At 64.2% G+C, this 110482-nt stretch carries 111 protein-coding genes and 2 tRNA genes (2 of these 113 only partly in view); 64 read left to right on the forward strand and 49 right to left on the reverse strand.

Going from position 1 to position 110482, the window contains the following annotated elements:
* The 6 genes from P0R31_RS11485 to blaOXA all read left to right on the forward strand — a co-directional run.
* On the forward strand, nt 1-513 hold the end of the coding sequence (locus P0R31_RS11485) for a replication-associated recombination protein A (RefSeq protein ID WP_275514145.1). It extends 825 nt beyond the left edge of the window; 513 of the gene's 1338 nt are visible here — the last part of the coding sequence; its start codon lies off the left edge, out of view; the stop codon is at nt 511-513.
* 52 nt (nt 514-565) lie between these two features.
* Complete coding sequence (locus P0R31_RS11490) at nt 566-1780, forward strand: RluA family pseudouridine synthase (protein ID WP_275514146.1); 1215 nt, start codon at nt 566-568, stop codon at nt 1778-1780.
* 414 nt (nt 1781-2194) lie between these two features.
* On the forward strand, nt 2195-2980 hold the full coding sequence (locus tag P0R31_RS11495) for an ATP12 family chaperone protein (RefSeq protein WP_275514270.1): 786 nt from the start codon (nt 2195-2197) through the stop codon (nt 2978-2980).
* A gap of 64 nt (nt 2981-3044) precedes the next feature.
* Nucleotides 3045-4640 (forward strand): flagellar hook-length control protein FliK, encoded by a 1596-nt coding sequence (locus P0R31_RS11500; RefSeq protein WP_275514147.1) that lies wholly within the window; start codon nt 3045-3047, stop codon nt 4638-4640.
* Nucleotides 4637-4900 (forward strand): EscU/YscU/HrcU family type III secretion system export apparatus switch protein, encoded by a 264-nt coding sequence (locus P0R31_RS11505; RefSeq protein WP_025036968.1) that lies wholly within the window; start codon nt 4637-4639, stop codon nt 4898-4900. The genes P0R31_RS11500 and P0R31_RS11505 overlap by 4 nt, the downstream gene beginning before the upstream one ends.
* Before the next feature lie 71 nt (nt 4901-4971).
* Entirely contained in the window at nt 4972-5790 is an 819-nt protein-coding gene (blaOXA, locus tag P0R31_RS11510; RefSeq protein WP_275514148.1) for a class D beta-lactamase, read from the forward strand.
* Between the two features lie 64 nt (nt 5791-5854).
* Here blaOXA and P0R31_RS11515 read toward each other — a convergent pair whose 3' ends face one another.
* From P0R31_RS11515 to P0R31_RS11525, 3 genes are all read right to left on the reverse strand, one after another.
* Nucleotides 5855-6274 carry a hypothetical protein gene (locus P0R31_RS11515; RefSeq protein WP_275514149.1) on the reverse strand — a complete coding sequence of 140 codons (420 nt, stop codon included), beginning with the start codon at nt 6272-6274 and terminating at the stop codon, nt 5855-5857.
* A 136-nt stretch (nt 6275-6410) separates the two neighbouring features.
* Entirely contained in the window at nt 6411-7001 is a 591-nt protein-coding gene (locus P0R31_RS11520; protein WP_275514150.1) for a hypothetical protein, read from the reverse strand.
* A gap of 143 nt (nt 7002-7144) precedes the next feature.
* Entirely contained in the window at nt 7145-7549 is a 405-nt protein-coding gene (locus P0R31_RS11525) for a DUF4260 domain-containing protein (protein WP_275514151.1), read from the reverse strand.
* Nucleotides 7550-7689: 140 nt separating this feature from the next.
* On the opposite strand from P0R31_RS11525, the gene P0R31_RS11530 reads away from it, so the two are divergent.
* Entirely contained in the window at nt 7690-9222 is a 1533-nt protein-coding gene (locus tag P0R31_RS11530) for an acyl-CoA carboxylase subunit beta (protein WP_025036964.1), read from the forward strand.
* A gap of 604 nt (nt 9223-9826) precedes the next feature.
* Nucleotides 9827-10174: a hypothetical protein gene (locus P0R31_RS11535; protein WP_275514152.1), complete on the forward strand. Its 348-nt coding sequence runs from the start codon at nt 9827-9829 to the stop codon at nt 10172-10174.
* A gap of 120 nt (nt 10175-10294) precedes the next feature.
* Here the strand turns inward: P0R31_RS11535 and P0R31_RS11540 are convergent, their stop codons facing one another.
* Together P0R31_RS11540 and P0R31_RS11545 are read right to left on the reverse strand one after the other, a co-directional pair.
* Complete coding sequence (locus P0R31_RS11540) at nt 10295-10447, reverse strand: hypothetical protein (protein WP_193374987.1); 153 nt, start codon at nt 10445-10447, stop codon at nt 10295-10297.
* Nucleotides 10448-10522: 75 nt separating this feature from the next.
* Complete coding sequence (locus tag P0R31_RS11545; protein ID WP_275514153.1) at nt 10523-11176, reverse strand: glutathione S-transferase family protein; 654 nt, start codon at nt 11174-11176, stop codon at nt 10523-10525.
* Between the two features lie 130 nt (nt 11177-11306).
* On the opposite strand from P0R31_RS11545, the gene P0R31_RS11550 reads away from it, so the two are divergent.
* Both P0R31_RS11550 and P0R31_RS11555 read left to right on the forward strand, forming a co-directional pair.
* Nucleotides 11307-11621 carry a hypothetical protein gene (locus P0R31_RS11550; RefSeq protein ID WP_275514154.1) on the forward strand — a complete coding sequence of 105 codons (315 nt, stop codon included), beginning with the start codon at nt 11307-11309 and terminating at the stop codon, nt 11619-11621.
* A 140-nt stretch (nt 11622-11761) separates the two neighbouring features.
* Nucleotides 11762-12046, forward strand: a complete 285-nt coding sequence (locus P0R31_RS11555; protein ID WP_275514155.1) for a twin-arginine translocation signal domain-containing protein — start codon at nt 11762-11764, stop codon at nt 12044-12046.
* A gap of 153 nt (nt 12047-12199) precedes the next feature.
* Here P0R31_RS11555 and P0R31_RS11560 read toward each other — a convergent pair whose 3' ends face one another.
* The 3 genes from P0R31_RS11560 to P0R31_RS11570 all read right to left on the reverse strand — a co-directional run bounded on the left by P0R31_RS11560 (nt 12200) and on the right by P0R31_RS11570 (nt 14497).
* On the reverse strand, nt 12200-12454 hold the full coding sequence (locus P0R31_RS11560) for a GCG_CRPN prefix-to-repeats domain-containing protein (RefSeq protein ID WP_275514156.1): 255 nt from the start codon (nt 12452-12454) through the stop codon (nt 12200-12202).
* A 194-nt stretch (nt 12455-12648) separates the two neighbouring features.
* The gene (locus tag P0R31_RS11565; protein ID WP_275514271.1) at nt 12649-13659 is read right to left on the reverse strand and encodes an alpha/beta fold hydrolase; all 1011 of its coding nucleotides are present in this window, start codon (nt 13657-13659) and stop codon (nt 12649-12651) included.
* Nucleotides 13660-13798: 139 nt separating this feature from the next.
* Nucleotides 13799-14497 (reverse strand): winged helix-turn-helix domain-containing protein, encoded by a 699-nt coding sequence (locus P0R31_RS11570; RefSeq protein WP_275514157.1) that lies wholly within the window; start codon nt 14495-14497, stop codon nt 13799-13801.
* Nucleotides 14498-14706: 209 nt separating this feature from the next.
* Here P0R31_RS11570 and P0R31_RS11575 point away from each other — a divergent pair, with 209 nt between their 5' ends.
* The 3 genes from P0R31_RS11575 (at nt 14707) to P0R31_RS11585 (ending at nt 16303) form a co-directional block, all read left to right on the forward strand.
* Nucleotides 14707-15015 (forward strand): NIPSNAP family protein, encoded by a 309-nt coding sequence (locus tag P0R31_RS11575; RefSeq protein WP_271503091.1) that lies wholly within the window; start codon nt 14707-14709, stop codon nt 15013-15015.
* Nucleotides 15016-15091: 76 nt separating this feature from the next.
* The gene (locus P0R31_RS11580) at nt 15092-15442 is read left to right on the forward strand and encodes an antibiotic biosynthesis monooxygenase family protein (protein WP_275514158.1); all 351 of its coding nucleotides are present in this window, start codon (nt 15092-15094) and stop codon (nt 15440-15442) included.
* Between the two features lie 51 nt (nt 15443-15493).
* Nucleotides 15494-16303 (forward strand): isocitrate lyase/PEP mutase family protein, encoded by an 810-nt coding sequence (locus P0R31_RS11585; protein WP_275514159.1) that lies wholly within the window; start codon nt 15494-15496, stop codon nt 16301-16303.
* A gap of 158 nt (nt 16304-16461) precedes the next feature.
* Here P0R31_RS11585 and P0R31_RS11590 read toward each other — a convergent pair whose 3' ends face one another.
* Nucleotides 16462-16851: a hypothetical protein gene (locus tag P0R31_RS11590; RefSeq protein WP_275514160.1), complete on the reverse strand. Its 390-nt coding sequence runs from the start codon at nt 16849-16851 to the stop codon at nt 16462-16464.
* Between the two features lie 157 nt (nt 16852-17008).
* On the opposite strand from P0R31_RS11590, the gene P0R31_RS11595 reads away from it, so the two are divergent.
* Nucleotides 17009-17653, forward strand: a complete 645-nt coding sequence (locus tag P0R31_RS11595) for a trimeric intracellular cation channel family protein (protein WP_275514161.1) — start codon at nt 17009-17011, stop codon at nt 17651-17653.
* 55 nt (nt 17654-17708) lie between these two features.
* Here P0R31_RS11595 and P0R31_RS11600 read toward each other — a convergent pair whose 3' ends face one another.
* The gene (locus P0R31_RS11600; protein ID WP_275514162.1) at nt 17709-18956 is read right to left on the reverse strand and encodes a c-type cytochrome; all 1248 of its coding nucleotides are present in this window, start codon (nt 18954-18956) and stop codon (nt 17709-17711) included.
* A 283-nt stretch (nt 18957-19239) separates the two neighbouring features.
* Here P0R31_RS11600 and P0R31_RS11605 point away from each other — a divergent pair, with 283 nt between their 5' ends.
* The 8 genes from P0R31_RS11605 to P0R31_RS11640 all read left to right on the forward strand — a co-directional run bounded on the left by P0R31_RS11605 (nt 19240) and on the right by P0R31_RS11640 (nt 32161).
* A complete protein-coding gene (locus P0R31_RS11605; protein WP_275514163.1) occupies nt 19240-22731 on the forward strand; it encodes an indolepyruvate ferredoxin oxidoreductase family protein in 3492 nt (1163 codons plus the stop codon).
* Nucleotides 22732-23718: 987 nt separating this feature from the next.
* Nucleotides 23719-24876: a thiolase domain-containing protein gene (locus P0R31_RS11610; RefSeq protein WP_275514164.1), complete on the forward strand. Its 1158-nt coding sequence runs from the start codon at nt 23719-23721 to the stop codon at nt 24874-24876.
* Entirely contained in the window at nt 24876-25265 is a 390-nt protein-coding gene (locus P0R31_RS11615) for a Zn-ribbon domain-containing OB-fold protein (protein ID WP_275514165.1), read from the forward strand. Before P0R31_RS11610 ends, P0R31_RS11615 begins: the two co-directional genes overlap by 1 nt.
* Nucleotides 25266-25478: 213 nt before the next feature.
* A complete protein-coding gene (locus P0R31_RS11620; RefSeq protein WP_275514166.1) occupies nt 25479-26339 on the forward strand; it encodes a MaoC family dehydratase in 861 nt (286 codons plus the stop codon).
* Between the two features lie 179 nt (nt 26340-26518).
* Nucleotides 26519-27397, forward strand: coding sequence for an SDR family oxidoreductase (locus tag P0R31_RS11625; protein ID WP_275514167.1), 879 nt, complete (start codon nt 26519-26521; stop codon nt 27395-27397).
* A gap of 133 nt (nt 27398-27530) precedes the next feature.
* On the forward strand, nt 27531-28484 hold the full coding sequence (locus P0R31_RS11630) for a dihydrodipicolinate synthase family protein (protein ID WP_275514168.1): 954 nt from the start codon (nt 27531-27533) through the stop codon (nt 28482-28484).
* A 4-nt stretch (nt 28485-28488) separates the two neighbouring features.
* Nucleotides 28489-29286: an NUDIX hydrolase gene (locus P0R31_RS11635; RefSeq protein ID WP_275514169.1), complete on the forward strand. Its 798-nt coding sequence runs from the start codon at nt 28489-28491 to the stop codon at nt 29284-29286.
* A gap of 187 nt (nt 29287-29473) precedes the next feature.
* Complete coding sequence (locus P0R31_RS11640; RefSeq protein WP_275514170.1) at nt 29474-32161, forward strand: PAS domain S-box protein; 2688 nt, start codon at nt 29474-29476, stop codon at nt 32159-32161.
* On the opposite strand, the gene P0R31_RS11645 is transcribed toward P0R31_RS11640, so the two are convergent.
* Entirely contained in the window at nt 32162-32515 is a 354-nt protein-coding gene (locus P0R31_RS11645) for a GrlR family regulatory protein (protein WP_275514171.1), read from the reverse strand.
* 255 nt (nt 32516-32770) lie between these two features.
* On the opposite strand from P0R31_RS11645, the gene P0R31_RS11650 reads away from it, so the two are divergent.
* A complete protein-coding gene (locus tag P0R31_RS11650) occupies nt 32771-33268 on the forward strand; it encodes a hypothetical protein (protein ID WP_275514172.1) in 498 nt (165 codons plus the stop codon).
* A 59-nt stretch (nt 33269-33327) separates the two neighbouring features.
* On the opposite strand, the gene P0R31_RS11655 is transcribed toward P0R31_RS11650, so the two are convergent.
* Nucleotides 33328-33714, reverse strand: coding sequence for a VOC family protein (locus tag P0R31_RS11655; RefSeq protein WP_036011159.1), 387 nt, complete (start codon nt 33712-33714; stop codon nt 33328-33330).
* Between the two features lie 181 nt (nt 33715-33895).
* Here P0R31_RS11655 and P0R31_RS11660 point away from each other — a divergent pair, with 181 nt between their 5' ends.
* The 3 genes from P0R31_RS11660 to P0R31_RS11670 all read left to right on the forward strand — a co-directional run bounded on the left by P0R31_RS11660 (nt 33896) and on the right by P0R31_RS11670 (nt 35376).
* Entirely contained in the window at nt 33896-34468 is a 573-nt protein-coding gene (locus P0R31_RS11660; protein ID WP_275514173.1) for a hypothetical protein, read from the forward strand.
* A gap of 161 nt (nt 34469-34629) precedes the next feature.
* Nucleotides 34630-35151 (forward strand): hypothetical protein, encoded by a 522-nt coding sequence (locus P0R31_RS11665; RefSeq protein WP_275514174.1) that lies wholly within the window; start codon nt 34630-34632, stop codon nt 35149-35151.
* 148 nt (nt 35152-35299) lie between these two features.
* Nucleotides 35300-35376: transfer RNA gene (locus P0R31_RS11670), tRNA-Arg, on the forward strand.
* Nucleotides 35377-35446: 70 nt separating this feature from the next.
* Here P0R31_RS11670 and P0R31_RS11675 read toward each other — a convergent pair.
* Both P0R31_RS11675 and P0R31_RS11680 read right to left on the reverse strand, forming a co-directional pair.
* Nucleotides 35447-36409 carry an AraC family transcriptional regulator gene (locus tag P0R31_RS11675; protein ID WP_275514175.1) on the reverse strand — a complete coding sequence of 321 codons (963 nt, stop codon included), beginning with the start codon at nt 36407-36409 and terminating at the stop codon, nt 35447-35449.
* Between the two features lie 324 nt (nt 36410-36733).
* Nucleotides 36734-37018: a hypothetical protein gene (locus P0R31_RS11680; protein ID WP_275514176.1), complete on the reverse strand. Its 285-nt coding sequence runs from the start codon at nt 37016-37018 to the stop codon at nt 36734-36736.
* A gap of 252 nt (nt 37019-37270) precedes the next feature.
* On the opposite strand from P0R31_RS11680, the gene P0R31_RS11685 reads away from it, so the two are divergent.
* Complete coding sequence (locus tag P0R31_RS11685) at nt 37271-37681, forward strand: DUF3775 domain-containing protein (protein ID WP_275514177.1); 411 nt, start codon at nt 37271-37273, stop codon at nt 37679-37681.
* Nucleotides 37682-37721: 40 nt separating this feature from the next.
* Nucleotides 37722-38183: a host attachment protein gene (locus tag P0R31_RS11690; protein ID WP_275514178.1), complete on the forward strand. Its 462-nt coding sequence runs from the start codon at nt 37722-37724 to the stop codon at nt 38181-38183.
* A 24-nt stretch (nt 38184-38207) separates the two neighbouring features.
* Here the strand turns inward: P0R31_RS11690 and P0R31_RS11695 are convergent, their stop codons facing one another.
* Nucleotides 38208-38471: a hypothetical protein gene (locus tag P0R31_RS11695; protein ID WP_036041425.1), complete on the reverse strand. Its 264-nt coding sequence runs from the start codon at nt 38469-38471 to the stop codon at nt 38208-38210.
* Between the two features lie 296 nt (nt 38472-38767).
* On the opposite strand from P0R31_RS11695, the gene P0R31_RS11700 reads away from it, so the two are divergent.
* A complete protein-coding gene (locus P0R31_RS11700) occupies nt 38768-39214 on the forward strand; it encodes a hypothetical protein (RefSeq protein ID WP_275514179.1) in 447 nt (148 codons plus the stop codon).
* A gap of 99 nt (nt 39215-39313) precedes the next feature.
* Complete coding sequence (locus tag P0R31_RS11705) at nt 39314-40186, forward strand: DMT family transporter (RefSeq protein WP_275514180.1); 873 nt, start codon at nt 39314-39316, stop codon at nt 40184-40186.
* A 111-nt stretch (nt 40187-40297) separates the two neighbouring features.
* On the opposite strand, the gene P0R31_RS11710 is transcribed toward P0R31_RS11705, so the two are convergent.
* The gene (locus tag P0R31_RS11710; protein WP_275498884.1) at nt 40298-40591 is read right to left on the reverse strand and encodes a histone; all 294 of its coding nucleotides are present in this window, start codon (nt 40589-40591) and stop codon (nt 40298-40300) included.
* 66 nt (nt 40592-40657) lie between these two features.
* Entirely contained in the window at nt 40658-42043 is a 1386-nt protein-coding gene (locus P0R31_RS11715; RefSeq protein WP_275514272.1) for a cryptochrome/photolyase family protein, read from the reverse strand.
* 157 nt (nt 42044-42200) lie between these two features.
* On the opposite strand from P0R31_RS11715, the gene P0R31_RS11720 reads away from it, so the two are divergent.
* Nucleotides 42201-43931: a methyl-accepting chemotaxis protein gene (locus tag P0R31_RS11720; protein ID WP_275514181.1), complete on the forward strand. Its 1731-nt coding sequence runs from the start codon at nt 42201-42203 to the stop codon at nt 43929-43931.
* Between the two features lie 108 nt (nt 43932-44039).
* On the opposite strand, the gene P0R31_RS11725 is transcribed toward P0R31_RS11720, so the two are convergent.
* Nucleotides 44040-44699 (reverse strand): peroxiredoxin, encoded by a 660-nt coding sequence (locus P0R31_RS11725; protein ID WP_275514182.1) that lies wholly within the window; start codon nt 44697-44699, stop codon nt 44040-44042.
* 392 nt (nt 44700-45091) lie between these two features.
* Here P0R31_RS11725 and P0R31_RS11730 point away from each other — a divergent pair, with 392 nt between their 5' ends.
* Complete coding sequence (locus P0R31_RS11730; protein WP_275514183.1) at nt 45092-45664, forward strand: hypothetical protein; 573 nt, start codon at nt 45092-45094, stop codon at nt 45662-45664.
* Between the two features lie 820 nt (nt 45665-46484).
* On the opposite strand, the gene P0R31_RS11735 is transcribed toward P0R31_RS11730, so the two are convergent.
* Genes P0R31_RS11735 through P0R31_RS11750 form a run of 4 tightly spaced genes read right to left on the reverse strand, consistent with a single transcriptional unit; the run spans nt 46485 to nt 50214 of the window.
* Complete coding sequence (locus P0R31_RS11735) at nt 46485-46805, reverse strand: response regulator transcription factor (RefSeq protein ID WP_275514184.1); 321 nt, start codon at nt 46803-46805, stop codon at nt 46485-46487.
* 42 nt (nt 46806-46847) lie between these two features.
* On the reverse strand, nt 46848-48071 hold the full coding sequence (locus P0R31_RS11740) for an ABC transporter permease (RefSeq protein WP_275514185.1): 1224 nt from the start codon (nt 48069-48071) through the stop codon (nt 46848-46850).
* Nucleotides 48068-48793 (reverse strand): ABC transporter ATP-binding protein, encoded by a 726-nt coding sequence (locus P0R31_RS11745; RefSeq protein ID WP_275514186.1) that lies wholly within the window; start codon nt 48791-48793, stop codon nt 48068-48070. The genes P0R31_RS11740 and P0R31_RS11745 overlap by 4 nt, the downstream gene beginning before the upstream one ends.
* Nucleotides 48790-50214, reverse strand: coding sequence for an efflux RND transporter periplasmic adaptor subunit (locus P0R31_RS11750; protein ID WP_275514187.1), 1425 nt, complete (start codon nt 50212-50214; stop codon nt 48790-48792). The genes P0R31_RS11745 and P0R31_RS11750 overlap by 4 nt, the downstream gene beginning before the upstream one ends.
* Nucleotides 50215-50802: 588 nt before the next feature.
* On the opposite strand from P0R31_RS11750, the gene P0R31_RS11755 reads away from it, so the two are divergent.
* The 7 genes from P0R31_RS11755 to P0R31_RS11785 all read left to right on the forward strand — a co-directional run bounded on the left by P0R31_RS11755 (nt 50803) and on the right by P0R31_RS11785 (nt 54353).
* The gene (locus tag P0R31_RS11755) at nt 50803-51444 is read left to right on the forward strand and encodes a response regulator transcription factor (protein ID WP_275514188.1); all 642 of its coding nucleotides are present in this window, start codon (nt 50803-50805) and stop codon (nt 51442-51444) included.
* 133 nt (nt 51445-51577) lie between these two features.
* Nucleotides 51578-51979: a curlin subunit CsgB gene (locus tag P0R31_RS11760; protein WP_275514189.1), complete on the forward strand. Its 402-nt coding sequence runs from the start codon at nt 51578-51580 to the stop codon at nt 51977-51979.
* A gap of 119 nt (nt 51980-52098) precedes the next feature.
* On the forward strand, nt 52099-52491 hold the full coding sequence (locus tag P0R31_RS11765) for a curlin (protein ID WP_275514190.1): 393 nt from the start codon (nt 52099-52101) through the stop codon (nt 52489-52491).
* A gap of 26 nt (nt 52492-52517) precedes the next feature.
* Entirely contained in the window at nt 52518-52928 is a 411-nt protein-coding gene (locus P0R31_RS11770) for a curlin (RefSeq protein ID WP_275514191.1), read from the forward strand.
* A 45-nt stretch (nt 52929-52973) separates the two neighbouring features.
* Nucleotides 52974-53435, forward strand: coding sequence for a curlin (locus P0R31_RS11775; RefSeq protein WP_275514192.1), 462 nt, complete (start codon nt 52974-52976; stop codon nt 53433-53435).
* Between the two features lie 12 nt (nt 53436-53447).
* Complete coding sequence (locus P0R31_RS11780) at nt 53448-53729, forward strand: hypothetical protein (protein WP_275514193.1); 282 nt, start codon at nt 53448-53450, stop codon at nt 53727-53729.
* A 174-nt stretch (nt 53730-53903) separates the two neighbouring features.
* Nucleotides 53904-54353 (forward strand): hypothetical protein, encoded by a 450-nt coding sequence (locus P0R31_RS11785; RefSeq protein ID WP_275514194.1) that lies wholly within the window; start codon nt 53904-53906, stop codon nt 54351-54353.
* Between the two features lie 76 nt (nt 54354-54429).
* Here the strand turns inward: P0R31_RS11785 and P0R31_RS11790 are convergent, their stop codons facing one another.
* Nucleotides 54430-55272 carry a GNAT family N-acetyltransferase gene (locus P0R31_RS11790; RefSeq protein WP_275514195.1) on the reverse strand — a complete coding sequence of 281 codons (843 nt, stop codon included), beginning with the start codon at nt 55270-55272 and terminating at the stop codon, nt 54430-54432.
* Nucleotides 55273-55387: 115 nt separating this feature from the next.
* Here P0R31_RS11790 and P0R31_RS11795 point away from each other — a divergent pair, with 115 nt between their 5' ends.
* The gene (locus P0R31_RS11795) at nt 55388-56092 is read left to right on the forward strand and encodes an SDR family oxidoreductase (RefSeq protein ID WP_275514196.1); all 705 of its coding nucleotides are present in this window, start codon (nt 55388-55390) and stop codon (nt 56090-56092) included.
* A 10-nt stretch (nt 56093-56102) separates the two neighbouring features.
* Here the strand turns inward: P0R31_RS11795 and P0R31_RS11800 are convergent, their stop codons facing one another.
* The gene (locus P0R31_RS11800; RefSeq protein WP_275514273.1) at nt 56103-57158 is read right to left on the reverse strand and encodes a serine hydrolase; all 1056 of its coding nucleotides are present in this window, start codon (nt 57156-57158) and stop codon (nt 56103-56105) included.
* 279 nt (nt 57159-57437) lie between these two features.
* On the opposite strand from P0R31_RS11800, the gene P0R31_RS11805 reads away from it, so the two are divergent.
* The 3 genes from P0R31_RS11805 to P0R31_RS11815 all read left to right on the forward strand — a co-directional run bounded on the left by P0R31_RS11805 (nt 57438) and on the right by P0R31_RS11815 (nt 58746).
* On the forward strand, nt 57438-57824 hold the full coding sequence (locus P0R31_RS11805; protein ID WP_275514197.1) for an ArsR/SmtB family transcription factor: 387 nt from the start codon (nt 57438-57440) through the stop codon (nt 57822-57824).
* Nucleotides 57825-57826: 2 nt separating this feature from the next.
* The gene (locus P0R31_RS11810; RefSeq protein WP_275514198.1) at nt 57827-58318 is read left to right on the forward strand and encodes an SRPBCC family protein; all 492 of its coding nucleotides are present in this window, start codon (nt 57827-57829) and stop codon (nt 58316-58318) included.
* Between the two features lie 161 nt (nt 58319-58479).
* Nucleotides 58480-58746, forward strand: a complete 267-nt coding sequence (locus P0R31_RS11815; RefSeq protein ID WP_275514199.1) for a hypothetical protein — start codon at nt 58480-58482, stop codon at nt 58744-58746.
* 17 nt (nt 58747-58763) lie between these two features.
* On the opposite strand, the gene P0R31_RS11820 is transcribed toward P0R31_RS11815, so the two are convergent.
* Genes P0R31_RS11820 through P0R31_RS11835 form a run of 4 tightly spaced genes read right to left on the reverse strand, consistent with a single transcriptional unit; the run spans nt 58764 to nt 63111 of the window.
* On the reverse strand, nt 58764-59978 hold the full coding sequence (locus P0R31_RS11820; RefSeq protein ID WP_275514200.1) for an ABC transporter substrate-binding protein: 1215 nt from the start codon (nt 59976-59978) through the stop codon (nt 58764-58766).
* A gap of 21 nt (nt 59979-59999) precedes the next feature.
* Nucleotides 60000-60986 (reverse strand): Bug family tripartite tricarboxylate transporter substrate binding protein, encoded by a 987-nt coding sequence (locus tag P0R31_RS11825; RefSeq protein ID WP_275514201.1) that lies wholly within the window; start codon nt 60984-60986, stop codon nt 60000-60002.
* 39 nt (nt 60987-61025) lie between these two features.
* Nucleotides 61026-62222: a CaiB/BaiF CoA transferase family protein gene (locus P0R31_RS11830; protein WP_275514202.1), complete on the reverse strand. Its 1197-nt coding sequence runs from the start codon at nt 62220-62222 to the stop codon at nt 61026-61028.
* Nucleotide 62223: 1 nt separating this feature from the next.
* Nucleotides 62224-63111, reverse strand: coding sequence for an IclR family transcriptional regulator (locus P0R31_RS11835; RefSeq protein WP_275514203.1), 888 nt, complete (start codon nt 63109-63111; stop codon nt 62224-62226).
* A 214-nt stretch (nt 63112-63325) separates the two neighbouring features.
* Between P0R31_RS11835 and P0R31_RS11840 the strand changes: the two genes are divergently transcribed.
* Nucleotides 63326-64168 carry a hypothetical protein gene (locus P0R31_RS11840; RefSeq protein ID WP_275514204.1) on the forward strand — a complete coding sequence of 281 codons (843 nt, stop codon included), beginning with the start codon at nt 63326-63328 and terminating at the stop codon, nt 64166-64168.
* A 62-nt stretch (nt 64169-64230) separates the two neighbouring features.
* Here the strand turns inward: P0R31_RS11840 and P0R31_RS11845 are convergent, their stop codons facing one another.
* The 4 genes from P0R31_RS11845 to P0R31_RS11860 all read right to left on the reverse strand — a co-directional run bounded on the left by P0R31_RS11845 (nt 64231) and on the right by P0R31_RS11860 (nt 68747).
* Complete coding sequence (locus P0R31_RS11845) at nt 64231-65442, reverse strand: ABC transporter substrate-binding protein (protein ID WP_275514205.1); 1212 nt, start codon at nt 65440-65442, stop codon at nt 64231-64233.
* Between the two features lie 42 nt (nt 65443-65484).
* On the reverse strand, nt 65485-66336 hold the full coding sequence (locus P0R31_RS11850; protein ID WP_275514206.1) for a fumarylacetoacetate hydrolase family protein: 852 nt from the start codon (nt 66334-66336) through the stop codon (nt 65485-65487).
* A gap of 23 nt (nt 66337-66359) precedes the next feature.
* Nucleotides 66360-67883 carry a bifunctional 3-(3-hydroxy-phenyl)propionate/3-hydroxycinnamic acid hydroxylase gene (locus P0R31_RS11855; RefSeq protein WP_275514207.1) on the reverse strand — a complete coding sequence of 508 codons (1524 nt, stop codon included), beginning with the start codon at nt 67881-67883 and terminating at the stop codon, nt 66360-66362.
* Nucleotides 67884-67955: 72 nt separating this feature from the next.
* Nucleotides 67956-68747, reverse strand: coding sequence for a DNA-binding transcriptional regulator (locus P0R31_RS11860; RefSeq protein WP_275514208.1), 792 nt, complete (start codon nt 68745-68747; stop codon nt 67956-67958).
* A 148-nt stretch (nt 68748-68895) separates the two neighbouring features.
* Between P0R31_RS11860 and P0R31_RS11865 the strand changes: the two genes are divergently transcribed.
* Nucleotides 68896-69879, forward strand: a complete 984-nt coding sequence (locus P0R31_RS11865) for a VOC family protein (protein ID WP_275514209.1) — start codon at nt 68896-68898, stop codon at nt 69877-69879.
* A 16-nt stretch (nt 69880-69895) separates the two neighbouring features.
* On the opposite strand, the gene P0R31_RS11870 is transcribed toward P0R31_RS11865, so the two are convergent.
* Nucleotides 69896-70558, reverse strand: coding sequence for a response regulator transcription factor (locus P0R31_RS11870; protein WP_275514210.1), 663 nt, complete (start codon nt 70556-70558; stop codon nt 69896-69898).
* Entirely contained in the window at nt 70555-71937 is a 1383-nt protein-coding gene (locus tag P0R31_RS11875) for a sensor histidine kinase (protein WP_275514211.1), read from the reverse strand. Before P0R31_RS11875 ends, P0R31_RS11870 begins: the two co-directional genes overlap by 4 nt.
* Nucleotides 71938-72124: 187 nt before the next feature.
* Here P0R31_RS11875 and P0R31_RS11880 point away from each other — a divergent pair, with 187 nt between their 5' ends.
* The gene (locus P0R31_RS11880; protein WP_275514212.1) at nt 72125-73009 is read left to right on the forward strand and encodes a DUF3280 domain-containing protein; all 885 of its coding nucleotides are present in this window, start codon (nt 72125-72127) and stop codon (nt 73007-73009) included.
* Here P0R31_RS11880 and P0R31_RS11885 read toward each other — a convergent pair.
* The 3 genes from P0R31_RS11885 to P0R31_RS11895 are packed head-to-tail and all read right to left on the reverse strand — an operon-like array spanning nt 72999 to nt 76036.
* Nucleotides 72999-74030 (reverse strand): L-idonate 5-dehydrogenase, encoded by a 1032-nt coding sequence (locus tag P0R31_RS11885; protein WP_275514213.1) that lies wholly within the window; start codon nt 74028-74030, stop codon nt 72999-73001. The genes P0R31_RS11880 and P0R31_RS11885 overlap by 11 nt on opposite strands.
* A gap of 26 nt (nt 74031-74056) precedes the next feature.
* On the reverse strand, nt 74057-74824 hold the full coding sequence (locus tag P0R31_RS11890) for a glucose 1-dehydrogenase (protein ID WP_275514214.1): 768 nt from the start codon (nt 74822-74824) through the stop codon (nt 74057-74059).
* Between the two features lie 12 nt (nt 74825-74836).
* Nucleotides 74837-76036, reverse strand: coding sequence for a mandelate racemase/muconate lactonizing enzyme family protein (locus P0R31_RS11895; RefSeq protein ID WP_275514215.1), 1200 nt, complete (start codon nt 76034-76036; stop codon nt 74837-74839).
* Nucleotides 76037-76212: 176 nt separating this feature from the next.
* On the opposite strand from P0R31_RS11895, the gene P0R31_RS11900 reads away from it, so the two are divergent.
* Nucleotides 76213-76980, forward strand: a complete 768-nt coding sequence (locus P0R31_RS11900; protein ID WP_275514216.1) for a GntR family transcriptional regulator — start codon at nt 76213-76215, stop codon at nt 76978-76980.
* Nucleotides 76981-77097: 117 nt separating this feature from the next.
* The gene (locus P0R31_RS11905; protein WP_275514217.1) at nt 77098-78462 is read left to right on the forward strand and encodes an MFS transporter; all 1365 of its coding nucleotides are present in this window, start codon (nt 77098-77100) and stop codon (nt 78460-78462) included.
* A 58-nt stretch (nt 78463-78520) separates the two neighbouring features.
* On the opposite strand, the gene P0R31_RS11910 is transcribed toward P0R31_RS11905, so the two are convergent.
* From P0R31_RS11910 to P0R31_RS11920, 3 genes are all read right to left on the reverse strand, one after another.
* The gene (locus tag P0R31_RS11910) at nt 78521-79771 is read right to left on the reverse strand and encodes an arsenic transporter (protein WP_275514218.1); all 1251 of its coding nucleotides are present in this window, start codon (nt 79769-79771) and stop codon (nt 78521-78523) included.
* Between the two features lie 24 nt (nt 79772-79795).
* Nucleotides 79796-81079, reverse strand: a complete 1284-nt coding sequence (locus P0R31_RS11915; RefSeq protein WP_275514219.1) for an MFS transporter — start codon at nt 81077-81079, stop codon at nt 79796-79798.
* A gap of 165 nt (nt 81080-81244) precedes the next feature.
* Nucleotides 81245-83722 carry a hybrid sensor histidine kinase/response regulator gene (locus P0R31_RS11920; RefSeq protein WP_275514220.1) on the reverse strand — a complete coding sequence of 826 codons (2478 nt, stop codon included), beginning with the start codon at nt 83720-83722 and terminating at the stop codon, nt 81245-81247.
* A gap of 217 nt (nt 83723-83939) precedes the next feature.
* Between P0R31_RS11920 and P0R31_RS11925 the strand changes: the two genes are divergently transcribed.
* The 4 genes from P0R31_RS11925 (at nt 83940) to P0R31_RS11940 (ending at nt 88519) form a co-directional block, all read left to right on the forward strand.
* Complete coding sequence (locus tag P0R31_RS11925; protein ID WP_275514221.1) at nt 83940-85010, forward strand: zinc-binding metallopeptidase family protein; 1071 nt, start codon at nt 83940-83942, stop codon at nt 85008-85010.
* Nucleotides 85011-85189: 179 nt separating this feature from the next.
* Nucleotides 85190-87205, forward strand: a complete 2016-nt coding sequence (locus P0R31_RS11930) for an acetyl/propionyl/methylcrotonyl-CoA carboxylase subunit alpha (protein ID WP_275514222.1) — start codon at nt 85190-85192, stop codon at nt 87203-87205.
* A gap of 148 nt (nt 87206-87353) precedes the next feature.
* A complete protein-coding gene (locus P0R31_RS11935; protein ID WP_275514223.1) occupies nt 87354-88223 on the forward strand; it encodes an isocitrate lyase/PEP mutase family protein in 870 nt (289 codons plus the stop codon).
* Nucleotides 88220-88519: an acylphosphatase gene (locus P0R31_RS11940; protein WP_275514224.1), complete on the forward strand. Its 300-nt coding sequence runs from the start codon at nt 88220-88222 to the stop codon at nt 88517-88519. The genes P0R31_RS11935 and P0R31_RS11940 overlap by 4 nt, the downstream gene beginning before the upstream one ends.
* Nucleotides 88520-88566: 47 nt before the next feature.
* Here the strand turns inward: P0R31_RS11940 and P0R31_RS11945 are convergent, their stop codons facing one another.
* Nucleotides 88567-90084 carry a PAS domain-containing sensor histidine kinase gene (locus P0R31_RS11945; RefSeq protein WP_275514225.1) on the reverse strand — a complete coding sequence of 506 codons (1518 nt, stop codon included), beginning with the start codon at nt 90082-90084 and terminating at the stop codon, nt 88567-88569.
* A gap of 139 nt (nt 90085-90223) precedes the next feature.
* Here P0R31_RS11945 and P0R31_RS11950 point away from each other — a divergent pair, with 139 nt between their 5' ends.
* The 3 genes from P0R31_RS11950 to P0R31_RS11960 are packed head-to-tail and all read left to right on the forward strand — an operon-like array spanning nt 90224 to nt 92896.
* Entirely contained in the window at nt 90224-90781 is a 558-nt protein-coding gene (locus P0R31_RS11950; protein WP_275514226.1) for a GbsR/MarR family transcriptional regulator, read from the forward strand.
* A 16-nt stretch (nt 90782-90797) separates the two neighbouring features.
* Nucleotides 90798-91463, forward strand: coding sequence for a DUF4166 domain-containing protein (locus P0R31_RS11955; RefSeq protein WP_275514227.1), 666 nt, complete (start codon nt 90798-90800; stop codon nt 91461-91463).
* Nucleotides 91460-92896: a TIGR01777 family oxidoreductase gene (locus P0R31_RS11960; RefSeq protein ID WP_275514228.1), complete on the forward strand. Its 1437-nt coding sequence runs from the start codon at nt 91460-91462 to the stop codon at nt 92894-92896. Before P0R31_RS11955 ends, P0R31_RS11960 begins: the two co-directional genes overlap by 4 nt.
* Before the next feature lie 57 nt (nt 92897-92953).
* On the opposite strand, the gene P0R31_RS11965 is transcribed toward P0R31_RS11960, so the two are convergent.
* Nucleotides 92954-93805 carry a LysR family transcriptional regulator gene (locus P0R31_RS11965; protein ID WP_275514229.1) on the reverse strand — a complete coding sequence of 284 codons (852 nt, stop codon included), beginning with the start codon at nt 93803-93805 and terminating at the stop codon, nt 92954-92956.
* 112 nt (nt 93806-93917) lie between these two features.
* Here P0R31_RS11965 and P0R31_RS11970 point away from each other — a divergent pair, with 112 nt between their 5' ends.
* On the forward strand, nt 93918-94340 hold the full coding sequence (locus P0R31_RS11970; RefSeq protein ID WP_275514230.1) for a tautomerase family protein: 423 nt from the start codon (nt 93918-93920) through the stop codon (nt 94338-94340).
* Nucleotides 94341-94385: 45 nt separating this feature from the next.
* Here the strand turns inward: P0R31_RS11970 and P0R31_RS11975 are convergent, their stop codons facing one another.
* Nucleotides 94386-95099, reverse strand: coding sequence for a DNA helicase (locus tag P0R31_RS11975; RefSeq protein ID WP_275514231.1), 714 nt, complete (start codon nt 95097-95099; stop codon nt 94386-94388).
* A 199-nt stretch (nt 95100-95298) separates the two neighbouring features.
* On the reverse strand, nt 95299-96060 hold the full coding sequence (lipB, locus tag P0R31_RS11980) for a lipoyl(octanoyl) transferase LipB (protein WP_275514232.1): 762 nt from the start codon (nt 96058-96060) through the stop codon (nt 95299-95301).
* A gap of 82 nt (nt 96061-96142) precedes the next feature.
* Here lipB and P0R31_RS11985 point away from each other — a divergent pair, with 82 nt between their 5' ends.
* Together P0R31_RS11985 and P0R31_RS11990 are read left to right on the forward strand one after the other, a co-directional pair.
* Nucleotides 96143-96385 carry a FliM/FliN family flagellar motor switch protein gene (locus tag P0R31_RS11985; protein WP_018647371.1) on the forward strand — a complete coding sequence of 81 codons (243 nt, stop codon included), beginning with the start codon at nt 96143-96145 and terminating at the stop codon, nt 96383-96385.
* Between the two features lie 200 nt (nt 96386-96585).
* Nucleotides 96586-96670: transfer RNA gene (locus P0R31_RS11990), tRNA-Leu, on the forward strand.
* A gap of 1098 nt (nt 96671-97768) precedes the next feature.
* On the opposite strand, the gene P0R31_RS11995 is transcribed toward P0R31_RS11990, so the two are convergent.
* Nucleotides 97769-97993: a hypothetical protein gene (locus P0R31_RS11995; protein ID WP_275514233.1), complete on the reverse strand. Its 225-nt coding sequence runs from the start codon at nt 97991-97993 to the stop codon at nt 97769-97771.
* A gap of 677 nt (nt 97994-98670) precedes the next feature.
* On the opposite strand from P0R31_RS11995, the gene P0R31_RS12000 reads away from it, so the two are divergent.
* The 3 genes from P0R31_RS12000 (at nt 98671) to P0R31_RS12010 (ending at nt 101300) form a co-directional block, all read left to right on the forward strand.
* A complete protein-coding gene (locus P0R31_RS12000) occupies nt 98671-98916 on the forward strand; it encodes a hypothetical protein (RefSeq protein WP_275514234.1) in 246 nt (81 codons plus the stop codon).
* A gap of 178 nt (nt 98917-99094) precedes the next feature.
* Nucleotides 99095-100234, forward strand: a complete 1140-nt coding sequence (locus P0R31_RS12005) for a serine/threonine protein kinase (protein WP_275514235.1) — start codon at nt 99095-99097, stop codon at nt 100232-100234.
* Nucleotides 100221-101300, forward strand: coding sequence for a nucleotidyltransferase family protein (locus P0R31_RS12010; RefSeq protein WP_275514236.1), 1080 nt, complete (start codon nt 100221-100223; stop codon nt 101298-101300). The genes P0R31_RS12005 and P0R31_RS12010 overlap by 14 nt, the downstream gene beginning before the upstream one ends.
* Before the next feature lie 142 nt (nt 101301-101442).
* On the opposite strand, the gene P0R31_RS12015 is transcribed toward P0R31_RS12010, so the two are convergent.
* Complete coding sequence (locus tag P0R31_RS12015) at nt 101443-101829, reverse strand: H-NS histone family protein (protein WP_275514237.1); 387 nt, start codon at nt 101827-101829, stop codon at nt 101443-101445.
* 712 nt (nt 101830-102541) lie between these two features.
* Between P0R31_RS12015 and P0R31_RS12020 the strand changes: the two genes are divergently transcribed.
* Nucleotides 102542-102910, forward strand: a complete 369-nt coding sequence (locus P0R31_RS12020) for an H-NS family nucleoid-associated regulatory protein (protein ID WP_036013596.1) — start codon at nt 102542-102544, stop codon at nt 102908-102910.
* A gap of 61 nt (nt 102911-102971) precedes the next feature.
* Here the strand turns inward: P0R31_RS12020 and P0R31_RS12025 are convergent, their stop codons facing one another.
* The 3 genes from P0R31_RS12025 to P0R31_RS12035 form a co-directional block, all read right to left on the reverse strand.
* Entirely contained in the window at nt 102972-104441 is a 1470-nt protein-coding gene (locus P0R31_RS12025; RefSeq protein WP_275514238.1) for an exopolysaccharide biosynthesis polyprenyl glycosylphosphotransferase, read from the reverse strand.
* 148 nt (nt 104442-104589) lie between these two features.
* Nucleotides 104590-106602, reverse strand: coding sequence for a hypothetical protein (locus P0R31_RS12030; RefSeq protein ID WP_275514239.1), 2013 nt, complete (start codon nt 106600-106602; stop codon nt 104590-104592).
* 78 nt (nt 106603-106680) lie between these two features.
* Nucleotides 106681-109017: an AAA family ATPase gene (locus P0R31_RS12035; protein WP_275514274.1), complete on the reverse strand. Its 2337-nt coding sequence runs from the start codon at nt 109015-109017 to the stop codon at nt 106681-106683.
* A gap of 352 nt (nt 109018-109369) precedes the next feature.
* On the opposite strand from P0R31_RS12035, the gene rfbC reads away from it, so the two are divergent.
* Together rfbC and rfbB are read left to right on the forward strand one after the other, a co-directional pair.
* Nucleotides 109370-109927, forward strand: coding sequence for a dTDP-4-dehydrorhamnose 3,5-epimerase (rfbC, locus tag P0R31_RS12040; RefSeq protein ID WP_275514240.1), 558 nt, complete (start codon nt 109370-109372; stop codon nt 109925-109927).
* Nucleotides 109928-109941: 14 nt separating this feature from the next.
* Nucleotides 109942-110482, forward strand: partial view of a dTDP-glucose 4,6-dehydratase gene (gene rfbB / locus P0R31_RS12045; RefSeq protein WP_275514241.1) — the 5' portion only. 518 nt of this gene lie beyond the right edge of the window; 541 of the gene's 1059 nt are visible here — the first part of the coding sequence; it begins with the start codon at nt 109942-109944; its stop codon lies beyond the right edge, outside the window.

A 110482-nucleotide genomic window follows, 5' to 3' on the forward strand; every position in this document is an offset into this window, starting at 1 on the left:
CTGTATTATCTCGCGCGCATGTTGGACGCCGGCGAGGACCCGCTGTTCCTGGCCCGCCGCGTTGTGCGTATGGCGGTCGAGGACATCGGGCTGGCCGATCCGCAGGCGCTCGTCGTCGCCAATGCCGCCAAGGACGCCTTCGACTTCCTCGGCCATCCCGAGGGCGAGCTCGCCATCGCCCAGGCCGTGGTCTATCTCGCCACCGCGCCGAAGTCGAACGCGGTCTACACCGCCTTCGGCACCGCGATGCAGGTCGCCAAGCAGGCCGGCTCGCTGCTGCCGCCAAAGCACATCCTCAATTCCCCGACCAAGCTGATGAAGTCGGAAGGCTACGGCTCCGGCTACGAATACGACCATGATGCGCCGGACGCCTTCTCCGGCCAGGACTACTTCCCGGAGGCCTTGGGACGTCAGACCTTCTACGACCCGCCCGAGCGGGGTTTTGAACGCGAGATCAGGAAGCGGCTGGATTACTGGGCCAAGCTGAGGAAGGAACGGGGCGGGACAGGCTAGATGCGGCCATTTCGCCGTGACGACAGCCGGCTTTTAGGGTACGCAGGCAGCCATGAGCCGCCGCATCAAGAGAACTGATCCGAAGCCCCGTTCGCGCGACGAGCGCAAGGAGGCGCGCCCGCATCAGGCGCGTAGCGCGAAGAAGGCCGGGCCGCGTCCGGGTGGCAAGCCCGGCGGTAAGCCGCCGCGCTTTGTCGGTGAGCGCGCCGAGCGGCGTCCGCCCAAAGCGGTCCAGGAAAGGCCTGCGCCTGAAAAGTCCGTCGAGGCGCTGCTGCCGACCAAGGTGCAGACCGTCACGGTCACGGCCGACGAGAACAACATGCGCGTTGACCGTTTCCTGGAAGCGCGCTTTCCCGGCCTGTCGTTCTCCCACATCCAGCGTGTCGTCCGCAAAGGCGAGCTGCGCGTCGACGGCAAGCGCGTCGACAGCAAGGACCGGCTGGAGGAGGGCCAGAGCGTCCGCATTCCGCCGCTGAAGATCGACGCGCCGAAGGCGGCAGGCCCGCTCTCGGACGCCGCACAGAAGACGCTGAAGGCGCTGAAGGAGATGACGATCTGGGAGGACGACGACGTCCTCGTGCTGAACAAGCCGGCCGGCCTTGCCGTGCAGGGCGGCTCGGGCATGACGCGGCACATCGACCAGATGCTGGAGGTGATGCGCGATGCCAAGGGCCAGAAGCCGCGCCTCGTCCACCGCATCGATCGCGAGACCTCGGGCTGTCTGCTGATCGCCAAGACGCGCTTTGCCGCCTCGCATCTGACCGGCGCGTTCCGCTCGCGCTCGGCGCGAAAGGTCTATTGGGCATTGGTGCCGGGCCTGCCGAAGCCGAAGCAGGGCCGCATCTCGACCTTCCTTGCAAAGGAGGAGGGCGAGGACGACACCATCATGCGCATCGCCCAGCATGGCGACGAGGGCGCCAGTCACGCGGTGACGTACTACGCCGTGGTCGAGACCGCCGGCAACAAGCTGACCTGGGTGTCGCTGAAGCCGGTGACGGGCCGCACCCACCAGCTGCGCGCCCACATGGCTCATATCGGCCATCCCATCGTCGGCGATCCCAAATATTTCAACATCGAGAACTGGCAGTTGCCGGGCGGCCTGCAGAACCGGCTGCATCTGCTCGCACGGCGCATCGTCATTCCGCATCCGCGCGGCGGCGTGATCGACGCCACGGCGCCGCTGCCCCCGCACATGCAACAGTCGTGGAACCTGCTCGGGCTGGATGCAACCAGATTTGATCCGATCGAGAACGCGCCTGAAGAATAGTGAGGTTGAATAGGGGCGGCAGGCGCACGACATGTCCCCCATGAGACGACTGTCGATCTGCTTTGCGCTGTTGGCCGCGCTGTTCGTGGGGCAGGCTGCCCATGCGCAATATGTCTCGCCGGACGCCGCGCGGCTCGCTCCACCGCTGCCTGCGCCGCCACCGCCACCCAAGATCGAGGTGCCCAAGGTTCCGCAATTCGACGCGCCGCTGCGCTATAATTACCAGCCGCTGCCGCGCAATCCTTCAGCGACCGCGTCACGAAGTGTCTCCACGACGGCGCGGCCGCAGGGCTGGGTCCGGCCGATCGCGGCACTTACGCGCGCATGTGTGCGAACTAGCAGCGCTCCTCGTCGTTCTGGCGGGGCAGGGACGACACGGGTAGTTTGACTGACGATAGGATCGGAAAGATCGACATGCGCGAATTGTTCGAAGAAGCAGCAAGGCAGCCCGCGCCGGATCCCCGGGAATCGGCGCGCGCGTCCGCGCGCACGCCGCTGCGCAAGCGCTTCTACAAGGAGGCCGGCGTCGTCGATGCCGAGGGCGGCTTCGCCATCACTCTCGACGGCAAGCCGATCCGTACGCCCTCCGGCCGCCAATTGGTGATCCCGACGCGCGCGCTCGCAGATAGCGTCGCCGCGGAATGGGCTGCCCAAGGCGAGGCGATCGATCCCGTGACCATGCCGTTGACGCGCATCGCCAACAGCGTGGTCGAGGGCGTTATCGACCGCGTCGAGCTCGTCAGCGACGACCTCGCCAAATATTTCGAGTCTGACCTGCTGTTCTATCGTGCCGGCCATCCTGAGGGACTGGTCGCCCGGGAGGCCGCGCATTGGGATCCTGTGCTGTCCTGGGCGGCGCAGACGCTGGGTGCGCATTTCATCCTGTCCGAAGGCGTCATGCACGTGAAGCAGCCGGACGAGGCGGTGAAGGCCGCACGGGCCGCGCTGCCCGGCGCCCCCTGGTCGGTCGCGGCGCTCCACATGGTGACCACCCTGACCGGATCGGCGCTGCTCGCGCTGGCGCTGGACCAGGGCGTGCGCGATGCCGACCAGGTCTGGGCCGCCGCCCATGTCGACGAGGACTGGAACGTGGAGCAATGGGGCGTGGACGAGGAGGCGGCCGCCCGCCGCGTCGCCCGCCTGAAGGATTTCCAGGCCGCTGTGACGGTTCTGGCGGCGGTGAAGCAGCCGGCCATCTGAGGTCCTTAACGAGAGGTTTACGAGGCGGCGGTTACGGTAGCCGGCATTCCCTTAGGGCTGCCGAATGCCGACGCCGGTCACCCCAATCGCTCCCGTCAACGCCGCCAGCCGCCCGGCTGATGCGGCGACGCCGGATCTCGTGCTGCAAGCCGGCAGTGTGGTCGATGCCAGGGTGGTCAGCGTGCTCGCCGACAATCTGGTGCGGATCGCGATTGCCAACCTGGCGATGGACGTGATGTCTGAGGTGGCTCTGACGCCAGGGCAGAATCTTCAGCTCGCGGTCTCGCAGAGCAACGGCACCATTCGCCTTGCAGTCATGGGCGGGGCGGGCGAGGCGGTGGGAGATCAGGTCACGCTGACGCCGCGGGCGGCCTCGCTGGTGGACAGCCCGCCGCTGGCGCCGTCGGTGGCCACGGCACGGAACACCCTCACTCCGTCCGAGCAGGTTGCCGTCGCAACGGCCTCTGCCGGGGCCGTGACCAAACAGGGCAGCCAGGCGCCGCTGTTCGCCAATCTGACCTCCGTCGTGACAAGCAGCAATCTGCCGGCAGGGCTGAAGCAGGCGGTGCTCGACGTGCTGGCGCAGCAGATGCCGCTCAACACCGCCCTCGACGGCGGCGATATCGAATCTGCGTTCCAGAAGTCCGGACTGTTTCTCGAGGCCTCACTGGCCGCGGGCACGACGCCGTCCTCCGGCGCGATCCCGGACTTGAAGGCCGCTCTGCTGGTGTTGCGCCAGACCCTGGCATCGACCTCCGGTGCGCCGCAGGCAACTGCGCAAGCCGTGGCGCTGCCGGCGAGTGCTGCGGCAACGACGCAGACCGCAGCCTCCGCGCCGGCGGGCGAAACGGCACAAGCGGCGTTGCTCGCCCAACCGACGCAAGCGTCGCGCGGTGCGCTTGCTGCCGCCGTGCTGGCCGATGTGGCGGGCAACAATCCGCAAGCCCCGGTGTCGCGCACCATATCTGCCGGCCTTGCCGCGAGCCTGCTGCAGGAGGTCACGGAAAACCTGCCGCGCTTGACCGGCAACGTGCCGGGTTCCAACAAGTCCGTGCCGGACGCCCATGCCTTCGAGGCGGCCGCACACCCGACACCTCCGCCGGTCCGCGGTGCGCTGCCGGCGCCTCAGTTCGTCGCCGCGCCATCGCTCGCGCCGGACACGCCGCTGGCTGCGACCGTGCATCGTCTGCTCGACGACACCGATGCCGCGATCGCGCGGCAAACGCTGTTGCAGATTGCCTCGCTCCCCGATCGCACCGACGCCGGCGGCCACCGCATCGATCCGGCCGGGCCGCAGTGGAATTTCGAAATTCCGTTCGCGACCCCGCAAGGCACCGCGATGGCGCAGTTCGAGATCTCGCGCGATGGCGGCAATGAGTCCGCCGATGCCGCCAAGCGCGCCTGGCGCGCGCGCTTTTCGCTCAATGTCGAACCCGCCGGACCCGTGCACGCGCTGATCACGCTGAACGGCGACAAGACCTTCGTTCGGATGTGGGCGGAGCGGCCGGCCACGGCGCAGCAGCTCCGCGCCGGCATCGGTGAGCTCAGCCAGGCCTTGACGAAGGCCGAGCTCAAGCCTGGTGACATCGTGGTCCGCGACGGCACGCCGCCGCCACCGGCGCCGGCCCGTGCCGGCCACTTCCTGGATCGCGCCACATGAGCGATCCCTCCAAGCTCGCGATCGCGCTGCATTACGAGAAGGGATCCGGCGCGCCCGTCGTCGTCGCCAAGGGCAAGGGCACGATCGGCGAGAAGATCGTCGAGATCGCCAAGGCCCACGACATTCCGATCGAGGAGAACGAGGTCCTGGCCGGCGCGCTGTCGAAGGTCGAGCTCGGCGACGAGATCCCGCCGGATCTCTACAAGGCCGTCGCCGAGGTGCTGGTGTTCGTGCTGCGGCTGTCGGGCCGGGGGCGCTGAGCGCTGTCATCGTTTGACCAGATATCGGCGGCATTGTAGCCGTCGCTTTCATCGTTTAACGGACACCGCCCTTGCTCACCCGCCGTTCCACCCTCGGCCTCCTCGCCGCAACCGCGATCCTGCCTCGAGGCGCGCGCGCCCATGTCGCGCCGCCGCGTAATGAGATCCGCGATAGTCTCGCAAAGCGCTTCGCCGACCTCGGCACGTCGGGCACCTTCGTCGGCTACAAGGTCGAGGACTATCTGATCGTCGCCAGCGACAACGAGCGCTCGGGCGAGGGCAAGTTGCCGGCTTCCACCTTCAAAATACCGAACTCGCTGATTGCGCTCGAGACCGGTGTCGTCACTGACCCCGACAAGGACGTGTTTGCCTGGGACGGCGTCAAGCGCCCGATCGAGGCCTGGAACAAGGATCACACGCTGCGCAGCGCGATTCTCGTGAGCGCGGTGCCGGTCTATCAGGAGATCGCTCGCCGCATCGGCGAGGTGCGCATGCAGCAATATGTCGACGCGTTCGACTACGGCAATCGCGACATCGGCGGCGGCATCGACCAGTTCTGGCTCACCGGGGCCTTGCGCATCGATCCGGTCGAGCAAGTCGATTTCGTCGACCGGCTGCGCCGCCGCGCGCTGCCGATCTCCAAGCGCAGCCAGGATCTCGTTGCCGATATCCTGCCGGCGACGAAGGTCGGCGACGCCGTCATTCGCGCCAAGTCCGGTCTCCTGGGCGCCGAGCGCGGCGAGCCGTCGCTCGGTTGGATGGTCGGCTGGGCCGAGAAGGGCGAGGCGCATACCGTGTTCGCGCTCAACATGGATTGCAAGGAGCCGCGCCACATCGAGGCTCGCATGACGCTGACCCAAGCCTGCCTTGCCGAGATCGGCGCGCTCTAGCGCGACCGTGAGGTTTAGAAGCAACCTGTTCGCAAACGGTCAATTTAATGCGTGCGGTTGCACGTCAAGCCGGCACCTGAACCTCGGTCGTCGCAATCAGACGCCAATCGGCGAGCGCGGCAAAGCGGTGGGGTTCGGCCTCACGCCGGTAATCGGAGCTCGAGACGATGGCTCGAAAGGTCGCGAAGTCCGGGTAGCGAACGATTGCGGCGTCGTGCCAGGCTTCGCCTTGCGCTGCCACCAGCAGAGCTCCGACGGAGCCAAGCCAAGTCGGCGTGACCCCCAGCGGAAGCGCGACCTTGCGAAATGCGGGGACATAGCGCGCGTAATAGGCTTCGCGGCCGCTACAGGCCGCAAGCTCGGATTTGTCCGGGTACAAGGCCTCATCCCGATAGCGCAGCAGATTGAGCATGAAGATGGGTTGATCGCCGGGCAGGCCCGAGCCTGCCATTTCGAGTGAGGCATTGTCGATATCGACGAACATTGTTCTCTCCGGTCGTGGGTTCTTGCTGCGAGCTGATATCGCTTCAGACGCCCGGCGGTGTAGTGGCTTCGATGTCACGGCTATGGTGACGCCGTGGCAACACCACGCAGCACCTGTTTCGGTCGCCGGGCGGCGTTCAGGTGCGGTCAGGCTTTGCCTGCAGCACGCGGTCGATCGCGAAGCCGCCGATCTCGCTCATGGCCTGCGAGATCGGATCGCCACGCCGGGCAAAGCCGTTCGAGAGATAATCGAATTGCGTTCGCGCCAGCCGCAGCACCTCGATCGGCACCGAGACCGCGGTCTCGTTGAAGCTGTCGACGGAGGCGCGCAAGCTGTCGAGCTCCGTCGTGAGCTTGCCGATATGTCTCTCGGCATGCTGCATCAGCTCGAGCAGCTTGCCGCGTTCGGCATCGAAGGCGGAGCGCTCGGCTGCGGTCGCGGCGGTGAGCTCGGCGACCTGTGCCCGCAGCGCCGCGATCTGGCCGGCCATGGCGTCGGAGGCGAGTTCGGCGGACTCGCGCATCTCGGCGTTGCGCGTGCTCTCTTCCTGCGCCTGATGATAGAGCCGCTCGGCCGACATCGCCCGCTGGCTCAGCGTCTCGATCATGTTGGCTGCGCGCAGCAGCATCTCGCCGTTCCGCCCCGACACCATGCCGGCCATGCGGCGCAGGAAGTCGATCGTTTCGGACGCTGGGTTCGGCGGCAAGGGGACGACCGTCGCGGACATCTCGGTGATGCCAGTAGGTAGATGCTGGAGCCAGGGATCACCGCCGTACCGACTGGGCTCACGCAACATTCGGCGCCTGACCTGACTCGGAGCAAGCCTGAATCGGTCGGCCCGGTCAACCGGCCGGGCTGCCAAATTTGAGGTCAGGAGTCCTTCTGCCGCCCGATCCGCCCCAGGTGTGTGAAGCCGAATCCGGCGGAATATTTCAGGCCGTAGCCGAGCGCCCGGTCGATGCCGATATGGGCAAGCCAGATCAGGGCGATGGAGAGGGTGAGGGGCGAGGCGAGGGCGAAGCCCAGCGTCAGCAGCGCCACCGGTGCCATGTAGCTGTGCGCGGCGTTGTAGACTATCGCGCCGAACCTGGCGTCGGACAGGTAGGCCAGGAAGCTCAGATCGGGCACGAAGAACAGCAGGGCAAACACCAGCCACGACCCGTCCCAGGCCGCATAGAGCGTCACCATCCCTGCAAACAGGGTCAGGCCCTCCAGCCGCAGCAGGATGTTGACGCCGCCTGTCGCAGCGCCCGTCTCGGCTGTTCCTTCGCTCACGCTCGCCTCCTGGGCAAAACTTTGTAATTCCTTGCGCTTTCCCGCTACGGCAGGGCAGCCCTGCGACGGCGAAAGCGGCTTTCCGGGCCGCAAAATGCCGTGTTAGAACCCGCCCATCACTTAAGAACTGGCGGGAGCAAATGAAACACATCCTGGACGCCCTTGAAGATCGTCGCGCCGGCGCAAAGCTCGGCGGCGGGGAGAAGCGCATCGAGGCGCAGCACGCCCGCGGCAAGCTGACGGCGCGCGAGCGCATCGAGCTTCTGCTCGACAAGGGATCGTTCGAGGAGTTCGACATGTTCGTCGAGCACCGCTCCACCGAGTTCGGCATGGAGAAGACCAAGGTGCCCGGCGACGGTGTCGTCACCGGCTGGGGCACCGTCAACGGCCGCAAGACTTTTGTCTTCGCCAAGGACTTCACCGTGTTCGGCGGCTCGCTGTCGGAGACGCACGCGCTCAAGATCACCAAGTTGCAGGACATGGCGATGAAGGCGAGGGCGCCCATCATCGGCCTCTATGACGCCGGCGGTGCCCGCATCCAGGAAGGCGTCGCGGCGCTCGCCGGCTATTCCTACGTGTTCCGCCGCAACGTGCTCGCCTCGGGCGTGATCCCGCAGATCTCCGTGATCATGGGCCCCTGCGCCGGCGGCGACGTCTATTCGCCGGCGATGACCGACTTCATCTTCATGGTGAAGAACACCAGCTACATGTTCGTCACCGGGCCAGACGTCGTGAAGACCGTGACCAACGAGGTCGTCACCGCCGAGGAGCTCGGCGGCGCCTCGGTGCACGCGACGCGCTCCTCGATCGCCGACGGCGCCTTCGAGAACGACGTCGAGACGCTGTTGCAGATGCGTCGCCTGATCGACTTCCTGCCCTCCAACAACACCGACGGCGTGCCGGAATGGCCGAGCTTCGACGACATCGAGCGGGTCGACATGTCGCTCGACACGCTGATCCCCGACAATCCGAACAAGCCCTACGACATGAAGGAGCTGATCCTGAAGGTCGTGGACGAGGGCGACTTCTTCGAGATTGCGGAAGCCTTCGCCAAGAACATCGTCACCGGCTTTGGCCGCATTGCTGGCCGCACCGTCGGCTTCGTCGCCAACCAGCCGATGGTGCTGGCCGGCGTGCTCGACAGCGACGCCTCACGCAAAGCGGCGCGCTTTGTTCGTTTTTGTGATGCCTTCAACATACCGATCGTCACCTTCGTCGACGTGCCGGGATTCCTGCCCGGCACCGCGCAGGAATATGGCGGCCTGATCAAGCACGGCGCCAAGCTTTTGTTCGCCTACTCGCAATGCACCGTGCCGCTCGTCACCATCATCACCCGCAAGGCCTATGGCGGCGCCTTCGACGTCATGGCCTCCAAAGAAATTGGCGCCGACATGAACTACGCCTGGCCGACGGCCCAGATCGCGGTAATGGGCGCCAAGGGCGCGGTCGAGATCATCTTCCGCAGCGACATCGGCGACCCCGACAAGATCGCCGCCCGCACCAAGGAATACGAAGACCGCTTCCTGTCCCCGTTCATCGCCGCCGAGCGCGGCTATATCGATGACGTCATCATGCCGCACTCGACCCGGAAGCGCATCGCGCGGGCGCTTGCGATGCTGAAGGACAAGAAGACGGAAATGCCGGCGAAGAAGCACGACAATTTGCCGTTGTGAGGGTGGAGACGTCGGTGGCAATCTGGCGTCGACGATCAAGATCGTGGCGGAACGCCAACGGATGGTGCGCCCTGATATTGGGCGTGTTGTCCGCAGTCCTGGCGATGGGCATATCGTGCTTCGCACAAGACAGCGAGTTGACCGTTACGGTCCGAACGCCAGAAGAGACCGTTATCGAAGGTTACGCCGACGCCGACAATAGCTGCGCGCCGGTCGAGCTTCCCCGGCTCTTGCTCATGAAGTCACCAGAGCATGGGTTCGTCTGTTACCGTGTTGAGGACTTCGAGGTGGCGGGCGACTCTGGAACGGATCGAGCTTGTATTGGACGCTGGGTTCGCGGCATAAGCGTTTTCTACATGGCTCGACCTGGTTACAGCGGGCCCGATAGCCTACGATACGAAGCGATCACCGATCATAGGCGGGACCGAGTGGATGTTCGCGTGAGGGTGTTGCCAAGCTCTGCAAACGATTCTCACGCACCGGCCGTGGCTGGGAATTCTTCGGGCGAGCCAGCTATGTCGATTGGGCCTATCCCTACTTGCGTTGCGCCGGTGTCCTAGACACCTGAAGTCATTGTCCCCCGATTTGCTCGCTCACAGATCTCATGACCGAAGACGATCCGACCGACGAAATCTCCGACATCGAAGATCGGATCGAGCGGTTAGCCGAGATCGCTGAGCGCTGCCGGAAGTACATCCTGGCGTCCAAGATCGCGATCGGCGGCGGGGCGGCGCTGCTGCTCGTGACGATCCTCGGTGTGTTCGGATTCGGTCAGACCGCAGCGCTTGGATCAATCGCCCTGGTGCTGGGCGGGATCGTCTCGCTCGGCTCGAACGTCTCGACGCTGCGGCAGACGGAGGAGGCCATCGGTGCTGCGGAGGCGCGGCGGGCGGCGTTGATCGGCAGCATCGATCTGCGCCTCGTCGCCGATGCACCGCTGAAGCTGATGTGAGGTGTAGGGTGGATTGGGAAGCGTAATCCACGAAGGTATGCGTCATCGGATGGAGAAGTGGCGGATTACGCTATCGCTAATCCGCCCTACGCATCAGACGCCTCCAGCGCCCAGCAAGCCTCACGCGGCCTGCTTGACTGTCAGCTCCGACAATTCGGCGCGGCATTCGGCGGCGTAGGCCTGGAGCCGATCGGCGGTCTGCCGGTCGAGGATGGCTTTGGCCAGCCGCTCGGCGCGGGCGATCTGTCGCTTGAGATATTCGATGCGGACCATGGGTCACCTGTCGAATTGAATCGTTCCACTGCCGGCGACTCTATGCCAGCCGCAGGATCCATTATGTGAGGCACATCACGCCCCGCGCGCCTGATCCGCCGCAGCGAAATGCGCCAGCTGGTCGGCGTGGGCTTTGGCAAACGCCGGACGTCCGGTCGCGCGCGCGACGTAGGCGCGGCAGGCAGGACTGTCCGCCAGCCCGTTGAAACCATCGACGACGCGCAGCACGTCCGCCATCAGGATGTCGGCGACGGAGAAGGAGCCCACCAGCCATTCGCGGCTGCCCAGCACCGGCTCGAGATGCTTGAGCCGAAGTTTGAGGAAGTCGTCCACGAATTTCCATGCTGCCGTGTCGGTCGGATGTCCCATGAATTTCGACATGCCCCAGGGAAGGCTGGCCATCTCCACCGAATTGAGCGCCGCGAACACCCATTCGGTCGCTTCAGCACGGCCGCGCGGGTCTTTTGGCATCAGCCTCTCGCTGAGGCCGCCGAGATGCAGCAGGATCGCGCCGGTCTCGAAGATCGAGAGCTCGCCATCAGTCAGCCACGGCACCTGGCCGAACGGCTGGTGGGCGAAGTGCGCAGGCCCGCGGTTGTCGAATGGCACGCTGGCGACGCGATAGGGCAAGGCGGCTTCTTCGAGGGCCCAGCGCACACGGAAGTCGCGTACGAAGCCTCGCGGCGCTGCGGGAACCCAATCGAAGGTGGTCAGGGTGAGGTCGGCCATTTGCTGTCTCCGTGTGCCGGTTCAATGCAAAGGACGAACGAAGGGAGCCCATTCCGACACCGGCGGCGACTCTTTTTGTCGCAGGCGACGGAAAGCGGTTAGTCTTGTTCAAACAACAGGAGGAAATCCGATGCCAGCCGCCTTCTTCGTCGTTCGCGCCGTCGTTCCCGACGCCGAAATGCGCGCTGCTTTCGACCGTTGGTACGAGACGGAACATCTGCCCGACGCGGTGAAGGCTTTCGGCGTGAGCAAGGCGTGGCGATTCTGGAGCCTGGACGATCCCTCGCTGCACCAGGCGATGTATCAGTTTGATGACGAGGCCAATCTGAACGCGATGCTGAAAGGTGACGCGCTAAAGAAGCTCGTCGCCGATTTCAACCGCGACTGGCCTGACGTGAAGCGCTCGCGCGAGACGCTGGTGCTGGCGCAGGAGTTCGCGACGTAGCGAGATCCTGTAACCCGGATGGAGTTACGAATTCTTCATTCGGCTCGCAAGAATCTGAACGCTGGCTTCAGCTTCGGTTCATGGCGTTGCAGCGACATTCCTTCTGCATCACAAGCACGATGATCCAAGAAGGAAGAACCATGGAGCGCCGGAACTTTTTGAAACTTGCATTCGGCATTACGGCGGGAGCCGCTGCCTTTGCCGCGACTGCGCAGGCGGCGCCGCTGTCTCCGCAGCCGGTCGGTGATCCCGCTCGCATGCCGCAAGGCAATGCCGACGCTCATCCTGCGGTCACCACCAGCGAGGAAGCTGCGCAGCTCGCTCCCGAGCAGGTTCACTGGCGTGGGCGTGGCCGCCACTGGGGCTGGCACCGCCGTCATTGGCGCCGGCATCGCCGGCGCTGGCACCGTCGCCATTATTGGTAAGCTCGCGACCATTCGCGGACTCGACGGGGATCGCCGCTGGCGGTCCCCGTTTCGATTTGGGGCGTGCTCCGGTTCCGCGGCGGACAGATCTTCAGCAACAAAAATGGCCGCGCAGGCTTGCCGCGCGGCCATTTTGCAACGGGATGGAGAAGATCAGTACGGGCGGCAGCGGCCGGCGTACCAGCGGAAGCCGTAGGGGCACACGCGCGCACGCGGCACGACGACGACTGGCGCCGGGGCGACTACCACAGGGGCGGGCCGCACGACCACCGCGCCACGCATCGGGCGGCACTGACCATAGGGGCCGCGATAAAACCCTCGGCCGCAGCCCTCGGCGGCGCTGGCCGCCTCGCTGAAACCGACGACGGCCGCGCTGGCGAGCATGACGGCGGCTAACAGGTATTTCATTTTTGATCTTCCTTCTTGTCCTTTGGGGGCAGGCTTCGGGGGATGGCGCTTGTGGCGCACAATGAATCAAGAGACACGATTCGACACGTTAAATCTCGGACGTGCCGACACGTCGCGATCCAAACCTGCCAATCATGACCTGAATGCGGCATGAACGTTCCCCGCCTTTGGCCTCGGACGACACGCAGCTGTCGCTAGCGGCCGAGAAAGCCCAGCACCAGTTCCTTGTACGTCTCCGGTGCCTCAAGGAAGACGAGATGGCCCGTGTCGGGGATCACCTCGGCCCGCGCGTTCGGCATCTTCGCGGCGAGCTGCTTCGCAAGCTCTGCGTTCTGCCCCATCTTGGCCCGCAGCGCTTCCGGCGCGAGCGGCCGGCCCGGTGCGTTGTGGTCGTCCGCGCCCATGATGAACAGCGTCGGTGTCGCGATCAGCGGGATCTCGTGCGCCACCGGCTCGCGATAGATCATCTGGCCGGAAGAGACGAAGGCGCGCAGCCAGCGCGGATAGTCCGGGCTGCCCTTGATGTTGAAGCGGGCCTCGATGAACGGCGTGATCGCCTCGGCCGGCAGCTTGATTGCGTAATTGGTCTGGAGCTGCTTGCGATAGCCGTCGGCGGTGAGCTTGTCCTCGGTCTCGATCATCCTCTCGGTCGGCGTCGGCGGCACGTAGAGGCGGTAGTCCTCGAGCCCGATCGGCGCGGTCAGCACCAGATGGACAAGACGGTCCGGATAGGCGCGGGCGATGCGCACCCCTAACATGCCGCCGAGCGAATGCGCGACGATCTCGGTCTTGTCGATCTTGAGGTGATCGAGCAGCGCAATGGTGTTGCGCGCCAGATTGTCGAAATGCAGCTCGCCCGCCGGTTTGGAAGACTTGCCGAAGCCGACCTGGTCCGGCACCACGACGCGATAACCGGCCTCGCTCAGCATCTTGATGACAGGCGCCCAATAGCTCGACGGAAAATTGCGCCCGTGCAGCAGCACGACTGTGCGGCCGTTCGGCCGTGCCGCGGCGACATCCATATAGGCCATGCTGAGCTGCTCGCCGTCGTTGACGACGGGGAGCAAGTGCACGGGGTAGGGATAGGCAAAGCCTTCGAGCGCGATGCCATAGGGTTCGCGGGGCGCGGCATCGGCGGCGTGGGTCGCTGTGAGTTGGGACGTAAGAAGGGCGGCAGCGAGCGCGGCCAGGAAGATGCGGTTCATCACGGTCTCCGTCATGCCCGGGCTTGTCCCGGGCATCCACGTGCCAGCCGCAGTAAAGACGTGGATGGCCGGGTCAAGCCCGGCCATGACGAGAGTGCGCATTCACACGCAAACGTGTGATTTCACGCAGCCTGTGTGATCAGTCCTTCCCACCGCCGAACAGCGCAGCGAACTGCTTCTCGCCGGTACGGGTGAAATTCACGACGCGGCTGCCGGGCGTGGGATCGCGCGCGGCCCATTTCAGCTCGGCGAAGCGTTGCATCATGGCCGCGCCCAACGTGCCGGCGAGGTGGTGCCTCCGCTCGCTCCAGTCGAGGCAGGCCTTGCACACCGGGCGGCGCGGATGGCTGAGCATGTCGGGCGAGATCTGCAAGTGCTTGGCGAGAAAGCGCTCGCCCTCCGCCGTCAGCTCGATCTCCTGCTTCCTCTGCCTGACCAGATGCCGTTCGCGCAAGGAGTCCAGCATCTGCACCCCGAGATCGCCGGCGAGATGGTCGTAGCAGATCCGCGCGCGCCGCAGCGCCGGATCCTTCGGCCCGGTGCGCACGCGCATATGGCCGGTCCGCGCGGCAAGGCCGGCGAGCCCCTCGAGCACGCCGGCGACGTCGTCGTCGGTGAGGCGGTAATAGCGGTGGCGGCCCTGTTTCTCCGGCTCGATCAGGCCGCCGGCCTCGAGCTTCGACAGATGCGAGCTCGCGGTCTGCGGCGTAATGCCGGCCTCCTGAGCCAGCTCGCTCGCCGTGAGCGCACGGCCGTTCATCAGCGCCGTGAGCATGTTGGCGCGGGCGGGGTCGCCGACCAGCGAGGCGACCATGGCGATGTCGGGCCCTGATTTCATGCTTCGATGGTAACCGAAGCGTTGGTGTCGGGCAAGGGCGTAGCGTGTCACAACGAACACGTCATTGCGAGCAGCGCAGCCGTAAGGTTGGGCAAAGGAGCGCAGCGACGTGCCCACCAATCGTCGTTGCTGACAAGGGACGTGGGCACGCTTCGCTTTGCCCACCCTACGAGACTTTGCTTGCTGCAACGATCAATCAGGAGCCCATCATGTCCGTCACCGTCTTCATCCGCTACCAGCTCGATCCCTTCAAGCGCGCGCAGTTCGAGGAATATGCGAAGCGCTGGCTCACCATCATCCCGAGATGTGGCGGCGAGTTGATCGGCTACTTCATGCCGCATGAGGGCACCAACAACATCGCCTCCGCCCTGATCTCGTTCGAGAGCCTGGCCGCCTATGAAGCCTATCGCAAACGGCTGCGCGCCGATCTCGACGGCATGGCAAACTTCAACTTTGCGGAGGCGGAGAAATTCATCCTCGCCGAGGAACGCACCTTCCTGCGCAAGGTGGTATTGTAGGTCCGCGCCAGCATGATCCGGAAAAGTGCAGTGCGGTTTTCCGAAGGAGATCATGCTCAAATGAGAGGAGACGCCCATGATCGCCGTGATCTTCGAGGTCTGGCCCAAGCCGGAACATCGCCAGGACTATTTCGATCTCGCGGCCGATCTGAGGCCGCTGCTGCAGACCATCGACGGCTTCATCTCGGTCGAGCGCTTCGAGAGCCTGACCGAGAAGGGCAAGATCCTGTCGGTGTCGTTCTGGCGCGATGAGGCGGCAGTCGCCGCCTGGCGCAACACCATGGAGCATCGCCGCACCCAGGCCAGGGGCCGTGCAAAAATCTTCGCAGATTATCATCTGCGCATCGCCAGCGTGATTCGGGACTATGGCATGACCGACCGCGAGCAGGCCCCGAAGGACAGCCGCGCGGTGCACGACGCGCACTAGCGGACTCGAGAACGCGCGCCTATCTCTGCGCGGCCAACAAGGGAGAGAAACATGCATGTGACGACCGCTGACAAGCGCGCGACGTTCAGGAAGATGCACGAGAGCGGCTGCTTCATCCTGCCCAATCCGGTCGATGTCGGCAGCGCGAAAGCCTTGCAGCATCTCGGTTTCAAGGCGATCGCGTCATCGAGCGCGGGCTTTGCCTGGACCATCGGCAAGGCCGACAATCACGTCACCGTCGAGGACGTCTGTCAGCATCTGGCAGCATTGAGCTCGGCTGTCGACATCCCCGTGAACGCCGATTTCGAGGGTGGCTTTGCGGTCGAGCCCGACAAGGTCGCGGACAATGTCGAGCGCGGTGTGCGCACCGGCGTCGCAGGCCTGTCGATCGAGGATTCCACCGGCGACAAGGACAAGCCGCTCTACGACCACGTGCTCGCGGTCGAGCGTATCAAGGCCTCGCGCAAGGCGATCGGCGACAGCGGCACGCTGCTGGTCGGCCGCTGCGAGGCCTATCTGTGGGGCGTGACCGATCTCAAGCTCGTCATCGACCGGCTCACCGCCTATGCCGATGCCGGCGCCGACTGCCTCTATGCGCCGGGTCTGAAGAGCCGCGAGGACATCGCCGCGGTGGTGAAGGCTGTCGCACCGAAGCCGTTCAATCTTCTGATCGGCGGCTCCGGCCTGTCGTTGCAGGAAGCGCAGGATCTCGGCGTGCGCCGCATCAGCGTCGGCGGCTCGCTCGCCCGCGCCGCCTGGGGCGGCTTCATGCGCGCGGCCAAGGAGATGGCGGAGAAGGGGACCTTCACCGAGCTCGGCGGCGGCTATCCCGGCGGCGAGCTCAACAAGATGTTCGACTAGAGCATGATTCGGAAAAGTGCGTAGCTGTTTTCCGAAAAGATCATGCTCAAACAATAACCTAAAGCGCGATGACGATTCATCCTAATCGCATCGCGCTTTAGCCAGACGAAAGCGGCGGGATGTTGCATCCCGCCGCTCTCGCGCATTACTACGAAATGTTACTTCGCGCCCTCGGACGGAGCTGGCGTCGTCGGGGCCGGCCTGTTCGGCGCTGCGCCCGTGGTCACGCCCGGCTCGGTGTTGCTGCGCGGCGTCACGTCACGCATGCCGGGAGGCGCGGCCGGATTGGTCGGCTGCGTCTGCGCCGTCTGCGAGGCCGAGGTGTTGCTGGCCTCGTTGGTGGTGCTGGAATTGTTCAAGCCGTAGAACACTGCGCCCAGCACCAGGGCGACAGCGACCGCGAACATCGCGATCTTGCCGCTGGAGGCGGGGCCTTCCCCGAGCTCGGGATCGGCCTGCAGGTCGGCATCCCGGCGCGCCGCGCGAGAGTACTCATCGTCGGCGAGGTTCGGGCGGTACGGATCGTTGGGAAAACGGTCGTCTGCCATCGATTGGTCTCCTCGGTTATGACCCCGGGACAACCCTCAGGTGCGAGATTCTGTTCCGCCGCCTTGATGCTTTCGTCGCATGTTGCCTCGGTGCGGGGAATCGGGAACCGTTCCATGGGAACCCGCGCCTGAAGGGTCACGGGGGAGGGAACTCGCGATGTGGAGTCTGCCGCCTACGGATAGCGTGCTGCATTTCCTGTCGCTGGCCGCGGTGGCGGCGCAGGGCATGACGGCTGCGCTCGCTGCCGGACGCCGCAGCATGGATTGGCTGGGCGTCTGCTTCCTCGGCTGCATCACCGCGCTCGGCGGCGGCACGTTGCGCGATCTCTTCCTCGGACATTATCCGCTGGCCTGGGTGCAGAACCCGATCTATCTCGCGCTCGCCGGCGGCGCCGCCTTCCTCACCATCCTGTTTGCGCGTGTCGTGCACCGGCTGAAGGTCGCCTTCATCGTGCTCGATGCCATCGGTCTCGTCGTTTTCACCATGACCGGCTGCGACGTGGCCTGGCAGATGGGTGCCTCGCTGCCGATCGTCATCGTCTCGGGCATGGTGACGGGCTGCGCCGGCGGCGTGCTGCGCGACGTGCTCTGCAACGACGTGCCGCTGCTGTTTCGCTCCGAGCTCTATGCCAGCGTCTCGGTGGTGACGGGACTGTTCTATGCGACCGCGTTCGGTCTCAAGCTCAACGCTGAGCTCTGGACCATCCTGACCTTCGTCGTCGGCATCAGCTTCCGCCTGCTTGCGGTGCGCTACAAATGGGAGATGCCGAAATTCGTGTTCACGGGGGATGAAGAGCGGTGAGCGCTGTCGCGCGCGAATGGCGGATAGCGAATGGTTCTGGGCCATTCGCCACTCGCTATTCCCCATTCGCCTCTCGCTTCCTCGCCTTCGCCACCTGCGCCGGCGTCACCAGCAGGCCGGCATTGCCCCAGGAATTGCGGATGTAGTTCGTCACCGCGGCGATCTCGGCGTCGGACAGCTGCTTGGCGTAGGCCGGCATCTCGCCGGTGTTCGGCGCGCGCGGCGTCGTCACGGTGTGAGCGCCGTCGAGGATGATGCGCAAGGTCGAGGACGGATTGTTCGATTGCAGCAGCGCATTGCCCGGCAGCGGCGGATAGATCCGTGGCGCTCCCGTGCCGTCGGCCTCGTGGCAGGCGATGCAGAGCTTTGCGTAGACCGCCTGGCCGACCTTCATCTCGGCTGCGTCCGGCGGCGTCACGATGGTCTCGCGCCGGGCCGGCGGCAGGCTCTTCAGATAGGTCGCGATCGCGCGCACGTCGGCATCGCTCATCTTCGAGGTCGAGTTGACGACGACCTCCGCCATCGGCCCGCCGGCGTGGCTTTTGGCATTGCGCCCGGTTTGCAGGTACTCCGTGATATCAGCCTCGCTCCAGGATTTCAGCCCGGTGCGCGCGGCGCCATCGAGCCGCGGTGCGAACCAGCCGCCGATCTCGTTGCCGGACAGCGCCTGTGCATCGCGGTCGGCGCCGAAATAATTCTTGGGCGTGTGGCAGGCGCCGCAATGGCCGAGCCCGGTGACGAGGTAGCCGCCTCTGTTCCAGGCCGCGCTCCTGGTCTGGTCCGGCTCGAACAGGCCGGGCTTGAAATACATCGCGTTCCAAAGCCGCATCAGGCCGCGATAGCCGAACGGCCAGCGCAGCTCCGGCGGTTTGTTGCGGCTGGTGACGGGCGCCAGCGTGCCGAGATAGGCGCGGATCGCCAGCGTGTCGTCCTTCGTCATCTTCGTGAAGTAGGGGTAGGGAAACGCCGGGTAATAGTTCGAGCCGTCGGGCGCGACGCCGGTGCGCAAGGCGCGGGTGAAATCGGCATCCGTCCAGGTGCCGATGCCGGTCTCACGGTCCGGCGTCAGGTTCGGCGCATAGATCGCGCCAAAGGGCGTGTCGATGCGCTTGCCCCCCGCGAACGGTTTGGCCGGATCGGCAGTGTGGCAGCCCGCACAGTCGCCGGCCTCGGCCAGCGCCTTGCCATAGGCGATCAGCTCGGGCGATGGTCCGGCGGCGCCGGCCGCGCTTGTGACCGTACTTGCAACCGCACTGCACAACGCCAGGCCCACAAGCGCCAGCCCCGTCAGAATCGTCCGCATCGACAGCCTCTCCTGCGACCCATCAACCCTACCCGCGTGAAGGGAGGCGTCGATTCATTTCGCAACGATGGGGGTATGGTGACACAAACTGAAAATCGCCAACGTGTTTCAGGCCACGAAATTGCGATTTTTACCCGAGGCCTCCTTTGGTCCAATTTTGTGATGCGGAGCATGAAATATCCGACATAGAGTGGCGGAGGTGGTCGGCGCGCCCTAGCTAAAAAGAACGGGCAGGCAACGACTTAAGTCAGCAAGACCTGAACAGGGCGCAAGCGAGGACAGCATGGGCATCAACCAGGGTCCGATCAGTCTCGATCAAAAGTACACCCAGCAGACCGGACACGTCTTCACCACGGGCATCCAGGCCCTGGTCCGCTTGCCGATGGCCCAGATTCGGCGCGACCGCGCCAACGGCCTCAACACCGCAGGCTTCATCTCCGGCTATCGCGGCTCGCCGCTCGGCGGCTACGACCAGCAGCTCTTCGCCGCCCGCAAGCATCTCGAGCAGTACAACATCAAGTTCCAGCCCGGGGTGAACGAGGACCTCGCCGCGACAGCGGTGTGGGGCTCGCAGCAGCTCAACCTCTCGCCCGGCGCCAAATACGACGGCGTGGTCGGCATCTGGTACGGCAAGGGCCCGGGCGTCGACCGCTGCGGCGACGTGTTCCGTCACGGCAACGCCGCGGGCTCGGCCAAGAACGGCGGCGTGCTCTGCCTTGCCGGCGACGACCACGGTGCGAAATCCTCCACCGTCCCGCATCAGTCCGACCATGCCTTCATGTCGGCGCTGATGCCGTATCTCTATCCCTCGAGCATCCACGAGATGATCGAGATGGGCCTGCTCGGCATCGCGATGTCGCGCTATTCCGGCTGCTGGGTCGGCATGAAGGTGATCACGGAGACGGTGGAGACCACCGCCGAGATCGACCTCACCGACGAGATGAAGCCCTTCATCATCCCCACCGATTTCGAGCTGCCCCCCGGCGGCCTCAACCTGCGCTGGCCCGACGACCGCTTCGAGCAGGACCGCCGCCTGCAGGACTACAAGGGCTTTGCCGCCATCGCCTTTGCGCGCGCCAACAAGGTCAATCGCGTCACCATGGATTCGCCGAACGCCCGCTTCGGCATCATGGCCTCGGGCAAGAGCTACGAGGACGTGCGCCAGGCGCTGCGCGAGCTCGGCATCACCGAGGAGGTCGCCGCTCGAATCGGCCTTCGCCTCTACAAGATCGGCATGCCCTGGCCGCTCGAGCCGGAGGGCGTGCATGAATTCGCGGTCGGACTGGAAGAGATCTTCATCGTCGAGGAGCGGCGCGAGATCGTCGAGAACCAGGTCAAGCAGGTGTTGTTCAACTGGCGCGACGACGTGCGCCCGCGCATCGTCGGCAAGATGGACGAGCACGACAAGCGCTTCCTGACCTTCGCCGCCGAGCTCACCGTCGCTTCGCTCGCGACCTCGCTGACCGAGCGTCTGCTTCGACTTGATCTCAACCCCGAGATCGCTTCGATGCTCCGCGCCAAGGCCGACTGGTTCAACGGCCGCCAGGCGACCCAGATGCAGGCGGTCGCCCCTGTGTCCCGAACCCCGTATTTCTGCTCCGGCTGCCCCCACAACACCTCGACGAAAGTCCCCGAAGGCAGCCGCGCGCTTGCCGGCATCGGCTGCCACTTCATGGCGCTGTGGATGGACCGCTCGACCGAGACGTTCACGCATATGGGCGGCGAGGGCGTGCCTTGGGTCGGCATCGCGCCTTTCACCAACGAGAACCACATCTTCGCCAATCTCGGCGACGGCACCTACTTCCACTCCGGCATTCTCGCCATCCGCCAGGCGATCGCCTCCAAGGCCAACATCACCTACAAGATCCTCTACAACGACGCGGTGGCCATGACCGGCGGCCAGCGTCATGACGGCGATCTCTCGCCGCAACAGATCACCCAGCAGCTTTACGCCGAAGGCATCCGCGAGCTCTATCTGGTCTCGGAAAACCCCGACGCTTACCCGGCCGATACCATCGCACCGGGCGTGAAGAAGTATCACCGCGACGAGCTCGACAACGTCATGAAGATGTGCCGCGCGTTCAAGGGCACCTCGGCGATCGTGTTCGTGCAGACCTGCGCCGCCGAGAAGCGCCGCCGCCGCAAGCGCGGCCTGATGGAGGATCCGGCGCGCCGCGTCATGATCAATCCGGCCGTCTGCGAAGGCTGCGGCGATTGCTCGGTGCAGTCGAACTGCATCTCGGTCGAGCCGCTGGAGACGGAGTTCGGCCGCAAGCGCGCCATCAACCAGTCGTCCTGCAACAAGGACTATTCCTGCCTGAAGGGATTCTGTCCGTCCTTCGTCACCATCGACGGCGGCGCGCCACGCCACCGCGCGCCAGCCGAGCTCGCCGAGATCGGCGCGCTGCCCGAGCCGGCCTCACGCCCGACGCTCGACAAGCCCTACAACATTGCCGTCGGCGGCGTCGGCGGCACCGGCGTGCTCACCATCGGCGCGCTGCTCGGCATGGCCGCCCATATCGAGGGCAAGGCCTCGATGATCCTCGACATGTCGGGCCTCGCGCAAAAGGGCGGGGCGGTGCTCAGCCATGTCCGCCTGTCGGATCATCCGGCCGAGGTGACCTGTTCGCGCATCGTCACCGGCACGGCCGATCTCGTGCTCGCCGCCGACGAAGTCGTCGCCGTCGCCAAGGACACGATCACCCTTTGCGATACCAGCCGCACCCGCGGCATCATCAACAGCCACGTGATCCCGACCGCCGACTTCATCCTCAACCGCGATTTCAATTTCCAGACCCGCAAGCTGAACGGGCTGTTGGAAACCGCGCTGCACAAGGATTCGGTGTTCTTCGACTTCACCAAGCCTGCCGAGCAGCTGCTCGGCGATGCCATCGCCACCAACATGATGATGATGGGCTATGCCTATCAGAAGGGCCTGTTGCCGCTCTCCGCGGAAGCAATCGAGCAGGCGATCGAGGTCAACGGCGTCTCGATCAAGATGAACAAGGAAGCCTTCCGCCTCGGCCGTCTCGCAGTCGCCGATCCCAAGCGTCTTGCCGACATGCTGAAGGGCTCGGACGAGGTGGTCGCGCCGAAGACGCTTGACGCGATGACGCTGGACGAGGTCATCGAGCACCGCGCCAAGCATCTGACCGCCTACCAGAACGCTCGTCTCGCCAAGCGCTATCGCAAGCTCGTCGACCAGGTCCGCGACGCCGCGGCGAAGGGCGGCTATGGCGATGCGCTGCCGCGCGCGGTCGCGGTGAACTACGCCAAGCTCCTGGCCTACAAGGACGAGTACGAGGTCGCGCGCCTCTACACCGACGGCGCCTTCGAGCAGCAGCTCCGCGACCAGTTCGAGGGCGACTTCAAGTTCAACTTCAATCTGGCACCTCCGATCCTCAGCCGTGGCGTCGATGCGCTCGGCCGTCCCAAGAAGCGCGCCTTCGGCCCGTGGATGCTGAAGGTCTTCCGCGTGCTGGCCAAGTTCAAGTTCCTGCGCGGCACGCCGCTCGACATCTTCGGCCGCAGCGCCGACCGCAAGCTCGAGCGCGACCTCATCGCCGGCTACGAGAAGGACGTCGCAACGGTGCTCGGCCTGTTGTCGCCGCTCACGATCGATACCGCGGTCGAATTGCTCTCGCTGCCCGACCGCATCCGCGGCTACGGCCCCGTCAAGGAGAAGGCCGTACACGACGCCAAGGCCCGCTACGCCCAGCTCGCCGCCGACCTCGCGGGCCCGCCGCCGGCGCCCAGGCAGATCGCGGCGGAGTAGGGCGCTCTCGTAGGTCCTGTAGGGTGGGTTAGCCTTGTGAATGCGCGAAGCGCGTTCGCGAGGCGTAACCCACCGCTTCCGCCTCCGCTGAGAGCAAAGCGGTGGGTTACGCCTTCGGCTAACCCACCCTACGACACCGTCCCTTGTATCGCCCGTCGGGCAAAACACCCACGCCTGGGTCAATCCACTGGCGCGAAAACATTCCGCTTTACCGAAATTCGGAATTATCGTATCTGTCCGCCACCTCATCCCTCTCAGAGGGGCGTATCGCGATCGTCACGAAACGCGGGGTGAGCGGCGGTGGACGCGGGCTGCGTCGCGCGAGTCTTTCGCGCGCACGACAGGCGCGGTCTCGCGTACGGCAAAATCGTGTGGTCCTGACGCCCGGGGTCTGTGCGTCAAGTCTTGCGGGTCCCTCGCAAGGCGACGGGGGCAATAGTGCATCGCTCCCCGGGGAGAGCGCGACATAAGCCGTAGAGCCACTGCGCAGGGAAGGCCGGATGTTGGGCTTCACCTGTATGCCGCTGTGCATCTGTTCTTCGCGCAATTCGCGCACAGCGGACCGTGGGTGCCAGCCGGCACCCGGTCTTCCCTGCGCCCTCTGTTCAAGGAGGGAGCCAGACGGGAGCAAAACTCGGGCGAGATGCGCCGCGAGGATGCGGGCGTGTGTCTGTGATTCTCAGTTGCGGGTGGAAAGAGCGACGTCGGTAGTAGCCGCGAACTCCGTCATTGCGAGCGGAGCGAAGCAATCCAGGATCTTTCCACGGAGGGCTCTGGATTGCTTCGTCGCAAGGGCTCCTCGCAATGACGACGCGGCGGGCAGGTTCGCTTGTTATCCGAGGCCCGGATTTCGGATGTGCTCCACTCGCGCTAATCCGCCGCCCTCTCGCGGGGCGGAATATTTCCGCGCTTGCCAATCAGCCCGGTGCGGTTCAGAAAAAAGAGCCAAAAAAGAGCCACGAACGAGACGCGAGCGGAGACTGAAGTTTGACCATCAAGGGCAAGGCCTACATTGCCGGGATCTACGAACACCCGACCCGGCATGCGCCGGACAAATCCACCGCCCAGCTCCACGCTGAGGTCGCCAAGGGCGCGATCGAGGATGCCGGGATCAGCAAGGACGATATCGACGGCTATTTCTGCGCGGGTGACGCGCCCGGCGGCGCCTGGCCGATGGTCGACTATCTCGGCCTGAACACCAAGAAGCTTCGCCACATTGATTCCACCGAGACCGGCGGCTGCTCCTACATCATCCATCTCGGCCATGCCGCCGAGGCGATCGCCGCGGGCAAATGCTCGATCGCGCTCGTGACGCTCGCCGGCAAGCCGCGCACCGGCGCGATGCCGCCGCGCGGTTCCGGCGCCGAGGTCGATTTCGAGACCGCTTACGGGGCGACCACGCACAATGCCTATGGCATGTGTGCCATGCGCCACATGCACGACTATGGCACCACCTCCGAGCAGCTCGCCTGGATCAAGGTCGCGGCCTCGCATCATGCGCAATACAATCCGCATGCGATGCTCAAGGACGTCGTCACCGTCGAGGATGTCCTGAACTCGCCGATGATCTCCGATCCCCTGCATCGCATGGATTGCTGCGTCGTCTCCGACGGCGGCGGCGCGCTGATCGTGACGACGCCCGAGATCGCCAAGAGCCTGAAGAAGCCGCTGGTGCGCCTGATCGGCCATGGCGAGGCCATGAAGGGCCCGCGCGGCGGCAAGGATCTCGATCTCACGTACTCCGCCGGCGTCTGGTCCGGCCCGCGCGCGTTCGAGGAAGCCGGCATCACGCCGAAGGACATCAAATACGCCTCGATCTATGACAGCTTCACCATCACGGTGCTGATGCAGCTGGAAGACCTCGGCTTCTGCAAGAAGGGCGAGGGCGGCAAGTTCGTCGCCGACGGCAACCTGATCTCGGGCGTCGGCAAGCTGCCGTTCAACACCGACGGCGGCGGTCTGTGCAGCAACCATCCCGTCAACCGCGGCGGCATGACCAAGATCCTCGAGGCCGTCAGGCAGCTGCGCGGCGAGGCGCATCCGAAGGTGCAGGTCAAGAACTGCGATCTCGCCATCGCCCACGGCACCGGCGGCCTCTTGGGTGTTCGCCACGCCGCCTCGACCGCCATTCTGGAGCGCGTGTGATGAGCGAAGTGAAAAAGTATCCGGCCCCGGTGACGAATCCCGAGACATCAGCGTTCTGGGACGCGGCGAAAGAGGGCAAGTTCATGATCAAGCGCTGCACCGCCTGCGGCGAAGCGCATTACTTCCCGCGTTCGATCTGCCCGTTCTGCTACTCCGACAAGACGGTGTGGGAAGAGGCTTCCGGCGAGGGCACGATCTATACCTACAGCCTGATGCGGAAATCGCCGACCGGTCCTTACGCCATCGGCTACGTCACGCTGAAGGAGGGACCGTCTGTGCAGACCAATTTCGTCGACTGCGATCTCGAGAAGCTCAAGATCGGCCAGAAGGTGAAGGTGGTGTTCAAGCCGACCGACGGCGCCCCGCTGCCGTTTTTCACGATCGCCTGACGCGAAGCAAGATGTAACCCACTCCCCTTGTGGGAGAGGATGGCAGCCGAAGGCTGCCGGGTGAGGGGTCTCTCTCCACACGAGAAGTGCCACTGCGGAGCCAACCCCTCACCCGAGTGAGTTTGTTGCAAGGGCGGTGCGGCCCTCTCCAAGGGGAGGGGGCACATCAACGGGCGCCGCTGCTCGCGGAGAGACCGAGAGGAAACCAGAAGAATGTCCGCCAGATACGAAGAGCTCAAAGGCCTGAAAAACCTCGGCCAGAAATACGCCTACACCGATCGCGAAGTCATGCTCTATGCCTACGGCATCGGGCTCGGCGCCGATCCCATGGACGAGAACGAGCTCGCCTTCGTCAACGAGGGCACGTTCACGCCGCGGCCGCTGAAGGTGGTGCCGACCTTCGCCTCCGTCGCTGCGTGGGGCTCGGGTCCGGGCGAGATGAATCTGAACCGCGTCATGGTGGTCGACGGCGAGCGCGACATCACGTTCCACCAGCCGCTGCCGGTAGCCGCCAACATCACCGCGGACTCCTCGGTGCTCGAAGTCTACGACAAGGGCAAGGACAAGGGCGTGGTCATCGTTCACCAGACCGTGCTGAAGAACGAGAAGGGCGAGAAGCTCGCAACCCTGGTCGCCTCGCGCTTTGCCCGTGGCGATGGCGGCTTCGGCGGGCCGAACCTGACCCAGCCGGATCCGCACAAGATTCCATCGCGCGAGCCCGACAAGACCATCGACATCACCACGCGCCCCGACCAGGCGCTGGTCTATCGCCTCTGCGGCGACCGCAATCCGCTGCACTCCGATCCCGAGTTCGCCAATAAGGCCGGCTTCCCGCGTCCGATCCTGCACGGCATGTGCACCTACGGCATCACCTGCCGCGGCGTGCTCCAGACCTATGCCGACTACGATGCGAGCGCCTTCCGCCAGCACGTCGCGCGGTTCTCCTCGCCGGTCTATCCCGGCGAGACCGTGACCATGGACCTCTGGAAGGACGGCAACGTGATCTCGTTCGAAGCCAAGGTGAAGTCGCGCGGGGTGACGGTGATCAAGAACGGCAAGACGGTGCTGGGTTAGCAACAAGGTACTGCCGTCGTCTCCCTCGCCCCGCTTGCGGGGAGAGGGTGGGGTGAGGGGCTCTCACCACGAGTCGGGACGGTATTGAGACCTGTACCCCCTCACCCGATCGCTACGCGATCGACCTCTCCCCGCAAGCGGGGCGAGGTAAGAAAAAACAAAACCAGGGAGACGCCACCATGGGACTACTCGACGGCAAGGTCGCGCTGATCACGGGCGCGGGCGGCGGGCTCGGTGAGGCCTATGCAAAGCTGTTCGCGCGGGAAGGGGCCTCGGTCGTCGTCAACGATCTCGGCGGTCCCCGCGACGGCTCCGGCGCCGACAAGTCCATGGCGCAGCAGGTGGTGGATGCGATCAAGGCCGAGGGCGGCAAGGCGGTCGCCAACGGTGCCGACATCTCCACCATGGAAGGCGGCCAGTCGGTGTTCGACGACGCCATCAAGCACTTTGGCCGCGCCGACATCCTGGTCAACAATGCCGGCATTTTGCGCGACCAGACCTTTCACAAGGCCAGCGAGGGCGACTGGGACAAGGTCATCAAGGTCCATCTGAAGGGTACCTTTTGTTGCACCATGCCGGTGTTTCGCTGGATGCGGGAAAACGGCGGCGGCGTCATCGTCAACACCTCCTCGACGTCAGGGCTGATCGGCAATTTCGGCCAGACCAATTACGGCGCGGCCAAAGGCGGCATCTGGGGCCTGTCCAACGTGCTCGCGATCGAGGGCCGCAAGTACAACATCCGGATCTGGACGCTGGCCCCGGGTGCCCTGACCCGCATGACCGCAGACCTGCCCCGCTATAAGGAGAACCCCGGCGCCGCGCTCGGGCCGGACGGCATCGCGCCGGCCGTGCTATACATGGTCAGCGACTTGTCGGGCGACCAGACCGGCAAGGTGCTGGGCGTGTCCGGGCCCCGCGGCGTGCGCGAGATGCGGATGATGGAGATGGAAGGCTGGAAGCCGCCGCACTCGGGCTGGAACGCCCGGGACATCGTCGATCACGCCAAGGAGATCTTCTTCTCCGAGGAGCAGATCAAGATGGGGGCGCGGCGGTTTTAGCCAAAACTGTCATTCCGGGGCGCGACGAAGTCGCGAGCCCGGAATCCATAACCACTAGCCGGGGTTATGGATTCCGGGCCTGGCCCTTCGGGCCATCCCGGAATGACGACAATTGATAGGACAGAGAGACCCGATGAAACTCACCGCCGACGCCAAGGGCACTTTCGCAATCGCGCCGACGCCGTTCCACGACGACGGCCGGATCGACGAGCGCTCGATCGACCGCCTGACCGATTTCTACGAGGAGGTCCGCTGCGACGGCGTCACGGTGCTGGGCATTCTCGGCGAGGCTCCGAAGCTCGACGCCGCCGAGGCCGAGCAGGTGGCGGTGCGCTATGTCAAGCGCGCCAAGAAGATGCAGGTGATCGTCGGCGTCTCCGCGCCGGGCTTTGCCACCATGCGCTCGCTCGCCAAGGCCTCGATGGATGCGGGCGCGGCCGGCGTCATGATCGCGCCGCCGCCCTCGCTTCGCACCGACGATCAGATCATCGGCTATTTCAAGCAGGCGGCGGAAGCGATCGGCCCTGATGTGCCCTGGGTGCTCCAGGACTATCCGCTGACCTTGCAGGTCGTGTTCACCCCCGCCGTGATCCGCAAGATCGTCATGGACAATCCGAATTGCGTGATGCTCAAGCACGAGGACTGGCCGGGCCTGGAGAAGATCTCGACGCTGCGCGGCTTCCAGAAGGACGGTTCGCTCCGTCCGCTCTCGATCCTCTGCGGCAATGGCGGCACCTTCCTGGACTTCGAGATGGAGCGCGGCGCCGACGGCGCGATGACCGGCTACGCCTTCCCGGAACTCCTGATCGACGTCGTGAACCTCTCCAAGGCCGGCAAGCGCGACGCCGCGCATGACATCTTCGATGCGCATCTGCCGCTGATCCGCTACGAGCAGCAGCCCGGCGTCGGCCTGACCGTGCGCAAATATGTGCTGCAGAAGCGCGGCATTATCGCCTCGAGCGCGCAGCGCAAGCCCGGCGCGACGATGACGGCGACGGCGAAGGCCGAGGTTGATTATCTCTTGTCGCGCGTTGCCCGCTTCGACAAGCGCGCCAATCTCGGCCCGCAATCCAGCGCCGCGGGTTAGCTGCATGGCCGAGACATCAGCATCACGCCCGGCCTCGACGATCCTCCTGCTGCGCGACGGCGCCGCACGGGAAATCGAGGTCTTCATGATGGTCCGCCATCATCAGATCGAGTTCAACTCGGGCGCGCTGGTGTTTCCCGGCGGCAGTGTCGATGCCGGCGACAAGGAGATCGTCGCCCGCGCCGACCTCTATTCGGGCGGCGAAAGCCTCAGCGAAGCGGACCGCGGCTTTCGGATCGCCGCGATTCGCGAGACCTTTGAGGAGAGCGGGATCCTGCTGGCGCGCTCGAAGGACACCGGCGCGCCAATCGACGCCAAGCGCGCCGGCGAGATCGCCGACGCGCATCGCGTCGCCCTCAACGAGCACAAGATCAGCTTTCTGAAGATCCTCGACGACAACGGCCTCCAGCTCGCGCTCGACACGCTGGTGCCTTACGCGCACTGGATCACGCCGGAGGGCATGCCGAAGCGGTTCGACACCTGGTTTTTCCTGGCCGCCGCGCCGCCGGATCAGCTCGGCGCACATGATGGCCGCGAGTCCACCGATTCGATCTGGATCTCGCCGCGCGAGGCGGTGGAGGGCGGGGAGAGCGGCCGCTTCAAGCTGCCGTTCCCGACCACGCGCAATCTGATCCGGCTCGCCAAGCAGGGAAGCGTGAGTGCGGCGCTGGAGCACGCCCGCGGCCTGTCGATCGTCACGGTGATGCCGGTGATGACCAAGACCGAAACCGGCCGCCAGCTCCGCATCCCTCGCGAGGCCGGCTATGACGGCGAGGTATTCGAGGTCGGGGCCGTCGGCTAGTACACTTCGACGCGCAACGAAGTATCGACGAATCCCGGCCCGCAGGGGGGCCAGCGTCAAACTGTCGTAAAGCTGAAGCGGGCGGCAGGTCCTGATATTAACGATATTCCGCGTCCCGAGGCATGTTCCCCCCGGGCAGGAATACGTCGTATATTAGACCTCCAGCAGTCCGGTCCTCAAACCACCAATGTCCGCCGAATTGACGCCGTCCCCTGAGAAAAGGCGAACCTTCTCGCTCTCCATCGGCCAGCTCACCTTCGGTAGCTTCCTGTTGGTGCTGGCGGTAATCATCGTCACCTCGACGGCGAGCGTGATTGCGATCCGGCACATCGATTCGACCTTCGCCGAGCTGCAGCGGCTGCAGAGCGTCGGCGATCTCGCCGAGGACATCGATCGCCGCATGAACGAACTGCGTCTTGCCGCGCGCGACTTCGTCACGGATCCCGGTGCCGGCGTCCAGTTCCAGCAGGTCGGCGAGGCGGCCTCGACGCTCAGCGACATCCTGAAGAAGACCCGCATCGAGCTCGCGCCCGAGCAGCAGGACATGATCGACGGGGTCACCGAGCGGCTTGCGACCTATCGCACCGGCCTCGAGCGGATCTCTACCCTGATCGACCGCCGTGCCCAGCTGCTCGCCGGACTGCCGCCGCTGCGCGACCAGTTCGACGCAGCCGTCGCAGACGCCGCGGACCGCGAGCTGGCCTTCCGTCTGGCCGAGGCGCAGAGCCGGATCGCGCTCGGACTGCTCGCGCGCAACCCGTCCGCGGCCGAGCAGGCCGCACAGGGCATGCGGGGGCTCGATATCGGCGATGCCAAGCTGAAGTCGGCGGTGAACGACTATGCCGAGGCCATCATGGCCGTCGCCGTCCGCGAGCGGCAGATCGCCGACATCGATCGCGAGGTGCTGGGAACGGAAGGCCGGCTGATCGGCCGCGTCACCGAATTGCTGCGCGAGGTCAGCTCCCGGCGCGGCCACGTGCTGTCGCGCGACTTTGCCCGGACGCTGACCGAGGCGCGATGGCAGAGCATCGTGCTCGGCACGGTCGGCGTGCTCATCGGCATTGGCGCTGCGTGGTTCGTGGTGCGCAGGACGGTGCGTCCGCTCGCCCAGATCGCGCGATCCATTCGTGCGCTTGCAACCGGCCGGAAAGACGCCTCAATTCCGTCCGCCGACCTCGACAACGAGATCGGCGACATTGCGCGGGCGGCCGAAGTGTTTCGCCGCGCGCTGGAGGAGGCCGACACCGCGCGCGAGGCGGCGGTGCGCGCGCTCACCGAGCAGCGCCTCGCCGAGGAGAGCTATCGAAAACTGTTCGAAGGCTCCATCGACGGCATCTACGTGACGACGCCGGCCGGTGACCTCCTCAACGCCAATCCCGCGCTGGCGCGCATGATGGGCTATGACAGCCCGCAGCAGCTGATCGACAGCATCAGCGATATCGCCCACACGATCTACGTCCACCCCGAGGCGCGCACCGAGTACCAGCGGCTGATGGCGCGCGACGGCATGGTGCGCGAGTTCGAGTATCAGGTGCGCCAGCGCAGCGGCGACATTCTCTGGCTCTCCGACAGCGCCACGGGCGTGCGCGACGAAGCGGGCAACATTGTCCGCTACGAGGGCACGCTGCGCGACATCACCGACCAGAAGCGAGCGGAGGAGGCCATCGCCGAAGGCCGGCGCCTGCTGCAGCAGGTTATCGACACCGTGCCCGCGGTGATCAACGTCAAGGATCGAGACCTGCGCTACGTGCTGATGAACCGCTACATGGCCGGCATCTTCGGCATCGAGCCCGGCGAGGCGCTCGGCCGCACCACGGCCGACCTGATGTCGCGCTACGGCGCATCCAAGTCCGACGAGAGCGACAAGCGGGTGCTCAAGCTTAGAAAAGGTCTCGGTTTCTACGAGGAGGAGTATCAGGACGCCTCCGGCAACATGCGGCAATGGCTGGTCAACAAGTTGCCGCTGCTCGACGCCGAGGGCGAGATCGAGCGGATCGTGACCGTCGCGCTCGATATCGGCGAGCGCAAGCGGGGCGAGCAGGAGATGCGCAAGGCCAAGGAAGCCGCCGAAACCGCGCTGCGCAATCTCCGCGAGACCCAGGCCTCCCTGATCGAGGCCGAGAAACTCGCCGCGCTCGGGCGCCTCGTCGCCGGCGTCGCCCACGAGGTCAACAATCCCGTCGGTATCAGCCTCACCGTCGCCTCCGCGCTGGAGCGCAAGACCGCCATGTTCACCGCCGAAGTCGAGCGCGGCGAGCTGCGCCGCTCCACGCTCAACGACTTCCTCAGCACCAGCCGCGATGCGTCCTCGCAGCTCGTCTCCAATCTCAACCGCGCCGCCGAGCTGATCCAGTCGTTCAAGCAGGTCGCCGCCGACCGCAACTATTCGGATCAGCGTACTTTCGATCTCGGCGACCTCACCGAGCAGGTGGTGATGAGCCTGCGGCCGGGCCTGCGTAAGCACAATCTGACGCTCAACGTCGAGTGTCAGCCGGACCTGACGATGAACAGCTATCCCGGCCCGTACGGCCAGGTGCTGACCAACCTGTTCCTGAATTCGGTGGCGCACGCTTTTCCGGACGGAAGGCCCGGCACGATCGAGATTCAGGTGCGCGAGTCCGGCAAGGACAACGTCGAGATCATCTTCTCCGACAACGGCTGCGGCATGTCGCTCGACGTCCGCCGCCGCGCCTTCGATCCGTTTTTCACCACGCGGCGCGACCAAGGCGGCACCGGCCTCGGGCTGCACATCGTCTACAGCATCGTCACCAACCGGCTCGGTGGCCGGCTCGATCTCGATTCCGAACCGGGTGGTGGTACGCGCATCCAGATGATCCTGCCGCGTGTGGCGCCGCTCGAACAGGCCGCGGAATAATTAATCGACGTCGGCAAGCTTGTGCAGCGTCGCGCCGAAGATCTGGCTCGCCTTGCCGACCAGCGCGGTGCCGGTCATCTGTCCGCGCGTATCCGTGAACGTGCCGGTGACGCCGATCCCGACCGGGGCAGGGCCGCCGAACAGCGGATTGTCATCGCCCCGAGGCGAGGTGTGCCGTTGCACCAGCACCTCGCCTTTGAAGGTGTTGTTGTCCTTCACCGTGTAACTGCCGGTGTAATAGAGGTAGGCATCGCCGCCGAGAATCTTGCCGTCACGGAAGAGAATCACGCCGCTGCCCTTGCCGACTCGACCATCGAGCAGGGTGACGTGAATTGAATAGAGGCCGTTTTTCATAACGTCCCGTAGGCCGGCCGCCATCGCCCAATGGCGTAACCGGTCCCGCTTTTATGCCAAAGCCCATCTCCTCGCGCAACGCGGCAGTTTGCCGGCCGGTCGCGGCGGCCTGCGAGCCGCAATTGTCCGGGCTTGTCCATGACAGCATCATGACGCTCTGATGGTGAGGCGAGGCCCGACGTTGCGAATCAGAGTTGGCCCGCGAAATGCATAACCATTGTTGCACTGGCCGCGGGGTGCTGGAGCAAGACGAACGTGACCAACTGGATCGATTCCGGCGGCGATGAGCCGCGCTTGTACGGTGCGCGTCCCACGAATTGCAAAAGCGAACAGCGGCGGACTGGGAATGCTATACGCCGGCGAGCCCTGACGAGGCTGGTCTACGCCTTGGCTTTGATCGTGCTCGCGGCGCCCTCGGGGCACGCGCGCGACCGCGGGCAGTTCGCAAACACCAATCCCGAATTGAAGGCCTGGTTCGACAGTCTGCGCAGCGGCAAGGGGCCTTGCTGCTCCGATGCCGACGGTTCGGCGCTTTCGGACTCCGACTGGGACAGCAAGGACGGGCATTATCGCGTTCGCGTCCCGCGCTATGGCTATGCGCTCGATGGCCAGCAGCAGGAGCTCGTCTGGGTCGACGTGCCCGCGGAGGCCGTGATCTCGGAGCCGAACCGGGTGGGACGCACCATGGTCTGGCCGATCTACGGCTACATGGGGGTCACCATCCGCTGCTTTATGCCCGGTAGCATGACTTAGCCTTCGGGCGTGACGTCGTCGCCGGCTCGGATGCCTGGACGGCGGGGCGCCCCGTCGCGTCAGGTATATTTCTTGTCGCGCTCGAGCAGCTCGATCGAGATGCCCTCGGGCCCGCGGATGAAGCAGATGCGTACGCCGGGACGAATGGTCGTCGGCTCGCGCGTAAACGTGACACCCTTGGCCTTGATCTCGGCGGCGACCGCGTCGATGTCCTTTACCGTCAAGCCGAAATGGTCGAGGCCCTGATGCGGGTGCGGAGGTGGCGGGCTGACGGCGCTGTCGCCCTCGAGTGGCGCGATGAAGATCCTGGCTCCGCCGAGGTTCACGTCGATTCGTCCTGGCGCGCGCACGATCTCGCCACCAAGGATGTCCTGCAGCCAGGCCGCGGTGGCCTCCGGATCGGGGCTGCGCAGATGGACGTGATCCCAAGCGACAGCGAACGGCATTTCATAATCTCCCAACGGGTCTTTTCGATGCTATGGCGCATGCTAGCAGTATCGCCGGTCGTCACCACCGCCGTTGCCGACTCGCATGACTTGGGGGAACCTTAGTTCGTCGCCCGAATTAAGGTAAGCTCTGACTAAATCCATCTTCGATGGTGCTTGCGGTCGCGATCGGTGTGCAACCATGAATGCGAGGCTCGACCGACTCGGATTGGGGCGCTTCGCCGGCACCGGCGAACGACTGGCACGGGCCGTGACGATTGCGAGCGTCTCATTTGGCCGAAGCCTTCTATGGCTGCTGGCGGCAATCATCGTCGGTTGCGGCATTTGGATGCTGCTACCTCTCTCCAAGGGCAACAGTGCGGAGCCGGTGAGGGCCGATCTGGCGGCTGTTGAAGCGCCTCCCTCCGGCGATGCGTCCAAAGTAGCCTCACCTGTGTCCGAAGCTCAGGCGCCGGCGACAGCAGAACTTGGTCGTCTCAGGATTTCATCACAGACCTGGCGTCGCGGCGGCCTCGGCTCCAAAGCCCTGGTGACGTTCACGCTGCGAAACGACAACGACTATGCCGTAAAAGATGTCGAGATCGTCTGCGCCTTCACGCGGCGCGACGGAAGTCATCTGACCGACCGCAGCCGCGTACTGGCGGATCCGGTCAGCATGAGGAGCCGCAAGACCTTCGTGCGTATTCCTGTCGGTTTCGTCAACGTGAATGCCGATCAGGCAAAATGTTCCCTGGTTGCAGCGCGCCGCGCTTGAAGGCGGCCTGTCCCGGTAGCTGAAAAGTTACCTTGTGCGGTCCTTGGCCGAAAACCATGCATCACCATTTGAACCGAACGGCTGGAGCAGGAACCAATTGGAAGATCGCCTGTTGAGGCGAGCAGAGCCCACGCGGGGATGCGGGGGGCGGAGCGCGGCCAATGCCCATCTTTAGGTATTTCATCTTTGTCGGTGGAGCTTTGCTCACACTGCTGTTCGCGGCGAATGTCGTTTTCCCGGCGCCGCCGCCCGTGGCGCACGTGGTCGCGACTGCAGGTAACGACCAGCCGCTGATCCGAATCCGGTCCGATCGTCATCTGCCTGAGCGCGTCGTCCTCGACACCAGCCAGCCGACGATTGTCGCACCCGCTGTTCAGACCGCCGCAGTTGCGGCTCCCCAGCCACCGGTACAGGACAGCCTGTCGCCGGCTTTGGCCGAGATGTCGGCCAAGACGCGGGTGCGCGAGACCTTCGCCCAGTTCGCGCCAGCGCCGAGGGCCGGGACTGCCGCAGCCAGGAAGTCCGAGGCCGTTCAGCCGCAGACGTCCCAGGCTCAAGCGTCTCCGGTCCAGGCTCAGCCCAAGCGTAAGATCGCCAGGACCTATCCGACGTCGCAGCCGGGCCGCCCCATGATGCTGGTCGCTCAGCAGCCGCATTTCGGCCTCTTCAACACGACCTGGTAACAGCGCCTTCGGCAGCCTCGATCGAGGCGGGAAGGGCTTTTTATTGGCCGGCCTCTCTGCTAATTCGAACCGATCCGAATGCCGTCGGTGTGCTGGCTCCTCGCCAGCGCCAGCCGGCGGATTTCGACGGCCCGCTGCCCGGGCCGGGGCGCTCGTAGCTCAGCTGGATAGAGCATCGGATTTCGATTCCGAGGGTCGGAGGTTCGAATCCTTCCGAGCGCGCCAGTCCTCTTGTTCCATATATGTTCTAAAGCGGCGAGGATGCCGGGTCACCCACCGCGAGGGCCGGCGTCCATCAGCCTGCCCGGACACCGCTTTGCCGGCCGCGTGCCAGAGTGTCGGAGGGCGCCTCGTGGAAGATCGCGCGGTAGGCTGCGGCAAATTCGCCGAGATGATGGAAGCCCTGGGCACGTGCGCAGGTGGCCACGGTGACGCCGCCCTTGAGGAGGCGGGCGCGGGTCGCCCACAGCCTCTTCAGGCGAATGTACTGGTGCAGGCTCATGCCCCGCACCTTGCTGACGGCGCCGCCGAGCGTACGGATCGAGACGTCGAACTCGCGGGCGAGATCGGCTGTATAGATCGGCGCGGTCGGATAGGTAGCGACGTAGTCGTCGATGCGCTGCACGAGCTTGATCGCCCGCTCGCTGTGGACCGAGGTGCTCCGATCCGACGTCGAATCGATTCGAAACAAATCGTCGAGCGCGAGCAGCAGGCCTTCCTGCAGATGGGCCGCAACCTCGGTCGTCTCGAACAGGCCTGGCTGCACTGACGCGGTGCGCAGGATATCGAACAGGAGCTGTCGGGTGTGGAGCAGGGCGGGCCGGTTCGCGACATGGGCGCGCAAATGGTCGGTGCGGTCGAACCAGCCCCGGTCTCTCAGCTCGGGGGAGAAGATGATCATGGCGTGATGATTGGTCCGGGGCTCGACGAAATGGCACTCATCGTTGCCGTGGAGGGCAGCGAAGAAGCTGGCGTCGAGATCCACACCTTTGAAGTTGACCTGAAGATCGTCGGTCATCGACAGGATCACCATCCCGCCCGGCATGCGATAGGCGGTGTCTAGGATCCGCGCGAACGATCTCATCACGATGATGCGGCACGCCGGCAGGGAGACGATGGCTCGGGCCGCCGCGAAGTTCGGGATGTCGAGCGGAATGCTCCTCGCATCCTCCATCGTCTCAATCGGCCGAAACGCATCGACATCGGAGAAGCCGATCAGGTGAAGCGCAGAGGAGGGAGCGAGGTCGTCGAACAACATGATTCTGGCCGGCCGTTGAAATGAGACAATCAAATGAACGTCGCTGCATCATCAATGGCGAACTATCGAGTTTCAGTAAACCGAATTTCAGGCCGTAGTATTGCGGGCATCATGCCATGAGGTCGGTTGGATCATCGCCGTTTCTCGACGCTCTGCACCTTCATGTTGACGGCACCGAAACACGATCGGTTAAATCGTCGTAAGTGACTTTTTCGGCTGATCTCATCCTTGATCTAGATCAAACATGAACGGCTTCGGGCCAGTGATCCACTGCGCAAGACATGATCTCGAAAAAGCGAAGGGGCCCGAAGGCCCCTTCAAACGTCACCAGCGGCGATAGCCGTAGTACCCATAATGGCGCGGCCCGTAATAGCGCGGCGGCCCATAGTACCGCGGGCTGTAATAATATGGCCGTGGCCTGTAGTAGTAGCCATAATAGTTCGGCCGCCACCAGCACCGTCCCCAGGCGTCGCAGACCATGCGGACCTGCTCGACGCCGGAGACCTGCGGTGTCGCAGGTGCAGGCGCGATGGGCATGGCGGATGCCGTCGACGATGCAACGAGGGCGCCGAACAGGAACGCGGCCAATCGGCCAGTCGTGAGGTTCATGATGTCTTCCTCCGCTTACGAGATGCAGGATATCGAGGTTGTTCTGATCAAATTGTGGCCGAACCGAAATGTAATACAGATGAACAAACCTTCGGCGAGCTGACCCTTACGTCACGGCTCGGGAGCGGGCATAGGCCGTTAGGCCATGCCGTGGCTTGACCTTGATCCTGCGCAATTCGCAAGCATGCTTTGGCTCTTACTGTTGCCGCCATGGCAGCGGCGTGGTGCCTGCTGCCGGGCAAGGTGAGCTGAATGCGAGTCATTCCAGATCTGTCGATCTCGCCGGAGAAGGTGTTCTTCGTCATTTCGAAATCCCGCCGATCCGACGCCGAAGCGAGCGGGGGTGGCGTCGTCCTGGACTTCGGCGACGACGACATGAGCTACGGCCGCGGTGGGCGCGGCGACACCACCGACCGTGCGGAGCTCGTGGGTTTCATCCGCGCTCTCAATGTTGACGAGCAGATCGATCTCGTGGCGCTGACTTGGCTTGGCCGCGGCGACGGTGATGTCTCCGATTGGCGTCAGCTGCGCGCTCAGGCTGCGCAGGCGCACAACCAGCGCACCGCCTCCTACCTGATCGGCACGCCACTGCTCGCAGACTATCTGGAAGAGGCGATGGCGCAATTCGGCAAGTCCTTCGAAGAATTCGAAGAACAACTCTGATGCCGGATGCGGCGTCTGCAAGTGTGAAGGAGAAGTTGCGATGGACAAAATGAGAATGGACAAGGGTGACTGGCTGGTCGTGTGCGACGGGCGCAAGGCGCTCATTCTGGAAAACCTCGGCGACGAGATGTTTCCGAATCTCCACACCAGGGAGGTGCACGAGCAGCCCAATCCCGCGACCGCCGCTCAAGGGTCCGCCGCGCCGGGCCGGTTACATGGCGCAGCCGGCGGTGCACGCAGCACCGTCGAGCAGACCGATTGGCACGACGAGGCCGAGCGCGCCTTTCTACGGAGCCTGGCCGGCCGGCTCGATGCCGCCGTCAGCTCCGGTGAGACCACGGCCCTGACCATGGTGGCCTCGCCGCGTGCGCTCGGCATGATTCGCGCCGACTATTCGGACGGGCTGCGCAAGGCGCTTCAGGGGGAGGTCGGCAAGGACCTCGTCAAGCTGCCGGTCTACGAGATCGAGAAGCAATTGCTGCGGTCGGGCGCCGCCAAATAGAGGAGTCGCAGCGGCCGCGGCGCCTCAGTAGCAGGGGTGCCGCCGGCCGTCCTGACCAATATAAGCGGCCGCGCTGCGGTAGCAGTGGTTGGTCGCCGGGCCGTCATAGTAGGCGAAGGTGCCGGGGGTGATACCCGGGCCGTAATTGTGCAGGTAGCTGATCGGGTAGGGCAGCGGGTTGGCGTAGGAGCGGTGGTAGCGGTGGCGGCCGTTCGCCTCCGCGAGGGCAGGGGCCAGGACCGCAGCCGTCAGGGCCGCAACCGCGGCGACACGCGTCAACTTGCTCATCTCGATTCTCCGGAACCTGCTCGAATGGGTCAGCCGAGTATAGCAATTTCGGGCGGGCAGCATCGCTCCGGAGGCCCGAAATCAAGGCCAGTCCCGCAGATTTCCGGGTGGGTGTGACAGAATTGCCGGAGATGCGGCCAAAGCTGCCCATTTTTGGCCTTTTCGGGATGCTTAACGAATTCCCCACACAAGTATGACCAAAGACTATTCGGTTAAGAATTCTGCCGCCGGCCCGGGGGGCATTTCCGGCCCCTCAAGTCCGGTACATTCCTGAAGGCCCTCGCCGTCATCTCGCCATGCGCATCACGCTTCCGAGTCTGCTGTTGCTCTGCCTCGCCGCCGCCACGCCGGCGCGCGCCGAGCTGCACATCACGCGCGACCACGGCGGCTATGTCGAGGAGTACAAGGCCAAGTACAAGCGGGTGCGCGAAAAGGGCGAGCGGGTCATCATCGACGGTATCTGCAATTCGGCCTGTACGCTCGTGCTCGGCATCGTGCCGATGAACAAGATCTGCGTGACGCCGCGCGCGAGCCTCGGCTTTCACCAGGCCTATTACGACAAGGCGTTCACCTTCGGCATCAAGGTCACCAGCGCCGAGGGCACCTCCGATCTCATGTCCTACTACCCCGACGCGGTGAAGGACTGGATTCGTCGCAATGGCGGGCTCACCACCGACATGAAGAAGATCAAGAACGGCGTCGAGCTCTGGAAGATCGTCAATCCCTGCCCGGAAGAATGGTGAGCGGCTGAGACGCACCGCGATCGTCCGTCGCAGCGCAGCATATCGTCACCACGAAATTCGCATTGCCGCATGGCCGAGGGTCGGGCAATGAGGGCGGCAATGAACCATAATCAAGAAGCCCTGGCCGCCCGCGCCGCGCCGATCCTGTTCGTGCTGCTCTGGAGCACCGGATTCATCGGCACCAAATACGTCGTCAACAATGCCGATCCCCTGACCTACCTTGCTATCCGCATGGCGATCGTGGTCGGGCTGATGGCGATCATCGCAGGCATCGCGCGGCCGAAATGGCCTGATAGCGTCGGCATCGCCCACAGCGCGGTCGCCGGCATCCTCGTCCACGGCTTCTATCTCGGCGGCACCGCGATCGCGATCGCGCATTCGATTCCCGCCGGCCTATCCGCGCTGATTCCCGGCCTGCAGCCGATCCTGACCTCGACCATCGCCAACCGTTGGCTCGGTGAAAAGGTGACACTGCTGCAATGGGCTGGGCTCCTGCTCGGCCTCGGTGGGGTGGTGCTGATTCTGCACAACCGCCCGATGACCGGCGAAGCCGGGCTCGGCTGGCTCGCCTCGGTGGTCTCGCTGGTCAGCATCACGCTCGGTACGCTCTATCAGCGCCGCTATTGCAATCACATCGACTGGCGCGCCGGCAATCTCGTGCAGTATGTGGCAGTCACCATCTTCTTCGCGGTCGGCGCCTTCCTGTTCGAGGATCGCGTGGTGCACTGGACGCGGGAGTTCGTGCTTGCACTCGCTTGGCTCGCCGTCGCGCTCTCGATCGGATCGATCGGGCTGTTGTACTGGCTGATCCGCCACGCCGCGGCAACCTCGGTCGCGAGCCTGTTCTATCTGGTTCCCGCCGTCACGGCTCTGATGGCCTATCTGCTGTTCGGAGAAACGCTGGACGCGATTGCCATTGCGGGCATGGCGCTTTGCGCCGCAGCAGTCTTCGTCGTCAATCGGCGGTCCTGACGGCGCGCAGTTCGCCGGAAACGCTGAAGCGCTTCAACGCGGAGCAAGCGGCGAGAGTAGGTGCGGGCTGTCTCCGGGCGCGCCCGCACCCGGAGACGTCTTCCGGTGCGATCAGCGCTTGGCCTTCTTGGCCTTCTTCTTCGACTTGCCGGCTTTCTTGGCCGCCTTTTTTGCGGACTTTTTCGTCGCCTTCTTGGACGACTTCTTTGCGGCCTTCTTCGTCGTCTTCTTCGCAGCCTTTTTGGCTTTCTTCTTGGCCGCCTTCTTCGGCGCTACTTTCTTCGCGACCTTCTTGGCGGCTTTCTTCACCTGCTTGACTGCGGCGACTGCCGCGTCCTTGGTCGTTTCCACGGCAGTGGTGATCGTCTCCATCGCCTGTTCGGTGATCGGCTTCTCGTCGTCCATATCGTCCCCCACGGTTTGCATGGAGCGATGACGATAGCGGGTTTCGAAATTGTGTCAAAGCGACGCTCAACCTTTGCGGATCTTTGCGTAGGCCGCGAGCGCGCGTTCGCGTGCCCCGGCATGATCGACGATCGGCTGCGGATAGGTCCTGCCGATCGTGACGCCCGCGCTCGCAAGCTCGATCGGCGTTGCCTGCCAGGGCCGGTGGATCAGCTTGGCTGGCAGGGCCTTCAGTTCCGGAACCCAGCGTCGAACATAGGCTCCGTCAGGATCGAACTTCTCGCCCTGGAGCTGCGGATTGAACACGCGGAAATAGGGCGCAGCGTCCGCGCCGCAGCCGGCGACCCATTGCCAGTTGGCAGGGTTGCTGCCGGCATCCGCGTCGACCAGCGTGTCCCAGAACCAGGCCTCGCCCTCGCGCCAGTCGATCAGGAGGTGCTTGACCAGGAAGGAGGCCACCACCATCCGCACCCGGTTGTGCATCACGCCGGTGTGCCAGAGCTCGCGCAGGCCGGCATCGACGATGGGGTATCCGGTGCGCCCGCGCTGCCAGGCGGCGAGCGCTTGTTTGTCGGGCTGCCAAGGGAAGCCATCGAAGCTCGTCTGCAGGTTTTCGGCGGCGAGGTTGGGGTAATCGTGGAGGAGGTGGCGGCAGAATTCGCGCCAGCCGAGCTCGCTCAGGAATTTTTCGACGCCTTGCCCGCGTACCGGATCTTCCGCCGCGGCAAACCGGGCGGCGTGCCAGACCTGACGCGGGCTGAGCTCGCCGAAGCGCAGATGCGGCGACAGCCGTGAGGTGCCCTCTCGGTCCGGACGGTCGCGGTCGCCAACATACATTCGAACAGTGTGCTTGAGAAAGTCGCGCAGGCGCAGAGACGCGGCGCCGGGGGTCCATGCCTCGCGCAGGCCACCCGCCCAATCGGGCGCGGTCGGCTCGAGCTTCCAGCTCTCCAGCCGATCGCTTGCGATGCTCGGTGCAGGGCGCAGCTGCTTCGGCGCGGGCAGGGGCTTTGGCGGATCGCCGACCGCCAGCACGCGGCGCCAGAACGGGGTGAAGACGCGGAGGCCCCGGCCTTCCTTGGTGCGGATCGCCGCGGGCGGGACGAGCAGGTCGCCGGGAAAGCTTTGCGTGTGCGTGCCCAGCTTAGCCAGCGCCGCTTCCAGCTGTCGCTCAACCGCCTGATGAGGCGCCTGCGCGATCTCGTTCCAGTAGACGGCGCGGGCACCGCTCTGTCGCACCACCTCAGGGATCACCTTGGCCGCCGGTCCTCTGCGCAGGACAAGCGAGCCGCCGCGCGCGCCGATTTCGGCTCCGAGCGCCCGCAGCGACTGCGCCAGCCACCAGCGTGCCGCGCCGCCCGGCGCTCGTCCCGCCGCCTCGTCCAGTACGTAGAGGCAAAGCACCGGCGCTCCGGACGTGGCAGCGGCGTGGAGGGCGGGATGGTCGGACAGGCGGAGATCTTCGCGAAACCAGACGATGACAGGCGGGGTCAGGGAAGGCCTCGTTTACCAATTGGAAACCGTACCGCGCGCGGCGGTGGGAACCGTCGTTAATGCGGCTGTAAGTCAATTGCAGCAATATGCAGGAATTACGGGGGTCATTCCATCCATGTCCAATCTTCTAACGGCGAAGTTCCTGCCGCGGTTCAAGCTCGGCACCAAGGCGGTCCTGTGCGCGGCGCTGCTGATCGCAATGAACACGGCGCTCGTGGTCGGCGCCGGCTATTGGTCACTGACATCCGCCTTCAATGACCGCGCCCTGCGCGACATCGAGGTCAATCTGCGCACGCTGGGGCTGGCCTTTGCGGAGACCGTTCCCGAAGCCAAGATCACGATCCGGGACGGCGCGGTGGTCCGCGCCGAGATCCCGAAAATGCCCGACTTCAGGGATCACGCCATCGTCGACCGGGCGGTGTCCTATGTCGGCGGCAACGCGACCCTGTTCGTGTTCGACGCGGCGAGCGGACAGTTCATCCGCCGCTCGACCAACGTGAAAAAGGAAAACGGCGACCGCGCCGTCGGGACCCAGCTTGCCGCCGATCATCCGGGCCAGGCCCCGCTGCGCCGTGGCGAGGCCTATAAGGGGCCGGCGACGCTGTTCGGCAAGACGTTCATGACCGCCTATTTCCCGATTGCCGATGGGACAGGCAAGGTCGCCGGCATTCTCTATGTCGGCATCCCCATGGTGCAGTTCGAGGGCATGCTGTCCCAGGCCATGGAGAGCATGGCCGCCGCCGCCGGGCTTGCCGCGCTTCTGGTGCTGGTCCTGACCCTGCTGGTCGTCCGCCGCATCACCCGGCCGCTGACCTCGGTGACGCATTCGCTCACCGCGCTTGCCAACGGCCAGGGCGACGTCGCGATCGAATGCGAGGACCGGGCCGACGAGATCGGCGAGATCGCCCGCACGGTCGCGGTGTTCAGGAGCAACTCGCAGGAGCGGGCGCGCCTGCGCACCGAGCAGGCGGCGGCAACCGCCGCCGCAGCCGAGCAGCGCAAGGCCGAGCTGCGCAACTTCGTCGAGCAGTTCCGCGGCAGCGTCGGCGGCATTCTCGACAAGGTGCTGGCATCGTCCGGCGAGTTCGAGCGCGCCGCGCGACAACTCACCGACGCCGCGCGCTCCACGGCAGATCTGTCGGCGCAGTCGGCGGGAGCTTCCGAAAGTGCCTCCGAGCATGTGCGTTCGGCCGCGTCCGCTTCCGACGAGCTGTCTCAATCCATCTCCGAGATCACCCGCCGGGTGCAGGAATCGAACGAGATCTCCGCCGAGGCGGTGCGGCAGGCCGAAGCGACGGACCAGCGCATCGCGCAGCTCTCTGAGGCCGGCTCGCGCATCGGCGACGTCGTCAAGCTGATCACCTCGATCGCCGAGCAGACCAATCTGCTGGCGCTGAATGCGACCATCGAGGCCGCACGCGCGGGCGATGCCGGCCGCGGCTTCGCGGTGGTGGCTCAGGAGGTCAAGACGCTCGCCGGCCAGACCGCGAAGGCGACCGACGAGATCTCGAACCAGATCGAGAGCATGCAGCTCGCGACCGAGGAATCGGTCGCCGCCATCAAGGCGATCAGCCAGACCATCGAGCGCATCAGCGGCATCGCAGGCTCGATCTCGGCGGCGGTCGAGCAACAGAAAAGCGCGACCCACAACATCGTGGCCAGCGTGCGCGCCGCGGTGTCAGGCACGGCCGATGTCGCGGTCAATGTCCGTCACGCCGCCAAGGGCGCCAGCGAGACGGGCGAGACGTCGAGCCGGATGTTTGCTTCCGCCCAGACGCTGTCGGGCGAGAGCCTGCATCTGAAGGCCGAGGTCGAGAGCTTCCTCGACCGCGTGCGGGCGGCGTAAGGACCGGGCCCAATGCGCAATGCGCATTGGGAAACTCGAGATCCCGGGTCCGCGCTTTGCACGCCCCGGGATAACTTTTTTGCGGTCGCTATCCGCAACCGCCAAAAGTCATTTGGGCTGCGGGACGATGCGGATGTAGGGCTTCGGCTCCTTCCAGCCCTGCGGATAGATCGTCTTGGCCTCGTCGTTGGAGACCGAGCCCGCGATGATGACGTCCTCGCCCTGCGACCAGTCGGCCGGGGTGGCGACGCGATGCTTGGCGGTGAGCTGGAGCGAGTCGATGACGCGCAGGATCTCCTGGAAGTTCCGGCCCGTCGTCATCGGATAGACCAGCACCAGCTTGATCTTCTTGTCCGGGCCGATGATGAAGACGTTGCGGACGGTTTGGTTGTCGGCCGGCGTGCGGGTGAGGGGATCGCCCGAGGTCGAGGCCGGCAGCATGCCGTAGAGCTTGGAGACGTTGAAGTCGGTGTCGCCGATCATCGGGTAGTTCGGCGCGGCGCCTTGGGTCTCCTTGATGTCTTCCGACCATTTGGCATGACGGTCGACCGGATCGACCGAGAGGCCCATCAGCTTGACCCCGCGCTTGTCGAATTCCGGCTTCAGCTTGGCGAGGGCGCCGAGCTCGGTGGTGCAAACCGGCGTGAAGTCCTTCGGGTGTGAGAACAAGAGGGCCCAGCTGTTGCCGATCCAGTCGTGGAATTTGATCTTCCCTTCGGTGGTTTCGGCTTCGAAGTCGGGGGCGGTGGCGCCGATCGGAAGTGTCATGATCTTACCTCATCTCATTGAATTTAATTGAGAATTCGTCTCCGTCCGTCACATCCATTATAAGGGCTTCGCCGGCCTAAGTGAACGCCAACTGAACCGGCTCAAGTAAAATGTGAATTCCTTCCTTGAAGGGCCGATTTTCTAGCAACTTTTTGTTACAGCGGCGCCTGCGACGAAAGATCTCCACCGGAGCTGCACGGGCTCGATTGCCCCGATAATGCCTTTTATGACTTTCATCACGCTCGCCCGGCGCGTTCTAGAACCAGATTGGTCCTGATAGCGACCAATTGGCAACCATCTAGAAAAGTCGCGATCCCCGTATCGAATCGTTAACCACCCCTTTACGCCGGCATGGAAATGCTGGTCGATCAGAAGAAGTCTGGAAGTGAACTATGTCCGCCGCTGCGCCTAAGCCTACCGAGTCGTCGTCGCTCGTGCCGTCCTGCCGCGATACTGCAGCTCATGCCCTTTCCGTCGTGCGCGACGGCGTGATCACGGGCGAAGGCCCGACCACCAAGGGACGGGTGCATTTCTCCCGCTCGCTCGACGCCGATGACACCGCCTGGTGCATGCGCATCCTCACCGCCACCGCCGTCAACGACCAGCCGGTCAGCCGCGCCGAGGCCGAGGCTCTGTTCGAGATCAACGAGGCCGCGACCGAACGCACCGACGGCGGCCGCTTCGACGACCTGCTTGCCAAGGCGGTCGCCCATTATGCCGCGAGCGCCTCGGGCTTGAAGGTGCCGCCGCGCAGCGTCGCGCTGTCGGCCGACACCGAGATCGAGAGCTGGGCGCCGTCCTATGCCTCCAAGGTCAACAGCGAGATGCTGGAGTGGATCGCCGGCCAGATGCGCGGCAAGCGCCAGAACAACCGTCGCCTGATGGCGATGGTCGCGACCTTCCTCGGCGCCACCGCACTGCCTCTCGCGGGCCAATTGCCGAACGTGTTCGACATCGGGATGTAAGGCAAATGGGCCGCGGTGGCGGCTCGCAGCCTCGTTTCACGCTCGTGTCCAGGGCACGAGACTACCGCATTGTGACACCGCTGCCTCAACACCGTCATTTGAACCAATCCGGAATCCCTCCGCGGAAAGACTCTGGATTGCTTCGCTGCGCTCGCAATGACGGAGTGTGCGGCGGGAAGCGCGTTCCTCAATTCGCATTTCGTCGCAGACACGCCTTGGCATCCTCGCGGCGGACTCGCCCGAGCTTTGCTTCTTGCTCACCCTCGTCATTGAAAGAGGGCGCAGGGAAGACCGGGTGCCGGCCGGGCACCCACGGTCCACTGTGCGAAAGGTGGTAACGAAGAACTTGCACAGCGGCATACAGGTGAAGCCAAACATCCGGCCTTCCCTGCGCAGTGGCTTTACGGCTTATGTCGTGCTCTCCCCGGGGAGCGATGCACTATTGCCCCCGTCGCCCTGCGGATGGCTGATGCGCATCGCCCGGTCGGGCAACCACATCACCGCAAGACTTGGCGCACAGACCCCGGGCGCCAGGACCACACGATTTTGCCGTACGCGAACCGCACCCGTCGTTGGCGCGAGGTCTTCGCTCACGGTTACCCGCCCTGCGAAGCTTTTCGCGCCGATGTGGCCCGCGTCCACCGCCGCCCGGCCCGCGTTCGTGACGATCGCGATACGCCCCTCTTCCTTGGGCCGGGTTGCGCGACACATACGCGGCTTCCGAATTTCGGTAAAGCGGAATATTTTCCGCCGCGTGCCTTGACCCATAGATTGGATGTTTTGCCCGTCGGGCAACGCAGGGGATGGTAGCTGCAACCATTCAATCCGGCGCGGTCTGCGCCGCCGGTGGATTCGGTGCAAGCGCCGGCGCCGGCTTGGTGGGGGCCGAATAGAGTTCGGTCTTGGCGAGATCGCGGCGGAGCGACGATGGCGCCGTGTGCAGGGCAAAGGCGATTGCGATCTGCGTTCTGTTGTGAAGCCGGTACTTGCGCATGATGTTGCCGATATGCGCCCGCACCGTGTTCTCCGAGATGTTGAGCTCGTAGGCGATGTTCTTGTTCTGCATCCCCCGCGCGATCAGCGTCATCAGCTCCCGTTCGCGCGGCGTCGGTGCGATCAAGTCCTTCGGATCCGAGCTCATGGCTGATGCCTCCCTGGCCTTTGCGAACATCCTGGCATGCTCTCACTCCGTCTTGAGCGCCTCGATCGGGCTCAGCTTGGACGCCTTGTGGGCCGGATAGAAGCCAAAGACGAGGCCGGTCGCGATCGAGAAGACGAGAGACAGGCCGATCGCCTGGCCGTCGATCGAGGTGACCCAACCGGCCATGCGGGCGACCGTCATCGAGAGCGTGATGCCGCCGGCGACGCCGATGGCGCCGCCGAGCAGGCAGAGGACGAGCGCTTCGCAGAGAAACTGCAGACGGATGTCGCGCATCCGCCCGCCGAGCGCCCGGCGGATGCCGATCTCCCGCGTGCGCTCGGTGACCGACACGATCATGACGTTCATGATGCTGATGCCGCCGACGAGCAGCGAAACCGAGGCGATGGCGACGAGCAGCAGCGCGACAGTGCGGATCGCGCCCTGTTGCGCCTCCATGGCGGCGGCGGGATCCTGGACCTTGAAGTCGTCGTCCTGGCCGGCGGGGATGCGGTGGCGCTGCCGCAGCAGGTTCGCGATCTCCGCTCGCGCACCCGCCATCTGACCGTCTGCGGTCACCTTGGCGATGATGTAGGCGACCGAGTCGCGGTTGATGTTGCTGGCGCTGCCGAGGAAGCGCAGCTTGGCCGTGGTGAGCGGCACGAAGGCGACGTCGTCCTGGGCCGGTCCCTTGCGGTCGAGCACGCCGACCACCTCGAGCGGGACCTTCATGATCCTGATCTGCGCGCCGATGGGGTCGTCGCCGGGTGCGAACAGCTCGCGCGCGACCGTGCTTCCCAGGATCACGACCTTGCCGGCACCGGCCTCCTCGGTGGCGGAGAAATAGCGCCCGGCCGCCAGCTGCCAGTCGCGCACCATGAAGTGACCGGTGGTCGTGCCGTTGATCGTCGTGTTCCAGTTCTTGCCTTCGTGGATGACTTGCGCCGTTCCCGCGATGGAGCCGGCTGCGGCCTGGATTTCCGGGATCTGCTCGAGGATGGCCTGCACGTCGCTCTCGGTCATCGTCAGCTTGCTGCCGTCCTTGAGACGCACGCCGCCCTGGTAGACCGCGCCGGGGGTGATCATCAGCACGTTGGCGCCGATCGAGCGGATCTGTTCCTGCAGGCGGAGCTGCGCGCCGGATCCGATCGCGAACACCGTCACGATCGAGGCGACACCGATCACGATGCCGAGCATGGTGAGGAAGCTGCGCAGCGGATTGAGGCGCAGGGCGTGCAATGCGATCTGGAAGCCCTGCAGCATCGTCATGACACAGCGCTCCGTTTCGGCAGAGCAGGAGCCTGCGTTTCGTCGCCGACGAGCTCGCCGTCATGCAGGTGAATCGTGCGCCGGCACTGGGCCGCGATGCCGGGATCGTGGGTGATCATGACGATGGTCTGGCCGGTCCGGTTGAGCGCGGCGAACAGGGACAGGATCTCGGCACCGGTGCGGCTGTCGAGCGCGCCGGTCGGCTCGTCGGCGAGCACGATCAGGGGGGAGGCGATCAGTGCGCGCGCGATCGCGACGCGCTGCTGCTCGCCGCCGGAGAGCTGCCGCGGGAAGTGATGGGCCCGGTGCAGCATGCCGACCGCTTCAAGGCTCGCTTCCGCGCGCGCCAGGCGTTCCTTGCGCGCAATGCCGCAATAGACCAGCGGCAATGCGACGTTCTCGATGGCATCGTGGCGCGCGAGCAGATTGTAGGATTGGAACACGAAGCCGATGCTGCGGGCGCGCAGGGACGACCGGCGATCTTCCGTGAGATCGGCGACGTCGGCGCCCTGGAGATAGACCGCGCCCTCGCTCGGCAGGTCGAGCAATCCGATCATGTTCATCAGCGTCGACTTGCCGGAGCCGGACGGTCCCATCACGGCGACGATCTCGCCTTGCGCGATGTCGAAGCTGACATTGCGCACCGCGGCCACCGCGACGCCCTCGGTGCGATAGGTCCTGCTGACCGACCGGAGGCTGATGAGAGGCGCAGCGGCGGTCATGACCCGAACCTGATTCCGAGAATTTCCATGCCTGCCGGGCGGATGGCCTGGCCGACGGCGACCTCGCTGCCCTCGAGCAGGTCGCCGCTCCGGAGCGCGACCTGCTCGGTGCCGGCGGCGCCGACCGTGACCGCGACGCGCTGCAGCGCGCCGCTGGCAGTGCGCACCCACACGCCGCTGCGTCCGGTCTCCGGCCGCGTACCGGTCGGCTGGAAGCGCAGCGCTGCGAGCGGCACTTTCAGCACGTCGTCCTGGCGTTCGATGACGATCTTCACCAGGGCAGTCATTCCCGGCAGCAGCGCGCCGTCGAGGTTGGCGGTCGCCAGCACCACGGTGTAGGTGACGACGTGCTGCTGGGTCTGCGGCGCCTTGCGCACCTGGCGCACCACGGCCTCGAAGCGGCGGTCCGGGTAGGCGTCGACGGTGAAATGTGCAGGCTGCCCGGGCGCGATGCGGCCGATATCGGCTTCATCGACCTGCGCGTGAATCTCCATGTCCTCCAGGCGGTGCGCCACCATGAAGGTGGTGCGCGCTTCCAGTCCGACCGCGAGCGTCTGCCCCTCGTTGACGAACCTGCCGACCACGACGCCGTCGATCGGTGAACGGATCATGGTGCGGTCGAGATCGGCCTGGGCTGCGGCGAGAACGGCGGCTTTCTCCGGCACCGCCATGCGCGCTTGCTGCAACTCCGCCTCGATGCGGCGGACGTCGGCCTGTGCACCCTCCACCGAATAGGAGTTGAGGGACATCAGGATCTCGGCTTCACGTTCCTGGGCGAGGCGCGCGGTGAACTCGGTCTGCGCGTCGTCGACTGCGGTCGTCGCCACCACGTTCTGCGACTGCAGCGCCAGCTTGCGCTGCAGCGTCTTCTGAGCCGAGGATTTCACCGCCTGCGCGCTCTCAAGCTTGGCCGCGAGCACGTCGCGGCTGCCCCTCGCATTCTGCAGATCGATCCTGGCCCGGTCGAGCTTGGCCTTGGCGATATCGACCAGAGCATTGGCGACGGCCAGCGACGCCCGGGCCTCGTCGACCTTGGCTGCAAAGCTGCGCGGATCGATCAGCGCGAGCGGCTGATCCCTGGTGACGCTGTCGTTGAAGTCGACATAGACGCGGGCGAGCTGCCCCGACAGTTGCGATCCAACCTCGATCGTCTTGACCGGCTGCAGGGCGCCGGTGACGGTGACGGTCTGCTCGATGCTGCCGCGCTGGATCGAGGCATAGCGGAACAAGGGGGCATCCGATCCGAAGGTCGGCGCTTCGCGGCCGCCGGGCACGAGCAGCCGCCTCGTCTGCTCATAGGCGCGAGCCGCCGTGTCCGCCGCGCTCCCGGCAGCGCCGGCGATCGTGCCCGGACCGGTGTAGAAGATCGCAGCGAGGCCGCATGCAGCTCCGAGCAAGGCAAATGCTGGCACAAATCGCATATCAAAACTCACCGATTAAATTGACTTCGGAGAATCGGGAAAAAGTGGTAAGCTCGCTATGGTTGTAAAACGTCTAAGGTTGTATCGAATGTCAGTATGTCGTCCTCGCCGGGCTGACGGTCGGGCGTGGCGCATCATCCAGTGGTAAAGCAGGTGGGGTGCTACTTTTCGTGATTTGATCAGGATGCATACGGAGCGTATCGATATGAGGTGTGCGGTATCGAACTCGATAAGCTGACTGAACGTCCCGTCTGATCCGGCTGGAGCGGCCAGCAGCTGGCGTCGAGTCGGCACATGGGTGGCGATGCCATGATGCAGCCGGCGAGACCACGACGCAGCATTACCGCATTCTCGATGTCGTTGCGCCCCGATGCCGCCGGCGGCAAAATCGACGCCTTCCCATCACGAAGCCCGATATGTGAACGCCTTCACTCGCCTCCGGAGCGTGTTGGCCCTATGACATCGAACCGGCAGACCGATGCGCTTCGCTCGATCTGCGCGAATCATCCAAGCACCTTGATCTCGCTTGCAAGAAGAACGGATAGCTCGTTGCGTTTCATCGAGCCCCAAGCCGGGGAGCCCGTTGCCATGAGTTCAACCCAAGCCACAGTCTATATCGTCGACGACGAAGCCCAGATTCGAGTCGCGATCGGAAGTCTCTGCGAGGAGACCGGGCATCAGGTGAAGTTATTCGCCTCGACCGACGAGTTCCTCACCGAGACCGTTTCGCCCGGGCCGTCATGCCTCGTGCTCGACGTGCGGTTTCCCGGCACGTCGCCGACCGGGCTCGAGCTTCAGCGCCGGCTGGCCGAGAAGGGCGTGTCCATTCCGATCGTCTTCATCAGCGGCTACTCCGACGTCCGCGTCTCGGTCGAGGCGATGAAGCGCGGCGCGGTCGAGTTTCTGCCAAAGCCGTTTCGCGAGCAGGAGATCCTCGATGCGATCAGGCACGGCATCGAGCGCGACCGCAGGCGGCTGCAACGCGAGGATAGCGTCCGTGAAGCCCGCCAGCGCGTCGAGACGCTGACGCCCAGAGAGCGCGAGATCATGCTGTTGATGACGGAAGGGCTCGTCGCCAAGCAGATCGCCGCGAGACTCGGCGTGAGCGAAGTGACGGCGAAGGTCCATCGTGCCAGGATGATGCGAAAGCTGGAGCTGCGTACGCCGATCGAGGTGGTGCGGCTGGTCGACAGCATGGGGCGCCAAGCCGAGACGACACGCAGCGTCTAGTCCGTAGCGACTAGCATGAACTGCAGTCTGTCGCGCCGGCCGCGATCGGTTCAGTCTCACACCTACGATGTCGGCCTCTTTCCGGGAAGGCATCCGAAACCAGTCAGACAACTTGGCCAGAAAGGGATACTCCATGCGTAAATTGTTTTTTGCTTCCGTTGCCGTGTTCGCTCTGTCCTCCGCAGCTCAGGCCGCCAACACCTCCACCACGGTGCAGGTCGGCGTCGTGAACGGCTCAAGCGTTTCGCAGCAGGGCCTCACCAACTCGACCTCGTCGACGAGCCAGCTCGGCATCATCAACAGCGCGACGACGATGCAGGGCACCAGCGACGCCTCGCTCAATAACGGCAGCACCGTGAACCAGGCCGGCGTGCAGAACACGGCGACCACCGGACAGGTGGCGTTCGGCAACAACAGCAGCTCGATCACCCAGAACTCGTTCGGGCCGGCCGCGCTTCAGAACAACTCTGCCGCCGTCGGTCAGCTCAGCGTGTTCGGCATCAACGGCAGCTCCGTCTCGCAGACGGCGAACTGAGCCACGGTTGGTTTGGGTCGGACGCACCCAGGTCGGTGCGTCCGGGCCACTCGCCAGAGCACCGCTACCGGGCAGGACGGTCAATTGCGACGCCGGCTCATTCTCGCGGAGGACAGGACATGCGGATCACCTATTTCATTGCAACTCTCGCAGCATTCGGTGCACTGACGGCAGCCGATGCCCGGGCCGGCAACTCGGCCAGCGTGCTGCAATTCGGCACGACCAACACGTCGTTCATTTCTCAGAGCGGCGGCACCAGCAACAGCGCCACCACGATGCAGTTCGGTGCCACCAATGCCGCGACGACCTTGCAGACGGGCACGCTGCTCACCGTCAACACCTCCGTGATCGGGCAGGGCGGCACCACTGCGACCGCGACCAATACCGCACTGGCCGGCCAGGTCGGCGGCTCCAATTCAAGCCTGATCGGCCAGATCGGCGCGAACAACACCGCCGGCGTCGGACAGCTCGGGATCCTGAACGGATCGACTGTCCTCCAGCAGGCTCCGTGAGCAGATCCGAAGTGGTGAGGCATGTCATGAAACGTCATCTGGGCGGCGCATGTGCCGCAACGCTCGCTCTGTATCTGGCCGGCGCTCTTTCGGCGCAAGCGCAGACGGCCGACATCAAGACCATCGTGTCGGTCGGCGGACCGCCCGTCGTGCTGAACCAGAACAGCCAGCTCAACATGGCGGGCGTGTTCATGATCGGGGGAACGACCAGCGCGACGGTCACCCAGAACGGCACCAACAACGCCACGGGCGTGCTGCAGTTCGGCGGAACGAATTCCGCATCGATCGGGCAGGCCGGCGTCAACAACTTCGCCTATGTCGGCCAGGCCGGCCAGTCGGCAACCAGCCTGATATCGCAGCTCGGCACGATGAATGCGGGCACGGTGGCGCAGTTCGGCACCGTCAACGCCTCGACCATCGTCCAGACCGGTCCCTGACGCGCGAGCGATCTCGCCAGTGTCGACAACGAACGGGGAAGCGCGATGCGAGGCGGCAGACAGGTGCTGAGGCGGGCTTTGGCCCTGGCGGCGATGCTCGCCGCCGTCGGTGCGGCGACGCCGGCAAGCGCGGGGACCGTCCAGCGCAGCGTGACCAACCGGAACGTAAGCATCCAAACGGTCGTGCAGTTCGGCGACAATGTTCAGCCTGTCACGATCGAGGAGAACAGCCGCATCAACATCGCGCGGGTGATCCAGATCGGCGGGACCGGCACGGTGGACGCGACCATCATCCAGAACGGCACGCGCAACTATGCCAATGTGATCCAGGTCGGCGGCACCACCAATGCGGCGATCGGTCAATCCGGTGTGAGCAACACCGCCGAGATCACCCAGATCGGCAATTCCACCAACGCGCTCCTGCTCCAGATCGGCGACATGAACACGGGAGCGGTGAGGCAGTTCGGGCGTTTCAACTGGCTGGCGATCTTCCAGTTCGGCCGATGATGGAGGTGTAACATGAAGCTGCTTCTGCTCGCATCCGGACTGGGATTCATGAGTGTGGTTGCACTGGCGCCGGCCGGCGCCGGCGACGGTCACACCACCGTGGTCCAGGACGAGAACGGCACGTCGGTGATCACGCAGAGCGGTGATCCGGCGGAGGCCGAGGTCAGGATCGAGAAGGAGCCCGGGCGCACGACGGTCACTCGCCGCAGCGGCGGCAACACCGCGATCGTGACACAGGGCAGCGCAAGCCCGCAGGACCTGCTCGACCGGCTGCGCAAGCTGCAGGGCCATTGACGCACGAAGCCATTGAAATGAGAGGGGATTCCGGGCGTTCTGCCGCACTCTTGTTCCCGGGTATTCGCGTGCCTTAACCAATAATTAATTATACGTTTGCGGGTGGGCGACAGCCCGGCCTAGCCTCCCTGCGGGGAGCCGCTATCGCGAAGCCAAACGAGTGTGGTGCGTATCATGATTGCCAGATCATATGGGGCGTTGTTCGCCTCGCTCAGCGCAGCTGCGCTGCTGATTAGCTCCAGTGACAGTCCGGCCACGCCTGCTGGCGCCACAGCGTCCGGCGTCGCAGCAGTCGCTGCCCCGCCGGTTGCGGCACGTCCGCCGATCGGGCCGGGCGCCAGGTTCCACCGCCGCAGCGCTCCCTGGGTCTATTGGCCGGGCGGCGGCGGCTACTACTACGACGGCGCCGGCTACGGCCAGCCGTTCGCCGATGTGAACCAGGCGCTCTCCGCCGATGTGCGCTACACCTACACGTATGATGTGCCCTGGGACTGGACGCATCGCTATCCGCCGAACGTCGTGCCGTCCAATCGGCCCTACGTGCCGAGCTGCCCGACGGAGCAGGTGACGGTGCCCGGCCGTGGCGGCAGCGAGCACACCGTCAACATCATGCGCTGCTACTGAACGTCTTGAGCATGAACTTTTCGGAAAACCGCTTCACACTTTGCGCCAACGCGGCCCTTCGGGTCCGGATCATGCTCTAACCCAGCTCGAAGCTGGTGACGCCGAAGACGCGGTCGAGCCTCAGCGGCGGGATCGGCCCCGTATACATCCGCGCCGTCTCGAACACCGGCTGGAGGCCGAGCGCCTCGGCGAGCGCGATCGCGACGGGATTGACGGCGGGGACGTCGAGGAAGACTTCGCCGGCGCCCGCGCTTCCGAGCAGCGCCTGCACGACTTGATCCGCGGCGGCGCGGTCGTCGGCGACGAGTGGGCCGATCTTGTAGCCGGTCCGGCAGGGCCGGATCACACCCCATGCAGCGAGTCTGCCCTCGCGCAGCAACGCGCGGCCGACATGACCTCGCGTGTTGATCCAGGCGCGCAGGAAGGCGCTGCGCGTGGCGGGGAATACACGGGCGTCATCGGCTTCCACCAGCGCAAACGGGACCTTGTCGAGCGCAACGACATCGGCGGGCGGCTTCACCGATCCCGCAACGGTGCCACCATAGCGGATATTGGCGTAAGCGAGCCGGAATCCCGACTTTTTGTAATTCTCCTGCTGCGCCACCACGCCGTCGAGGCCGATCACGCGCGCGCCTGCATGCGCGATCGCGGCATTCCAGATGCGCAGGCCATGGCCCGCGCCGCGAAAGCGCTCGCACACGATGTAGAACCCCAGGAAGGCGAAGCGGTCGTCGTAATTGACGCAGGAGACGGTCGCGACCGGCTCTCCGTCGATCTCGCCGACGAAGAAGCCTCGGGCGTCGGGGATCGCGAAGCAGGCGGCATCCGCCAGCCCCGGATTCCAGCCCTCCGCCGCGGCCCAGTCGAGGGCGAGGGCGATTTCGTCGGGGCGCAAATTGCGGATCTGCAAATCACTCATTTCAAGCCGCTCATGATGGTGCCTTCGGCCATGGACCTGCCGACGGGTCTGGCTGTAGAAGGCCTCATGATAGGCCGAGCCTGCGGCTCGCCTCAACTGAAGGGATCATCGGATCATGGCAGCAGAGAAGGTTGCGCTCGTCACCGCCGGCGGCAGCGGCATGGGGGCGGGGGCTGCGCGGCGACTGGCGGCGGACGGGTTTGGCGTCGCGATCCTGTCGTCCTCGGGCAAGGGCGAGGCGCTGGCGGCCGAGCTCGGCGGGCTCGGCGTTACCGGCTCGAACCAGTCGAATGACGACCTGAAGCGCCTCGTCGAGGCTGCGATGGCGAAGTGGGGACGGATCGACGTGCTCGTCAACAGCGCGGGGCACGGGCCGCGTGCCCCCATCACGGAGATCACCGACGAGCAGTGGCACACCGGCCTCGACACTTATCTCCTGAACGTGATCCGTCCGACCCGGCTGGTGACGCCGCTGATGCAGGCGCAAAAGGGCGGCGCCATCATCAACATCTCGACCGCCTGGGCGTTCGAGCCCAGCGCGATGTTCCCGACCTCGGCGGTGTTCCGCGCAGGGCTCGCCGCCTTCACCAAGATCTTCACCGACACTTACGCGGCCGACAATATCCGCATGAACAACGTGCTGCCGGGCTGGATCGACAGCCTGCCGCAGCAGGATGCGCGACGCGACAGCGTGCCGATGAAGCGCTACGGCAAGGTCGAGGAGATCGCGGCGACGATATCGTTCCTGGCCTCCGACGGCGCCGCCTACATCACCGGCCAGAACATCCGCGTCGACGGCGGGTTGACGCGCTCGGTCTGAGGCGGCCGCCTCAATGTGAGGCGATAAGCTGCGCCAGCTCCGGCAGGATCTTGTAGCGGGCGATCTCGTGCGGATACTCGCCGCGATTGGCCAGCAGGACGATGCCGATCCGCCGCGCCGGCAACAGGCCGATATAGCCGGAGGCGTTGTTGAGTCCGCCCGGCTTGTCGACGATGGTGACGCCTGGAAGGCGCACGGTCTCCCAGGCCAGGCCCTGTCCGAATATTTCGTCGACGCGGAAGGCCTCGCGCTGCGTCAGCCGTAGCGCCTCGCGCAGATGCGGATCGATCGGGCGGCCGTCGACGCAGGCGGCCGCGAAGGCGGCAAGGTCGCGGGCGGAGGCGAACATCTGGCCCGTGCCGGGAAAATCAAAGTAGCTCTGCTGGTTGCCGATCGGCCCGATCGCCATGCCCTGGTCGGAATAGCCCTGGACGACGCGCTGCATCGCCGCCGCGTCCATGACGGCGCGATTGTCCGGGCCGCGCTCGGGGACGAAGGTGGAGCCCATGGCGAGGGGGCGGAGAATGCGGTGCTGGATCAGCGCATGGATCGGCTTGTCGTAGCAGCGTTCGAGCACGAGTTGCAGCAGCACATAGCCCGCATGGGTATAGACGCGCTGCCGGCCGGGTGCGACGCCGGGCGCCGGCGTGAAGGCGTTCAGCATCGCGATGAACTGCTCGCGCGTAAACTCTTCGTTCGGCCAGGGCGGATGATCGGTCGGGAGCAGCAGGCCCGAAGTGTGCGTTGCCAACTGGCCAACAGTGACGCTGCGAATGTAGCTGCCGCTCAGCTCGGGCAGGTATTTCGGCACACGATCGTCGAGCCGCAGCTCGCCGCGCAGCACGCCGAGCGCCACGAGCGTGGCCTCGAACGGCTTTCGCAAGGAGGCGAGGTTGAACAGCGTGTCGGCCGTCACCTTCCGCCTGGCAGCATCATCGGCGAACCCGTAGCTGAAGAACTCGACATGGCGGCCGGCATAGAGGGCGGCGGCGAGGCCGCCCGCATGGTCCGCCGTCGCGGTCGGCGCCAGCTCGCCGGCGACGATGTCGCGCATTTGCGCAATCATGTCGGAATCGGCCGAGGCGCGGTGGGGGTAAAGCGCCATCGCCATCGAAATGGACGCGGCCTGGGCGAAGACTCGCCGGGTGACCGGGGATGAGATGACAATAGGCGCCACGTGCTCTGATCGATCATGCTGATGCGCCCCCGGATGGTTTTAGCGAGGAGGGCGCGAGGTCCCAATTCACGATTGCGCGTTGTGGGTTCCCGCCAATCCAGACCACAAAACTGAGCCGTTCGGCTAACAATTGTTGACGTCCGCGACCCGGCGTGTATAGTTAGCTTCATGGCTAACCAATTATCCAATCTCGATCAGGTCTTCGCCGCGCTGGCCGATCCGACGCGGCGGGCGATCGTGATGCGGCTGTGCGCGGGCGAGGCGTCGGTCAGCGAGCTCGCCGATCCCTTCGACATGGCGCTGCCGAGCTTCATGAAGCACATCCACGTGCTCGAGACGAGCGGGCTCGTTCAGTCCGAGAAATCGGGACGCGTGCGCACCTGCCGGCTGAGCGCGGATGTGCTTGTCGGCGCCGAGGATTGGTTCCAGCAGCAGCGCGCGGTCTGGGAAGCGCGGCTCGACCGGTTCGAGGCCTATGTGATGAAGCTCAAGAAAGAGAAGGAAAGGGCGGCCGCCAAGCGGCCGTCCCGAACAACCAAACGGAAAGGTTCCTGACAATGACGAGTTCTGCCAATCCCGCTTTGTCGCAATGGTCGCTCGACCGAGAGATCGTGATGTCACGCGTGATCGACGCGCCGCGCGATCTGGTGTTCGAGGCATGGTCCGACCCGAAGCATCTGCCGCAATGGTTCGGCCCGAAGGGATTCAAGGTTGAGACCTTCGAGATCGACGTGCGTGTCGGCGGCGTCTGGCGCTTCAACATGATCGGGCCCGACGGCACGGTCTATCCGAACCGGATGCGCTTCCGCCGCATCGAGCGGCCGTCGCTGATGGAGATGGATCACGGTACCGACCAGGACGACGATCCCGGCATGTTCCGCTTCACCGTCACCTTTGCCGAGCAGAGCAACGGCAAGACCGTGCTGATGATGAGGCAGCTGGCCTCGAGCACCGAGCAGCGCGATGGCATGATCGGCTTCGGCGCCGTCGAATACGGCTACCAGACGCTCGACAAGCTGGCGGCCTATGTGGCGGGGATGAAGCGGTGAAGGCAGCCTCGTCATTCCCGGGCGCCTGAGATGGCGAGCCGGGAATGATGGCGCGCGCGAACGCATGCTGATCAAGCCGCCGTCGACATGGCGGCTTGCTTCGCGCGTCACGTAAGCGCGCCAGCGCTAGGAACCATCGCCGCCCTGCGGCTTTGGCAGTGATGACGCACATCATCTTCAGCGACTATCGCAACCCCGCGGCGGAGCAGGCCTACGAGATCGCCTGGGACTTTCTGGTGCGGACCGGCGCCATCCGGGACGAGTTCGAGGCCTGCGTGTTCCTGGCGCAGCGTATCACCGTGATGGTCGAGGAGGGACACATCAATCGGATCCGCATGGCCAACCGCGCGATCTCCGAATACCAGCGCCATGCCGAGGAACGCGACGATGTCATCCGTGGCGGCGGCCGGTATGCGGAAAGGCGTTGATTGCGGGCGAAGCGGGTTCACTCCCTGGCTTCGTCCGTGACGATGTCGCCGAGCTTCTGCCAGCGTACGCCGTCGAACTGCACCATCTGGAACTGCTTGTTGACGCGATAGTCCGTTGGCGTGGTCGTGACCGAGATTCCCGGGAGCGTCAGGTCGAGCTCGACGTTCTTGAGGTTGGCCGCCTGTCGCATCACGTTCTCGCGGGTCAGATCGTCGCCGCATTGCTTCAGCACCTGCACCAGGAGCTGCGCGGTGATGTAGCCATAGACGTTGAGGTTCGAATCCTTGTCGCCCTCGGGATAGTACTTGGCCATGAAGGCGAGGTAGCGCTTCATGCCTGGGTCGTCCTTCCATTCGGGATCTGCGGCATCCTTGACGTAGCCGACGCTGATCACGCCCTTGGAATTGTCGAGCCCTGCTGGCTTGAGCACGGCACTGAGCGAGGAGGCGTTGATGTCGATGATGTGCAGCGGCTTCCAGCCGATCTCCGCAACCTTCTTGATCGCCTGTGCCGCCTGTTTTGGCGTCGTCGCGCTGAACAGCACGTCGGCGCCGGCATCCTTCAAGCGGAGGATCTGCGAGTCGATGGTGGGCTCGGTGATCTCGTAGGAGGTCTCGGCGACGACCATGTTTGCCTTGTCGCCGAGGCCCGCCTTGAGGCCGGCGAGATAATCCTTGCCGAGATCGTCGTTCTGGTAGAGCACGCCGATTTTGGCGTTCGGATGGTTCTTCAGCAGGTACTGCGCATAGATCCGGCCCTCGACGAGGTAAGAGGGGTTGAAGCCCATGGTCCACGGGAAGTTCTTCGGATCAGTGAAGCGTGCGGCGCCGGTGGCGGCGAAGAGCTGCGGGATCTTCTTGGCGTTGAGATATTTCTGCACGGCGACGTTCGGCGCGGTGCCGATGATCTGGAAGGTCAGCAGCACCTCATCGCTTTCGACCAGGCGGCGGGTCTGCTCCACCGTCTTCGGCGGCGAATAGGCATCGTCATACTGGATCAGCTCGACCTTGCGGCCGTTCACGCCGCCCTGGTCGTTGATCATCCTCATATAGGCGGCCTGGGTCTTGCCGATCACCGCGTAGGCCGAGGCCGGGCCGCTGAGCGGCACGGTCTGGCCGACCTTGATCAAGGTGTCGGACGCGCCGGGATCGTATTTCTTTTGCGCCTGCGCTGCCGTGACCGAGAGGAGAAGCGCGGAGGCCGCGATGCATTTGGTGACGACGTTTTTCATATCGGTTTCCCCCAGCAATCCTCATTCGCCCTTGAGGCCGGCTTCGCGGATCAGCTTGGTCCATTTCTGCGTTTCGGCGTCGATGAACTTGCCGAACTCGGCGGCGGTGCCTGGGCGCACTTCGAGCCCCTGCGCGGTCAGCTTGTCCTTGATCGCAGGCTCGGCGAGCGCGCGCAGAACCTCGGCCTGGAATTTGTCCACGATGACGCGCGGCGTCGTGGACGGCACCATGAAGCCGTACCAGCCGGCGGCGGCGACGTTGGGAAAACCCTGCTCGCGCAGCGTCGGCGCCTGTGGATAGAGCGCGCTGCGCTCGGCCGAGGCGACGCCGAGCACAGTGAACTTGCCGCTCTGGATGTAGGGCAAGGCGGTCGGCAGCGCGGTCAGCGTGGCGTCGACGCGTCCGGCGAGCAGCTCGGTGTAGGAGGCCGCATCGCCCCGGAACGGGATGTTGAGACCCTTGACGCCGGCATCGCGGAACAGGAGCTCTCCGGCGAGATGCGGCTGCGAGCCGGCGCCGGGGGAGGCGAAGGTCAGTCCGTCCGGCTTCGACTTGCCGTGGGCGATCAGGTCGGGAAGCGTCTTGAACGGTGCGTCGGCACTGATGATGAGGAACAGCGGTGCGATCACGGCCATCGCGACCGGCTGCAGATCCTTGCGCTCATAGGTCAGCTTGCCGAACAGCGCCTCGGCGGTGGCGTAGGGCGCCGCGACATAGAGGATCGTATAGCCGTCGCCCTGCGCATGCGCGACCATGTCGTTGGCGATGCGCGTGCCGGCACCCGGCTTGTTCTCGACGATGAATTGCTGACGCAGGCTGCGGCCGAACTCCTCGGCCAGCAAGCGCAGCGAGATGTCGTTGGAGCCGCCCGGTCCGTAGGGCGAGATCAGCCGCACCATCCGCGACGGCCATGCGTCCTCGGCCCGTGCCGCTAGGCCCGAGCCGGCGACCAGCCCGCCTGCGATTGTGCCCAGCAGGGTTCGGCGTGTGACCTTGAGCGATGCCACTGTTTTCTTCCTCCCATTTTATTGGTCTTCTTGCGACGTTCAGATCACCTTTCGCTCGGTGAGCCGTTCGATCTCCTGGTCCGAAAGGCCGAGCCAAGTTCGGAATATCTCGTCATTATCCTGGCCGACGTCGCCTGCGGCGTGACGTAATCGCGCGGGGTCGACGGCAAAGCGCGGGACGGCATTGGCCATGGCAACCGTGCCGAAATCCCGGTCGGCGACACGGGTGATCACCTCGCGTGCCCTGACTTGCGGGTCGTCGGCGATCTGATCGATCGAATAGATCGGGGCGAGCGTTCCCTGCGCGGCATTGAATCTCGCGAGGACCTCGTCGAGGGGATGCGCGGCGCACCAGGCCGCGAAGATGTCGTTGAGTTCGACGGCGTGCTTGACGCGCTGGTCATTGGTGGCGAAGCGCGAATCCTCGACGAGGTCGGGACGTCCGATCGCCCGGCAGTTCGCTGCAAAAAGGGCGTTGGTCGAACCTGCGAGCGTCACCCAGTGATCGTCGCTGGTGCGAAACACGGCGGCCGGCGCGGAATAGCCGTTGGCGTTGCCGATGCGGCTGCGAACGGCGCCGAGCTGGTCGTATTCGATGGCGAGCACGTCGAGCAGGCGGAAGGTGGCTTCCGTCAATGCGAGATCGATCTCCTCGCCGGGAGCGCCGGGGTCGCGCGCCCGTTTCCACAGCGCGGCCAGCACGCCGACGGCGCCGAACAGGCCGCCGATCGAATCCCCGATCGGGTATCCGGGATGGGTCGGTTCGCCATCGCTCTCGCCGGTGATGTAGGTCAGTCCGCCCATGGCCTCGAAGATGCGGGCGAAGCCGGGCCGCTCGCGATAGGGGCCGTCCTGACCGAAGGCGGTGGCGCGCAGAATCACGAGGCGCGGCTGGATCGACCACAGCACTTCCTTAGAAAGGCCCCAGCGATCAAGCGTTCCCGGACGAAAATTCTCGATCAGCACGTCGAAGCGTGGAAGGAGCTGCTTGAACAGCGCAAGCCCTTCCGGAGTGCGCAGATCAAGCGTGGCAAACTTCTTGTTGCGGTTGGCTGCCTTCCACCACAGCGGCTTGCCGTTCTTGAACGGCGGAAATGACCGCACGCCGTCACCGTGCCCGGGCATCTCGATCTTGAGCACGTCCGCGCCATAGTCCGCCAGCAGCGTGGCAGCGAACGGCGCAGCGATGATTGTCGCGATGTCGAGAACCTTTAGTCCTTCGAGCGGACCAGCCATGTCATTTTCCGCCGCTTGTGATTTTCTTGGCCTTGCGCGGCGGCGCCGTGAGCTCGGCCTGCCCGACCATGGCCCGGATGCTGTCGGCGAGCGCGGCGATGCGCGGACCGATTTCGCCCTCGAGCTGCCCGGGCTGGAGCCGGAAGGCGGGGATGCCGCAATTGATCGAGAACGATTGTTTCGATTCGCTGATATGAAACAGCGGCGCGGCGACGGCATGGATCGAGGCCATGTACTCGCCCCAGCAGGTGCAGAAGCCGCGGCTTTTGCATTGCGCGATGCCGGCGCGGTATTTGTCGCGGAGCGCGGACCACAGGCCAGCATCCTCTGCGGCGAGATTGCGTTCCAGCCGGTCTGCGTCGGCCGGCGGCAAGGTCGCCGCCGCGGCGCGGCCCATGGCGGTCATCACGACCGGAATCGGCATGCCGACATCAGGTACGTGCGGGCCGACATCGCCGGAGCGCGCGGTCTCGACATAGATCATCGACGTCGCATCGAGCAGGCCAATCGACACCGTGCCGCGGACGCTGTGCGCCAGCTCCTGCATCATCGGCCGCGCCACTTGGCGGAATTGCATTCCTGCGAGCAGGGGATGCGCCATCCGCAACGCCCGTGCACCGACGCGGTACTTCGACCGCTCGGCGTCGTAGCGGAGATAGCCGAGCTCGGCCAAGGTATGGGTCAGCCTCGCCACCGTCGGGCGCGGGATGCCGGTCAGCGTCGACAGCTCCATGTTGCCCAGCAGCGTGCTCCCGGCCTTGAACGCCTCGAGCACGACGAGCCCCTTTGCCAGCGTGGTGGCGAAAGCGGCGTCATCGGCGCTCTCGGCCAGCACGGCTGCGGCAGAGGAGAGCGGGTGCTGCGGCTTGGGTGAGTCAGTCGGAGCCATCCCGGAATATCAGACGGACGGATTTCGAATGTCCAATAGATTCGCCATCCAGGAGAAAATTGTCCGATATGTGGACACTCGGCTCACAGCGCTTCTTGCGCCTTCCGGGCACCGCTGGAACGACAGGCACACAGATTTTTGTCGTGATTGCATGCCGTTCTGTGACAGGATTATTACGACGACGTGTCAAATCGATAATTTTGCGGAGCGGTTCATGTTGCAGTGGCAGGCGCGGTCAAATCCCCTGGCGTGGTGGTGGGGATCTCTCACGCTTGTGAGCAGCGCAAATATCCTCGTCTGGTTCATGCTCTATCGTGAGTTCTATCCGACGCCTTCGGCCAGCCTCGGCGGCGGCTCGGACATCGGGCTGATGTTCCTGCTGTGCGCCGGCTATGTGTTCGGCTGCGCCTTCCGTTCGGTGCTGCCGCGCGCCGACGTGCAGCGCATCTGCCTGTTCGACACTTGGCTGTCGAGTGTCGCCGTCGGCCGGACGGTGGCGACCGTGGCCGAGCTCTGCTTCGCCGCGCAATGGGCCATCATCCTGCATCAGCTCGGCAAGATGACGGGCGCGGAGACCGCGGTGAACATCGCGCTAGTGATCGTACCGATCATCCTCATCGCGGAATGCTTCTCCTGGTACGCGGTGGTGACGACCAACTTCCTTTACAACGCGATCGAGAATTCGCTGTGGGCTGTGACCTTCTTCCTGGCCGGCATTGCGCTATGCCGTCTGATGCCGGAATTCCAGGGCGTAGTGCGCTGGGCGCTGATGTCAGGCATCGTCGGCATCGCCTGCTTCCTTGCCTTCCTCATCACAGTCGACGTGCCGATGTATCTCAGCCGCTGGCGGGCAGGGCATGAAGAGGGCAACACATTCCTCGGCTTCCTCGAAGGGCTGCATGACGTCTCGACGCGCTGGGTGGTGACCCACGACATCGCGCACTGGAAGGGCGAACTGACCTGGATGTTCCTGTATTTCAGCGCGGCAGTGTGGTCGAGCCTCGCGCTCTGCGCGCTCTACGCGATGGAAGGCTATCTGGCGCGCTATCTCGCCTGACGATCAGATTCCAGCTTGACGGGTCTCTTGAAGCGAAGCGGTGTCCGCTTCGCCAAAGGGCTTTACTTGCCGACCAGGCTGCATTTGCTGCGATCGAGCGGGCGGAAGGCCTGGTCGGGCGGGATCGTCGCGACCAGCTTGACGAAGTCCCACGGGCCCTTGGATTCCTCCGGTGTCTTGACCTGCACCAGATAGAGATCGTGCACCATGCGTTGGTCCTCGCGGATGCGGCCGTTGGGGGTGTAGGCGTCCGACACCGGCGTCGCCTTCATTTTGGCCATCACGACGGCGCCCTCGTCGGAACCGGTGTCCTTCACGGCCTGCAGATAGTGGCGCACGGCGGAATAGACGCCGGCCTGGATCTGCGAGGGCATCGCCTTGCGGCGAGCATAGAACGCATCGGAGAATTTCCGGGCGGCCGGCGAGACATCCTCGAAGAAGGACGTGACGATGAGATCACCGCGCGTCGCTTTGAGCCCAACCGCCTCGATGTCGACGTTCTGGAACGACATCGGCACGATCTTCATGCCTTGGCTGGCGAGGCCGAACTCCTCGGCCTGCTTGATCGCGGTCGCGTTGTCGCCGGCAACGTTGATGGCCAGGATCTTTGCGCCCGACGACTGCGCCTGGAGCAGAAATGAGCTGTAATCGGGCGTGCCGAGCTGCGCCTTGACGCTGCCGGCGACCTTGCCGCCGAGTGCGGCGATGCGCTCGCGCGCGGTCACCTCGATCGAATGGCCGAAGGCGTAGTCGCCGGTGATGAAGAACCAGGGCTCCTTGCTGGTCTGCATGATGCCGGAGACCACGGCGGTCGCGGTGGAATAGGCGTCCTGGGTCCATTGCACGCTGGTCGGCGCGCACGCTTCATCGGTCAGCTGGTTCGCGCCGGCGCCGGAGATGAGGAATATCTTGCCGTTGCCACGCACCAGCTCCTGCACCGCCAGCGCCGCGCCGGAGCTGCCGCCATCGGTGACGGCCTGGACCCCGTCGCTGAACCATTTTCGCGCCAGCGATGCGGCGAGATCCGGCTTGTTCTGGTGATCGGCCTGCAAGATCTCGATCGGCTTGCCGTTGATCTTGCCGCCGAACTCCTCGGCGGCCATTCGCGCCGCTTCGACCGAGCCCGGACCCATGGCGGTCGCGAACACGCCGTTCATGTCGGTGAGGACGCCGATGCGGATGGCCTCGCCCTTGATCTCGGCCTGCGCGGCGGAGCCCGCGAGCGCAAGTGCGACCAGGAGGGTGGCGGCGGAGGTGGTACGAATGGTGCCCATGGCGTTCCCTTGATGTTATCGTTGATTGATCGATGTTGACGGTCAGGCCGGTTCGGCGATCACCGTGTTGCGCAAGATGCCGATGCCGGAAATCTCGACCTCGACGGTGTCGCCGGGGCGCATCCACAGCGGCGGCGTGCGCTTGGCGCCGACACCGCCCGGCGTGCCCGTGACAATGACGTCTCCGGGCACGAGCGGACAGATCGTGGAGACGTAGGCGATCAGCTCGGGGATGGCGGTGATCAGGAGATCCGTCGTGGTGTCCTGCACGACCTTGCCGTTCAGCCTTGTCTGCAAGGTGAGTTTTGACGGATCCGGAATTTCGTCGGTCGTCACCAGCCACGGACCGAAACTGCCGCTCTCGGCAAAGGTCTTGCCGGCGAGGAATTGGCTGGTGTGGCGCTGCCAGTCGCGGATGCTGCCTTCGTTGTAGCAGGAATAGCCGGCGACGTGGTCGAGCGCGCGGCCAGGGGGGATGTGACGGCCCGCCTTGCCGATGACGAGCGCGAGCTCGCCCTCATAGTCGAAGTCGTCGCTCACCCCCGGTTTCACGATGGGCTGGAGATGGCCGACCTGGCTACAGGCGAAGCGCGCGAACAGCGCCGGCTTTTCGGTGACGGTGCGGCCGGTCTCGGCGACGTGATCGCGATAGTTGAGGCCGACGCAGATGATCTTGCCGGGATCGGGGATCACGGGCGCGAAGCTGATCTTGTCGAGCGGCTGATCGGAGTCCGCGGAGGCGGTGAGCCTTGCCGCCTCGGCGAGCCGACCGGCTTCGAGCAGCTGCCGCAGCGTGGCGCACCCCGCCATCCGCGCGCCGAGATCGACGATGCCGTTGTCCTTGACGGCGCCGAAGGTGGGGCGTCCGTCCACACTGAATGAGAGCAGTTTCATGAAATGTCCTTGAGAGGGTTCGGTCAGGCCGCGGAGGGCGCTTGGGCTGAAGGAATTCGGGTTGGAGGCGCGATGGCGGCGATGAGGCGGTCGAGCTCGGCCCCATTGCGGGCGGAGCCGCGGATGTAACGGTCGGGACGAACGAGTGCGGCGATGATGCCGTGCTCGCGCAGCCAGGGCCCAAGGCCGTTGGCATCGTCGCTGGTCAGGATCTTGATCTCCGTCTGCGACAGCGCGAGACGCGATGAGAGTGCCGCCGCCGTCTCGACGAGCAGCACGTGGTTGTAGCCGGTCCGGTCATCGCTGCGGCTGGCGTCGGTCAACGTGAACTGCGGCGCCAGATGTCCGGCGAGCGGCAGGTCGCCGAACTCTAGTCCGGGGCCGAGCAGGGGCTTCTTCACGTCCAGCTTGACCGGCGCGTTCTCGCGCGCTTCGCCGGCGGCAAGGCCGGCCTCGATCGCCTTGGTGTTGATGACACCGCCGAGGCGAATGGCGAGCTCGATGAACTCGCGTACATGCGGCAGCCGTTCGCTCTGATAGGTGTCGAGCAGATCGGGCGCGGCGCCGTCGCGGATCACGCTCGCCAGCTTCCAGGCGAGGTTGGCGGCATCGCGAATGCCGGCGCACATGCCCTGGCCGAGGAACGGCGGGGTCTGGTGCGCGGAATCGCCCGCGAGCAGCAATCGCTCGTTCCGCCATTGCTGCGCGATGACCGAATGGAACGTGTAGACCGCGGCGCGCTCGATCTCGGCATCGTCCGGCGTGATCCAGCGCGACAGCAGCTCCCAGACCTTCGCGGGTTGCGCAACGTCCTGCGAATCCTCGTCCGGGAGAACCGTGATCTCCCAGCGGCGCCGCATGCCGGTGCCGCGCACGTAAGTTGCGGGCCGCCTGGGATCGCAATGCTGGAGGCTGTAGTCGCCGAGGTCGTCGCGCGCGCGCTTGAGCAGAACGTCGATCACCAGCCAACGCTCGTGGAAGCCGAGGTCGTCCATCCCCGAGCCGATGAAGCGGCGCACCAGCGAGCGGGCGCCGTCGCAGCCGATCACGTACGCGGCGTGGATCTCGCTGAGCCTCCCGTTGGAGAGGTCTTCGCAGCGGACGCGCACGCCGTGTTCGTCCTGATCGAGCGCGAACACCTCGCAGCGGTTGCGCAAGGTGACGTGCGGCCAGCGGGCGAGGCCGCCGATCAGCACGTCCTCCAGATCCGGCTGGTGGAAGCGGTAGCTGAGATGCCAGCCCATCGGCGTCGGCGTCTGCGGACGGGACCAGTCCAGCAGCATGCGACCGGCCGCATCGAGAAACAGCATGCCGGGACTTAGAATGACGTGCGGCAGAATCGCATCGGCAAGCCCGATGGTCTGGAACACGCGCATGCATTCATCGTCGAAATGCACGGCTCGCGGCAAATGATAGGTCCGTGCCTCGCGCTCCAGCACCAGCGTCCGCACGCCGCACAGACCGAGCAGGTTCGCGAGCGTGGCGCCAACCGGCCCGCGGCCGACGATCACGACGTCAAACTCTTCCGGGGTGGATTTATCTTGCATGGGGTATCTCTTCCCCAAGCAGGGCCGGCGCTTCAACGCCGGCGTGGCAAGTGTCCGCCCAGCGGACGGCCTCTATTCCGCAACAGGAATGGCCGACGCCGTTTCCAGCAGCTGGCTCGCAAACTGCGCGATCGCTTCCTCGATCCCAAGCGCCGAGCGGATCCAGATGATCGAGATGCAGCCGAATACGGCGCCGTCCCGCACGATGGCAACGGCAATCGAAGCCGTCTTGGGATTGTATTCGCCCTCGCTGCGGATGGCGTAACCTCGCGCCGCGGTCTCGGCGATCATGCGGTCGAGCCGGCCCTGGTCGAGGAAGGGGCGGTCGTCGGCCTCATCGATGCGGCGGAGATGATTGATGATGAGATCGCGTTCGCGCGCCGGGCAGGCGGCGAGATAGGCGCGGCCCGCAGACGTGCGCAGCATCGGCAGGCGCTTGCCGATCATGCCGCGATCGATCGAAAGGGGGCTGCGAGAGTGCGTGGTCTCCTGCACCACCATCGCCGCGTTCTCGTAAGTCGAGAGATCAACGGGCCAGACCAGTTTCTTGCTGAGATCGGCGAGATAAGGCGCCGCCGCCTGGCAGATCACCACGCCGGGATCGTAGCCGTCGCCGAGGCTTAGGGCACGCCGGGTGACCCGAAATCGGTCGTCGCTGGCGCTGCGGGCGATATAGCCGAGCTCCTCCAGGGTTTCGAGGAGGCGGTAGACGGTGGGTCGGGGCAGGTCGAGCGCGCGGGCGACGTCGCCGGCGCGGATGCCGCCGGAGCGGTTGACCTCGTGCAGCACGTCGAGCCCGCGCTTGAAGGCGCGGACGCCCTCAGACTGCCGAGGCTGGCCGTTCCGCGTCCGCTCCTTGGACACTTCCTATTTCCTCCCTTGTGGCACATCGCGGCGCGCTTATTGTCGCCTGCGAACGCGAGGCGATTGCGGAACGCCACCGTAGGATCGCGCGCGGCCGGTATCAAGCTCGCCGCAGTACGGTGATCGCGTCGCCTTCGGGAGGAGTTCGATGGAAATCGCAGCGCTCGGCTATATCGGAATCAGTTCATCCCAGCTCGAGCAGTGGAGCCGGATGGCGACCGGGCTGCTCGGCATGCAGCAGGTCGATCGCGGCGGCAAGATGCGGGCCTTCCGCATGGACGACCGCAAGCAGCGGCTGATCGTCGATGGCGGCAGCGATGCCGGCCTCGCGGTGATGGGATGGGAAGTTCCCTCGACCGCCGAGCTGGACAGGTTGGCAGGACGGCTGGAAAGCCATGGCATCACGGTGGCGAGGGGCTCGCGCGCACTCGCCGACGAGCGGCATGTCGCCGAGCTGATCGCGTTTGCCGACCCAGCCGGCAACCGGCTGGAGGCCTTTTGCAAGCCGGAGCTTGCGGACGAGCCGTTTAGGCCGGGCCGCCCGATCTCGGGCTTCCGCACCGGGCCGCTCGGCATGGGGCATGTCGTGCTCAATGTGGAGAATGTCGAGCCGCTGTTGCCGTTCTATCGCGACGTGCTCGGCTTTCACGTCTCCGATTTCGGGCTGAAGCCCTACGGGCTTTATTTCTTCCACGTCAACGGCCGCCACCATTCCTTTGCGATGGTCGGCTCGGGGCGGAAGGCGATGCATCATTTTATGGTCGAGCTCGGCTGCCTCGATGATGTCGGGCAGGGCTACGATCTCGCGCAGATGGACGAGGGACGTATCGCCTACACGCTGGGCCGGCACACCAATGATCACATGACCTCGTTCTACGTGAATACGCCGTCCGGCTTCTTCATCGAGTACGGCTGGGGCGGACGCGTCATCGACCCCGAGACCTGGCAGCCGCACGAGACCTTTGATGGGCCCTCCCTGTGGGGCCACGAGCGGCTGCATATGCCGGAAGAGCAGCGCACGCGATTGCGCGACATGCGGCTCGACGCGGCTGCCCGCGGCGTGCGCGTCGCCGATCCGCGCGTGCCGCCGCTCAATTGCGCGTGGTTGGACCAGATGGTCGTGCGCGAATAACGCGCCGCGGCGCAGCTCAGGCTTCGCCGAGATCGACCTCCGTCAAGATCCCCTGGCGCAGCGCCAGCCGGACCAGCTCGATGTCGGAGCCGACGCCGAGCTTGTCCTTGATCAGCGAGTGCAGGTTCGCCACCGTCTTCGGGCTGACATGCAGCGTCTCGGCGATCTCCTCCGTCGTGTTCTCGGCGAGCAGCAGCCGCAGCACCTCGAACTCGCGTGGCGTCAGCACGTCGGCGGCGGAGCTCTCGCCGCTGATGCGGCTGAGCGCAAGCTCGTGGTCGATGTCGGGGCTGATGGCAATCTTGCCGGCGAGCACGTCCTTGACCGCGCGCACCAGGCTCTCGGGCGGGCTGGTCTTGGTGACGTAACCCCTCGCGCCGGCGCGGATCGCCTGCACGGCAAAGCCGGCGTTCTCGTGCATGGTGAAGACGAGGATTCGCGCCGCCTTGTCCCACTGCCTGATCCGCCTGACGGCTTCGATGCCGCCGATACCGGGCATGCTGAGGTCCATGATGACGAGGTCGGGCGTCTCGGATTTGTAGAGGCGATAGGCTTCCGCTCCGTCGGCCGCCTCGGCGATGACGCGCAGGCCCGGCTGCTTCTGCAGCACCGAGCGATAGCCCTCACGGACGACGGAATGGTCGTCGACCAGCAGGATGGTCGCATCCGCCGCACTCATGCCGCATGCTCCAGGGCCTCAGACGCGGTAGCCGCGAGCGGAATGAAGACGCGCAGCGCCGAGCCGTGAGGGCTGGTCTCGAAACTGAGCCTGCCGCGAAGCGCGGCGACGCGCTCGCGCATGCCGAGCAGGCCCATGCCCGATTTGGCCGAAGCCTCGTTCGGCCGGCCGTCGTCCTCGACCACGAGGGCAATCTCGCTTCCGGTCGCCGTCAGATGCAGGCTGACCCTTGTTGCGCCGGCATGCTTGGCCGCATTGGTGAGCGCCTCCTGCACGATCCGGTAGAGATTGGCGCTGACGTCGGCGGGCACGCTGTCGAAGGCGCCCTCGAACCGGATCTCGAAGCGCGGCTGGCCGCGGCTGCGGCCGTTCCACCCCGAGACCAGGCCTTCGAGGCTGGCGACGAGGCCTAGCTCGTCGACATCGGGCGGCCGCAGCCGGAACAGCGCACCGCGCAGCGTCTCCATCATGCCGGTCGCGGTGCGGGCGATGCTGTCGCATTCGCCCAACAAGTCGGGACAGTCCTGCGCCGCGGTCTGGCGGGCGGATGCGGCCAGTGCGCGGATCGCGGCGAGCGACTGGCCGAATTCGTCGTGCAGTTCGCGGGCGAGATGGCGGCGCTCCTCGTCCTGGAGCGCGATCAGCTTCCGCGTCAGCTCGTTGCGCTCGGCAAGCGCAGTGTCGAGGCTTTCGGCGAGATGGTTGAAGACGTCGCGGATGGCGGAGAGCTCGGCGAGATCGAACGGCGGCAGCCGGGTGGTGAGGTCACCGGCGGCGATGCGTTCGAGGCCGCTGCCGATCATGCGGGTGGGGCGCAGGGCGCGGGCCAGTGCGGCATAGACCAGCGCGCAGAGCAGCGGCAGCGCGACCGCAAGTGCGATCATGAGCCGGCCGGCCTCGTGCCAGGCCTCCGCCGTCTGCACCGCTGGATCGATCGAGACCACGGTCTCGCCGAGCTTGGTTCCGCGCACGATCACGGGCCGCGCCGCCTCGCGGCCGGGGTCGAACAGGCTGCGATAGAAGGCGGCGAAGGCTTGCGGCGGCGGGCTGGCCGGGGCAGGCGCGCCGCTGCAGAAACGCTGCAGCATCTCGCCGCTCGCGCTGCGGAAGCCGAGGCAGAGGCCGGGCGTCATCACATGGGCCGAGACCGGGTCGAGGTCCGGAAAATCAGATCGGGGGCTCGCCGCCCACTGCATCTTGCCTTGCTGCAGCTCCAGCGTCTTCGCCACGATGGCGGCGATCCCGTCGATGCGCGCATGCGCGGCGCTATCGGCGGTGACGAGGAAATAGGTGGAGATCGCGGCGAAGCAGGCGGCCGATATTGCGGCCACGCGCAGCGTCAGACGGACCTTGAGATCGAATCTCGGGCGATTCCACATCGGCTTGCACCTGGTGCGAACGGGCTTGTCGCGTCCTCATTAAAGGGCAGAACGCCGACGGCGGGAAGCGTTCCCGACTTGCCGCACTGCAACGTCGTGAAATTTTCCCGGCGTTGGTCGGGATGGTGACGGCTGCGGAGCTCAGGCGCCCCCGTTCAGATTTGCGTTCCATCCACGAGGTCCGTTCATGCACCGCTCCCGGCTGGTTCTCTCTGCGTGCCTCCTCTTCGTCCTCTCTTGCTCGCCCCTGGCCGCGCAGGCCGCCATCGGCGTTGTCATGGACGATTTCAGCTACACCGACACTTCGGGCGAGCCGACCGACCAGACTGCCGCCCACGAGCGGCGGCTGGCGGCGTTCATGGCCGCGCTTCGAAGGGACATCGAGGCAGACCAGCGCTATCGCTTGGTGCGATCCGCTCAGGACGGAGCGGCGTTCAAGGTGGTCGGCGGCATTCAGAAGACGAGCACGCTGGTGCAATGGGCCAAGGTTGCCGTGATCGACGTTGGCACCAAGACGCTCGTGCTGGACAAGCTCTACAGCTTCCGCGGCGACAATGACCAAGCATGGGAGCGCGCCCAGATGTTCGTGTCCCGCGAGGTCATGGCCGCGCTCGGCACGCCTGCGCCGGTCGCGCTGGCTGTGTTCGATTTCGAGCTCGAGGACATGACGGCCGCCTCAGCGGGCGCGTCCGCTGCGTCAGATGCGTCTTATCTCGCGGAGGTCACTGGCGGTGTGCGCGAGGCGCTCGGCCAATCCGGCCGTTACCACGTCGTCGAGGTCGGCGCCGAGGCGGGCAAGGCGGGCGCTTTGCGGGATTGCGGCGGCTGCGAGGCCTCCATTGCGCGCAAGCTCGGCGCAGACCAATCACTGATCGGCGTGGTGCGCCGCGTCAGCCGCACCGAATACACGCTCGGCTTCCAGGTTCGCGATGCCAGCACCGGCGCGGTGCTGGCGCGCGGCGACAGCGGCCTGCGCCTCGGTGCGGACTATTCCTGGAAACGCGGCGCCGTGCGGCTGGTCCGAGAGCGGCTGATCGAGAGTCAGCAGGCCACCGAGGCTGCTAGAAAGTAAGCTGCACCTTCATCGACTGCGAGCGGTCGCTGGCGAGCTCGAAGGCAGCGACGGCGTTCTCGAACGGCATGGTGGCCGTGATCAGCGGCTTGACGTCGATCAGGCCTTCGCCCATCAGGCGCACCGCGAGCTCGAACTCGGGATCGAAGCGGAACGTACCGCGCAGTTGCAATTCCTTGGCGACGATGGAGTTGATCGGCAGCGTCATCTCGCCGCCGAGGCCGAGCTGCACCAGCGTCGCGCCGGGCCTGAGCACGTCGAGCGCGGTGCGGAGCGCGGCCTGGTTGCCGGAGGCCTCGAACAGCGTGTCGAACACGCCCTTGCCGGCGCGCCAGGGATCGAGCGCAGTGGCATTGGCCGCGACGTTGATTGCATGCGTGGCGCCGAGCTTCTTGGCGACCGCGAGCGGCGCCTCCGCCACATCGGTGACAACGATCTCCGACGCGCCGCCGAAACGCGAGACCAGAATCATCAGCGCACCGATTGGACCGCAGCCGGTGATCAGCACGCGCTTGCCGAGCAGGGGACCGGCCTGCTTGCCGGCATGCAGGCACACCGCAAGCGGCTCGGCGACTGCGGCTTCCGCCAGCGACAGCTTGTCCGAGATCGGCACGGCCTGCGTCGCGTCGACCGTGATGAACTCGCGAAAGCCGCCCTGCACATGGGGAAAGCGCATCGCGCTGCCGAGGAAGCGCATGTCGAGGCACTGGTTGCGCATGCCTTCCTGGCAATGCAGGCAAGCCCCGCACGGCTTGCTCGGGTTGACCGCGACGCGCGTGCCCGGGCTGACATTGGCGACGCCGTCACCGACGTCAGCAACGACGCCGGCGATCTCATGGCCCAGCGCCATCGGCTGCTCGATCCGCACGACACCGAAGCCGCCATGATGGTAGTAGTGCAGGTCGGAGCCGCAGATGCCGCCATTGGCGATCTTGACGCGAACCTCGCCTGGGCCGGGCGCCGGATCGGCATAATTGTCGATCCGCAGGTCCTTCGGGGCGTGGATGACGACGGCGCGCATGGCTTGCTCCTTCGTAGTCTTGGCGATCACATCGCGGCGATCATGCCGCCATCGACATAGATGATCTGGCCGTTGACGTAAGTCGACGCATCCGAGGCGAGGAAGATCGCGGCGCCCACCAGCTCATCCGGCTTGCCCCAGCGTTTGGAGGGGATACGGCCCATCAGCCAGGCGTTGAAATCGGCGTTGTTGACCAGTGCCTCGTTCATGTCGGTCAGCATGTAGCCCGGGCCGATCGCATTGGCCTGGATGCCGTGCTGGGCCCATTCCACCGCCATCGAACGGGTCAGGTTCTTGATGCCGCCCTTGGCCGCGGTGTAGGGCGCGATGGTGGGGCGGGCGAGCTCGCTGCCGAGCGAGCCGATATTGACGATCTTGCCGTGCTTGCGCGGAATCATGCGCTTGGCCGCCTCGCGGCCGATCACGAAGGCGCTGGTGAGGTTGGTCTCGATCACCTTGCGCCATTCGTCGGTGGTGAACTCCACCAGCGGCTTGCGGTGCTGGATGCCGGCATTGTTGACGAGGATGTCGACGGCGAGCCCTTCGCGGTCGAAGCGCTCGAAGGCGGCGACGATTGCGGGCTCGTCGGTGACGTCAAAGGCGGCGCCTTCGGCCTGATGGCCGGCGGCGCGAAACTCGGCGACGGCCTGCTCGACGCGCTTGGGATCGACGCCGTTGATGATGATCTTGGCGCCGGCCTTGGCCATGCCCTCGGCAATGGCGCGGCCGAGGCCGCGGGAGGAGCCGGTGACGAGCGCGGTGCGGCCGGAGAGATCGAAGAGGGAAGTGCTCATCTCAAGAATTCCTCAGACGTTGGAGCGGCGCACGGTGAGATCGGTGCGCTCGAAGACGGCAGGCAGGAGGTCGACACCCAGGCCGGGGCCTTCCATCGGAAAGACATAGCCGTCCGTGATGGTGGGCATCGTGGTGACGAGCTCATTGTACCAGCCCTTGTAGAAGGCGCGCACGGATTCCTGGATCAGGGTGTTGGGCTGGCTGAAGGACATGTGGATGGCGGCGATGAAGCCGATCGGGCCAATACAGTCATGAGGAGCAAAAGGCCGGTGATAGGTCTCGGCCATTGCCGCGATCTTGCGGCCTTCGGTGAGACCCCCGGTCCAGCACAGATCAGCCATCACCACGTGCATGGCATCGCGGTCGAGCATGTCCTTGTAGGGGAAGCGCGAGCCCAGCGTCTCGCTGGCGCAGACCCAGACGTCGGTCGAACGGGCATATTCGGCCAACGCCTGCGGCGAGTTCATCCGGATCGGGTCCTCGTACCAGGTCGGCTTGTAGGGCTCGAGCGCACGGGCGATCTGCTTGGCGGTCGGAAGATTCCAGAGCGAGTGAAGCTCGACCATGATTTCCATCTTGTCGCCGACGGCTTTGCGGATCTTCTCGAACGGCTCGATCGCCTGCTTCATCTGTGCGGCGGTGATGTAGAGGCCCTTGTTCTCCTGCGCGGCGGGATCGAACGGCCAGATCTTCATCGCCGAGATGCCGCTTTCGAGCAGGCTTTCGGCGAGCGCATCGGCGTGGTTCATGAAGCCGTCGAGATCTTCATAAGGCCCCTTGGAGGCGCCGAGATTCCAATTGGCCACCGGGCTGATATTGGTCGAGCGTACATATTGCGTGCCGGCGCAGGTGTTGTAGATCCGCTGCTTGTCGCGGCAGAGGCCGCCCAGCATCTGGTGCACCGGCTGGCCGCAGACCTTGCCGAACAGATCCCACAGCGCGATGTCGATCGCTGACGCCGCACGGTATTCGACGCCGGTGGAGGACTGCGCCATCGGCAGGTTCAGCATGTCGCGATGGATCGCCTCGATATGCAGGGGATTGCGGCCGAGCAGGCGACCGGCAAAAGTGTCGTGGATCTGCGCTTCGACCGCGCCCGCGCCATAGAAGGTTTCGCCGAGACCGATCAGTCCAGTGTCGGTGTGGATGCGGACCCAGATGACGTTAGAAAATTCCTCGGTGCGCAATGTCTCGATCGACGTGATCTTCACGGCAACATCCTCCCATCGAAAGGCGCTTTGCGCCCGACGTCTCATTTTGCACTGCAGCATGCTGTAGGGCGTGCCGACGTCTTACGCTTGCTTGTAATATATCACAACATGTTTTAGGGGTGCCACAACAAGGCGCCATCCTGCAACGAGAGCGCGGGCTGACGGGAGAAAACGACATGGCACGACGCAAGCGCGCGCTCGAAGTGGTGAAGGACGACGAGGACGGCGGAAGCCGGCGCTCCCGTAGCAACCGTCTCAACTTCTTCGAGTTGGCCTATCAAAGGATCGAAGAGCTCCTGGTTCATTGCGAGCTCAAGCCCGGCCAGTTCATGACGATGCTGGAATTGCAGCAGATCACCGGCTTCGGGCGTACACCGGTGCATCACGCCGTCAATCGTCTCTCCGCCGACACCCTCATCATCATCCGGCCGCGTCATGGCCTCAACATCGCGCCGATCGATCTGGCGCGCGAGCGCATGCTGCTGGACTTGCGCCGCGACATGGAGCGTTTCGTGATCCGCCTTGCGGCCGATCGTGCCAGCCTGTCGCATCGAAATCAGGCGCTGCACATCGAGCGTCTGCTGCGCGAGCGCCGCGCCAGCCTGACGCTCGACGAATTCAATCATATCGACCGCCGCATCGATGCGCTGGTGCTGGAGGCGGCCGGCGAACCTTTCCTGGTGCATACGATGCGGCCGCTGCACACGCTGTATCGCCGCATCGGCTACATCCACCATCGCTTCATGCCGGGGCAGGCGGATCTGTCAGGCACGATCGATCACCATCTCGCCATTCTTGCTGCCGTCGCCAACCGCCGCGTCGAGGACGCGGTGAAGGCGAGCGACGCACTGATCGACTACATGGGCGAGATGTTTACGGGCATGGAGGCGGGGATCGATCCGCGCCTGCTCGATTGCAGCATCGAGCCGCTGCTCGGCACGTAGAGCGTGATCCGAGTGTGCAGCGGTTCTCCGAAAAGATCATGCTCAAAACAATAAGCTGAAGCGCGATGAGATCCTGATCTCATCGCGCTTCAGAGAGTTCTGAAGAAAGGAAGAAGAATGTCAACGATGGCGATGCCACAGGCGACCGCGAGCGAAGCCGCGGTCCGCTACCTCATCACGAACTACAGTCCCAAGGGCAACAAGGTCGGCTGGCTGATGATGGCCTCCATCCTGGTCGAGGCCTGGGACCTCTATTCCATTGCCTTCGTGCTGATCTTCATCAAGGAACAGTACAATCCCGATCCGCTGATGCTCGGCCTCGCCGCCGCCGGCACGCAAGGCGGCGCGCTGATCGGCGCGCTGCTCGGCGGCTGGCTGTCCGACAAGATCGGCCGCCGCGTGATGTTCCTGGTGACGATGGTGCTGTTCATCGTGCTGGCGCTGGCGCAGGCCTTCGTGCCCAGCGTCGGCTGGCTCGTCGTGATCCGCTTTCTGCTCGGCATTCCGCTCGGCTCCGACATCTCGACCGGCTACACTTACATCATGGAATCCATGGCCAAGGGCGAGCGCGAGGTCATGGGCAACCGTTGGCAGTTCATGTTCGCCGTCGGCGAAGTGCTCACCATCGGCGTCATCGTGATCTTCCTCCTGACCGACATGAACCACGAGATGCTGTGGCGCGTGACGCTCGGTCTCGGCGCGGTGCCGGCGCTGATCATCCTGATCATGCGCCACGACGTGCCCGAGACGGCGGTGTGGCTGGTGCAAAAGGGCCGCTACCGCGAGGCCAAGCAGGTCGCGCGCGAGATGTTCAACGACAACCTCGACATGCTGCCGGATCGGGACGTGGAGGTGCCGAAGACCAGCACACGCGCATTCCTCGCCGACCTCAGGAAGGATCCGATTCGCTGGCGCGCCACCCTCTATGGCTGGATCGCCTGTTTCGCCCAGGCGAGCGAGTTCTCGACCTTCGCGTTCTATCTGCCGGTGCTGTTCGTGATGGTTGGCGTCTCGAGCGTGCTCGGCATCAATGTGGTGACGATGGCGCTGTTTTCTTTCGCCGCCCTGTCGGGCTGGGTGGGACCCTTGCTGACGCCGAAGATCGGCCATCGCGGCATCGCGATCGCGGGCTTCTCCATCGTGCTGGTGTCGCTCCTGGTCGCGGCCTTCGCGCTCTACACCGACAACAAGATCCTGCTGCCGTTCGCCGCCGCCGGCATGCTCTGGGGCCATTATTGGGACGCGTCGAACTGCATGACGATTCCGACCATGGTTGCCCGTCCGCGATATCGGGGCACCGCAAGCGGCTTCGCCTACATGTTCGTGAAGCTGCCGTCGTTTCTGGCGATCTTCCTGTTCCCAACGGTGTTTGCCGCGATCGGGCAGGCGAATGCCACGCTGATGGTCGCGATCTTCCCGCTGGTAGGCCTGCTTGCCGCGATCTTCATCCTGCCGGAAGTCTACGGCTACGAGAACGATTGACGAAGCGATTCCCGGTCGCGGCCATCGCCGCGATCGGGAGAATTTCGTTCCGCCGCGCTTACATGATTGCCGCGGCTAACGCCGCGATCAGGGCCGGCGGCGTCACCAGCAGGCCGAGCTTGAGGAACGGCCAGGCGCCGACTTCGATCTTCTCGCGGCGGAGCGCGACCAGCCAGAGGATGGTGGCGAGCGAGCCGGTGACCGACAGATTGGGGCCGAGATCGACGCCGATCAGGATAGCGCTGACCACCGGCGCGGGCAGATGATCGCTGGCGGCGACCGAGCCGGCGACGAGACCGACCGGGAGATTGTTGGCGATGTTGTCGGCGAGCGCGGTGGCGATGCCGACACTCCAGGCGGCTTTCGTCGCGGATTGCGCCACCGCCTGCTGCAGCAGCGCGCTGAGATGCGCGATCACGCCGGTCTTCACCAGCGCTTCGACCATGACGAAGAGTCCGCCGACCAGCGGCAGCACGCTCCAGGAGACGCCGCGCAGCACCGGCAAGGGCGACTGCCGGTTGATCAGCAGCACGATCGCCGCCGTCGCCGCGCCGCAGATGAAGGTCGGCAGGCCGAGCTGCTTGTCCAGCGCTGACGCCGTGATCAGCACGATACCGATCGCGACGATGCCTATTGCGGTGAGCTTGCCGCCGCGGCCGAGCTTGGGATGCGGCACGCTGCGCGCGATCGTCTCTTCCCTCAGCGCGCGGTGCTGGGTCAGGCGCAGCACGATGTAGGTCAGCAGGATCGACGCCGCCGAGGGCAAGGCGAACAGGCGTAGCCATTCCGTCAGGTGCGGCATGCGCGCGCCGAACACGACGAGGTTGGCGGGGTTGGAGATCGGCAGAACGAAACTCGCGGCATTTGCGATGAAGGCGCAGACGAACAGATAAGGCAGCGGCTTCGCGCCGGCCGCGCGCGTTGCGGCATAGACGGCCGGCGTTAGCACGATCGCGGTGGCATCGTTGGAAAGCAGCACGGTCACCAGCGTGCCGACGAGATAGATCAGCAGGAACAACCGCTGCGGCGAGCCGCGTGCGTATTCCACCGCGAGCGCGGCCAGATAATCGAACAGGCCTTCGAGCCGCGCCAGCTCGGCGATCAGCATCATTCCGATCAGGAAGAGATAGACGTCGAGGCCTTTCTCGATGCCCGTCAGCGCGTCCTGCCAAGGCAGCAAACCAAACAGCACCAGGGCGCTCGCGCCGATGGCGGCCCAGATCGCCTCGGGCAGGCGAAACGGCCGGATGATGACGCAGGCGGTCGCGACGACGATGATGCTCCAGGCCCAGATGGCGTCAGACGGCACGGTCGATCCTCGAATGCAGGCAGTTCATTCGGCAGCGATAGCGGAAGCCGACGCCGCTGTCTTCCCCTGCGGGCGCGGGTCGTCGTCGCCGCTTTGCCGCGTCTCGGGCAACGCAACGAGGCAGATGACCGCGCCGATCGCCGCGACGGCGCCGAGCGTGACGAACGCTGCGCTGTAACCGGCACCGACCACGATGAGGCCGGCCAGAGTCGTCGATAGCGCCGCGCCAATGCTCTGGGCGGTGATGACCGCGCCCTGCGCGACGTTGAAGCGGCCGGTGTTGCGCATGAGGTCGGCGGTGATGACCGGGAAGATCGCGCCAAAGATACCGGCGCCGACGCCGTCAAGAAGCTGGACGCCGACCAGCCAGAATGGGTTGTTGGAGAGCGTGTAGAGTGCGCCGCGAGTCGGCAGGATCAACAATGCGGCAAGGAAGAAGCGCTTGTGGCCCCAGCTGTTGGCGCGTGCGCCGACCAGCATGGCAAACGGCACCATCACCAGTTGCGCCGCGACGATGCAGGCCGACATCAGGCTGGTGCCGATGTGCTTGTCCTGGAGCGTGAGCTTCTGCCCGACCAGCGGGAGCATCGCAGCGTTCGAGAGGTGAAACAGCAGCACGCAGACCGCGAAGACGAGGAGAGGGCGGCAGGTCAGGAGCACGCCAAGGCCCGAGGGCGTTTCCCGCTGCGCATCTCTGCCCGCATCGAGCAGCCCGCGCGCCAGCTCGTGATCGATGGCGCGAGCGGGGATCGCGAGGATGCTGAAGAGGCTTGCGATCGCCATCGCGCCGAGGAGGGAGAAGACGACGGTCGGGCCAAACCAATAGGCAGAGATACCCGCCAGCGCGGCCGCAACGGCATTGCCGGCATGGTTGAAGGTCTCGTTGCGGCCGATCCGTCGGGTGAACGCGGCGTGGCCGAAGATACCGAGCGAGACGGCAGCGATCGCGGGTGGAAAGACGACGGCGGCGGCCTGGGCAAGGCCTTGCGAGATCGTGACCGGCAGGAAGCCTGGAAACAACGGCAGCGAGAGCGAGGCCACCGTCACCATGACCGCAGCGGTGACCATCACCAGCCGCTTTGCCCGGGTCGCGTCGACGAGCGCACCGGCAGGCGTCTGTGCCACGATGCCGGCAATGGTCGCGATCGACATCACGAGGCCGATGCGCGCCTCGTCCCAGTGCTGCTCGGTGAGGAGGTAGACCGCGAGATAGGGGCCGAGCCCGTCCCGGACGTCAGCAAGGAAGAAATTGGCCGCGTCCAGGGCGCGGCCGGCCTGCCTTGCCTGATCGGGGTATTCGCTGGACATCGGTTTCTCGATCGAGGCTGGGACGCGCCGCGGCAAGAACCGGTATCCGGCATCATTGTTCGCGCCTTCAACTTCACACCAGCGAGTTGGGGCGACGCAATGGCGCGGTCATTGCTTCTGCGCCCGCAATGACGAAATTTGCGGCGGCTCTCGCGAATGTGACACTCACCTTGCCACCGACAGCTTCTCCATGATCGCCTTGCGCAGGATGCGCGAGAGCGATTCCACCGAATACGGCTTCTGGATCAGCTCGAATCCGCGGTGGGCGTTCTCGGCCAGCACGGTGCTGTAGCCGGAGGTGAGCACCACGGGCAGGCCTGGATAGCGCTCGCGGATGATGCCGGCGAGCTCGACCCCGTTCATGCCGGGCATGATGACGTCGGAGAACACGAGGTCGACGGCAAATTCGTTCTCGCCCAGGATCGCCAGCGCCGCGTTGGCATTGGCGACGCGGCGCACGACATAGCCGAGATCCTCCAGGAGCTCGGTGGAGAAGCGGCCGACCTCGTCGTCGTCCTCGACCACGAGCACGCGATAGCCACGCCCGGTCGTGGCCGCCTCGTGGCTCAGCGCCGCTGCTTCATTCTCGGTGGTGGGGCTTTGCGCCTGCGGCAGGTAGATGGTGAAGGTGGCACCTTCACCTTGCGTGCTCGTCACCGCAATGTCGCCCTCGGACTGCTTTGCGAAGCCGAAGGCCTGGCTGAGCCCGAGGCCGGTGCCCTTGCCGACCTCCTTGGTGGTGAAGAACGGCTCGAAGATCGAGTCGAGATGTTCCGGCGCGATGCCGCTGCCGGTGTCGGTGACGGAGATCGCGACATAGTCGCCGCGGCGCGCCGATTGTGCGCGCAGGCTCGGTATTCCCGAGACCTTGCGCACGGCGATGGTGAGGCGGCCTTCGCCGTCCATGGCATCGCGGGCGTTGATGGCGAGATTGATCAGCGCGGTCTCGAACTGGGCGATGTCGGCCACCGTGAAGCAACCGGCGTCCCGAACCTCCACGGCGATCTCGATGCGGGCGCCGACCAGGGGCCGCACCAGCTGCGCCACGCCCTCGACCTGGCTGCCGACGTCGAAGATCTGCGGCTTCAGCGGTTGCCGGCGCGCGAAGGCCAGAAGTTGCGCGGTCAGCTTGGAGGCGCGCTCGACCGTGTCGGAGATGGCGTCGACGTAGCGTCGGCGGCGCTCCTCCGGCAACTCGCGGCGGCGCAGGAAATCGGTCGCAGAGCGGATGATGGTGAGGAGATTGTTGAAGTCGTGCGCGACGCCACCGGTGAGCTGGCCGATCGCCTCCATCTTCTGCGACTGCCGCAGCGCTTCCTCGCCGCGGCGTCGCTCGGTGATGTCCACCGCCTCGGGCACGGCGCCGGTGATGTTGCCCTGGCGGTCGAGCACGGGACGCATGCCGAAGTCGAAATCGCGCTCGCCGATAGGAAGGCGAAGGCGCATCTCCAGCCGCACCGCTTCGCCCCTGAGCACGGTGTCGAAGGCTTCGCGCACCAGCGTGCCCATGCCTTCCGTCGCGCTGAACCAGGGAGTCTCCCACAACGGCCTGCCGATTACGTCGGACGAGCTCGCGTTGATGCCGGCGAGCGCGGTCTTGTTGGCGTAGACCAGCTGGCCCTCGAGATTGACCAGGCCCTGATACTGATTGCTGGTCTCCAGGATCGCGCGCAGCCGCGCCTCGTTGGCTTCGAGCTCGGCGGTGCGCTCGGCGATGCGCTCTTCCAGCGTCTCGTTCAGCCGCCGGAGCTCGATCTCGGCCTGCTTGGCGACGGTGACATCGTGGGCGACTCCGATGAAGCCGATATGCTTGCCGGTCGCATCCCAGCGCGGCTGCGATTCCGAGCGCAGCCAGCGCCATTCGCCGCCGGCGTTCTTGTAGCGCGCTTCCAGCACGAAGGGTTTGAGGGACGCTTCACCCTGGACGGATTGCTGCAGCACGTGCGGCAGGTCGTCGGGATGCAGCACCTTGCGCCAGTCGAAGTCGATGGCCTGATCGTAGGGCAGGCCGACGAAATCGACATAGGCCTGGTTGGCGAAGGACCGCTTGCGGTCGAGCTTGGTGACCCAGATCGGCACCGGCGCGCTGTCGGCGATCAGCCGGAAGCGCTCCTCGCTTTCGCGCAGCGTCTCGCGCGCCAGCGCCTGATCGGTGATGTCGATATGGGCGCCGACGAGCCGGATGGCGCGGCCGTCCTTGTCGCGCTCGATCTTTGCGACTACGCGGATCCAGCGGGTCTCGCCGTCGCTGGGGCGGATGATGCGGTATTCGGCGCTATAGTCTTCGCTCGCTCCGGCGAGAGCTTCGAAGAAATGCTTGACGGTGGCGTCGCGGTCGTCGGGATGGATACGGTTGACCCAATCCTCGTGCGTCTCCTCGGCGGCTTCCGGCGGAAGGCCGTGGATCATCAGATATTCGGGCGAACGTCGGTTCTTGAAGCCTTCGCGGAAATCGACCTCGACGCCGCCGACCTTCCCGATGCGCTGGATGCGCGCCAGCTCGGCCTCGCGCTCCTGCAGCGCGCGATAGGCGTTGTCGCGCTCGCGCGCGACGTCTTCGAGGTGCTGGCGCAGCCTTTCGGCGGCGATGGTCTCAGGCAAGGGATCGTTCAAGGCATCGGCCGTTGTCATGCAGGTGCGCACGTGCCGGACCGATATTCACACAGACGGAGCGTGATGGCCATTGTTTAGAGGGCAGGTGGTGCCGGGAAATGGGGGCGCGTGCCTGAACGTGGAGAAGTACGCGGCGGCAACGTCCGGTCTGGCAATTTGTTCCGAATACTGGAACGATTGGCGGATTGAGGCGTCGTCGCGAGGCGCCAGCGCGCGCATAAGCTTTCCTTTCCCACGAGGCTAAATCTTGAAGCTCTTTATCTGCCAGGCCTGCGGCAACGTCCTCTATTTCGAGAACCGCGCCTGCGAACGCTGCGGCCATCGGATCGCCTTCCTGCCGGAGAAGGAGACGATGTCGGCGATCGAGGCCGACGGAGACGCCTGGGCCATCCTCGCCGACAAGGGCGAGAGCCGGATGCTGTGCCGGAATGCCGAGTACGACGCCTGCAACTGGCTGACCGACGCAGGCGATAGCACCGGCTATTGCCGCGCCTGCCGTCACAATGGGACAGTGCCAAACCTTTCGGATCCGGCGCAGCTCGCCGGCTGGCGCGAGCTGGAGGTGGCCAAGCACCGGCTGTTCTATTCCCTGATCCGCTGGAAGCTGCCGCTCCAGACTCGCCAGGACAATCCCGAGCATGGCCTGATCTTCAACTTCCTCGCCGACGATCCGCACAGCGGCGAGAAGGTCATGACCGGCCATGACAACGGCCTGATCACGATCGCGCTGACCGAGGCCGACGACATCGAGCGCGAGCGGCGCCGGCTCGAGATGGGCGAGCCCTACCGGACGCTGCTCGGGCATTTCCGCCACGAGGTCGGACATTACTTCTGGGATGTGCTGGTGCGCGATGGCGGCAAGCTCGACCAGTGCCGCGCCGTCTTCGGCGACGATAGCGCCGATTACGGCCAGGCCCTACAGCGCCATTATGCCGAGGGCGCGCCGCCGGACTGGCAGCAGAACTACGTCTCGGCCTATGCCACGACACATCCATGGGAGGATTTTGCCGAGACATGGGCGCATTACCTCCACATCGTGGATGCCCTGGAAATGGCCGCCGAGTTCGGCATGGAGGTGCGTCCCAAGGTCGACCGCGACGGGGAGCTGACGGCGCGCATCCGCTTCAACCCGTACGAGGCCAGGGAGGTCGAGGCGCTGGTCAACGCATGGCTGCCCTTCACCTTCGCCATGAACAGCGTCAACCGCGCCATGGGCCTGCGCGACCTCTATCCCTTCATCCTGTCGCCCGCGGTGGTCGGCAAGCTGGGCTTCATTCATGACCTGGTCCGGGACGCGGCCAAGGCCGGAAAGTCCTAGGGATGCCGCACGGCAGGCGCGCCGGGCCCATTTCGGTCTTGCGCTGGTACGCCAAAGGCGGCCCGATTTAGACCGTTGCCTCCGGCCCATTTTGATGTACCACGGGAGCCACACGGCCCCTCCCAAAGGCCCCAACGGCCAGGGAAGGGTCCCGCCCAAGGTCGAGACTCAAGAAAAGCATGTTCAAACGCATTCTGATCGCCAATCGCGGCGAAATCGCCTGCCGGGTCATCAAGACTGCCCGCAAGATGGGAATTCAGACGGTCGCGGTCTATTCCGAGGCCGACCGCGATGCCCTCCATGTCGAGATGGCCGACGAGGCGGTGCTGATCGGCCCGCCGGCCGCGGCCGAGAGCTACCTGGTGATCGAGAAGATCGTGGAGGCCTGCCGGAAGACGGGCGCCGAGGCTGTGCATCCCGGCTACGGCTTCCTGTCCGAGCGCGAGGCGTTTCCGCGCGCGCTGGAGGCGGCCGGCATTGTCTTCATCGGCCCCAATCCGGCCGCCATTGCGGCGATGGGCGACAAAATTGAGTCCAAGAAGGCCGCCGCAAAAGCAAAAGTCTCGACCGTGCCGGGCTATCTCGGCGTCATCGAGGACGACAAGCACGCGGTCCGCATCGCCGACGAGATCGGCTACCCCGTCATGATCAAGGCCTCCGCCGGCGGCGGCGGCAAGGGCATGCGCATCGCCCATTCCAAGGCCGAGGTCGCCGAGGGCTTCAACCTCGCCAAGGCGGAGGCCAAGGCCTCGTTCGGCGACGACCGCGTCTTCGTCGAAAAGTTCATCGTCGATCCCCGCCACATCGAGATCCAGGTGCTGGGCGACAAGCATGGCAACGTGATCTATCTCGGCGAGCGCGAATGCTCGATCCAGCGCCGCAACCAGAAGGTCATCGAGGAGGCGCCGTCGCCGCTGCTCGACGAGGCGACGCGCCGCAAGATGGGCGAGCAGGCGGTGGCACTGGCCAAGGCCGTGAACTACGACTCCGCCGGCACCGTCGAGTTCGTCGCCGGCCAGGACAAGAGCTTCTACTTCCTGGAGATGAACACGCGTCTGCAGGTCGAGCATCCCGTCACCGAGCTCGTCACCGGCATCGACCTGGTCGAGCAGATGATCCGGGTCGCCGCCGGCGAGAAACTCGCCATCGCGCAGAAGGACGTCACGCTGACCGGCTGGGCGGTGGAATCGCGTCTCTATGCGGAAGACCCCTTCCGCAACTTCCTGCCCTCGATCGGGCGTCTCGTGAAGTATCGCCCGCCGGCGGAAGCCAGCCACGAGGGCATCACCATCCGCAACGACACCGGCGTGCAGGAGGGCGGCGAGATCTCGATCCATTACGATCCGATGATCGCCAAGCTCGTCACCCATGCGCCCTCACGCGCGGCAGCGATCGAGGCGCAGGCGACTGCACTGGACTCGTTCTATGTCGATGGCATCCGCCACAACATCCCGTTCCTGTCGGCCTTGATGCATCATCCGCGCTGGCGCGAGGGACGGCTCTCGACCGGCTTCATCGCCGAGGAATTCCCCAAGGGTTTTGCGGTGCGTGTGCCCGAGGGCGAGGTCGCGCGTCGCATCGCCGCGGTCGGCGCCGCGATCGATCACGTGCTCGGAGCGCGCAAGCGGCAGATCTCCGGCCAGATGGGCGGCCGCGTCGTGCAGCGCGAGCGGCGTCGCGCGGTCTGGCTCGATCGCCAGGAGATCCTGCTCGAGATCACGCGCGAGGGCGAGGCGATCGCGATCCGCTTCATCGACGCCGACGGCAAGGCCGGCAACACGCATCTGTTGCAGTCGCCGTGGAAGCCGGGCGATCCGGTCTGGCAGGGCACCATCGACGGGCAGTTCGTGGCGGTTCAGGCCCGCCCGATCGCCAACGGCATTCGCCTCGCGCATCAGGGCGTCGAGGTGCCGGTCTATGTCTGGACCGAGGCCGAGGCGGCCTCCGCGCGGCTGATGCCGGTGACCACGGCCTCCGACAGCGGCAAGAAGCTGCTCTGCCCGATGCCGGGCCTCGTCGTCTCGATCGCGGTGAGCGAGGGGCAGGAGGTCAAGGCCGGCGAGACCCTGGCGGTGGTCGAAGCCATGAAGATGCAGAACGTGCTGCGCGCCGAACAGGACGGAACCGTGAAGAAGATCCACGCCAGCGCCGGCGCGACACTCGCGGTGGACGCGCTGATTTTGGAGTTCGCGTAAGCGCGCCAAAGCGCAATAGTAGACCCTCACCCTGAGGAGCCGCGCCAGCGCGGCGTCTCGAAGGGCGAGGCCAACAGCCGGGCCTTCATCCTTCGAGACGCGCGCAAGAACGCGCTCCTCAGGATGAGGAATTGAGAGTGAGGCAAACATGGCCTTTCGTTCCCGCCGCGAGAAACTTCGCTCCATCCTGTCGGCCGACACTTGCGTCCATCCCGGCTCGGTCTATGACGCGATCTCGATCCGCATTGCCGAGGATCTCGGCTTTCCGCTCGGCATGTTCGGCGGATCGGTGGCCTCGCTCGCTGTGCTCGGCGATCCCGATGTCACGCTGATCACGCTCACCGAGCTTGCCGAGCAGATGCGGCGGATGTCGCGGGCCTCGGCGCTGCCGGTGCTCGTCGATGCCGATCACGGCTATGGCAATGCACTGAACGTGCGCCGGACGGTGCAGGAGCTGGAGACGTCGGGCGCGGCCGGCCTCACCATCGAGGACACACTGTTGCCGGCCGCATTCGGTGAGACGAAGGCGCAGCTGATCTCGCTGGAGGAAGGTGTCGGCAAGATGGAGGCGGCGCTTGGCGGCCGCAGCGATCCCTCGCTGGTCATCATGGGCCGCACAGGCGCAGCCGCGATCACCTCGATCGAGGATGCGGTGCGCCGCGCCCAGGCTTATGAGGCCGCCGGCGTCGATGCGCTGTTTTTCACCGGCATCAAGTCGCGCGCCGAGCTTGAGGCGGTTAGCACCGCGACGCGCCTGCCGATCGTGCTCGGGGGGGCGCCGGAGGAACTGAACGAGCCCGATTACCTCGCAAGTCAGCGCGTGCGCGTCGCTCTGCAGGGCCATGCGCCGATCGCCGCCACGACGCAAGCCGTCTACGAGACACAGAAGGCGTTGCGCGAGGGCATGGCGCCAAAAAGCCTCAAGGGCCTGGCATCGTCGGAGCTGATGGCGCGCGTTACGCGCGAGGCCGCGGTCAAGGCGCGCAGCTCCGATTTGCTCGGATGGAAGAAGACATGAGCCGGGCGATTCTCCAGGTCATGATCCGCGGCCGCGTGCAGGGCGTCGGTTATCGAGCCTGGGTAGAGTCGCAGGCCACCGCGTATGGGCTCGAAGGCTGGGTCCGCAACCGCCGCGACGGCAGCGTAGAAGCGCTTTTCGCTGGCGTGCCGACGCACGTTGCCGACATGGTCGCGCTGTGCCGCCACGGGCCGCCGTCCTCGCGCGTCGACAGTGTCACCAGCGAGACGGCAAGCGTTGATGAGCTGAATTTGCGCAGGGCAGGGGAGGCGTTTTCGGTGCTGCCGACGGTGTGATGTGTATCGATCCCCTTGCCCCGCACGCGGGGAGAGTGAAGAAGCCGTCACCTCGGCAGTTTCGCGATCGCCTCGCTCAGCTCGTGGATCTCGTAGGGCTTGCGCAGGATCGGGAAATCGCCGCGCACGCCGGCGGCGACCTCGCTGTAGCCGGTGGCGAGCAAGATCGGGAGGCCGGGACGGATCTGGCGGAGGCGATGGGCGAGGCTGAGGCCGTCCATCTTGCCGGGCATGACGATGTCCGAGAACACGAAGTCGACGCCGGCGCTCTCGATCTCGCGCAATGCCGCTTCGGCATCGGCGACACGGCGCACCTGGTAGCCGAGCTGCTCCAAAAGACCGATGCTGACCAGCGCGACGTCAGGATTGTCTTCGACCAGCAGCACCGTGCCGCTGCCGCGGAGCGCCGTTCCCGGCGTCTCCTGCGGGCGCATATCTGTGCCGCGCGGCAGGACGATGGTGAACGTCGTGCCCTTGCCGAGCTCGCTCGCGACCTTCACCGTGCCGCCGGCCTGGTGGGCGAAGCCGTGGACCTGCGAAAGGCCGAGGCCCGTGCCCTTTCCGATCGGCTTGGTCGTGAAGAACGGCTCGAAGATCTTGTCGAGAACATCGGAAGGAATTCCGAGCCCGGTATCGCGGACGTCGACTGCGACGAAATCGCCGACGAGGGGCGCCTCGTTCAGCACGACGTTGCGCGCCCCAATCGTCACCGTGCCGCCGTCCGGCATCGCGTCGCGGGCATTGATGACGAGATTGAGCAGCGCGGTCTCGAGCTCGGAGACGTCGGCCTTGATCGGCCAGGTGTCGGAGTGGATGTCGAAGGCGAGACGCACGGAGCTGCCGACGCCCGCGTCGAGCACCTCGCGGATCGCCGCGACGCGTTCGGTAAAATCGATTGCCTGCGGGTTGACGCTTTGCCGCCGCGCGAAGGTGAGAAGCTGGTTGGTCAGCGCTGCGCCGCGCTTGGTCGCGGTGTCGATCGCCGAGATGGCTCGCTCGAGCCTGGGGTCGTCGGCGGCGCCTTTCTTCAGGATGTGAAGGCTGCCGCTGATGATCATCAGAAGATTGTTGAAGTCGTGGGCTACCCCGCCGGTGAGCTGCCCGAGCGCATCGAATTTCTGCGACTCGGCCAGCTGCTTCTGCATCGCCTCGAGCTTGAGCTGGGCATTGCGGCGCTCTGTGATGTCGCGTGTGATCTTGGCGAAGCCGATCAGCCTGCCGTCCTCGTAGATCGGGTCGATCACGACGCTCGCCCAGAAGAACGTGCCGTCCTTACGGACGCGCCAGCCTTCCTCCTCGTATCGGCCTTTGTCCCGCGCGATGCCGAGCGCCCGCGCCGGCTTGCCATTGGCGCGGTCGGTCTCGGTGTAGAAACGGGAAAAATGCTGGCCGAGGATCTCCTCGGGGGAGTAACCCTTGATGCGTTCGCCCCCGATGTTCCAGCTGGTGATGATCCCGTTGGGGTCGAGCATGTAGAGGGCGTAGTCGGCAACCCCCTCAACCAGCAGCCGGAAACTGCGCTCGCTCTCGAACAGGTCTCTCTGCTGACTGAACTTTTCGACCATTCCCGGACCCCGCCTCGACGGGAACAAACGCGGCATCCGCGAGATGGTTCCCGCCCTGTGGGACATTTCTAGGCAGGACTGACGGGCCGTATGCAAGCCGTCCCTTGACAAGAAAGCGGTTTCGTCAGATATTTCTGTCATGACAGAAATAACCGGAAAGAAGAAACTACCCGCTGCCGTCGAACGCTTCATCCTGCACTGGGGTGACATGGGCGACGAGTGGGGAGTGAACCGCTCGGTAAGCCAGATTCACGGGCTGCTTTATCTCGCCGAGGCGCCGATGACGGCCGAGGACATCGCCGACACGCTCGGCATGGCACGGTCCAACGTCTCCAACTCGCTGAAGGAGCTGCTCGCCTGGAACCTGATCCGGCGGGTGCCGATCCTGGGCGACCGCCGCGACCATTACGAGGCTGAGACCGACATCTGGGAGATCGCCGCGAGGATCGCGGCGCGGCGCAAGGAGCGGGAGATCGACCCGGCGATCGCGGCGCTTCGCGCATGCGTGTCCGATGCCACGGACGATCCCGGCATCAGTCCCGTCGCCGCCAAGCGCCTGAAGGAGATGCTGGCGTTCACCGAACTCGCCGACCACTGGTTCATGCAGATGCTGAGGGTACCGCGGCCGCGGCTGGTCGCCTTGATGCGGCTTGGCGAAAAGATCGCCAACCTGCTGCCGATCGGCAAGGTCAAATAGGATCGAGGAGGTTGCGATGACGTCGGCAAGACTATCGGGCTCCAACGCATCGACCTCCGCTCACGTAAGACTGCTCGACGACCGGCGTTTCCGCACGCTGCTGCCGGACGAGGATTGGGGCCGCTTGCCGCTCGCCACCTGGCGACGCTTCTCGAAACGCGTCGCCGACGGCGACAGTATCGTCTATGTCGGCGTGGTCGACGAGATCGCCTTCAGCGATTTCGGCTGGTGGTTTGCGCAGGCCGCACGCCTGATCGGCGGACCATTGCCGACCGGCCGCGATATCGGCGTGCCCATGATCGTCACGGTCACCGAGGACGGCGCGACCGGCGGCCAGACCTGGACGCGCATCTGCGCGCGCAAGCGCGGCTTTCCTCAGGTGATCCATTCCGCCAAGCGTTTCGCCGGTCCAACCGGGCTCGAGGAATATGTCGGCTTCGGCGTGTCGATGGCGCTGCGCATCGCGGTCGAGGATCAGGTGCTGATCTTTCACAGCGCCGGCTACGGCCTCCAGCTTGGACGGCTGTGGCTTCCGCTGCCGCGCTGGCTGACACCGGGCGAGCTCATCGTGACGCACCGGGATCTCGGCGAGGGCGCTTTCCGCTTCACCCTCGATGTCACTCACCCGCGTCGCGGCGCGCTGATGCATCAATCCGTCCTGTTCAGGGAGGCCGTATCATGACGCCGCTGCTGTGGACACTCATCGCCATCCAGATCGTGATGGGCGTGTTCGACACCTTCTATCACCATGAATTCACCGAGCGCCTGGCCTGGCGGCCATCACAGCGCTTCGAGCTGAAGCTGCACGGCATCCGCAACATGCTTTATGCGCTGCTGTTCCTGGTGCTCGGCTGGCTCGAGGTTCACGGCGTGCTGGCGCTGTTGATTGTCGCGGTGCTGGTCGCCGAGATTGTCATCACCTTGATGGATTTCATCGAGGAGGACCTCAGCCGCAAGCTGCCGCCGAGCGAGCGCATCAATCACACGCTGCTTGCGATCAATTACGGCGCCATTCTGGTGCTGTTGATGCCCGTTCTAATCGCCTGGGCGATGCAGCCCGCCGGCGTGATCGTCGTCTATCAGGGCCTGCTCAGCATCGCCGCGACCGCCTGCGCATTTGGCGCGGCACTGTGCGGCCTCAGGGATTTCGCGGCGGTGCGGCGGCTCGCCCGCATGCGAAGCGTGCCGGCGGTCGGACTTGTCGAACAGCTACCCGGCCGCAAGACCGTGCTGATCACAGGTGCCACCGGCTTTATCGGCAGCCGGCTTGCGGCAAGCCTCAGCGCGGCAGGGCATCACGTCATCGCGCTGATCCGCAATCCGGCGCAGGCCGAGATGCTGCCGCCGCCGGTGACGCTGATCACCAGCCTCGACCAGCTCGCCGCGGACACGCCAATCGACGCCATCGTCAATCTCGCCGGCGAGCCGATCGGCAACGGCCTCTGGACCGAAGCGAAGCGTGCGAAGATCATCGGCTCGCGCGTCGACACGACCGGCGAGCTCGTCAGGCTGATCGCGCGGCTCGCGCGCAAGCCAGAGGTGCTGATCAGCGGCTCCGCGATCGGCTGGTACGGCCTTTGGGCCGACCAGGTGCTGACGGAATCGGCCAAATCTCACGCCTGCTTCAGCCACGAGCTGTGCGCGGCCTGGGAGACAGCGGCGCGGCCGGCGGAGGAGCTCGGCGTGCGCGTGGTGTATTTGCGTATCGGCCTCGTGCTCGGCACCGAAGGCGGCTTCGTCACGCGCATGCTGACGCCGTTCGAGTTCGGCCTCGGCGGCCCGCTCGGCACCGGGCGGCAGTGGATGTCCTGGATCGAGCGCGACGATCTGATCCGGCTGATCGCCTATGTGATGGCGACGCCGGATCTTTCGGGTCCCGTCAACGCCACCGCGCCGATCCCCGTCACCAATGCAAAGTTCACCGAAGAGCTCGGCCGCCGCCTGCACCGGCCTGTCATGTTCCGCATTCCCGGCGGCCTGTTGCGCCGGATCGGCGGCGGCTTTGCCGACGAGCTTCTGCTCGGCGGCCAGCGCGTGCTGCCGAACAAGGCGCTGAGCCGCGGCTTCGTGTTCCGCCACGAGACGCTGCGCAGCGCGTTCAAGGCGATCCTGTGAGGTGATGTCATGCCTTGCGCGACTTGCACACGAACGAGGCGAGGTTGGCTTTGCGGACTAAGCTGCCAGACTCCGGAACGTCGCCGCCACCGCACGCAGCGCGGCAAGCTTGGCGGGATCGCTGACCTTCGAATGCAGCATCACCTTCGAGCTGCCGAGCTTCGGCAGCTTGTGAGCAGGTCCGATATCGATCAGTCCGGGCGGCGCGATCCGCCGCGCCAGGGGCGCAATGGCAAGCCCGGCGAGTGCTGCCGCGACCACCGCGGTGACGCCGCCACCGACGAAGCGCTCGCGCCAGGAGATGCCGGCCTTGTCGAGCGCGCGCACGGCGACGGCGCGGACACCACAGGGCGGGGCGAGCGTTGCGAGCGGCAACGGCTCGCCTTTCGGCGACGTGAATCGGCGTGCGGCGAACCAGCCGAACTCGTCCTCAGCCAGCTTCTCGCCGCCGCGGCGGCTGCCTTCCTGGCGTACGATCACCGCATCGAGCTCGCCCGAATCGTAGGCATCCTGCATCTCGCGTGAGAAGCCGATGGTGACGGCGAGGGTGAGGTTCGACGACATCGCATGCAGGCGCTCAAGTAGCGGCACCAGTTCGGGCCCTGCGGCGTGATCGGAGATGCCGAGCGAGAGCGACTGCGCGGCCGGCGCGTCGCCCGACAGCGCGAGATCGTGTGCCGCCATCAGCGCGCGGGCGCGATCGAGGAACGCGGCGCCATCGGCGGTGAGGCGGACCGCACGCGGCGAGCGCTCGACGAGGCGCTTGTCCAGCAAGGTCTCCAGCCGCTGCAGCTTCAGGCTAACCGCGGCCTGCGTCGTGCCGAGCGCTTCGGCGGCACGCGTAAAGCTCTGGAGGTCGGCGACCAGAAGGAAGGCCTGGACGGTGGCGATGTCGAGTGTGGCGTTCATTACAAGTCATTATCACTGATATCAGTATAGATAAGATACCAAAATGACAGCGGCAGGTCTAGTTTCTCCTCCAACGCCGCGCAACTTGCGCAGCTTGTCGAGGAGAACGACAATGCCCCTGATCACCGTGTCCTACACTACGTCCCGCCAGTCCCCCTCGCTGAAGGCCGATATCGCGAGCGCGGTATCCCAGCTCACCGCAAAGATCCTGCACAAGGACCCCAAGGTGACCGCCATCATCGTGAAGTCGGTCGACGCCGGCGATTGGTTCGCCGGCGGCAAGTCGCTCGCCGAGCAGAAGCTCGCGAGCTACTGGATCGACATCCACGTCACCGAGGGCACCAACACCAAGGACGAGAAGGCAACCTATCTCGCCGCCATGTTCAAGCGCATGGCCGAGATCCTGGGCCCGCTGCATCCCGAGACTTATCTGCATGTCGACGAGGTCAAGGGCGACGCCTACGGCTTTGGCGGCCTGTCTCAGGAGCGGCGCTACATCGCAGGCAAGCTCGAGGTTTCGCTGCAGGCGGCGTGATGCGAGAGGCCGCGGGTGAGCAATCTCACCCGCGGCCCGAGGCCATCAGCTCGCGGCGCGGAACTGCACTTCGGCGTTGTTGATGAAGCATGTTTTATCGAACAGCTTCAGGTCCAGCGGGTTCGGCAAGCGGACATCGCTGAGATCGGGGCAGGGCTTTGCTGCGGGATCATAGGATCGATCGATCTGCGAGATGAAGGCGACGATCAGCCCCGTGTCGCGCGCAAACGACTTCAGCGTCCGCACCTGCACCGTCAGGTCGGGGTTTTCCCGCCTCTGATCGAGCAGTTGCAGATAGTCGATCACGACGAAGGTGCCGCGCGGCGCCGCTTCCATCTGCTTGACGACGTAATCGGCGCTGATTGCGTCGGAGCAATCCACCTCGAACAGCTTGTCGAACTGTGCGGGCTCCACGCCGATCGCACGGAGGCGGTCCAACACATCTCGCTCGGTGTACTCCAGCGAGAAGAATGCGGCGCGATGGCCGGACTTCATGGCTTCGACGGCAAGTTCGAGGCTCATCAACGTCTTGCCCTGGCCGGGACGTGCCCCGATCAGCACCAAATCGCCCGGACGGAATTGCGCGAACAGTTTGCTCGCGGGAGTCAGTGCGGCTGCTTTGGCGGCAAGCATGCTCCAGGCGGAAAACCCTTCGGTTGCAGCGACGCGGTCAAGCGCGTCGTGGAGCGGAATGCTGGCTTCGCGGGACAGGCGCCTGGCCTTGCGCTTCAGATGGTAGATGGGCGCAGACAGTTTCATCGTCAAAACCTCCCATTGCGAGCATGGATCGCAACCCCTCCTTATGCCTGGCGCTCGAACAGTCGGCCGATGATCAACTCGCTCGGCATGAGGTCTGCTTTCCCGGCGGAGGGGGGAGGCGTGGGCGGCACCGGAATGAAGCGTAGCTGATTCCGCGACGGTCGGAGAGCGGGCCGCGGTCCGCTCAAACAGAAAAAGATCAGACGGCCGCTTCCGGCAGCAGCGCGCGGGTCGGTCCGAACAGCTCTTCGAACGCCTGCTTGAGCGCGATGTCGACGTCGGCCATGGTCACGAGTTGGCCGAGATCGACCAGCGAGGTGACGCCGTAACGGGGGTCGACGACGCCGCAGGGCACGATGCCGGCGAAATGCGACAGCTCCGGCTCGACATTGATGGCGATGCCGTGAAACGAGACCCAGCGCTTCAGGCGGACGCCGATCGCCGCGATCTTGTCTTCGTGCTCAGGTCCCTTGTCGGGTCGCCTGACCCAGACGCCGACCCTGTCCTCGCGCCGCTCGCCGCGGACGTTGAAGGCGGCGAGCGTCTTCAGGATCAGCTCCTCTAGGCTCGCGACATAGGCGCGCACGTCCGGCCGGCGGCGCTTGAGGTCGAGCATGATGTAGGCCACGCGCTGGCCGGGCCCGTGATAGGTGAGCTGCCCGCCGCGCCCCGTAGCATAGGTCGGGAATCGGGCATCGAGCAGGTCGCTTTCCTTGCCCGAGGTGCCGGAGGTGTAGAGCGGGGGATGTTCCAGCAGCCAGACCAGTTCAGGGGCCTCGCCCGCGGCGATCGCCGCGACACGCGCCTCCATGGCGGCGACGGCCTCCGGATAGGGCACCGGGGCGTCCGAAATCCGCCATTCGACGGGCTCATCGCCTGCGGCGGAAAACGACGTCAAATCGAGGTCTTGACGCAGGTCTTGACGTTGGTCTTGGCGGGGCTTTTGGGTCGAATTAACCATTGGCTAACCATAACGTGGTGATGATCTCGGGAGCAAATGCCAAGTCCTTTGGCTCAAGTCCCAAGTTGCGGCGGTCCTGACAGTGCCCACTCTCGATAAAGTCACCGTGGATCTCATGGTCGTCCTCGGGACGACCACCATGCCGATCCATCAGGTATTACGTCTTTCCCGCGGCGCCATCATCGAGCTGGACGCAACCGAGGCCGACGAGGTCAAGGTGCTCGCCAATAATCTGCCGGTCGCCTCCGGCGTCGTGCTGGTCGACCGCAACAGGATCGCGGTCGAGGTCAAGCAGATGCTGCCGCGGTCGCCCGGGACGCGGTAGGGGCCCCGATCACACGGGAACGGTCCGGGCAAGCGGTTGCGGCCCGGGTATCCGATAAGGCCGATCTCCCGGGGAGGCGGGGGTTTTCCTGCCAAGCTTGTGGAATTCGGGGCTTTTGCAGGCTTGTATCCCCCTGATGGATTTGTTAGATCGGCGCCGCTGATCCGGCCACCCGAACGACCTCAGGCCGGCATCTCCTAGCGCTCGTGGCGGAACTGGTAGACGCGCTGCCTTGAGGTGGCAGTGGGTAACACCGTGGGGGTTCGAGTCCCTCCGAGCGCACCATAATTTGCAAATCGCTGGCGGGTTGCCCACCGTGCGGTGAATACGAGTGTGCCAGAGCTGTCGAAAGTGAACGCAAGCTCACTGTGTGGCTTGCTCGTCGCCTTCAAGACTTCACTCCCATCCTAAGTAATGATGAGTTTCACCGGAGAGCTGGCCGCAACGGCGATGCCGGCTCGCATTCACGGATGGCACCTGCGTCTTGCAGTACGGAGATGGTCCAGCCACGCAAGGTTCGGATTCCCGGCCGTCTTTCTCTCGTCATCAGCATGAAGATCGCTCCTGCCGGGCCAATGTTTGCTGCTGGTGTTGCGTATGTTGGTCGTGCGCTTCCGAGGAAGACGGCATAGCCCAGCACGCCATGGCGACTTCACGCCCGTCGGGCACGTTGCGGACGATTGGGGGCCGGGTAATCCGGTTGCACACGTTCAGGTTTCGGGAGGTGCCCGGCGAGGACGGTTGTCAGTTGCGGGTTGGGCATGCGCCAGCTCGCGGGTCGGTCAGACATACCTGATTAGAACAAAATGGGAACGAGAGAGTCGATACCGTCGCTTGTTATCGACTGAGGCACCAATGTTCTCCTCGCCCGTTGGGCATCGATGAAGCGGTCCGACACTAACGGGGATCCAGAAGGGCGCTTGCAATTCCATGCTGGCCTTCAACTCCAGGGAGCATAGTCGTCACAAATGCCCTGAACTGCGGATGCCTTGCGTGCGATGTCTCATGCTCGGCGGCCTCGGGCGCGCGATGCCGGCGCTGATCGTCGTCTTTGTCCCGAGCGCCGTGCTTCCGCCCTTCTTACTCTCTCGCGGAGCCGCCTCAATTGAGCCAGCAGGCTAACGAGCTCGATTCTTGTGTCACGCAGAACAGCCAGGCTGCAAATCCCACTACTCACTACAACACCCCCAAACAGGCCTTTGCCGAAATTCGTGACGGAAGCTCGGATTGTGGCGACGTGCCAACAACGTCTAAGCGATGGCCACCGGGGGCGTCGGTTCGTTTTACGACAATGCGCGAAAATATTCTAAATGGTTGCAATGCGTTGCAACAGCAACGCGCTATCGGAAGGGGAATATGAACACACTCTCCGAAGCGCGCGGGTCATTTGCACCAGCACGTTGGCGCTATACGAGCTACCTCTACTGTTCTGACGATCGGCTCCTCGACCCAGGCCTCGCGGGCAAACCAGTTGTGATTGGCCCGACAGTCCGGACAAAGAGTATTGCCGAAAAACACGATGCTTCGCAGGAAAGTCTCACGATCGGATTTGATGCCGGTCGGAATCGCGCGGCCGGATTGCGGACACTTGACCATGATCATGCCCATACGAGCCTCCCTGAAACACGTATTTGTCGAGTAAAAGGGCCGGCCGGCTGGAGTGCGCTCTCGTCGGTGCGGGTGACTTGGGGGGCATCGCACCTGGGGTCGTTGTTCGAGCAAAAGGGCAGCTTGCTCGTGACGACGCTTCTCCAACCGACCGGATTCCTGCTTGGCGAATTCTTGGGCCAGTGCCGGCTTTCGCCGAGACACTGAATGACCTCCGACGTCAACCGAATGCTTCTGGGAGGCGTCTAATAATGGTCTTGTCGAAATACCTGTGACTTCGAGCGGAACCCTGCAACGAAGCCGTTATTGTCCTCTGGACGGACAGATTGGCAAACCGGATCACTGGTGTCGCCCCCTCGGTGCGGTTTGTTAATATTCTCGATTTCCATTTAATGTGCAAATTAAAATTGGCCTTGTCGGTCTGATTTGCGACTCTTGGCTGATTTATTTTTACGCGGCTCGTGCATCGTCGAAAAATGTCCGGTCCGTCTCGTAGGCTTCAGCGGCCCTTGTTCCTGTTCGATGCGTGCAGCGCTTCGCCCGTGGTACCGAATGGTCGCCCGGAGGTTCAAATGTGAAACAAATTTTGATTATAACCACAATCTGCAAATCTCGTTGTTAATTGCTGCCGATCACGTAAGCTAAACTCGTCCAGGTTTCTTCGGCTGGAGGAGACGATGTGGGAATTAATTCTTAACGAGTACAACCTCACCTCGGCGACGCTGCAGGTGGCTCAGATGCGCGCAGAATTGGTCAGCATTGGCGAGAAGGAGCGCATTCTGAGAGAACGGAGTGCCGATCGCGAAGCTTATCGGTACCTGTTGGATGCTCATCGGTTGAGCGCCAGTGCGAGCCTTCTTGGAGAGCAGGGGTTGAGCATTTCTCCTCAAGACGGGGGCAAGGACGGTCAGCTCGCGGCATGACCGGCCGGAACGACATGTCGAAGCGAGCCGGACCGGGCGACGTTTTCGGTTGAACGGAAATCGCAGCGCCGCAGTGGGCTAGATAGAATGCCGCAGGCGGCGCCCGTCCGCTGTCGGTGCCGCCACAACATCCTTCCCGGAGGCCGTCGCCGCCTCGCCGGTACAAGGCGAGGCAGAATTGTTCACATCGGTGGAAGCCGTGTTGGAAAGATCGTCGGCAGAGATAGTGTTGAGACCGGCTCCGAATGCAGTATTCGCGCTGTTGGATGGCCGAGCAATCATCTTCAGCGAAGGGGAGCAGAAGATCTTTGAACTCGACCGAGTAGGGGCATTTATCTGGTGCAAGTTAGGGGAAGGCGCCTCGCTAGGAGACGTGTATCGGGCACTTGGGGCGCAAGGCATTGATGAGCCCACGGCACGCCAGTTCACGCGAGAGGTCGTAAATGCCTGGATCGATCGGGCATTGCTCAAAGTCGATTGGCGGATGCCGGCCGACTGGGCCTTCTCAGCAAAACTCGGTGGACACAGAATAACCGTCCGGGCGGCAAATCGGGACCTCCTGGGACGGCTGCTGTCGGCGTTCTGTGTTTCGGACCAGGGCGCCGGCGGCGACGCCGACATCGCGATCGAGACAATGATGCTGGATGAACAAGCGTTGTTGCGCGGACAGGATTCCAGCATTTCCAGATGCGAAGTCGAAGCGCTCGCGCCTACGATCAAAGCTCATATCACCGAGCGGCTCATTCGAAGCACTCGCTGGGTCTTCTCACTTCATGCCGCTTCTCTCGTGAAAGACGGCATGGGCCTGCTGTTGTGCGGCCATCCGGGAGCTGGAAAGTCTACCCTCACACTGCAACTGGTGGACGCCGGACTGCGGTACGCTGGCGATGACGTCGCGTTGGTTGGCGGTGAGGGAACGATCTGCGGAGTGCCGTTCGCGATCACCCTCAAGAAAGGATCGTGGGGCTCGCTCTCGCGACTACATGGCGACCGGTACGACGCGACGCATTGCCGCTCGGACGGCGTTCGGGTGCGGTACGTACCCATTTCGGATGCGCAGAACCAATGCGTTCCCGCAAGCTGGATCATCTTCTTGAACAGGGTCCCGAGTGGTCCGGCCGAACTCGCCGCAATAGATCGTTTGGATTCGATAAAGCGGCTCATCGACAACGCATTTGCCGGCGATGGTAGACTGTCACAGGCCGGCTTCTCCGCTTTAAGGCGGATTGTCGCGGGCGCGCAATCGCTTCAACTCACCTACAGCGAGGCCGGAGAGGCTCGGCGCGTGCTTGTGGATCTTTGCAATGGCAAGGCATAGCAGCGCGCTTACGAGTCTCTGCAACTGCTTGCGCGGCAGGCCGCCGGCCGACATAGAGTGGACGTCCGTCATCGGGCTCGCAAATCAGACCCTGACGACGCCGGCTCTCATCGACTTTGTCGACGAATATGCGTCGATGCTGCCGGAGGACGTCTGCGCATATATTCGGCATATCCACCGCCGAAACGTGCTGCGCAATGACCGCCTCGTCGCTCAACTCGAAGAAGCTGCCGCTGCACTGAATGGTCACGGCATTACGCCGCTTCTGCTCAAGGGGGCTTCGACGCTGGCGACCGCGCCCGAGGCGCGAAGGGGTGTTCGGATAATGTCCGATCTGGATATCATGGTCATGCCAGACGACGCCAGAACGGCTGTCGCCGCGCTATTTGGAATTGGTTACGATATCCATAACCAGGCCGATCCCGAAAGCCATAGATGGCATGCCGATCTGAATCGCCCCCAGGATGTCGGGTCCATCGACCTGCAGCGGGCAGCTCCCGGTCCTGCGTACCTCTACCAGAACTTCGGGCATGCGCTGAACCATTGTATTCCTGCGCCGCTCGGACGGGCACGCGTATATATCCCCACGCCAACCTTCCAAGCGCTGATGTTGATCATCCATGATCAGTTTCAAGACTATGGTTATTGGCTTGGCGACCTCGACCTGCGGCACCTTGTTGAATTGCGCGACCTAAGCCATTCAGCCGAGCCTGTCGATTGGGAGAAGCTTACCTCTCGTGTCTCGGGCGACTTGATGAAGAACGCGGTTGAAACCCAGCTGATCGCTGTTGCCGAGCTACTTGGCGTCGACATTCCACACGCGTTGCGCTCCCGACTGATTCCTCGCCTGCAGTTCATGCGTCAGTTGATGCAAGCACGCTTTCCGGCTACGCGCGTGCCTCTCCTCGCGATGAGCCTTCTGGACTTCAGAAACTATCGTAGAGAGGCAACTATCGTCTCGACAAAGACTGGGGCGAACCGACGGGGATTGTGGTCTGTGCCAAAGGCTAGCACCTTACGACTTCTTTTGAACGCGACGACCGCAGTTCGTGCGGGCAAGGTCTAAGGTCAGCGAACGTCGGCGCTTTCGCGATTGAGGCGTCGGTTGGCCAAGCGGGTTTTCGATCCGCCGCCTGCTCGAGGCGGAATTCGCTGCTCGGAACGCACGGTGGGCATTCCCAGCTCAACGCGGTGCCACTTTCGCGCATCTAGGAATGCTCTCGGCCACCAGCATTCCGTTCGGACGATTCACCGTTCTCGGGGATCTTGAACTCCTCGAGCGTGTGGCCCGATTTCAGGGCGGCAACGAGCCAACGGGGCTGCTTACCACGTCCAGACCAAGTCTCTGTTGGCTGGAGCGGATTAAAGTACTTCGGCACGACCTTCGGGTATTTGCGACGGGGCGGCTGGCCTGTTCCCGCCTCAGTCGCCCCGCTTTCAGCTCCACCGAGTTGATCCGGCTGGTTGAGCTGCGCAAGACGCTTTTCTAGCTCTCGCTTTTCGGCGGTGATCTTTTCGGCGAGAATCTTTGTCAGCTCCTCGTGAAGGAGCCAAAGTTCCTCAAAATCCATGGCTTCGAGATCTTGCCTTCGCATTAGCATTTCTCGACACCGTTCGACTGACCCGTCGTCCATTCAGCCATTCTTCGTCCGAGTGACGAATGATTGTTTGACTAAATCAGCGCTCAAATTGATCACGAGATAAAAATATTATATATTATTTAATAATTATTGCGACGATTATTTTATTAACTGATCCCGGTGGCAAAGAATCTCGCCGAAGATGCTTAGAGGAGGCATGGTTTGATAGAGTATCCTCTTGAACGTCTTCAGGATTCAGTCGGCCGGTTTGCGGCTCCGCCGACCTTGTTGTCCGACATTCGGGCCCTGAGCTTCCAAATCGAGCTCAGACGGCGCGCGCTGAAGGATATTGGGATTATTGGCTCCCGTTTGCGTCTCTGGGGCGGCTGCAAGGCGGTAGGAGGCTTAACAAAAGCAGCCCGGCGCGTCAGCATCTAGTGCTCCGGCGTGGCAGGTCCCTGACAGAATCGGCTCCTATGCCATCTTTGATGGGGCTTGAGCAGTTAACGCGCGGTGATTGAGCAAAATAGATGTGCGCGTATCCTGTCCGCGGTTAAATTGTGCGGATCGCTCATTTTACCGGCTTGATTATTAACGTGGACCCAGTTATCTGGAGCGCCAGTTCCAGTTCGGTTCCAAACATTCTTCTGGGATAATCGGGCTCTCTGTCTTGATTAATATATCGACAGAGGCAATATTGGGTTGGGCGCAACTACACGGTGAGATCATGGCGGCTAAGAAACTTGAGTTAGAAGCGATGTCCCTTGACGATCTCTGGTCGCTTCATGAGGAAATCAGCGGGATCCTGTCTGACCGGATCAAGGCGGAAAAGAACGAGCTGGAAAAGCGCTTGGCGGCACTTGGGGGCGGGATGGCTGTTTTGGCGGATTCGAGCCCGGCAGGCGCGTCTTCGACCGGCAAGCCGAGACGCAAATATCCTCGGGTGCTGCCGAAATATCGGAATCCGCAGACGGCCGAGACCTGGTCGGGACGTGGTAAGCGGCCGCGCTGGTTGGTTGCCGCAATGAAGTCTGGCCGGAGAATTGAAGAGTTTCGCATCGGCGAAGCCAGTCCGAAGCTTCGCCAGCGGGCGTGACTAATCGGTAATCGGCAGGAGTGTAAGGGCGTATAAGAGGCGCTATTCGCATGATCTGTGCTCAGTAGGCATTGCGCCCTCGCAAGACCTCTACCGGAGTTCGCAGGAGGATTGCGAGATCCAGCCCAAGACTCCAGTTGTCGATATACCAGAGATCATATTGGACACGTGTTTCGACCATGACTGCTGTGGGAGTGGCGCCCCGGCAGCCATGGACTTGAGCCCAGCCAGTCAACCCTGGCCTGACCCGGCGCCGAAGCGCGTAGTTTCGCACAAGCTTGTCAAATTCACTGTCGTGAGCCACGGCGTGAGGACGCGGTCCCACGAGCGACATGCTGCCGTCGAGAACGTTTAGCAGTTGCGGCAATTCATCGAAGCTCATTCGGCGCAGCCATTTGCCGACGCGGGTAACGCGTCGATCGGCGCGGTTGGCCTGAAGGACTACGGGTCCGTCCTCGAGCACACGCATGGTCCGGAATTTACGGATCAAGAAGATTCGGCCGTTAAAGCCACAGCGTTGCTGCCGAAAGAATACAGGCCCGGGGGAATCTAACTTGATCGCCACCGCGGTGAGCGCAAGCAGCGGGGCGAGCATCACCAATGCGAGGCCCGCACCGATAACGTCAATCGTCCGCTTGATCGCGCACTCCAGCGGTGTGAGGGGGCCACGCTGGAGTTCTACACAAACGGCGCTTCCAAGACTCCGCTTGGGGTGTCGAAGCAACTCGGATGTCGTGCCAACGGGCACGAATATAATCGGGAAGGGCAAAACGCGCAGATCGGCAACAAAGGCTCGCAGTTCGGGCCATCGCTCCGGTTCAGCTTCCACCACAACCTGATCGAGATGGCAGGTGCGGATGTAGTCGATGACGCGCATCGTGAGCCGCCTTCGGCAGGCAGGACCGAAGCCTAACGGAGGCAAGCTGAACCGTCCCTTGACGAGATACCCGTGCATCGACAAGGTCTCGGACAATCCCACGTTCTTCGCCAATGGTTGATCGCTGATCAGAACAATGTTTGTAGTGGCGAACCTCCTGCCGCTCAGGGCCCTTCCGAGAAGCACCTTGACTCCCCACCGTTCGCCCAAAAGTAAGCTCAGGCCCAAGACGGCAAAGAGCAGGCCTGGGTGCTGAGAGGTCTCCGGGCGAATTGCGAAGCCGTACACCGCCAAGATGAAAAGTACTGAGGACATCCAAGCCAAACAGACCGCGCGCATCTGGTTTCGGAGGACGAGGAGCTCAACCGGCTGATAAAGGCCGTGGGTCTTCAGCAGGCAAACGAGGCAAGCTGCGCTAACCAGCGCCAAGCCAAGCGCGTTGGCCAAGTTGGCCGCAGCTTGCCCATACTGAGCTTGGTAAAGCAATGTAGACACGAGGCTGGCAAACAGAATAGTCGCAACATCAGCACCGAGCACCACGTGCTCGACCGCGTCATAACGGAGGGGCCATTTGAGCTTGCGGGATACCGTCGGTTCGGGACTGAGACGATCCGTAACCTCCCGATCGGGGAAATGTCGGTTCACGAAGTTCATGTGTCGGAGCTCTGCGATTTAATATTTAACTATTTATTAATTAATCGCCATTATCAAGCAAAAACCCTGGTTCCGCGCATTTAATGGCGTGCGCCCCTTTGTCGCCGATCTGCGATCGCGGCTTGGGCTGAAAGCGCGGCTCCTGAAGTTAGCGAGAGCCCCTTCGCGAACTCTGCGTGTGCACCTGGTCGAGCAACGCCGGATCGAGTTCCGAAATCAGGCCTTCGAAATAGATCTTCCCATCAGCCGAGGCTGACCGGTACGCGGTCACAAGGGCTGGCTTGAGGGCAGGCCGATGTCTAACGACGAGGCTGACGTCCCGTTTGATTAATTCACGCAGGTCGGGCTCCCGCACCATGACATCTGCGGCGAGTGCGACCGATACGCGCAACGGAAGCAGGTCCAAATCATTCGGCGCGGTATAGTATGACATTCTAAGCATCGCTGCCGTGTTGCGCTGGGGCGAACTGTGCTTCGACGTCGCCGCGAGCAAGAGCCAAATGTCACCGCGGAGTGGCGAAGAGCGCAATGCGCGGGCAAACTCGTCCGAAGTCATGGGGGGAGCTGTCCTTTGTTCGTCGGCAGCCAGAGCCGAATCCCGGTTGAATCTTGATCCCCCTCGGATCCATAAATCTTCACGCGCTGCCGCAAGGGAAATCGTCTTCGACATCGCGCTCGGCCCTGCTGCTGCAGTCGACAGAACTGACGGCACAGACGATCTTGCACCGAGATGCCGCTCAGGAAGGGCCATCCACGCTGCCTCCACGATCAGCACAATACCAAGTACCATCAGGCTAACGCGGGGCCAAATGGCGACTAACGTTGGGGTCAACGTTCGGCGAGGCGCAGGTGCTAGATCTGCAATTTGGTCAGACGTCGCTTCCGACCCAGACGATATGGCGTCACGTGCTACGTCGGAGAGGCTTTGACCGAACGCCAGCCCAATAAGCGCAGCGACCAGAAGCGATGCTCCCAATCCCATAATTCCATGATCGGAGAACGCGAGTATCGTCACTGCAATCAAAGCGCCGGCGCCCAGCGCTGGGAAGACGTAATCGTAAGCACGTGACAGAGCACGTCGGATCAGCACAGAAGCGCAGAGCAAGGCGGCAACCACGACGGCGCAGAGAAAAGCCCACCCCATGTCTATAACGATTGTGGCGGCGGCGGTTGGTCTTTCTGGCGAGTCGCCAACTCCAGCATCCTGGTAAATCGGCAAAAGTACCGTCGAAGCACCCGCACCGGATCCTGCCGGCGCGACGTCCTGCAGCATCCGTTCTGTTGCGGCCTGACTGCTCGTTGACAAGACGATCGTCAGGTCGGTGTTCGTTCTGAAGGGAATGACCGTAGCCGTGGCAATGAAGACAATCGTGGCAGTCGCAAGGACGCCAGCAGTACCCCACAATCCCGGGAACCACCTGCGAACCGCGAACACCGAGAGCAAGATTTCTGAGCCGAGGATGGCCGAGACGACTGCAGTCGAGTTGCCCCGAATGAGCAGTGCCGCCATACAGACAATCAATGCGATGGTCGCGACGGACAGCGCAGGGAGCGGGCCTAGCGCAATTGTTCCTGGTCGACTGCGCCGGAGTATTTGATCGACCGCACGAATTGCCGTTGCGCAGGAGAGCAACACACCGAGCACCGCGACGGCCGACCCATCGGGCTCAGCCACACCGGTTATTTCCCTGCCGAACCACAAGGCGGTAACGATTGTGGCTATCGACAGCAGAATATGTAGCAGTTGCGCTGCGCGATATCGGTCAAGCGCGATGACTGCTGCAGTGAGCGCTGCAGCAAGCACGGCGCAATACTGCACGAGCGAGAACATGGTCGCCGTGGTGTCGACTGTGATTCTTTCGGCGAGGGGCTCGTTTAAGGTCGCCGATGCAGTTGCCCAAATGGGATTGCCGAGTTTGCCAATCGGCATCGGCACCGCCTGCAAAGCCATCCAGAGCGCCGGAGCCGCGAGTACAACGACGAGACTTGGACGGAGTAGTTTAGCAAGCCCGAAGGAGGAGGGCGGTAGAAAGATCGCGACCGTTAGCGCCGCTGTTGCGAGTACCACCGATATCAATACCCAGGCCTGCAGGCTTTCCGGCATTGCGAACGCCGCGGCAATCGCCACCAACTCGGCCAATATGACAAGCCGGACCATCATGTGAACACCCGTGGTGTTGTGCGGCCACTCCGCTGGTCCCTCGGGCCAGCTAAAGGGGCAGGCCGCTATGAGCCAGCCTCAAGAGCCAGAAAGACCATAACGGATGTAATGGCTATCATGGTAGTAGTAGCTCCGATGACCGTCATATCGAGCCATCGCCTTGGTATCGGTCTTGCTGAGAACTGCCCCAATCAGGGATTCATAAATGTTTGGTGCCGTGTGCAGTGCGTGTTGCACTACATCAATCTTGGTCCGGCCCCATTCAACAACGAGAATGTAGCAGTCAATCAGGGATGACGTGGCTCGAACGTCTACCAACGGTGTCAAGGGCGGAAGGTCGACGATGATGTAGTCATACTCGGACCGTAAACGGTCGAAGAGCTTGCTTATCGAGTCCGCGCAAAGAATTTCGCTGGTGTGAAGCAAAGGTCCCCGACGCACGGCGGGCAGAAATGCAAGATTGGTCGCCGGGTCCCTCCAGACAGCTTCGGCGAGCGACCGGCTACCGTTTGCAACTTCGATGATCCCGCAGGCCGCCTTGGGCGCGAAGATGCTGGTCAGTGAGGGATTCCTGAGGTCGCAATCGACGATGATAGCTCTTTTGCCGGTGTGCCCGATCAACTGCGCGAGCGAGGCTGCAATCGTGGTCTTCCCCTCATTCGGTAACGCAGAGGTAATGCCGATGACCTGGGAAGAGATCTTCGCCGGATTGTGGTCGATCGCTAGCTTGATGGAACGAATGGCCTCCGTATATCGAGATAGTGGCATCCCGATCACGGTCTGATGAATTGCGGTTGGAGACGAGGCTATCCGCCGCTGAGCATCATCATCGGTTTTCTGAAGGCGGATTGGTGGTTTGGGAGATTTGCGGGCCGGCAACAACGGGACCAAAGATAGACAAGGCAACTCCAGTACGGTTTCCACCTGTGAAGAGGTCCGAAAGACGCGATCCATGAGGTCTCTGAGGAGCGCCAAGCCGATGCCCAGCGCGAGGCCGCCGAGAATACCAAACGCCAGGATCATCCTTGCTTTCGGCTTGCTCTTGCTAGCCGGCGGCGAAGCCGGAAAAAGTACCCGCGTATCCGAGGTGGGAAACGTCTCCTGCTGCGTAGAGCCCATGTAGCGCTGAAGGAAGGTCTCGTACAAGCTATGCAGGCCCTTTGCCCTGCTTTCCAAGTCCTTGATGGTCAGCTCAGCAGAATTGACCGAACGGGACTGCGAAACCGCTTTGGACAATTGCTTCTCGATTTCTTCCTGGCGCTGTTTGGCCAGTTCGAATTCGCTTCGGCTGACCTCGGCAAGTCTCTTGACCTCGTCAAAAATGGAGACGCGGAACTCTCGCGCCCGGTTCCGGATATTGACGACTGCCAAGTGGTCACGACCGACTCTCGCGGCCAACTCGGCCTCACGTCTGGTGAGCTCGAGATATTGCTGGCGCAGCCCCGTAATAATCTGGCTGTTCAACGCATCCGTCCCGATAGCATCCAGATTGTCTATCGAGGACGGCTTTTTCGGGTCGACGGCAAGGAGAGTTTCATAACGAGCCAACTTGGCGGTGGCTTCAGATGTCTGAGCGCGTGCTGCGGCCAATCGATTGTTGATCTCGGTGATCTGCTGCTCGTCGATGGGCTTTCCACCCAGAGAAACAATGTTGTTCTGAGCCTTGTAGACGTCGACGGCACGTTGCGCGGCGAGGGCCTGGTCGCCCAGATCACGCAGCCTCTCCTGCAGCCAACTGGTTGCCTTGCGATTAGCGTCGAACTTTGCATTGAGCTGGTCTGCAACATAAGTGTCGGCTATCGCATTCACGATCTCCGCGGCCCGAGCTGCGTTGCTCGAACTGTAGCTGATCTCAATGACCCGGCTGTATCCGACACGTCCAGCGGAAAGCCGACTGAGAAATGCGTCTACGAGAGTGTCCGACGGCTCGCCATTCGTCTCGTGGGGCACATCCTTCTTCGATCTAGTCGAGGGCCATGGCCAAATTCGTTGCCAGATCGCCTGCAAAGAGAGGCCGGACGCACTAAAGTCCGGATCGTCCGCCAGTTTCAACTTGTCGATTACCGCAACCGCATTGGCCTTTGACCTCAGGAGCTGAAGCTGGGTCTCGATTTGACTGAGATCGATGGCCGGCTCGGCAAGGAGTGATTGCTGCTGGACAAATTGAGGCCTGGGATTGGCCAGCAGGATCTGAACCTGCGCCGTATAGGTTGGGGAGACCAAACGGAGATAGAGCAAGCTGGCCGCAGTGGCGAGTACGGCGGTAACAAGGATTACGAGATACTGGCGCCGTAGAAGCCCGATGCCGAAATTAATGACGTCGGTGATCCCTCCGCCGTCTGTCTGGGCGGGTTGAGCCGGTCCGTTCACCGGCAGCCGCATTCTATCCGCATGTTGAAGATTGTTCTGAAGCATCACGTACCTGTCCGACGATTGGTCACGTTGCGCCCGCCCGCCCGAAGGCGGCATTTAAAGCGCTCTGCGAGATAGTATGAAATTATATACTCTATAAAAACCCGCTTGCCAAATTAAATAAACAATATATTAATCAGAGCGGGAAAGAAAAATGCAGGTGCGGCGATTTCGCTCAATGGAGCGTAAGCGAATTCCAAGATTTTTCCGTGGCTTGCAGCTGATCTAATGACTCTTGCCGAAATGGTGCGACCGTTTCGTGGTGGATTGTGAGCGTGAAAGATTAATCTCGACGGGGATTATAGTCCGCCTCATCGAAGCCGATCTGAATTGAGAGCGGGCAGAAGGGTACCCAATGTTGGAGCTGCGATCCTTGGCGATCCCTGATGTCAAAGTCATTCGCACAGATCGGTTTTCCGACGCCCGCGGTTACTTCTCTGAGACCTTCCAGCGATCTGCGTTTGCAGAGAAGGGAATTCTCCATGACTTTATTCAAGACAATCAGTCCAGCTCGGATCGGATCGGCACGGTGCGCGGCCTGCACTTCCAGCGGCCGCCCTTCGCCCAGGCGAAGTTGATACGGGTGTTGAGCGGGGCGGTTCTCGATATTGCAGTTGACCTTCGGCGTTCATCGCCCAGCTTCGGCAAGCACATCTCGATACAGCTGGATAGTGAAGGCGGCGAGCAGGTATTCATTCCGAAGGGGTTCGCACACGGCTTCTGTACGCTGCAGCCCAAGACCGTCGTCTTATACAAAGTCGATCAGGTCTATGCCCCAAGTCATGACGGTGGCGTCTATTGGGCTGATTCAACGTTAGCGATCGAGTGGCCCGTGACGCCCTCAGAAGCCCACGTGTCGCCAAAAGACCAGACTCTTCCTACGCTCAGCCAGCTCGGTTGCGTTTTCGACTAGTGGAGACGAGTAGAATGCGTATCTTGGTGACCGGCGGAGCGGGCTTTATCGGTTCTGCGGTCTGTCGCCGTTTGGTGTTACAGACTGGTGCCGCAGTGATCAACATAGACAAGTTGACGTACGCAGCCAACCTGGCTTCGCTCGCGAGCATCGAGAAGCTGGAGACTTATGCGTTCCTGCAATCCGACATCTGCCATCGCGCGGCCATGGATTTTGCGTTCGCCGACTATGAGCCTGACGCGATCATACATCTGGCCGCCGAAAGCCACGTTGACCGCTCCATCAACGGACCCGACGCCTTCGTCAATACCAATGTAGTTGGCACTTACACACTCTTGGAGACGGCCAGAGCCTACTACGAACGTCTACCGGCTTCGAGACGGAAGCACTTCCGATTCATCCATGTGTCGACGGACGAAGTCTACGGCTCGTTGGGACCAGATGATCTCTTTCGCGAGGATACGCCCTACAGGCCGAGCTCGCCCTATTCGGCGAGCAAGGCCGCCGCGGACCATCTCGCGCTCGCGTGGTTTCGGACCTACGGCCTGCCGGTGA

Origin of the sequence: Bradyrhizobium yuanmingense (assembly GCF_029167105.1) — a bacterium.
Classification (GTDB): domain Bacteria; phylum Pseudomonadota; class Alphaproteobacteria; order Rhizobiales; family Xanthobacteraceae; genus Bradyrhizobium; species Bradyrhizobium yuanmingense_A.

What these genes read in the sequence shown, in the direction of transcription:
- P0R31_RS11490 (WP_275514146.1), top strand. Translation starts at nt 566, where the DNA reads ATGAGCCGCCGCATCAAGAGAACTGATCCGAAGCCCCGTTCGCGCGAC.
- P0R31_RS11495 (WP_275514270.1), top strand. Translation starts at nt 2,195, where the DNA reads ATGCGCGAATTGTTCGAAGAAGCAGCAAGGCAGCCCGCGCCGGATCCC.
- P0R31_RS11500 (WP_275514147.1), top strand. Translation starts at nt 3,045, where the DNA reads ATGCCGACGCCGGTCACCCCAATCGCTCCCGTCAACGCCGCCAGCCGC.
- P0R31_RS11505 (WP_025036968.1), top strand. Translation starts at nt 4,637, where the DNA reads ATGAGCGATCCCTCCAAGCTCGCGATCGCGCTGCATTACGAGAAGGGA.
- P0R31_RS11515 (WP_275514149.1), bottom strand. Translation starts at nt 6,274, where the DNA reads ATGTTCGTCGATATCGACAATGCCTCACTCGAAATGGCAGGCTCGGGC.
- P0R31_RS11520 (WP_275514150.1), bottom strand. Translation starts at nt 7,001, where the DNA reads ATGTCCGCGACGGTCGTCCCCTTGCCGCCGAACCCAGCGTCCGAAACG.
- P0R31_RS11530 (WP_025036964.1), top strand. Translation starts at nt 7,690, where the DNA reads ATGAAACACATCCTGGACGCCCTTGAAGATCGTCGCGCCGGCGCAAAG.
- P0R31_RS11535 (WP_275514152.1), top strand. Translation starts at nt 9,827, where the DNA reads ATGACCGAAGACGATCCGACCGACGAAATCTCCGACATCGAAGATCGG.
- P0R31_RS11540 (WP_193374987.1), bottom strand. Translation starts at nt 10,447, where the DNA reads ATGGTCCGCATCGAATATCTCAAGCGACAGATCGCCCGCGCCGAGCGG.
- P0R31_RS11545 (WP_275514153.1), bottom strand. Translation starts at nt 11,176, where the DNA reads ATGGCCGACCTCACCCTGACCACCTTCGATTGGGTTCCCGCAGCGCCG.
- P0R31_RS11550 (WP_275514154.1), top strand. Translation starts at nt 11,307, where the DNA reads ATGCCAGCCGCCTTCTTCGTCGTTCGCGCCGTCGTTCCCGACGCCGAA.
- P0R31_RS11555 (WP_275514155.1), top strand. Translation starts at nt 11,762, where the DNA reads ATGGAGCGCCGGAACTTTTTGAAACTTGCATTCGGCATTACGGCGGGA.
- P0R31_RS11560 (WP_275514156.1), bottom strand. Translation starts at nt 12,454, where the DNA reads ATGAAATACCTGTTAGCCGCCGTCATGCTCGCCAGCGCGGCCGTCGTC.
- P0R31_RS11565 (WP_275514271.1), bottom strand. Translation starts at nt 13,659, where the DNA reads ATGAACCGCATCTTCCTGGCCGCGCTCGCTGCCGCCCTTCTTACGTCC.
- P0R31_RS11570 (WP_275514157.1), bottom strand. Translation starts at nt 14,497, where the DNA reads ATGAAATCAGGGCCCGACATCGCCATGGTCGCCTCGCTGGTCGGCGAC.
- P0R31_RS11575 (WP_271503091.1), top strand. Translation starts at nt 14,707, where the DNA reads ATGTCCGTCACCGTCTTCATCCGCTACCAGCTCGATCCCTTCAAGCGC.
- P0R31_RS11580 (WP_275514158.1), top strand. Translation starts at nt 15,092, where the DNA reads ATGATCGCCGTGATCTTCGAGGTCTGGCCCAAGCCGGAACATCGCCAG.
- P0R31_RS11585 (WP_275514159.1), top strand. Translation starts at nt 15,494, where the DNA reads ATGCATGTGACGACCGCTGACAAGCGCGCGACGTTCAGGAAGATGCAC.
- P0R31_RS11590 (WP_275514160.1), bottom strand. Translation starts at nt 16,851, where the DNA reads ATGGCAGACGACCGTTTTCCCAACGATCCGTACCGCCCGAACCTCGCC.
- P0R31_RS11595 (WP_275514161.1), top strand. Translation starts at nt 17,009, where the DNA reads ATGTGGAGTCTGCCGCCTACGGATAGCGTGCTGCATTTCCTGTCGCTG.
- P0R31_RS11600 (WP_275514162.1), bottom strand. Translation starts at nt 18,956, where the DNA reads ATGCGGACGATTCTGACGGGGCTGGCGCTTGTGGGCCTGGCGTTGTGC.
- P0R31_RS11605 (WP_275514163.1), top strand. Translation starts at nt 19,240, where the DNA reads ATGGGCATCAACCAGGGTCCGATCAGTCTCGATCAAAAGTACACCCAG.
- P0R31_RS11615 (WP_275514165.1), top strand. Translation starts at nt 24,876, where the DNA reads ATGAGCGAAGTGAAAAAGTATCCGGCCCCGGTGACGAATCCCGAGACA.
- P0R31_RS11620 (WP_275514166.1), top strand. Translation starts at nt 25,479, where the DNA reads ATGTCCGCCAGATACGAAGAGCTCAAAGGCCTGAAAAACCTCGGCCAG.
- P0R31_RS11625 (WP_275514167.1), top strand. Translation starts at nt 26,519, where the DNA reads ATGGGACTACTCGACGGCAAGGTCGCGCTGATCACGGGCGCGGGCGGC.
- P0R31_RS11630 (WP_275514168.1), top strand. Translation starts at nt 27,531, where the DNA reads ATGAAACTCACCGCCGACGCCAAGGGCACTTTCGCAATCGCGCCGACG.
- P0R31_RS11635 (WP_275514169.1), top strand. Translation starts at nt 28,489, where the DNA reads ATGGCCGAGACATCAGCATCACGCCCGGCCTCGACGATCCTCCTGCTG.
- P0R31_RS11640 (WP_275514170.1), top strand. Translation starts at nt 29,474, where the DNA reads ATGTCCGCCGAATTGACGCCGTCCCCTGAGAAAAGGCGAACCTTCTCG.
- P0R31_RS11645 (WP_275514171.1), bottom strand. Translation starts at nt 32,515, where the DNA reads ATGAAAAACGGCCTCTATTCAATTCACGTCACCCTGCTCGATGGTCGA.
- P0R31_RS11655 (WP_036011159.1), bottom strand. Translation starts at nt 33,714, where the DNA reads ATGCCGTTCGCTGTCGCTTGGGATCACGTCCATCTGCGCAGCCCCGAT.
- P0R31_RS11660 (WP_275514173.1), top strand. Translation starts at nt 33,896, where the DNA reads ATGAATGCGAGGCTCGACCGACTCGGATTGGGGCGCTTCGCCGGCACC.
- P0R31_RS11665 (WP_275514174.1), top strand. Translation starts at nt 34,630, where the DNA reads ATGCCCATCTTTAGGTATTTCATCTTTGTCGGTGGAGCTTTGCTCACA.
- P0R31_RS11675 (WP_275514175.1), bottom strand. Translation starts at nt 36,409, where the DNA reads ATGTTGTTCGACGACCTCGCTCCCTCCTCTGCGCTTCACCTGATCGGC.
- P0R31_RS11680 (WP_275514176.1), bottom strand. Translation starts at nt 37,018, where the DNA reads ATGAACCTCACGACTGGCCGATTGGCCGCGTTCCTGTTCGGCGCCCTC.
- P0R31_RS11685 (WP_275514177.1), top strand. Translation starts at nt 37,271, where the DNA reads ATGCGAGTCATTCCAGATCTGTCGATCTCGCCGGAGAAGGTGTTCTTC.
- P0R31_RS11690 (WP_275514178.1), top strand. Translation starts at nt 37,722, where the DNA reads ATGGACAAAATGAGAATGGACAAGGGTGACTGGCTGGTCGTGTGCGAC.
- P0R31_RS11695 (WP_036041425.1), bottom strand. Translation starts at nt 38,471, where the DNA reads ATGAGCAAGTTGACGCGTGTCGCCGCGGTTGCGGCCCTGACGGCTGCG.
- P0R31_RS11700 (WP_275514179.1), top strand. Translation starts at nt 38,768, where the DNA reads ATGCGCATCACGCTTCCGAGTCTGCTGTTGCTCTGCCTCGCCGCCGCC.
- P0R31_RS11705 (WP_275514180.1), top strand. Translation starts at nt 39,314, where the DNA reads ATGAACCATAATCAAGAAGCCCTGGCCGCCCGCGCCGCGCCGATCCTG.
- P0R31_RS11710 (WP_275498884.1), bottom strand. Translation starts at nt 40,591, where the DNA reads ATGGACGACGAGAAGCCGATCACCGAACAGGCGATGGAGACGATCACC.
- P0R31_RS11720 (WP_275514181.1), top strand. Translation starts at nt 42,201, where the DNA reads ATGTCCAATCTTCTAACGGCGAAGTTCCTGCCGCGGTTCAAGCTCGGC.
- P0R31_RS11725 (WP_275514182.1), bottom strand. Translation starts at nt 44,699, where the DNA reads ATGACACTTCCGATCGGCGCCACCGCCCCCGACTTCGAAGCCGAAACC.
- P0R31_RS11730 (WP_275514183.1), top strand. Translation starts at nt 45,092, where the DNA reads ATGTCCGCCGCTGCGCCTAAGCCTACCGAGTCGTCGTCGCTCGTGCCG.
- P0R31_RS11735 (WP_275514184.1), bottom strand. Translation starts at nt 46,805, where the DNA reads ATGAGCTCGGATCCGAAGGACTTGATCGCACCGACGCCGCGCGAACGG.
- P0R31_RS11740 (WP_275514185.1), bottom strand. Translation starts at nt 48,071, where the DNA reads ATGACGATGCTGCAGGGCTTCCAGATCGCATTGCACGCCCTGCGCCTC.
- P0R31_RS11745 (WP_275514186.1), bottom strand. Translation starts at nt 48,793, where the DNA reads ATGACCGCCGCTGCGCCTCTCATCAGCCTCCGGTCGGTCAGCAGGACC.
- P0R31_RS11750 (WP_275514187.1), bottom strand. Translation starts at nt 50,214, where the DNA reads ATGCGATTTGTGCCAGCATTTGCCTTGCTCGGAGCTGCATGCGGCCTC.
- P0R31_RS11755 (WP_275514188.1), top strand. Translation starts at nt 50,803, where the DNA reads ATGAGTTCAACCCAAGCCACAGTCTATATCGTCGACGACGAAGCCCAG.
- P0R31_RS11760 (WP_275514189.1), top strand. Translation starts at nt 51,578, where the DNA reads ATGCGTAAATTGTTTTTTGCTTCCGTTGCCGTGTTCGCTCTGTCCTCC.
- P0R31_RS11765 (WP_275514190.1), top strand. Translation starts at nt 52,099, where the DNA reads ATGCGGATCACCTATTTCATTGCAACTCTCGCAGCATTCGGTGCACTG.
- P0R31_RS11770 (WP_275514191.1), top strand. Translation starts at nt 52,518, where the DNA reads ATGAAACGTCATCTGGGCGGCGCATGTGCCGCAACGCTCGCTCTGTAT.
- P0R31_RS11775 (WP_275514192.1), top strand. Translation starts at nt 52,974, where the DNA reads ATGCGAGGCGGCAGACAGGTGCTGAGGCGGGCTTTGGCCCTGGCGGCG.
- P0R31_RS11780 (WP_275514193.1), top strand. Translation starts at nt 53,448, where the DNA reads ATGAAGCTGCTTCTGCTCGCATCCGGACTGGGATTCATGAGTGTGGTT.
- P0R31_RS11785 (WP_275514194.1), top strand. Translation starts at nt 53,904, where the DNA reads ATGATTGCCAGATCATATGGGGCGTTGTTCGCCTCGCTCAGCGCAGCT.
- P0R31_RS11790 (WP_275514195.1), bottom strand. Translation starts at nt 55,272, where the DNA reads ATGAGTGATTTGCAGATCCGCAATTTGCGCCCCGACGAAATCGCCCTC.
- P0R31_RS11795 (WP_275514196.1), top strand. Translation starts at nt 55,388, where the DNA reads ATGGCAGCAGAGAAGGTTGCGCTCGTCACCGCCGGCGGCAGCGGCATG.
- P0R31_RS11800 (WP_275514273.1), bottom strand. Translation starts at nt 57,158, where the DNA reads ATGATTGCGCAAATGCGCGACATCGTCGCCGGCGAGCTGGCGCCGACC.
- P0R31_RS11805 (WP_275514197.1), top strand. Translation starts at nt 57,438, where the DNA reads ATGGCTAACCAATTATCCAATCTCGATCAGGTCTTCGCCGCGCTGGCC.
- P0R31_RS11810 (WP_275514198.1), top strand. Translation starts at nt 57,827, where the DNA reads ATGACGAGTTCTGCCAATCCCGCTTTGTCGCAATGGTCGCTCGACCGA.
- P0R31_RS11815 (WP_275514199.1), top strand. Translation starts at nt 58,480, where the DNA reads ATGACGCACATCATCTTCAGCGACTATCGCAACCCCGCGGCGGAGCAG.
- P0R31_RS11820 (WP_275514200.1), bottom strand. Translation starts at nt 59,978, where the DNA reads ATGAAAAACGTCGTCACCAAATGCATCGCGGCCTCCGCGCTTCTCCTC.
- P0R31_RS11830 (WP_275514202.1), bottom strand. Translation starts at nt 62,222, where the DNA reads ATGGCTGGTCCGCTCGAAGGACTAAAGGTTCTCGACATCGCGACAATC.
- P0R31_RS11835 (WP_275514203.1), bottom strand. Translation starts at nt 63,111, where the DNA reads ATGGCTCCGACTGACTCACCCAAGCCGCAGCACCCGCTCTCCTCTGCC.
- P0R31_RS11840 (WP_275514204.1), top strand. Translation starts at nt 63,326, where the DNA reads ATGTTGCAGTGGCAGGCGCGGTCAAATCCCCTGGCGTGGTGGTGGGGA.
- P0R31_RS11845 (WP_275514205.1), bottom strand. Translation starts at nt 65,442, where the DNA reads ATGGGCACCATTCGTACCACCTCCGCCGCCACCCTCCTGGTCGCACTT.
- P0R31_RS11850 (WP_275514206.1), bottom strand. Translation starts at nt 66,336, where the DNA reads ATGAAACTGCTCTCATTCAGTGTGGACGGACGCCCCACCTTCGGCGCC.
- P0R31_RS11855 (WP_275514207.1), bottom strand. Translation starts at nt 67,883, where the DNA reads ATGCAAGATAAATCCACCCCGGAAGAGTTTGACGTCGTGATCGTCGGC.
- P0R31_RS11865 (WP_275514209.1), top strand. Translation starts at nt 68,896, where the DNA reads ATGGAAATCGCAGCGCTCGGCTATATCGGAATCAGTTCATCCCAGCTC.
- P0R31_RS11870 (WP_275514210.1), bottom strand. Translation starts at nt 70,558, where the DNA reads ATGAGTGCGGCGGATGCGACCATCCTGCTGGTCGACGACCATTCCGTC.
- P0R31_RS11875 (WP_275514211.1), bottom strand. Translation starts at nt 71,937, where the DNA reads ATGTGGAATCGCCCGAGATTCGATCTCAAGGTCCGTCTGACGCTGCGC.
- P0R31_RS11880 (WP_275514212.1), top strand. Translation starts at nt 72,125, where the DNA reads ATGCACCGCTCCCGGCTGGTTCTCTCTGCGTGCCTCCTCTTCGTCCTC.
- P0R31_RS11885 (WP_275514213.1), bottom strand. Translation starts at nt 74,030, where the DNA reads ATGCGCGCCGTCGTCATCCACGCCCCGAAGGACCTGCGGATCGACAAT.
- P0R31_RS11890 (WP_275514214.1), bottom strand. Translation starts at nt 74,824, where the DNA reads ATGAGCACTTCCCTCTTCGATCTCTCCGGCCGCACCGCGCTCGTCACC.
- P0R31_RS11900 (WP_275514216.1), top strand. Translation starts at nt 76,213, where the DNA reads ATGGCACGACGCAAGCGCGCGCTCGAAGTGGTGAAGGACGACGAGGAC.
- P0R31_RS11905 (WP_275514217.1), top strand. Translation starts at nt 77,098, where the DNA reads ATGTCAACGATGGCGATGCCACAGGCGACCGCGAGCGAAGCCGCGGTC.
- P0R31_RS11915 (WP_275514219.1), bottom strand. Translation starts at nt 81,079, where the DNA reads ATGTCCAGCGAATACCCCGATCAGGCAAGGCAGGCCGGCCGCGCCCTG.
- P0R31_RS11930 (WP_275514222.1), top strand. Translation starts at nt 85,190, where the DNA reads ATGTTCAAACGCATTCTGATCGCCAATCGCGGCGAAATCGCCTGCCGG.
- P0R31_RS11935 (WP_275514223.1), top strand. Translation starts at nt 87,354, where the DNA reads ATGGCCTTTCGTTCCCGCCGCGAGAAACTTCGCTCCATCCTGTCGGCC.
- P0R31_RS11940 (WP_275514224.1), top strand. Translation starts at nt 88,220, where the DNA reads ATGAGCCGGGCGATTCTCCAGGTCATGATCCGCGGCCGCGTGCAGGGC.
- P0R31_RS11945 (WP_275514225.1), bottom strand. Translation starts at nt 90,084, where the DNA reads ATGGTCGAAAAGTTCAGTCAGCAGAGAGACCTGTTCGAGAGCGAGCGC.
- P0R31_RS11950 (WP_275514226.1), top strand. Translation starts at nt 90,224, where the DNA reads ATGACAGAAATAACCGGAAAGAAGAAACTACCCGCTGCCGTCGAACGC.
- P0R31_RS11955 (WP_275514227.1), top strand. Translation starts at nt 90,798, where the DNA reads ATGACGTCGGCAAGACTATCGGGCTCCAACGCATCGACCTCCGCTCAC.
- P0R31_RS11960 (WP_275514228.1), top strand. Translation starts at nt 91,460, where the DNA reads ATGACGCCGCTGCTGTGGACACTCATCGCCATCCAGATCGTGATGGGC.
- P0R31_RS11965 (WP_275514229.1), bottom strand. Translation starts at nt 93,805, where the DNA reads ATGAACGCCACACTCGACATCGCCACCGTCCAGGCCTTCCTTCTGGTC.
- P0R31_RS11970 (WP_275514230.1), top strand. Translation starts at nt 93,918, where the DNA reads ATGCCCCTGATCACCGTGTCCTACACTACGTCCCGCCAGTCCCCCTCG.
- P0R31_RS11975 (WP_275514231.1), bottom strand. Translation starts at nt 95,099, where the DNA reads ATGAAACTGTCTGCGCCCATCTACCATCTGAAGCGCAAGGCCAGGCGC.
- lipB (WP_275514232.1), bottom strand. Translation starts at nt 96,060, where the DNA reads ATGGTTAATTCGACCCAAAAGCCCCGCCAAGACCAACGTCAAGACCTG.
- P0R31_RS11995 (WP_275514233.1), bottom strand. Translation starts at nt 97,993, where the DNA reads ATGGGCATGATCATGGTCAAGTGTCCGCAATCCGGCCGCGCGATTCCG.
- P0R31_RS12000 (WP_275514234.1), top strand. Translation starts at nt 98,671, where the DNA reads ATGTGGGAATTAATTCTTAACGAGTACAACCTCACCTCGGCGACGCTG.
- P0R31_RS12010 (WP_275514236.1), top strand. Translation starts at nt 100,221, where the DNA reads ATGGCAAGGCATAGCAGCGCGCTTACGAGTCTCTGCAACTGCTTGCGC.
- P0R31_RS12015 (WP_275514237.1), bottom strand. Translation starts at nt 101,829, where the DNA reads ATGCGAAGGCAAGATCTCGAAGCCATGGATTTTGAGGAACTTTGGCTC.
- P0R31_RS12020 (WP_036013596.1), top strand. Translation starts at nt 102,542, where the DNA reads ATGGCGGCTAAGAAACTTGAGTTAGAAGCGATGTCCCTTGACGATCTC.
- P0R31_RS12025 (WP_275514238.1), bottom strand. Translation starts at nt 104,441, where the DNA reads ATGAACTTCGTGAACCGACATTTCCCCGATCGGGAGGTTACGGATCGT.
- P0R31_RS12030 (WP_275514239.1), bottom strand. Translation starts at nt 106,602, where the DNA reads ATGATGGTCCGGCTTGTCATATTGGCCGAGTTGGTGGCGATTGCCGCG.
- P0R31_RS12035 (WP_275514274.1), bottom strand. Translation starts at nt 109,017, where the DNA reads ATGCTTCAGAACAATCTTCAACATGCGGATAGAATGCGGCTGCCGGTG.
- rfbC (WP_275514240.1), top strand. Translation starts at nt 109,370, where the DNA reads ATGTTGGAGCTGCGATCCTTGGCGATCCCTGATGTCAAAGTCATTCGC.